Here is a 115,343-nt window from a genome sequence, read left to right as displayed (position 1 = left end):
ACACCCGGGCGCTGCGCGCGCTGTGGTCCTGACGCCGCCGGGGTGGCACAAGGTCGGGCGCGCGACGCCGATGCCGCGGCCGTCGCGCGCCCGGGGCGCTCCGTTGGACTGATCGGAGCCGCCCTGCGTCGGCAAGGGGCCGCCCGGCCCAGCCGACGATCGGGGACGCCGCCCCGCGGGGCGGCGTGCGCGGCACCGGAGCGGGTGGCCGTCCGGTGCGGTGTCTCCAGTCTTCGGGAGGGCGGCCGGGCCAAGGCCGGGACGAAGGTCCCGAACCGGACGGCGAACGTCGTCCGTTGGCCGGATCCGCTTCCTTCCGTGGGGCCACTCTGGCGCGCGCGGCGAGGCCGCGACACGCCGACACGCCATCCGCGCAGCGCGGAAAGGGGGCTTTCGAAGGCGCCCGGAATCACCTCCCGGAACCGCGGGCTCACTCGCACCACCCGTGCACGCTCCGGGCGCCGTCCGGGCCGTGGCCGAGCGCCCCCGGCCGCAATTAGCACACCAACTCGACAGCTGTCTCCAATGATCAAATCTGACCGAAAAGGAACCAACCTTTCCGCAAAAGTCAGTGCCCCCACGTGTTCTTTTGCCGCTAGCCTCACTCGCCGTCGCAGTCCGTAACGGTGAGCCAAGGGGTCAACGCAGTGGTACAAAAACTGGCTGTCCCGCCCATCTACACACCCTTCACACCCGCAATCCACCCGCGGCACGCGGCGATCGACCGGCAGACCGCCGAGTGGGCCGAGAAGTTCGGCATCGGCTCGGAGAGGCTCCGCCGCCAGCTCGTCGGCCAAGAGATCGGCACGTTCGCAGCCCGCATCCTCCCCGACGGCCAGGAGGAGGCGATCGGCATCCTCGCGGACTTCGTCCTGTGGCTGTTCGGCGTCGACGACGGCCACTGCGAGGAAGGTGCCCTCGGCACCGATCCGAGCGAACTCGTCGGCGTGCTCTCCCGCCTCACACGCGTCGCGCAGAACCCGGAAGCACCGATCATGGCCGACGACCCCCTGGCCGGGGGTCTGCGCGACCTGCGCCGCCGTATAGGCCTGTACGCGAGCCCGGCGCAGGCCACCCGGTGGGTCGACGGGCTCCGCGAGTACTTCATGTCGGTCGTCTGGGAAGCCGCGTTCCGCCGCGACGGCACCATTCCCGACTTGGCCGACTACACCCTCATGCGGCTGTACGACGGCGCGACGTCCGTCGTCCTCCCCGTGCTCGAGTTCGGCAACGGCTACGACCTCGACGCCAACGAGCGCGACGGGATCGAAGTCCGCGCCCTCGCGGAGATGGCCTACTTCATCATCACGTGGGACAACGACATCTTCTCGTTCCACAAAGAGAGCCGCGGCGACCACTATTACCTCAACGTCATCCGCGTCCTGGAAAAGGAATACGGCGTCGGGCCCGACGAAGCCCTCGACATCGCGATATCGCAGCGCGACCGGGTGATGAACCTGTTCCTGCGCGTCCGCGACCGGCGCCTCGCCGACGCCAGTCCCGAGCTCGCCCGCTACCTGGACAGCTTCGGCACCTTCATCCGCGCCGCGCAGGACTGGGGGATCACCTCGCACCGCTACACAACCCCGGACGACCCGGCCGACCTGCCGTCCGTCTTCCGCGACACCCCGGCCGATCCCGGCTGCGAACCGCTCGACATCGCCCCGATCACCTGGTGGTGGGATCTTGTCCACTGACCTCCACGCGGCTCCCGCCGCGGCCGCCGACCTGCGGTCCGTCCCCCGCGCCCCCGGCCGGATCCCGCTGCTCGGCCACGCCTGGCCGCTGTGGCGCCGCCCGCTGGACTTCCTGCGCGCTCTCCCCGACACCGGCGACCTCGTCCGTGTCGACCTCGGCACCATGCCGGTCTACTTCGCGACCTCGCCGAGCCTCGTCCACGAACTCCTCGTGGTGCGCGCCCGCGAGTTCGACAAGGGCCGCTTCTTCGACCGGGCCCGGGTCCTGGTCGGCGACGGCCTGTTCACCGCGGGCGAGGAAGTGCACCGCCGGCACCGCAGGCTCATGCAGCCGATGTTCCACCGGGACCGCATCGCCGCCTACGTCGACACCATGTCCGCGCGCGCCCGCGCGTTGGCGGACAGCTGGCAGCCCGGGCAGACCGTGTCCCTCACCGAGGCGATCTACACGTACGCGGTCGGCACGCTGTCGGAAACCATGTTCTCCACGGACATCGACAAGGCCACCTCCGACGCGATCCACCGCGAGGTGCCGATCCTCATCAAGTACGCGCTCGTCCGCGCCGTCGCCCCGACGGCCTTCGACCGGATCCCGGTCAAGGCGAACCGCGAGTTCGACCGCGCGACCGAGCGGGTGCTCGGCATCATCGACGACCTGATCGCGGCCGCCCACGCCCGCGGCCCGGCCGCGGGCGGCGACCTGCTGTCCACGCTGCTCGCCGCCCGGGACGCGGACACCGGCGAGTCCCTGACCGACCGCGAAGTCCGCGACGAATCCGTCGCCATCATGTTCGCCGGCACCGAGACCGCCGCCACGGCGCTGTCCTGGCTGTTCCACGAGATAGGCCGGGCACCCGAGGTCGAGGAACGCCTGTGCGCGGAGATCGACGCGGTGGTCGGCGACGGCCCGGTCGGCATGGCCGAACTCGCCAAGCTGCCCTACCTGAACCAGGTCATGGACGAGGTCTTCCGGCTACACGCGGTGCCGCTGCTGATGCGCCGCGCCATCCGGGACGTCGAGTTCGCCGGTTTCCGGCTGCCGGCCGGCACCGAGATCGGCTTCAGCCTCTACGCGATGCACCAGGACGGCCGCGTCCACGACGACCCCCTGCGGTTCGATCCCGACCGTTGGTCGCCGGAGAATCGTGCGACCCGGCCGCGGGAAACGCACATCCCGTTCGGCGCGGGCGTCCGCAAGTGCATCGGGGACACCTACGCCCGCACCGAGATCGCCGTCGCCGTCGCCACGATCCTCTCCCGCTGGCGGCTGCGGCCCGAACCCGGCGTCACCGTGCGCGAAGTCGCCGCCGCGGTCGCGCACCCCGACCGGCTCCCGATGATCGTGGAACCGCGCACCCGCTGACGCGCGGCCGCACGCGCGCCCGACACCCGTGCGTGCGGCACCGCGGCGCCCCGGTGCCGCGGACGGCGAAGGCCGCCGTGGCCCGGAGCATTACCGGGCCACGGCGGCCTTCGCCTGCGCGACTTCCGTCAGTTCACCGACGCTTGCCGATGCCGAACCATCCGGCGATCCGCGCGCCCAGCGACTTCCGCGGCCGGGACGGCGGCTCCTCCGCGGTCGGCACCGCGCCGGCCGCGGGAGCCGCCGCGACGGCGTTCGCACCCGCCGCAGCCGGTCCGCCCGCCTCGGCGTCCGGGCCGGGCGGCGGAACCGCGCCGACCCGCTCCGGCCGCGCCGCCTGGGACGGCACCACGTTCCGCGCCGCAGTGTCGTCGACCGAACCCGGCTTGAACCGCACCGGCAGCTCGGTCAAGTGCCGCGACATCCACGACGACACCCAGACGAGGTCCTCGTCGGCAACGGCGAGTTCGACGTCCGGCAGCCGGGTCAGCAGCACGTCCACCGCCGTCTCGGTGATCGCCCGGCCGATGTCCTGCCCCGGGCACTCGTGCGGGCCGCCGCTGAACGCCAGATGCGACCGGTTGCCGTGCATCGGCATCGTCAGGTCCGGCCGCACGGCAGGGTCGGTGTTGCCGGCCGCGAGCCCGAGGAGCAGCATGTCGCCGGCCTTGACCTGCACGTTGCCGATCTCGGTGTCCCCGGTCGCCCACCGCGCCGGGCACACCATGATGGACGGCTCGTCCCACAGCACCTGCTCCACCGCGTCCGGAAGCGTCATGCGGACGCCCGCCAGCGAGGCGCGGAACCGGTGGTCGGTCATCACCAGGTGCAGGGTGTTGCCGATGCAGATGGTGGTGGTCTCGTTCGCCGAGATGAGGATCAGCCGCAGATGCTGGGCGACTTCCTCGTCGTCCAGGTTGGCCGGGTGAGCCATCAGGAGCGACGTGAAGTCGTGCGCGGGCTCCTCGCGGCGCCGTGCGACATGCGCGCGCACGGTCTCGGTCACGAACACGTCGCTTTCGAAAGCCGTCTCGCTGCCCTTGATCAGGTCGAGGGTGGCTTCCACGAGCCGCGGGCCGTATTCCTCCGGCATGCCGAACAGCTGCGTCAGCACGAGCATCGGCAGGTGCTCGGCGAACTTGCTGACCAGATCCGCTTCGCCGTCCGCCACGAACCGGTCGATCAACTGCCCCGCGAACCGGGTCACGTACCGCCGGATACCCCGGCGGTCCAGCTTGGCCAGGCTCTCCGTCACCGCCGCGCGCAGCCGCTCGTGCTCCGCGCCGTCGACGAACACGCACAGCGGCCGCCACCCGATCATCGGCAGCAGCGGAGAGTCCTCGGGAACATGGCCCTGCAGCAGCGAGTTCCAGATCCGCGAATCCCGCGAGAACCGGTTCGGCGTCCGCACGACTTCCAGGTTCTCCCGGTACCCCAGCACCAGCCAGGCCGGCAGATCGCCCTCGACGAGCACCGGCGCGACCGGGCCGTGCTTTTCGCGGAGCTGCTCGTACACGCCCATCGGATCGGTCCGGTGCTCGTCGCCCGACAACCGCACCGCGCCGGCGTGTGCGGGGCAGCCGGGTGGTGGCATCGCGCCGGAGTGGGACGTGTGTGCCGACGAGGCGGACGTGCCGCCCGCAGAAGACGGCGTGGACGAGGCGGTCATCGTGCCTCCGATCGGGCGAGCGTCATGGCGTGCAAGTAGCGCGTGAGTTCGAGGAGCACATCCCGGCTCGACGCGCGGCTTCGCGCGTCGCAGTCCACCAGCGGCACCCAGTCCGGCAGGTCGAGCGCCTCGCGCAACTCGTCGAGGTCGTGGACCTGGGCGTCCGGGAACGCGTTGACGGCCACCACGAACGGCATGCCGCGCTCCTCCAGCCGCCCGATGATGTCGAAGCTGACCTCCAGGCGCCGGGTGTCCACCAGGACCACCGCGCCCAACGCCCCTTCGAACAGGCCGTGCCACAGGAACCAGAAGCGCTCCTGCCCCGGCGTGCCGAACAAATAGAGCACCAGCCGGTCGTTCAGGCTGATCCGCCCGAAATCCATCGCCACGGTGGTCTCGGTCTTGCGCTCCACCCCGGTGACGTGGTCGACGCCCTCGCCGGCCTGCGTCATCGTCTCCTCGGTGGTGAGCGGCCGGATCTCGCTGACCGCGCGCACCATCGTGGTCTTGCCGACGCCGAACCCGCCCACGATCACGATCTTCACCGCGGCGGTGGCCGTCGCGGGAAGCTGGTCCTGGGGGCTCGGGCCGGGCGCCGCGGAAGGACCGTACCGGTCCGCCCCGCCGGCGGCACCCGGCAGCACGTCAGAGGTTTTGTAGTCCATGCATCACCGCCTCGAGAAGTGCCGTGTCGGGAAGGGAAGCCGCCGGAATCGGCGCACGGGCCTCCACCCGGTCGTCGGCCAGAAGATCGGCCAACAGCACCATGACGACACTGGCGGGCAACGCCAGGTACGCGGAGATCTCGGCCACGGACAAGGGGAACTCGCACATCCGCAGGATCGCGGCGTGCTCGGGCTGCGTGGCCGTGTGCGGGGAAGCCCGCGACACGATCAGCGTGACGATGTCGAGCGGCTCCCGTGCGGACGAGCCACTGCGTCCACCGGTGATCACATATAAGCGCTCGGGAGCGCCTTCGTCCCACTCCGGACGGTGCGGTCCACTCATGTGGCCCGCCCGGCCGGGGTGGCCCGAGGCGGCGCACTGAGATGCTCGCCGATCCGCATGACCAGGTCGCGCATGCGCTGCCCCATGAGCCCCGCGTCCACGCCCTCGTCGGCCAGCACGGCCAGGTAGGCGCCGACACCGGCGGCCATCAGGTAGAACATGCCGCCGCCGATCTCGATCACCACCAGCCGCATCCGGCCGTCTCCGTGCGGGAATTCGGTGGCCACCGCGGACGACAGGCTCTGCAGGCCGGCACACGCGGCCGCGATGCGGTCCGCGGTGTCCACGTCGCAGCCGTGCTGCGCGATGCACAGGCCGTCCGACGACAGCACCACCACGTGGCGGGTCTGCGGGACGCCGTCGGCCAGATCCTTGAGGATCCAGTCCAGATCAGCTCTCTTCTGCATCAGCGCTCACCCTCTTCCGACGACCCGTCACGGCTGCCGGAGCCCGACGCGGTCGGTTCTCCGGACACGGCGTTCTGGAACGCCGCAAGCCACAAACCCGGCTCGGTCGTCGACGCGGCCGCCTTCTCCGACCGGGCGTCCGGCGCGGCCGCCCGGCCGGCCTGTGCACCCGCCGCGAAGGGCGACGCCGCGGGCGTCCGGCGACGGCGCTGCGGAAGGCCGTTCGCGTTGCGCGAAGCCGGCTCCTCGGACCCCAGTTCGTGCTCGGACATGATCCCCCGCGACGGTCCCGACGGCTTCGGCACCCGGGCGCTGGCCAGCGCCTGCAGACCCGGCGCGGCACCCGAAATGAGCGACACCGGCGCGGTCGTGATCACGTCCTTGGGGACGACCAGGATCGCCCGGACACCGCCGTATGCGGACGGCCGCAGCGACACCTTGAACCCGTGTGACTGCGCGAGACGGCCGACCACCGCGAGGCCCAGACGCGGCGCCTCGCCGAGGTCCGCCAGGTCGAGGCCGGCGGACGCGTCCTCCAACAGGCGCTCGACGCGCCGGCGGGCCTCCTCGGCCAGGCCGATGCCGCCGTCTTCGATCTCCACCGCGACGCCGGACTGCACCTCGCTCGCGGTCACCCGCACCTTCGTCTTCGGCGGGGAGTAGCGCGTTGCGTTGTCCAGCAGCTCGGCCAGCGCGTGGATCAGCGGCTCGACCGCCGGGCCGACCACCGCGACTTCGGTGACCGACAGGATCTCGACACGCGGGTAGTCGGCGATACGCGACACGGCGCCGCGCAGCACGCTGTAGAGCGGCACGTCCTTCTGCCACTGACGGCCCGGCCGGGCGCCGCCGAGGACCGCGATGGAGTCGGCGAGACGGCCGATCAGCGCGGTGCCGTGGTCCAGCTTCAGCAAGTCCCCGAACACGTCGGGCCGGTTGCCGTGCCGGTCTTCCATTTCCCGCAGGTCGGTCGCCTGCTGGTGGACGATCGCCTGCACACGGCGGGCGATGTTGACGAACGCGCGCTGCGCGGAGTCGCGCAGCCCTTCCTCCGCCTCGACCGCGTCGGCGACCATCCGCAGGACCTGGACCTGTGCGGAGGAGTACACCGGCGACACGCCGGCTTCGGTGGTGGCGTCCATCAGGACGTCTTCGGCGCTGTCGCCGCTCTGCAGCCGCATGATGGTCTTGGGCAGCAGCTCGCGCGTCAGGTGGTGGAGCGCCTCCTCCTGGGTGGCGATGCGCTCGTGCAGGGCTCTCTCCTGCTGCCGGTGATACTCCCGCTCCAGCGCGAGTCTGCGGCCCCGGCGCACGGCCTCCGCGGCAACGAACGCAATGGCGACGACGGCAACCCCAAGGCCGATGCCGAGAGGTAACCGCACATCCTTGTCGACCAGAGCGACGGCAGCGGCGGAAGCGAGGACCGACACGGCCACCGGCAGCAGCCAGAGGGGCGCGGCGGACGGGGGACGTGGGGATTCGGGCGGTGACCCGACACGGACCATGGACATCCTCGGAAATCGAGCGGACGGGACAGGGGGACACCGGACACACCGGCTGAGGCCACGGCGCGAATGAAAACCCGCCACGCCGGCGGACGGGCCAACGCGCGCGCCCGCGCGCGCCGTTGCCGCCCGCCTCCGGTGTCCGAGCGGATCGGAACCGAGGCCACCCCGTCTCCAGCGGTCAGTGGCACCACCGCGATTGGAGACCACTGGCTGTGATCACCGCATCTCGCAGGGCCCTCCGGAGCATAGTCGTTCGGCGCGCACCGTCAGGCGGAGTCCCCCGAGGTGAACACCGAACTTGCCTGTTGGGCAGGGTGGTTACCGTGTATGTCCGATCCTGCCCCGCAAACCGCCTTCCCGTGACCGTGCGATCACCCTGGCGAGCCAGGCGAAGGGGTGGCGAAATACCCGCGCTCCCCGGCGCGTCGCGCCCGCGCGCCCCCCTCCCGGGGTTGCCTGCGAGGCCCGGGCGGTGAGGAGGATCACAGGATAGAGCGCCGGAACACGCCTTTCGGCACCGTGAATCGGCCACCTTCGCGCCGGCCGGAGCGCCGCGTTCCGCGCGCGGCGCCACCCGTCCGCCGACCGCTACGACACCAGCGGCCCGTCCGCCAGCTCCGCCAGCTTCACCGTGCACATGCCGCCGCGCTCCGCCGTCACACTGGTGACCTTCAACTGCGTGCCCGGCAGCAGGATGAACTCCTCCTCGTCGGTGAACGCCGAGAAGCTGCGGATCCCGACGGCGCGCGCCGGCGTCACCTCGAACAGCGTCCGCTTGCCGCGGCTGCCCAGGAACGCGCGTGCCACACCCAGCTTCGACGTACACGACGAGACGCCCCACCACGTCACCGTCTTCCCCAGCGGATACTGCGCCCGCAGATCCAGCGAAACCCCGCGCCACAGCGGCTCGGTGCGCACCGGAAGCGCGTCCACGGCGGCGAACAACAGCCGCAGATACGGCAAATACGGGACGACCCTGCTCCGGTCCGGGGAACGCAGAATCGCGTTGATCTCGCGGTAGAACGCCGACTCGCAGGTGTAGAGGTACAGCGCGGCGATCGCATCGGCGGACAGCGACGCGGCCCCGGCGTCCACCCGCCGCTTGCCGAAGTCGTGCGACCGGTCGACATGCCGCTCCAGCCCGGCCAGCAACGCCGCCACCGGCCCGACCGCGTCCCGGAAGTCCATCAGCGGAGTGTCGAACACCCCGGTGATCGCGGGCAGGACGAGGCCTTCGTCCTTGACGCCCGCCAGACGTTCCAAGTACAGCTGGTGCAGTTCCATGGTGGACGCGATGAACGCGCCCATCCGCTGCGCGTGTTCCGCATCCGACCCGCCCGCCTCCGACGCCGCGTCGTTCCACCCCGTACTCGGCAGCCAGTCGATCGGCTCGGCACCCAGCGAGGCCAACGCGTCGTTCACCATCGCGAAATGGTCGCCGTCGCAGAAGATGTCGCCCTGCGCGGCCGGATTGCAGTGGTCGATGTGCCGGACCTCGACACCCGGGTACTTCTTCTCCAACCGCTGCACGATCGACTTCAACGCCCGCGCGTGGGCACCCCACCACGCGAAGACCACCCCGCGGTCCTCCGGATCCGCCGAGGCTTCCTTCGCCTTGAGGATCTCCTCGACGATCCGCTCCACGATCGGCCGCCAGAACGCGGTATGCCGGTCCGCGCCCTTCGACCCGTCGGCGCTCGCCGTCAGCGCCGCGTTCAGCAGCAGCACACCCTGCGTCAGCATCGCCTGGAACCACTCCGGCGGCTGCACGGTCTCCTGCTTCTTCAGCAGCGCCCGGATGTCCTTGATCGGGGTCTTCTTCGGTATCTCGTACTTCCACATCGCCGCGGCCTTGATGATGCAGCGGATGCTCACGACCTTGCCGAACTGGCTGTCCGCCCAGTCGTGGAAGGTGTTGTCGAACATCGCGATCCCGGTCGCGCTCTCCGGCCGCGGATAGGGGTTCTGCCCGAACACCACCACCTTCCACTTGTGCGGCGGATTCGGCTTCAGCGCCTGGAACGTCAACTCCCGCACCGGGACGACCTCGGGACTGCGCCCCGCCCCGATGTACGACGCCGCGTCCGCCTGCGCCTCGATCACCGGCTTCAGCAGCGGCAGCCAGGGCTCGCCGCCGCCTTTGAACAGCTCGGTGAGAGCCAGCGGGTCGTTCGCGTCGGGGGCGCCGGGCTCGGCAGCGTTGGGCTCGGGGGCGTTGGGCTCAGGGGTGCCGGGCTTGGGAGTTTCCGACTCGAGAGCGCCCGACTCGGGGACGTCGGGGGCGGTTTCGTCGCGCATGAGGGCAACTCCGAAGGAGGGAAGGTGGGGATCGGCGGCCGAACAAGTCGACGGTGTCGAACGTAGCGGACTGTGCCGACGCGGCTCCGCGGCCCGGTTGTCCGCACGCCGCGTCCGCCACCGGCACTGTCGTCCTCCTGCGTTAGCGTCGTCGGCGACGGAAGCAATCGTTCTGCGATCGGAGTTGCCCCATGACCTCGAACCACGTCACGTCGCCGCCGCTGAAGGTGGTCCTGGCGGACATCAACGGCGACGTGGTGGAGGCCTGGCGCGCGGCGTTCGCCGACGAACCCGGCATCGAGATCCGCAAGGGCTCGATCCTCGACCAGCACGTGGACGCCTGGGTCAGCCCGACCAACTCCCGCGGACGCATGGATGGAGGCCTCGACGCGGTCGTCAAGCGCCACCTCGGCGCCGGCATCCAGCTCCGCGTCCAGCGCGCGATACGCGACCGTTTCGCGGGCACGCTGCCGATCGGCAGCGCGGTGTGCGTGTCGTCCGGCGCGGTCAACCCCAAGTACCTGATCTCGACGCCGACGATGGAGACGTCCGCGCAGAACGTCAGCGAGACCCTGAACGTCGCCCTGGCCTGCGCGGCCGCCTTCCAGGCGATCCACCAGCAGAACGCGGCTTCCCCGGGCAGCATCACGTCCGTTGCGCTGGTCGGCATGGGCGCCCACACCGGACGGGTGCCGGCCCGCGTCTGCGCCAACCTGATGTGGACCGGCTACACCCTCTTCAACGACTACCGCTTCGCCGACTACGACGACCTGCGCACGACGATCCTGTCCCAGCTCGACGACCTGGAAGCGGCACCGACCGAGCAGCGGGTACGGGTGGTGCCGCCGCAGCGCTGAGCGGAATTCCGGCGCGGAGAGGCCGACGAGGCCACGGCGGTGCGTGCGCCGTGACCTCGTCGACGCTCTGGCCGGTAACCCAGCCGGTGACCTGCTTGGGCCCTACTTCCGGGAGTCCGGCACCCTGGTGCCGCTCGCGCTCATCAGCGCCGTGATCTCCTCCGCCAGCGGAGCGCCGAGCCGGCCCCAGCCGTTCTTGTACGCGTAGACGCCGGCGAGGGTGCGCGCGTCGTAGTCGCCGTTCATGATCTCGATGTCGGTCGCGGTGATCAGCGACGGGTGGGCGACGCCGACGGCCGCCGAGACCTTCGTCAGCTCCTTGCGCAGCGTGCGCAGGTAGGCGGCGGCGCGGGCGGACTTCGACGCCGGGTCGATGCCGCGCGCCAGCCACGCGTTCTGGGTGGCGATGCCGGTGGGGCACTTGTCGGTGTGGCACTTCTGCGCCTGGATGCAGCCGATCGACAGCATCGCCTCGCGGCCGACGTTGATCATGTCGACGCCCAGCGCGAAGGCGACCGCGGCGTTCTCGGGCAGGCCGAGCTTGCCGGAGCCGATGAACGTCAGGTCGTCCGTCAGGCCCAACTCGGCGAAGGTGCCGTAGACGCGCGAGAAGCCCATGCGGAACGGCAGCGACACCGAGTCGGTGAAGATCAGCGGCGCCGCGCCGGTGCCGCCCTCGCCGCCGTCGATCGTCACGAAGTCGACGCCGCGGTCGCCGCGCGCCATGAACGCGGCCAGGTCCTGCCAGAAGCCCATGTCGCCGACCGCGCTCTTGACGCCGACGGGCAGGCCGGTCTCGGCGGCGATCAGCTCGACGAAGTCGAGCATCGAGTCGACGTCGTGGAAAGCGCTGTGCCGCGACGGCGACGCGCAGTCCTCACCGACCGGGATCCCGCGGATCCCGGCGATCTCCGGCGTCACCTTCGCGCCCGGCAGCATGCCGCCCAACCCCGGCTTGGCGCCTTGGGACAGCTTGATCTCGATGGCCTTCACCGGGGCGCCGGCGACGACCTCCCGGAGCTTGTCGACGTTGAAGGTGCCGTCCGCGTTGCGGCAGCCGAAGTACGCCGTACCGATCTGCAGCACGAGGTCGCCGCCGTTGCGGTGGTACGGCGAGAGCCCGCCCTCGCCCGTGTTGTGCATCGTGCCCGCCAACGCCGCGCCCTTGTTGAGCGCCGAGACGGCCGCACCCGACAGCGAGCCGAAGCTCATCGCCGAGATGTTCACGACGCTTCCCGGCCGGAACGCCTTGGCGCGCCCCCGCGGCCCGCCCAGCACCTTGGCCGACGGCAGCGGGGCCTGCGGGTCGTGCATGTCGGGCAGGGTGTCGGCGAACGTGCGCTGCTTCACATACGCGTGCCCCTGGATGTGCTCGACATCGACGTCGGTGCCGAACCCGAAGTAGTTGTTCTCCTCCTTCGCCGACGCGTAGATCCAGGTGCGCTGGTCGCGGCTGAAGGGGCGTTCCTCCTCGTTGGAGGTCACGATGTACTGCCGCAGCTCCGGCCCGATCCGCTCCACCAGGTAGCGGGCGTGGCCGACGACGGGGAAGTTTCTCAGCAATGCGTGCTTCTTCTGCACGAGGTCACGGGCGGCCACCAGCGCCACAGCCGTCGCGGTGGCCGCTCCTATGCTCCGAGCGCGCATTGAACGTTCCTCTCCTCGTCCGCCGAACAATGCGAACGATCGTAGAGGCCGCTTGCGCTAGCGGCGGGAGAAGGCTGCGTTGGCCTTGGTCAGCAGCGGGATGAGGCCGTACGCCACGGTCGGCACCACGAAGCCGGTCAGGATCAGCGTGCGCAACGGCAGCGGCAGGTGCGCCGTCGCGGGCCCCAGGAGGCCCAGGACCAGCGTGATCGTCGGGTACACGGCGAGCCAGGTGATGAGCGCCCGCCGGTGGACGGAGGGGGCGGCTGCGGCGGTGGTGGTCGTGGCGGTGGCGGTGGCGGTGGCGGACATGGTGATCTCCCCCGATCAGGGCCACTCGAAGCCGATCTCCAAGTGATTGATTGGAGTCTGGCATACGTCCCGCCAAAACTCCAAGTGTCTTCTTGGATTCGGGCTACACTGAGGCCATGGCCTGGGACACAGCACGCACACAACAGCTCCTCCTCGACGCCGCCGTCGAAGAGTTCGCCGAACACGGCCCCGCCGGCGCCCGCGTCGCCCGGATCGCCAAACGCGCCGGCGTCAACCAGGAGCGCATCTACCAGTACTTCGGCAACAAGGAGAAGCTCTTCGACGCCGTCCTGGCCTCGGAGCTGGGCAAACTCGCGCTCGCGGTGCCCCTCACCGCCACGCCGGCCCTCGACCTGGGCGACTACGCCGGCCGCGTCTTCGAATACCACCGCGCCCACCCGCACTTCGTCCGCCTGCTGGCCTGGGAAGGCCTCCAGTGCCAGGACAGCGTGGTGGCCGAGGGCGAGCGTGCGGCCCACTACGACGCGAAGATCGCCACGATCGCCGAGGCCCAGCGGGCGGGAGACGTGACCGACGAGATCGAAGCGGGCCGCATCATGCACGCGGTCGTGGCCCTGACCGCCGCGTGGATCGTCTTCCCCCAGCTGACCCGGATGCTGGTCCCGGGCTCGCCGGAACGGTCCCCGGCGGAGGAACGGGAGGCGGTGGCGGCGGTGATCCGGAGGCTGGCGGGGGCTTAGGCCGTGTCCAGTCGCCTGCGGATCCTCGGCCGCCCCCGTTGGCTTGCGTGCCTACCGAGGCGTCGCCACGGGCGCCCGGGAAGCCAGCGCGTGCTCGAGCAACGTGACCATGGCGAGCTTCGCGGACTCCCGTTCGCGGGCGTCGCACATCACGACCGGGACGTGCGGATCCAGGTCGAGCGCGTCGGCGACCTCCTCGGGTGTGAAATCGCGGAGGCCGTCGAAGCAGTTCACCGCGACGACGAACGGCGCGCCGCGCAGCTCGAAATAGTCGACCGCGGGGAACGAGTCCTCCAGCCGGCGCGGATCCGCGAGGACGATCGCGCCGATCGCGCCGATGGCCAGTTCGTCCCACATGAACCAGAAGCGGTCCTGCCCGGGTGTGCCGAACAGGTACAGCACCATGCCGACGTCGAGCGTGATCCGGCCGAAGTCGAGCGCCACGGTCGTCGTCGTCTTGCCCTCGACCCCCGTGAGGTCGTCGACGCCTTCGCTCTCGCGGGTGATCACCTCTTCGGTGCGCAGCGGCGGTACCTCGCTCACCGCTCCGACCATCGTGGTCTTCCCCACGCCGAAGCCGCCCGAGATCAGGATTTTGACCGCGGAGGGAAGCTGGGGGCCGGGCCGGGCGTCAGAGCCTGCGAATGCCATCGAGTACCGCCTGGAGAACGTGGATGTCGGGGGCTTCGGCCAACGCGATCGGCGCGCGGGTGTGGATGGCCCCGAGGTCGAGTAGGTCGCCGAGCAGGACCTTGACCACGGTGGGCGGCAGGTCGAGCTTCGCGGCGATCTCCGCCACCGACAGCGGACGGCCGGTGCAGAGCCGCAGGATGCCGGTGTGCTCGGGTTCCAACCCGGGCAGCGCGGAGTCGTCGGTGGCGCTGAGGATCAGGGTGATGAGGTTGAACTCGTCGCGGCTGGGGCGGGTGCGGCCGCCGGACCGGGCGAAGGACCGCACGATGGGTCCGGCGTCCTCGTCCCACCACGTGTCGTCGGGGCCGGCCATCTCAGAACGGCTGGGCGGCCGTTGCGCCGTGGCGGGGGGCCGCGGACAGGGCGTCGCCCACGCGTTTGACGATGAGGTTCATCTCGTAGGCCACCAGGCCGACGTCGATGTCGGCCTCGCCCAGGACGGCCAGGCACGCGCCGCGCCCGGCACCGGTGACGAACAGATAGACCTTCTCCAGTTCGACGATGGTCTGGCGCACGCGTCCGCCGCCGAAATGCCGTCCCGCGCCCCGCGCGAGACTCTGGAACGCGGACGCGACCGCGGACATGTGCTCGGCGTCGTCGCGGTCCATCGCGCCCGAGTGGCCGATCAGCAGCCCGTCGGACGACAGGACGATGGCGTGCCGGGTGCGCGGCACACGTTTGACGAGGTCGTCGAGCAGCCAGTTGAGTTCGGCGCTGTCGTTCGGCAGTGCGGTCATGGGGTCACCACTGTCCTTGGGGGTTCGGGTTCTCGGGTGCGCCGCCGAGGCCCTCGAATCGGTCGGCGTCCGCGCGCCCTTGGGACGAACCGCGCTGGAACGCCGTCATGGCGTTCCGGATCTCGTCGGCGGGGCGCTGCTCGACGTCCGCCCCGGGGTGTGCGGGCTCGGGGGCGGCCGGACGGAGCAGTTGCGGGCGGAGATTGGCTTGGCGGACCCGGCGGGGGAGCCTGCGTTCCTCGCGAGGCGCCGCGGGGCCGGCGGGTGCCGGCGGGCGAACGCCCGCGTGGACGTGCGGGTGGACGTGCGGGTGGACGTGCGGGTGCTGGCCGGGGAAGGGCACGAGCGGGGCATGTGCGGGGGCGGGGGCGGCCGACGGTGCCGTGGGCCGGACCTCGACCGCCGGAGCGGGCACGGCGACGGGCCGCGGCGATGCGGCAGGGCCGTTCCCGCGGAACGTGTCGCGGTCGCGGTCGGCGTCGTTGCCGTCGGATTCCGCGCCGTGCGGGTCCCGGTCGTCCAGCAGGCCCGGCGGCAGCAGGACGACCGCGGACGTACCGCCGTAAGGCGAGGAGCGCAGGCTGACCGAGATGCCGTGCCGATGGGCGAGCCGGGCGACGACGAAGAGGCCGATCCGGGAGTCCTGGGTGAACCCCATGACGTTGAACTCCTGCGCGGTCGCGAGGAGCCGGTTGGCCTCGTCGAGGGCTTCCGCGGACATGCCGAGGCCGCGGTCCTCGATCTCGATGCCGAGCCCGTTGGGCACGATCTCGGCGCTGATCCCGACCTTGGTGTGCGGGGGCGAGAACGACGTGGCGTTCTCGACGATCTCCGACAGCAGGTGCATCACGTCGCCGGCCACCGGTCCCGCGAGGCTGGTCTCGGGGACCATCGTCAGCTTGACCCGGGAGTAGTCCTCGGTCTGCGAAGCCGCGCCCCGCAGGACCTCGGCGAGCCGCACCGATCGGCGCCAACGCCGGGCCGGCATCGTTCCGCCGAGGACCGACAGGTTCTCCGCATTGCGCCGCATGCGCGTCGCCAGGTGGTCCGCCTGGAACAGCTCGGCCAGCAGGTCGGGGTCCTCGTGCTCGCGCTCCAGCTTGTCCAGCAGGGCGAGCTGGCGGTGCACCAGGCCCTGGCTGCGGTGCGCGAGGTTGAGGAAGACCCGGCTGATGCCCTGCCGCGTCTCGGCCTGCTCGATCGCGGCCCGCACCGCGGTGCGTTGGGCCGCGTCGAACGCGGCGGCCACTTCGCCGACCTCGTCGTGGCCGTGGTCGAAGTGGGCTGCGGCGTCGTCCGGGTCGACCTTCTCGCCGCGCTGGAGCCGTGCCACGACATCCGGCAGCTGTTCGTTCGCGAGCTTCCGGGTCGAGTCGCGCAGACGGTTCAGGCGACGGATCAAGGCCCGCGACACCAGGACGGAGACGAACACCGCAAGGAGGATCGACCCCAGGGTCACGGCGCCGACGACGATGACCGAGGTGGTCAGCTCGTCCACCCGTTCCTTGCCGTACGCTCGCGCGAACTCCACCTGGATCAGCGTGAGTTCCTGAAGCTTCGCAGCGGTGTCCAGCATCGTCGGCTGCCACGCCGGATCGACCGTGAGCTTGCCGGTGCGGGCCGACACGCCGTCCTCCACGGACACCAGAACCGCGAATTCCGGACTGCCGACGATCTGCGCGAACTGGGCTGCCTGGGCGTCACGGAGCTGGGGACGGACGAACGCGTACTGCGCGCGCTGCGCGCCCACCAACTGGTCGAACTGGGCGCGCTGCGCCGTACTCGGCCCGCCGGGGGAAGCCACCGCCGCGGTCAGCACCGCGTTCTGCCGGGCGAAGTACTCCAGCGCGCGGAACAGCGCCGCGGCCGTGGCGCCTTCCGCCGCCGTGTCGGCGTCGTTGGTGGCCCTCGCCTGGGCTTCGAAGTAGCTCATCGCGGTGTCCAGGGCCCCGGTGTAGAACCGGAACGCGCCATCGGACGTGAGCTGCCGGGCATCCACTTGCTGCCGGAACCCGGGAAGCGCCGCCAGCCCCGTGGAGATGCGGGCGAAGATGGCTTTCAGCTCGGGTGCCTGGTGGCCGACGACGGGTCCGGCGGCCTGGCTCATCACGCCCAAGGCCTGGTCGGTCGCCTCGCGCTGCCGGTCGAGCCGGGCCCGGTCGGTGCCGCTCCCGGCCAGGAACGCCATGCTCAGGCGGCGTTCCTCCTGCAGGGCGACCATCGCCAACTCGCCCTTGACCGCGACCCGCTGCACATCGCTCAGGGTCTGGTGCAGGTCGCGCGCCTGGCGGTAGCGGTCGAGGGTGTAGGTGCTCCACACCCCGGCCAAGGCCAGGGACGGCACCAGGACCAGGAGGACGATGCGTGCCCTGATCGTGCGGAATCCGAAGATGCGTCCACCGCCGGCCGACCGGGTGGGGGTGGCGCGAGGACGGGGAAAACGTGGGGGTGTGCGGCGTCCGGCCAAGCCGAGTGCTCGGCCGGGGCGCCGCCTTCTGTTCCCGCCCGCGGCAGATGTGCGTTCCGCGGAGCCCGTGGAGTCGGGGAGCAAGCGTTCGTTCCCAAGGTCGGTTCGGACAGCAGATGCGCGCCGGGGGCCGCCGAGCCTCGGGAGTCGTGTCCCCGGCGGCAGGCCCCCCGACTCGCACGGCCGAGGATGGCCGCTCCGGCCGCCGGTGATGCCGCCATCCGCGCACGGGAAGTTGTCGATTCACGAACCGCGGGGCACTTCGCGTCCCTCCGTGCCGGGTGGATCGCCCGCGGCGCACCCGAACGGCGCATGCCGGAAGTCCCTGGGGCTGAGGCCGTAGCGGGCCCGGAACATGCGGGCGAACGTGCTCGGTCCCTCGATACCGACCGACCGGGCCACGGCGGCGATCGACCGGTGGCGCTGCCGGGGGTCCGCGAGAACGCGCGCGGCCGTCTCCAGCCGGGTCTCGCGGATGAACCGGGAAGGGCTCAGGCCCCCTTCGCGGAAGGCGACCTCCACATAGCGGGGCGAGACGCCGAACGCCGTGGCCAGCAGCCGCGGGGAAAGGTCGGGTTCGGCCAGGTGCCTGCGTGCGAAGTCCTGCATGCGCAGGAGTTGGGCCCGGCGGCCCAGCACCGCCCCGGCGTCCTCGGGCCGCGGGTTCTCTTCCCAGCGCAGCGTGGCGACCAGCAGTTCGGAGAACGTGTGGCCGATTTCGGTCTCCGAGCCGTCGGGCAGGCTGCCGGGTTCCCTGCCCAGCTCGGCCACCCCTGCCATGAGGACCCGCAGCATGGGGTTCCCGGCGGGTATCCGCCGCCCCAGCACGTCACGGGCCATGCGAAAGGTCCGCGTCAGGTGGGACTTGGGGAGGTTGACCACCACGTGGTGCCCGAAGTCGTCCGCTGCCAGCCGGAACGGCTGCGCGCTGTCCAGGAGGACGGCGTCTCCCGCGCTCATGCTGGTCTGGTGCTCGGCGTGCAGGGACCAGGTCGGGCGTTGCGCGATCGACAGGAGGAAGAAGGCGTCGGTGCTGCGGCGGATCGCCCGGGCCGTGCGCGCCACGCGGACGGGGTCGGTGCCGACGTCCGTGATGCCGATCGGCCCGAGGTCGCGCCGGTACACCCAGCCGGCATAGTCCCCGTCCGGAGCGGCTTCGGCGTGCGCGAGCGGTGCCGCGTCCAACTCGACGATGCAGTCGCGCAGCATGGCCCGCCATGCGTCGAGGTCGGATACCGAGCCCCCGAGTTGTGGAGCGAAGCCCGGGGTCAGCAGAGCCCGCGGGCGATGGTCGGCGGGTCTGCCGTGCCGGGCCGCGGCGTTCCCGCGGACCGTATGACGACGGGGTTGGGTGGTACGGCTCACGAGGACCGGCTCCCGGGTCGGCGCCTGGACGGAAACACGCAATCGTAGGACCGACGGGAGATTTCCGGACAGGGCCTTGTCCCCACCGCGCGACCTGGCCGGAATCGCACAGGACACGTGCGCGAATCGGCAAGGCACCGCCGCGTCCGTGGCGGACTGTGAGCGGCAGTCTCCGGAGAGAGGATGGCCATGCGCACAGCCGTCGTGGTCGGCGGGAGTGTCGCCGGCCTGCTTGCCGCCCAAGTGCTGACCCGCCACGCCGACATGGTGGTCGTCGTCGAACGCGACGACATCGGCGCGGACGCGGACCAGGCAGCCGAGGGAAACGCGCGGCGCGGCGTGCCGCAGGGCACCCAGATGCACGCCCTGCTGGAGGGAGGCCGGCGCGGCATCGAACGATGGCTGCCCGGTTTCACCGACGAGATCGCCGCCGCGGGCGCCGCCGTGGGCAACAGCGGACGCGATGTGCACACGTACCTCGACGGCCGACGGCGGATCCTGGTCGGAGACCTGCCGATGGTGAGTGCCACGCGGCCGTTCCTGGAAGCGCACATCCGACGCCGCGTCCTGGCGGACGAGCGTGTCCGACTGCACGTCGGCAGTGCCGCCGGGCTGGTGATCGGCGGGGGGCGTGTCCGGGGCGTCCGCGTCACCCGCGGCAGCGCCGCCGACGAAGACACCCTCGACGCCGATTTCGTGGTCGACGCCACCGGCAGGGCGAGCCGCATCGGGTCGTGGCTCGCCGACCACGGCTGGCCCGAACCGCCGTTGCGGCGCGTACCTGTCGACCTCGGCTACGCGACCGCGCTGTTGCGCACGCCGCCCGGAGTGCTCGACGGCATGACGCTGGGGCAGTCGATCACCCACGGCCCCGGCGGCCGCGTCCGGGTCGCCACGGCGGGCAGGGTGGAGGGCGACAGGTGGGTCGCCCTGGTGGCCGGCTATGCGGACGACCGGCCGCGCCGCGACTCCGAGGACTTCCTCGCCCGCTGCCGCGACGATCCGGCGGACGAATTCGGCAAGCTCGCCGCCAACGGCGAACTCCTCGGCGACATCGCGGTCTACCGGCATCCCGACAGCCGGCGGCGCGACTTCCACAAGGTCTCGCGGTTCCCGGCCGGGCTGGTGTGCGTCGGGGACGCGGTCGCGTCCCTCAACCCGGTCTACGGCCAGGGCATGTCCTCCGCCGCCCTGCACGCGGCCTGCCTTGCCGACCACCTCGATGCACGGCCCGGTCCGAACGAGCCGCCGCTGCGCTACTTCAAGGCCGTCCGGCGCGTCGTGGACGCCGCCTGGCAGACATCGGTCCTCGACGACCTGCGCCTGCCCCACGTCGACGCCCCGCGGCCCTGGGGCTTCGCCCTCAAGAACGCGATCGGCGACATGGTCCTGCGGGCGTCCGTGACCGACCCGAAGGTCGCCCGGAAGTTCCTCGACGTCATGCACATGCTCGCAGGTCCCGACAGCATGATGCGGCCGGGCACCCTGGTCCGGTCCGTCCGGGCAACGCGACGTCGCGCCACGGGAGCACGCCCGGAGCGGTGAGACCGCCGCCGGAAGGTCAGTAGACGTCGCGGACGTAGCGCTTGTCGGTGGCCAGGCGTTTGACGTAAGCCCCGGCGGCCTGGTCGTCGAGGCCGCCGTGTGTGGCGACGATGTCGCGGAGTGCGGCGTCGACGTCCTTCGCCATCCGGGAGGCGTCCCCGCAGACGTAGAAGTGGGCGCCGTCCTCGAGCCACGCCCAGAGCCGGCGGCCGTGTTCGCGCATGCGGTCCTGGACGTAGACCTTGTTGCGCTGGTCGCGGGAGAAGGCCGTGTCGAGCCGGTGCAGCGTGCCGTCGCGGCGCAGGGCATCGAGTTCGTCGCGGTAGTAGAAGTCGGTGGCTTCGTGCTGTTCGCCGAAGAAGAGCCAGTTCGGGGCGCGGTGGCCTTGGGCGCGCCGGTCGTCGAGGAAGCCGAGGAACGGGGCGACACCGGTGCCCGGGCCGATCATGACCATGGGAGTGGCGGGGTCGGCGGGCGGCCGGAAGTGCGGGGACGGCTGCACCGCGACGGGTATGCGGGTGCCGGGTTCGGCGTCCGCGAGGAAGGCGGAGCAGACCCCGGTGCGCGCCCGGCCGCGGCTGTTCTCGTAGCGGACGACGGAGACGGTCAGGGAGACCAGTGCGGGGTCGGTGCGCGGGCTGGACGAGATGGAGTAGAGGCGGCTGCGGAGGCGCGTGAGGACGTCCGCCCATTCCTGCGCGCTTGCCCGGACCGGGTATTCGGCGAGCACGTCGGCGGCCTGGCGTCCCCAGCCCCACTGGGCGAGTTCGCCCTTGTTGTCGTGGCGCAGCAGCTTGCGCAGCAGACGGTCCCCGGTGCGGTCCGCGAAGAACCTCAGCAGGTCGGTGCCGGTCCGGGTGATGTCCAGGTGGCGGTGCAGCGCCTCGCCGAACGCCAGGGTGCCGACCCCGTCCAGGTCGACGGGCACGGCCGCGTCGATGCCGGTGAGCGCGAGCCATTCGGCGACCAGCGCAGGGGAGTTCGCCGGACGGATGCCGAGCGCGTCGCCGGCCTGGTAGGCCAACGGCGTGCCGGTGAGGTCGAACGTGAACTGCCGGACCTCCTTGGCCGCGCCGGGCAGGCTCAGCAGGCGGTTGCCGACGAGTTCGGCGGGCTCGTGGGCGTGCCGTTCGCTGCTGCGGCCTCTCCCGGTGCCGGGTGCCGCGGCGGCGGAAGGCGAGGGCGCGGAGCCGGTTCCTGCTGCCGTGGTGCCGAGGGCGGCGAGGACGTCGTCGAGCCAGGCCGCGGCCGGGGCGTCGAATTCGGGTTCGCAGTCGGTGCGCGGCAGCAGGCGGGTGGCGCCGAGTTCTTCGAGGCGGTGGTCGAGGCGGCGGCCGTGGCCGCAGAAGTCGTCGTAGGACGAGTCGCCGAACGCGAGTACCGCGTACCGCAGGTGGTCCAGGGAGCCGGTGGCCGCGGCGAGGGCGTCCCAGAAGCCGGTGCCGTTGTCGGGGGCGTCGCCGTCGCCGAACGTGCTGGTGATCAGGAGGGCGTCGGCTGCGGGCAGCGACGCGGGGTCGGCGCCGTCCATGTCGAGGAGGGTGACCTCGTGGCCGGCCGCGGTCAGCCGCTGCGCGGCAAGCTTGGCGAACTCCTCGGCGTTGCCCGTCTGCGAGGCCCACAGCACCGCCACCGCGGGCTTCGCCGGCGGCACGTCGCCCGCTGGGTGCTCGGGCCGGGGCGGCGCCGCGGTGGCCTGCCGGGAGAACCACCCGGCCAGCAGCCCGTCGACCCAGAGCGCATGCTCGGGCCGCAACGGCGCCCCGGCGGGAAGCACCGGCACGCCGGGCGGACCGGAGTCCAGACCGGTGAGGAACCCGGCCAGGTAGCGGCGTTCGTCGGCGTCGAAGACCGGGGGCGCCTGCGGCGGGATGCCGAGCAGCCCGGCAAGCGCGGTGCCGTCGCCTCCTCGCGGCCCGCCCGCCGGCACCGGTTCGAGGAGCGGGAGAACGTGGGGCTCGGACGCGCCGTGGCCCGGCGGCGCGACCGCGACCGGCACCGCAGACTTGGCCAAGGTGACGGCGCAGACTTTGAACTCCGGCTGGAACGACAGCGGGTCGACGGCGTCGTTGGTGACCGCGTTGACGCTGAGGTATTCGCCGTACAGGTCGTTCCAGTGGAACGGCGCGAAGCAGCAGCCGGGGCGCACCCGTTCGGTGACCACGGCGGGCAGGACGGCTTTGCCGCGGCGCGACGCGACCTCGACCGGGTCGCCGTCGGCCAGCCCGAGCGCGCGAGCGTCGTCCGGGTGGATCTCGACGAACGGGGCCGGGTCGAGCCTGTTGAGTTTGCCGACCCGGCCGGTCTTGGTGAGCGTGTGCCACTGGTGCGGGAGCCGCCCGGTGTTGAGGACGAACGGGTAGTCGTCGTCCGGCATCTCCTTCGCGGGCACGTGCGGGCGGGGGAAGAACACCGCCCGGCCGGCGGCCGTCGGGAAGACCGGCCGTCCGCTCTCGTCCAGGTAGCGGATCGGGTTGCGGGCCGGTCCGCCCGGCGCGGCGGGCCACTGGACGGGAGTCTCGCGGAGCCGGTCGTAGGTGATCCCGCGCAGATCCCAGCCGGTCTTGGGGTTGTAGGCGCGCTTGATCTCCTCGAAGACGTCCTCGGCCGACTCGTACGCGAAGGCCTCGGTGTAGCCCATGGCCTGTGCGATCCGGGCGATGATGCGCCAGTCGGCGGTAGCCTCGCCCGGCGGGTCGACGCCCGGCCGCGCCAACGTGAGGCTCCGCTCGCTGTTGATCAGGACGCCCTCGGTCTCGGTCCACAACGCCCCCGGCAGCACGACGTCGGCGTAGCCGTTGGTCTCGGTGTCGGCGAACACGTCCTGGGCCACCACGAATTCCGCGGCCTCCAGACCGGCGATCACGGTCTTGCGGTTGGCGACCGAGGCGACCGGGTTGGTGCAGATGATCCAGCAGGCTTTGATGCGGCCTTCCGCCATCCGCTCGAACATCTCGACCGTGCCCTTGCCGACGCCGTCCTCGCGGAGCGTGCCGGGGGAGATGCCCCACAGCTCCTCCGTGAACGCGCGGTCCTCGGCGGCCAGCACCGAACGCTGGCCCGGCAGCCCCGGACCCATGTAGCCCATCTCGCGGCCGCCCATGGCGTTCGGCTGGCCGGTGAGGGAGAACGGGCCGCTGCCGGGGCGGCAGATCGCGCCGGTGGCCAGGTGCAGGTTCACCAGCGCGTTCGTGTTCCACGTGCCGTGGGTGCTCTGGTTGAGGCCCATCGTCCAGCACGACATCCACTCGGCGGCCTCGCCGATCCACTCCGCGGCGGTGCGGACGGCGTCCTCGGGTATGCCGGTCAGCCCGGCGACCACGGCAGGCGGGTAGTCGGCGAGGAACTCCGGCATCGCCTCCCAGCCTTCGGTGTGCGCGGCGATGAACTCCGGGTCCGTGCGGCCGTTCTCGACCAGCAGGCGCAGCAAGCCGTTCAGCAGCGCCAGGTCCGCACCGGGCTTGATCTGCAGGAACAGGTCGGCTTTGTCGGCGGTCGCGGTGCGCCGCGGGTCGACGACGATCAGCTTCGCGCCGGCCTTGACCCGCTCCATCATCCGCAGGAACAGGATCGGGTGGCAGTCGGCCATGTTCGAGCCGATCACCAGGAACACGTCGGCCTTCGCGAAGTCGTCGTACGAACCCGGCGGGCCGTCCGCGCCCAGCGACAGCTTGTAGCCGGTGCCCGCACTGGCCATGCACAGCCGCGAGTTCGACTCGATCTGGTTCGTGCCGACGAACCCCTTGGCGAGCTTGTTCGCGAGGTACTGGGCTTCCAGGCTCATCTGGCCCGACACGTACAGCGCGAACGCGTCCGGCCCGTGCTCGTCGACCACCGCCCGGAACCGGCGCGCGGCCTCCTCGATCGCGGCGTCCACATCGGCGGCGACGGCCTCCGCACCGCGCTCGGCCCGCACCAGCGCGGTACTCAGCCGACCCGGGGCGGCGAGCATGTCGGCGGTCGTGGCGCCCTTGGTGCACAGCCGCCCCGCGTTCGCCGGGTGCGCCTTGTCGCCCGACGCCTTGCGGACCACCCGCCGCCCGTCCGGGCCCGCCCCGATGTCCAGGACCATCCCGCAGCCGACCCCGCAGTACGAGCAGACCGTCCGCACTCGCGTCGGCTCGCCCGGCCCCGTGCTTCCGGTCGCCACCGCGCCCCCATCCCGCGCCGAGCCGCCTCGCCGCACGGCCCCGACGCTACGGACGACCCATCACACGGACATGTCGCCCATCCGGCGGCGGCGTTTCATGCCCCGCACCGCCGCGGCAACACGGTGTGAGATCCCACGGCACCTCGTGGGGGCACCATGGCCCACACCGAACCGTCGCACCGGCCGTGGCCGCCGACCCCCGGCGCGAACAGCGCTACGCGCACCAGGAATGCGGCTCCGACGACCGAGGTCCTGACGACACCTCGACACGGCCGTGAGCTCCGCGTTCCGCTGCCGCGCCGAATATCTGTGCCAGCGGTGGTAGAAATCGAGGCAACGCGCCACGAGAATTTCTCCGGCGACCGGCCGGAATTAAATCCGCCTCGCCAAAAACGCGGGTGCGCGTGCTACTCTCGGCTCAGTTGCGGTTGTGGTTCCCAAAAAACTTCGAATGCCTCGTCTGCCGCCGTTCGGACGGGAGTATTTTTTGTATGTCGGGCGGTTTTCCGGCGGGGTAATCATCGCGGCGACGCGGAGTCCGCACGGTGCGGACTCCGGTCATTGCCCCGAAGGAGATTTGCCATGGCTTCCGGTACCGTCAAGTGGTTCAACGCGGAAAAGGGATTCGGTTTCATCGAGCAGGAGGGTGGCGGCCCGGACGTCTTCGCCCACTTCTCGAACATCGCCGCCCAGGGCTTCCGCGAGCTGCACGAGGGCCAGAAGGTGAACTTCGACGTCGCGCAGGGCCAGAAGGGCCCGACGGCCGAGAACATCGTTCCCGCCTGACCTCCGCGCGCAGAATCGCAGCCGGGGCCCGCACCTTGGGGTGCGGGCCCCGGCTCGCTTCCGTTCGATGCCCGGCCGGTTGCGGCGTTTCGGCCTCTCACGAATTCCCTCGGCCCGTTCCGGTAATTCTCCGCGCAATCGTCCGCTCGGGGGAATTCCTTGCCGCGCCGCATCAAGGAAGGCTCCGCGTGAACCACGCACGAGAAGACACCGGCGCCACCGGCCCACGTTCCGGCCGGGCGGCCGCCGGCCGACGCCGCAACCGCCCTGGCTCCGCACCCTCCCGCCGCTCCGACGCCCCGAGCCGCTCGGACGACCGCCGACGCCGACAACCCGCGGGGCAGGGCGAGTTCGCGCTGCCGACGACAGCGACGTCCGCGCTTCCCGCCGCCGAGAGGTTCTCCGACCTCGCGATGCCGGCACAGCTTCTCCGGGCGCTGGACGCCCAAGGCGTGACCGAGCCCTTTCCGATCCAGGCCGCGACCCTGCCGAATTCGCTCGCGGGCCGTGACGTACTCGGCCGCGGCCGCACCGGGTCGGGCAAGACCCTTGCCTTCGGCCTCGCCCTGCTGGCACGCACGGCCGGAGCGCGCGCCGAGCCGCGACGGCCGCTGGCCCTCGTCCTCGTCCCCACCCGTGAGCTCGCCCAGCAAGTCACCGACGCGCTCGCTCCCTACGCCGGCGCCGTGAAGCTGCGCCTGGCCACCGCCGTAGGCGGACTGCGGATCGGCAGGCAAGCGAGTGCGCTGCGCGCCGGGGCGGAGGTCGTCATCGCGACTCCGGGCCGGCTCAAAGACCTCATCGAACGAGGCGACTGCGTGCTGGACCAGGTCCGCATCACCGTTCTCGACGAGGCCGACCAGATGGCCGACATGGGGTTCCTGCCGCAGGTCACCGCGCTGCTCGACCAAGTGCACCCGCAGGGACAGCGGATGCTGTTCTCGGCCACCCTGGACCGCAACGTCGACCGGCTGGTGCGCCGCTACCTGACCGACCCGGTGGTGCACTCCGTCGACCCGTCGGCAGCCGCGGTCACCACGATGGAGCACCACGTCTTCCATGTCCGCGACACGGAAAAGCACCGGACGGCCACGGAGATCGCGGCGCGCGAAGGCCGGGTGATCATGTTCCTGGACACCAAGCACGCCGTCGACCGGCTGACCCGGCACCTGCTGAGCAGCGGGATCCGTGCCGCGGCCCTGCACGGCGGCAAGTCCCAGCCGCAACGCACCCGCACCCTCGCGCAGTTCAAGTCCGGTCAGGTGACGGCGCTGGTGGCCACCAATGTCGCGGCCCGCGGCATCCACGTCGACGACCTCGACCTGGTCGTGAACGTGGACCCGCCCGGCGACCACAAGGACTACCTGCACCGGGGCGGTCGCACGGCCCGGGCGGGCGAGTCCGGCAGCGTCGTCACTCTGGTGACACCCGACCAGCGCCGCGCCATGAGCCGGCTGATGGCGGCCGCCGGTGTCACCGCCCGGACCACCAAGGTGGGTTCCGGTGACGCGGAGCTGCGCCGCATCACCGGCGCGCGGGAACCCTCCGGCGTTCCGGTCACCGTCTCCGCGCCCGCCGTGGAACGCCCTCGACGCGGCGGGGGTTCCCCGGCCCGGGGCCACGGGGGCCGTACCACGAAGGACACGGGCAGCGGCCGGAGGAAGCGGCGTCCCGTTCCGCGGCAAGCCGCTTCCCGCGAGGCCGGCTGAATCCCTCGTCCACGGACCTCGTCCGTCGTGGGACGTCGTCGGCCTCGACCGGACCCTCGGGTCCTCGCCCTTCCGAAATCCGCCCGCCCTTCCTACCTTCTGTGAGGTATTCATGCGCTGCGTCATCGCCGGTGTCGCGTTCGATCTCTCCAAGCCCGGGGTGGTGGCAGCCATGCAGGGCGTCAAGCCCGAGGCCGTCACGGGCGGCTCCGTGCTCATCGGCCGGCGCCACTACCCCGTCAAGCAGGTCGGCGCCGTCATCACCGGACAGGACCGCCGCGACTTCACCGCGGAGGAAGTCCGCCGGGCGTTGACGCGGCTCGGCTTCACCTGCCAGGACACCGGCGGCGCCGCACCGGCGCAGGGGCTGACCCCGCTCCAGGCCGCGTCGGCACTGCTCGGCACACCCGCCGGGGCATAGCCGGCAAAGCACCCGCACCCGCACGCGTGCCGCGGGTTCGCGAACCCGCAGACCCCGGCGGTCTGCCCGGCGGCTGCGGTCCGCCGTCGGCCGCCGGGTCGGCACGGCGCGCTTCCCTTACGTCGCAGGCGGGTCGCGGCGGTCGTCCTTGCGGAGTTCCTCGTTGATGCGCAGGGCTTCCTCAAGCTGGTCCTCGAGGATGATGATGCGGCAGGCGGCCTCGACGGGGGTGCCCTGGTCGACGAGTTCGCGGGCGCGTTGGGCGATACGCAGTTGGTAGCGGGAATAGCGCCGGTGCCCGCCTTCGGAACGCAGGGGTGTGACCAGGCGGGCTTCGCCCAGGGCTCGCAGGAATGCCGGTGTGGCGCCGATCATCTCGGCGGCACGGCCCATGGTGTAGGCGGGGTAGTCGTCGTCGTCGAACTTGTCGGGACGACCGGGGGTGTCACGGGGAACCACTGCACCTCTTCGTCATCTTCATCGTTGTCCTGCCGTGCCCGCGTGTCGCCGCGGGCACATCACCATCCTCCACGCCGCGGGTATCGGGAACGCGACGTGGGGCCCTGGCGCCGACCGGCACCAGGGCCCCTAGGGGACATCACACCATCTGCCGGCGGAACGCCGCCGGGTCTCTTCGTCCGTCCCCGCCTATGCGGCCGGGGACCGGGGATCGCAACTGCGTGACCGTGGACCACCTTCCCATCCGGGGTCTGCGGTTCCCGCGGGCCTGTCGGCCCGGCGGGCGATCCAGATGGCGGTCGCTCCTTTCCACTCTGCTGTGCACTTACCAGGGAACTGCCACTACTCGGTTTGGCCTGATCCCGACGTGGATCGGAACCCGTGCCTGCACGTCAGTTCGTCCTCTGCCGTGCCCGTAGGACTCTTGGCTACAGCAGAAACCGTAGCTGCCGGATATGCGGATGTCTATCTTCGCCGTGACAGTTTTTCTCGCGTAGCGATCCCAGGGCGGTGTCGGACGGGCGGCGCGTGTGGGTCGTTGCATGCCGACACACCTAGCGAGCTGGGCAAACGGCCCGAGGCGCGGGGCATGGGTCACACGCGCGGACGCAAAAAATCTCCACACCGTGAGCTTCGGGTTGATCCCGATACTCACGATGTGGAGATCTCGTGGTGTCCGAGGGGGGACTTGAACCCCCATGCCCTTTCGGGCACTAGCACCTCAAGCTAGCGCGTCTGCCTATTCCGCCACCCGGACTGGGTGTGTCGCGCGGCGGGCCGCGCTGACGTGGAGAACTGTACCAAAGATCGCGGGGGCGGGATGTCGGGGAGCGGGCCGGGGGTCCGGGGCCGCGGCGCCGGGGCGTTCGTCACGCGGGCGGCGCCCTCCGGGCGGGCCTGCGGGTGCAGGATGGACCGGGAGACGAGTTCGCACAAATGACCTTACGGAGCGGCGATGAGTGACCGGGACGGTGTCGGTGGACGGGGCGAGACCGGGGCGGAGGGCGAGGTTGCCGAGCTGTGCCGGGACCTGATCCGGATCGACACGAGCAACTTCGGCGACGGGTCCGGGCCCGGCGAGCGCGCCGCGGCGGAGTGGGTGGCGGAGAAGCTGGCCGAGGTCGGGCTGGAGCCGCAGGTGTTCGAGTCCGCCAAGGGGCGGGCGAGCACGGTGGTGCGGATCGAGGGCGAGGACCGCAGCCGCCCGGGGCTGCTGATCCACGGTCATACGGACGTCGTGCCGGCGAACGCCGCGGACTGGTCCTACGACCCGTTCTCCGGCGAGGTCGCCGACGGCTGCGTGTGGGGCCGCGGCGCGGTCGACATGAAGGACATGGACGCGATGGTGCTGGCCGTCCTCCGCGACCGCATCCGCACCGGCCGGAAGCCGCCGCGGGACGTGGTGCTGGCGTTCCTGGCCGACGAGGAGGCCGGCGGCACGTTCGGGGCGCGGTTCCTCGTCGACAAGCACCCCGACCTGTTCGAAGGCTGCACCGAGGCCATCGGCGAGGTCGGCGGCTTCTCCTTCACCGTCAACGACGACCTGCGCCTCTACCTCATCGAGACCGCCCAGAAGGGCATGGACTGGATGAAGCTGGTCGTGGACGGCACCGCCGGGCACGGCTCGATGATCAACAAGGACAACGCGATCACCGAGCTGTCCGAAGCGGTCGCGCGCCTCGGGCGGCACCAGTTCCCGATCCGCCTCACCAAGACCGTCCGCGCCTTCCTCGACGAGGTCTCCGACGCCCTCGGCATCGAACTCGACCCCGACGACCTCGAAGGCGCCATCGAGAAGCTCGGCCCGATCGCCCGCATCATCGGCGCGACGATCCGCAACACCGCGCAGCCGACCATGCTCGGCGCCGGCTACAAGGTCAACGTGATCCCCGGCCAGGCGACCGCGCACGTCGACGGGCGGTTCCTGCCCGGCTTCGAGGACGAGTTCCAGGCCGAACTCGACGCCGTCCTCGGCCCCCGAGTGCGCCGTGAACGCGTGCACGGCGACCGGGCGTTGGAGACCGACTTCGACGGTGCGCTGGTCGAGGCCATGGCCGCGGCGCTCAAGGCGGAGGACCCGGCGGCGCGCGCCGTGCCGTACTGCCTGTCCGGCGGGACGGACGCCAAGTCGTTCGCCGACCTGGGCATCCGCTGCTTCGGCTTCGCGCCGCTCAAGCTGCCCGCGGACCTGGACTTCGCGGGCATGTTCCACGGCGTGGACGAGCGGGTTCCGGTGGACGGGCTCAAGTTCGGCGTGCGCGTTCTGGACCGGTTCCTGGACGCTTGCTGACCGAAGTCGACGCGAAATCGGCCTGGAATTGACCCGAACAGGTGAATCGCCGGTCCGCTCCGTAGCCTCCGCAGGACGGTGTCGTTTCCCCTTGTGCGGCGCCCAAGTGCGCCGTGGTTCCGACAAGGAGGACTGAAACACATGAAGAAGCTCGGCAAGGTCGTGCTGCTCGCGACCGCTACCGGTGGTCTGGCGCTCGCGGGCACGGGTGCGGCGATGGCGGACGCGGGTGCCAACGGTGCGGCCGTCGGTTCGCCGGGTGTCGCCTCCGGCAACCTCATCCAGGTTCCGGTCCACGTTCCCGTGAACATCTGCGGCAACACGGTCAGCGTGATCGGCGTGCTGAACCCCGCGTTCGGCAACTTCTGCGCCAACGTCTGATCCAGGCAGCGCCCCGCGGATTGTCACGTGCCCGCGCATCGGCGCGGATGGTGCATCCGGGACGGCCCCGGGGCTTCGCAGCCCCGGGGCCGTCCGGCGTTCCGGGGAGTTCGCGATGATCCCGAACGGCCCAATCGGATGGTCGTCGGAATTCCCGAATCTCATCCGATCGGGCGAAAAATGTTCCCGGTCGTGCCCTCTTCAGTGACTTGACGTGACCGAACCCTGTTAATGCCGTTGCGGGACACGACGTCCCGCCCCTCACACGGAAGACACAGGGGTATCGCCTATGCAACAGCTTGCCAAGAAGGGGCTGTTGGTTGCTGTCGCGGCCACGGGCGCTCTCGCGTCCGCGGCCGTCGGCGTCGCCAACGCCGGCAGCGGTGCGCAGGGGGCCGCAGTGGGCTCGCCGGGGGTCGCTTCGGGCAATGTCGTGCAGGTGCCGGTCCACGTACCGGTGAACATCTGCGGCAACACCGTGAACGTCGTCGGGCTGCTGAACCCGGCGTTCGGCAACAAGTGCGCAAACGTGTCCGGCGGGCACGAGCAGCCGCCGCACTCGCCGCCGCCGACGCACCGCCCGCCGACGACGCAACCGCCGACGACGCCCCCGCCGCCCACGACGTGCCCGCCGACCAGCGGTCCGCCGACGAGCGGTCCGCCGACCAGCGGCCCGCCGCACACCCACCCGCCGCACACCACGCCGCCGCCGCACACCACGCCTCCGGGCGGGTCGAACGGCGGTAACTCGGGTGGCAACACCGGCGGCAACACCGGTGGGAACTCGGGCGGTAACTCGGGTGGCAACACCGGCGGCAACACCGGTGGCAATTCGGGTGGCAACACCGGTGGGAACACCGGCGGCAACACCGGTGGGAACTCGGGTGGCAACTCGGGCGGGAACACGGGTGGCAACACCGGTGGCTCCGGTACCACGGGAACCACGGGAACCACGGGCTCCGAGACGCCCAAGGGCGGACTCGCGCACACCGGTGCCGCGACCATGGTGCTCGCCCCGGCCGGTGTCGCGTTCCTGCTCGGCGGTGTGATCCTCTACCGCCGGTCCCGGCCGAAGCAGGTCTGACCGGGCGCACGGCACGCAGACAGTGAAGGCCGCCCATCCCGATCGGGGGTGGGCGGCCTTCGCCGTCGAGTTCGGACATCCCGGTGCGGGCGCGCCGAACTCCGGTCTCAGATCGTGCGTAGCTGGCGGATGATCCGGCGGCGGAGCACGACCCGGCGGCTGCCGTCCCGGCGTACCGTCAACCGGTCCAATTCCCACAGCCCGTACTCGGCGTGCTCGGTCAGGATGCGTCGTGCGTCACTGCGCGACGTGCCGCGCGGAAGGTGCAGTTGCTGGAATTCGTAGTCCGGCAATCGATCACTCCAGATAGTACGAACCGTCAACAGACCACTGCGGAACCGTGGATTCGGCAACGCTGCGGCATCCGGCTTCACAACCATTGTGCGCAACCGGGCCACTTGCGGATAGCGTCATGCCATGACCGGTGTTGCCCAGCCCACGCCCGAGCAGGTCCGTGCCGCCGCCGCGGCGCTCAAGACGGCCATCGACCGCCACCTGGACGCCGTGGAACGGCGCGAGGGCGAAAGCGACCCCGCCGTGTTCGCCGCCTACGACGAGCTTGCCGCCGCCGCGGAGGCTTACGACGAGCTGCTGTACGACGTCTACGACGAGGTCACCCCGTTCGAGGTGCCCGACCGTTCGCAGACGGACGACTACCACGGTCCGGACAACCCCGACACGATCGCCGTCCTGATCCGCCGCGACTACACGGTGAAGGACGCCGCCGCGCTGCTCGACCAGGCACGCCGCGCGGACGCCGAGTCCGGCGAGCCGGGGGCGAACGGCACGGTGGACACCATCGAGACCACGTCCGCGGCGCTCGCCGTGCTCTTCGACGTGTTCGACCCGGACGAGATCGCCCAGCGGGCCGAGGAGATCGGCCTGGAGTCCGGCGACGCGACGCTGTGGGTCAGCGCCTCCGAACCCGGCGAGCCGGGCGAGTGGCTCGACGCGCCGTTCGACGACATCGATCCGCACGCCGTGATCTACCGGTTCGAGACCAGCACGGCGTACGAGGACGACATCGAGGTCTTGGAAGAGGACTTCCGCTGACCCGCGCGCGACGCCGACGACCGGTCAGTAGTCGCGTACCGCGGCCCGGACCGCGTCGGCGAGCCGCGTGGTGCGCGGCGGCGGACCGGCCGGCCGGGCGACGGCCTGCTGGAGCGAGCCGTCCGCGGCGTACACCACGGACAGGTGCTCGGTCGCGCGCGTGAACGCCGTGTACACCAGCGCCCGGGGTAGCGGGCCCGCGGCTTCGCCGGGCAGCACCGCGACCACCGCGGTCCGCCGCACCCCGAGGGCCTGACGCACCGTCACCGCCCAGCCGTGCCGCAGCTCGCCGGTCCGCTCGCGGGGCAGCGGGACGCGCGTGCCCGGGGCTTCGCGGTACGCCAGCACGAGGCCGTCCGGCCCGGCGTCCACGATCCGGCCTTCGCGCGCCACGGCGGCGCGGCCGTCCGGGTCCGCGGCGGTCGGGACGGCGTGCACGACGCGGTCGCCGACGTCGAAGCCGCCGAAGCGGCCCGGCCCCGGGTTCAGGCGTTCCTTGAGGGCGGTGTTGAGCGCCAGGGTGCCGGTGGGGCCGGCCGCGGACGGGGCGACCACGAGGACGTCGTCCGGGCCGAAGCCCAGCGCCCGCGGGATCGAGTCGGCGACGAGCTGCACGCACCGGTGCACGGCTTCGGCGGCGGCCCGCGCGCCGACCAGCACCACCTCGCGGTCGGGCGAATCGACGGGCGGCAGGACACCGCCGCGCACGCTCTGCGCGAGCGCCCCGAGCAGCCCGGGACGGGAGGCGTCGGACGCCACGGTCGGGACCGCGCCGCTGTCCCGCAGGTCGGCGAACACCCGGCCGGGACCGGCCGACCCCAGCTCGTCGGGGTCGCCGGCCAGGACGACGCGGGCACCGTCGGGGAGCGCGTCGAGGAGCGCGGCGGCGGTCCGCACGTCCAGCAGGTGGGCTTCGGTGACGAGCAGGACGTCCGCGGCGAGGCAGCCGTCGGCGTCGCGCCCGGGCCCCTCGGCTCCGCGCAGCAGCCCGGCCACGGTCACGGCGTCCGGCGGCCCGGCGGCGGCGAGCCGGCCGCGGCCGTCCGGCGTGGGCGCGGCGACCACCACCCGGGCCCCGGCCTCCGCGGCCTGCCGGACGAGCGCCAGCGGCACGCCGGGCGGGTCCTCGCCGGGGCCGGTGGCGTACAGCACGACCCCGGCGTCGGCGGGCAGCCCCGACGTCGCGAAATCGGCGGGCGCGACGGTCGAGTTCAACCGCAGCACGGCCTCGGCGATGGACTCCTCGGCGAGCGCGAGGGGCTCCAGGGCGACGAGGACGGCGCGCTCGGGCGCGGCGGCGAAGGGGTCTTCGGCGGCTTCGTCTTCCTCGACGTCGAAGGCTTCTTCGTCTTCGTCTTCGTCTTCGTCGTCGGGGGCGAGGCCGGGCTCGGGCTCGGGTGCGGGCGGCAGCGGTTCGGCGAAGGCCATGACGCGTCCGGACTCGTACGCGGCCCGCAACGCGGCGTCGGCGTCGCGCACGCCGAACTCGCCGAGCACGGTCCGGAGGACGTGCCGGTCGAGGGCGGTGTGCCCGTCCCGCGCGGCCGCGTGCCGCAGTCGCCAGCCGACGAGCGCGCCGGTCCGCCGCGAATCGTCCGGATCGGGCTCCTGCCCGAGCAGCCCGCGGGCGAACAAGTCGGCCTGTGCGGGGGTGAGTTCGGGGACGGACAACAGGGCCCACGGGTCTTGGCCGAGGACGTCGGCGGCATCGGTCCCCAGGGCACGCGCCAGACTGCCGGCGAACCGGCCGGGCGCACCGCCGCGCGCGAGGACGGCGGAGACCGCTTCGACGGCTTCGGGGGAGGGGGCAGCGGGAGGCCGGTCGCCGGGGTCGGCGGAACGCCGGGGGACGCCGGGAGAGGGGGCGTCGGCGCGATGGTGGCGCGCATCCGCGGCTTCCGCGGCGTCTTCGCGCGAGCGGTCGGCGATCTGCGTCGCGGGGTCCGACCAGTCCTCTTCGTCGCCGAGCGGGGCGCCGACCGGGGTGGGGGAGTGCGGTGCGGACGGCGCGCCGCGGTTCTCCGCGGCGACACCGGCGTCACGACGGCGCGTTTCGGCTGCGGCCTCCGCCCGCCGGGTGTCCTCGGCCGCCGCAGCGTTCTCGCGCGAGCGGTCGGCGATCTGCGTCGCGGGGTCCGACCAGTCGTCTTCGTCGCCGAGCGGGGCGCCGACGGGGGTCGGGGAGTGCGGTGCGGGGGCGCGGCCGGCGGACGGCGCGCTGCGGTTCTCCGCGGCGGCCTCACGACGGCGGGCTTCCGCCGCGGCCTCCGCGCGCCGGGCCTCCGCGGCTGCGAACCGGCGGGCGTCCTCGGCGGCTCCGCCCTGGCCGGCCCGCTCGGCAGCGCCGGCTTCGAGCCCGCGTGCCTGTGCGGCCGCCTCGGCCAGGCGGGCCTCGTGGAGCGCGGCGGCCTCACGCGACCGGTCCGCGATCTGCGAGGCCGGATCGGCCCAGCCCGAGCCGGTGCCAGGAGTCGGAGCCTCCTCGGACGCGAACCGCGGCGTCGGTGCGTCCAGCGACGTGACCGGGTTCGCCCAGCCCGAAGCGTCCGACGGCGTGGCTGTGCCCCCGCCGAAGGTCGGGACGCGTGGGTCCGCGATCGTCGCGGCCGGGTTCGACCAGCCGGTCGACGCCGGGTCGGCGGTCTCCGACGGTTCCGGCGCCACCGCGGCCGACGCGTCGTACCGGGCCGCCGAGCCCTCCGGGTCGTCCGCGTACTTGCGGTCGATCGCCGCCACGGCGGCGCGGAGTCGGGCAAGCGTGCCCTCGGCCTCCGGGTGGTCGGCCGCGGGATCTGGGGTGTTCGACCGGGTGCTCATGCTCGTCTTCTCGATCACGTCGACAGGACCGCGGCCGGAATGCCGTCCGCGCCGCCCAGGCTAGTGGCGCGCACCGACAACCGGGCCGACGACGCGGCCCACCGCGGCCCTGGCAGCCGCCGGCTTTACGCCTGACTCCAGTCGTGGTCCGGATACCCCGTCCACGGCGCCGACACGTCGTCCAGCGCCGCGCGGATCTCCGTCGGCAAGGTCAGCTGCTCCGCCGCCAGCGACGCCCGCAACTGACCCGCGTTCCGGGCCCCGACGATCGGCGCGACCACGCCCGGCCGGTCCCGTACCCACGACAGCGCGACCTCGATCGGCGCCGCGCCCAACCCGTCCGCGGCGGTGGCCAGCGCGTCGACGATGCGGCGCGAGTCGGCGTCCAGGTACGCGGCGACGAACGGGCCCATGTCGGCCGACGCGCCCCGCGAGTCGGCCGGCATCCCGTGCCGGTACTTGCCCGTCAGCACACCCCGCCCAAGCGGCGACCACGGCAGCAGCCCCACGCCCAGGTCGAGCGCCGCGGGCAGGACTTCGCGTTCGATGCCGCGCTGCAAGAGCGAGTACTCCATCTGCACGCTCGCGATCACCACCCGCCCCGGCGCCGCGAGTTGCCACGTGGCGGCCTTGGCGAGCTGCCAGCCGCAGAAATTCGAGACGCCGACGTAGCGCGTCCGACCCGACGACACGGCGAGTTCGAGCGCGTGCAGGGTCTCGTCGAGCGGCGTCGCCGGGTCGTAGGCGTGCAGCTGCCACAGGTCGACGTGGTCGGTGCCCAGCCGGGCCAGCGACGCGTCGAGGGCTTGCAGCAGGTGGGCGCGCGAACCGTCGAAGCGGCGTTCGGTGTACGGCACGCTGGCCGCCTTGGTGGCGATGATCACCTCGGAGCGCGGCACGTACCCGTCGAGGAGCCGGCCGAGCAGGTATTCGGCTTCGCCGTCCGCGTAGACGTCGGCGGTGTCGACGAGGTTCCCGCCGGCGTCCAGGAAGGCCTTCATCTGGTCGGCGGCGTCCTGCTCGTCGGTGTCCCGCCCCCAGGTCATCGTGCCGAGGCCAGTACGGGAGACCCGCAGCCCGGTACGGCCCAGATGTCGCTGCTCCATGGATCGGGAGACTAGCCGCTCCGGGGTACGGCGCGGCGATGGCGGGGCCGTACGGCGGTGCCCGGGTCGGGCGTTTCTGGTCAGGTGTTCGGATTCCCGGCGGCCGCACCACCGGGCGCCGCGGACGGGCCGCCGCCCACCCGGCGGCAGTACCGACCTCCCGAACGGTTACCGACCAGTAGCTTGTACCGGTAGGGTCCGATCGGAACGACACGGCACACCGACTGGGAGGCACCGGCATGGGCATGCGGCTCGGCATCAACCTCGGCTACTTCGGCGCGGGCAACGACGCCGACAACCTCGCCGTCGCGAAGGAGGCCGACCGGCTCGGCTACGCGGTCTGCTGGGCCGCGGAAGCGTACGGCTCGGACGCCGCCACCGTGCTGTCCTGGGTCGCCGCGCAGACCGAGCGCATCGACGTCGGCTCGGCGATCTTCCAGATCCCCGCCCGCACCCCCGCCATGACCGCGATGACCGCGGCGACCCTCGACGTGCTGTCCGGCGGCCGCTTCCGCCTCGGCCTCGGCGTCTCCGGCCCGCAGGTCTCCGAGGGCTGGTACGGCGTCCGCTTCGACAAGCCGCTCGCCCGCACCCGGGAATACGTCGAGATCGTCCGCAAGGCCATGCGCCGCGAGCGCCTCGAGCACCACGGCGCGCACTGGCAGCTCCCGCTCCCGGACAGCCAGGGCAAGCCCGTCAAACTCACCGTGCACCCGGTCCGCGAGCACATCCCGCTCTACATCGCCGCCGTCGGCCCGAAGAACCTGGAACTCGCCGGCGAGATCGCGGACGGCTGGCTCGGCGTCTTCTACGCCCCCGAGCACGCCGACGAATCCCTCAAGCACGTCCGCGCCGGACGCGAGAAGGCCGGCCTGAAGATGGACGGCTTCGACGTCGTCCCCACCGTCCCCGTCGTGGTCGGCGACGACCCCGTCGAAGCCGCGCACGCGGTCCGCCCCTACGCCGCCCTCTACATCGGCGGCATGGGCAGCCGGAAGCAGAACTTCTACAACAACCTCGCCTGCCGCATGGGCTACGAAGCCGAGGCCGCGGAGATCCAGGACAAGTTCCTCGCCAAGGACTACCTGGGCGCCGGCATGGCCATCCCGCACGACCTGATCGACAAGACCGCGCTGCTCGGCAGCAAGGAGCGCATCGCCGACCGCATGCACGCCTACGCCGACTCGGGCGTCACCACGCTCACCATCGCGCCGAACGCGGAGACCCTGGAAGGCCGCGTCGCCACGTTGCGCACGGTGGCCGAGGCGCTGGAGCTGTCCGGCCTGGCGTGATCGGCGCAAGCCTCCGGAAACGGCGAAATCCCGCCGTCCGCGGCGGGATTTCGGCGTTCTGACGGAAGGTCAGCGCGGTCCGGGGACGCGCTCCGCGACGACGTGGGCGAACTCCAGCAGCCGCTGGATCTGCCCCGGCCCGCCGTCGTCGAGCGACTTGCTGAACCGGTAGGCCTCCTGGCGGAACCGGCCGGTGGAGGTGCCCTCTTCGCCGCGCACGCTGGTGATCTCCTGGAGGGTGGGCGTGGCCAGGAACACGTAGGCGCCGCGCATTTCGCGGTCGCCGTCGGTGGTCGTGCCGACCAGCGTGCGTATGCCCACGTGGGACACCGAACCGAGGGGGATGACCTGCACCGACGAGTCGAGCACCGTGCCGCCGGGCGCGGACGCGTCGGTCATGTCCTCGCTGTGCCACAACACCAGGCGGTGGTCGTCGCAGACGGCGGCTTCCTGCCACACGGACGTGCCGTTGGCGTTGATGTCGACGACGCGTTCGAGGGTGAACGCGCGGACGGGCCGACGGCCGAGAACCGCGCCCAAGGCTTCGAGGGCGATGTCCGGATGCAGCAGGTACGCCCGCACGGCGTCTTCGAGTTCGCGGTGGGACGACCAGTCGGCCCCGGCGGCGCCCGTTGCTGGTACCGCGGGCGGTTGGGTGCGCTGGGTGCGCTGCCTACCCGGTCTGCCGAACATCCCCACCTGATCTCCCCTGGCCTTGGTCCGGGCCTGTGTACCGGACCAGCCTATGCGGGGAATCCGGCGCCGGGTGCCGGGGGCCGGGTGCCGCGGGGATCACGAAAGCCGCCAAACGTACACCATCGCCCGTCGCGGAGCCGCCGCGCCGCAAACCCGCCTTCGCCCCCCGGCAAGTTTTACGGCCGGGGCGGGGGATCCGATGCAGCCCCGCCGCGGCCGTCACCCCACTCAACGACCAGCCCCCGAAAGGGTTGCGGGCACGACGCGACGGAACCGCCACGACCACCCGTGTGAGGGACCCGCAGCCTGTTTGCTTCCACACCTGTCGGGCCCTGAGACCTGGTCGATGTCGGCATCGAAGCCGAGCACCGCGCGGCCGCGGTCGCCCGCAGCGGCCGGCAACGCCGAATCGACGACACCGCCGTCAAGAAACCGGACGATCGCCGTGGGGCGTCGCCGGCTCTCGTCCACCGCGTTTCACCCGACCGTCCGCGTCACAGCCACCCGTTGCGGCTGAACAGCCGGTGGATCGACACGCACGCGATCAGCATCACGATCAGCGCGGTCGGATAGCCCCACCACTGGTGCAGTTCCGGCATGTGGTCGAAGTTCATCCCGTAGATGCCCGCGATCATCGTCGGCACGGCGGCGATGGCCGCCCATGCCGAGATCTTGCGCATGTCCTCGTTCTGCCGCACGCCCACCTGCGCGAGGTTCGCGCTCAGCACGTCGGACAGCAGCCGGTCGAACGAGTCGACCTGCTCGTTCACCTTGGCGAGACCGTCGCCGACGTCGCGGAAGAACGGCCGCGTCTCGGCGGGAATGTACGTCACCTCGGTCGCGGACAGCCGCCGTATGGGATCCGTCAGCGGCTGCGCGGCCCGCCGGAACTCCAGCACCTCGCGCTTCAGCAGGTAGATCCGCTCCGCGTCGTTGTCACGGTGCTCGGAGAAGACCCGGCTCTCCAGCTCCTGGAGGTCCGTCTCCAGCTCGCTCGCGACCGTCACATACGTGTCGACCACCGCATCGCACACCGCGTACATCACCGCGCCGGGCCCGTGCTGCAGCACGGTCTGCTTCTTCTCCAGGCGCTTGCGCACCCCGGTCAGCGGGTTGGCCGCCCCGTGCCGCACCGTGACGATGAACGAGTCGCCGATGAAGATCATCAGCTCGCCGGTCTCCACCGACGACGTCTCGTCGATGTAGTGCAGCGTCTTGAGCACCATGAAGACCGAGTCGTCGTACTCCTCCAGCTTGGGGCGCTGGTGGGCGTGCAGCGCGTCCTCGACGGCCAGCGGATGCAGCCCGAACTCGCTCGTCACGAGAGCGAACTCGCTCTCGGTCGGCTCGTACAGCCCGATCCACAGGAAGGCGTCGCCGCTCGCGCGCGCTTCGTCGAGCGCGTCCGAGAAATCGGCGGGGCCCTCCGTACGGACGCCCTTGCGGTAGATGGCACAGTCCACGATCACGCCCGCCATTCTGGCCCGTCCCGGCCCCCGATGGGGCAAACCGGTGCCCGGCCTGTGGACAACCGGGCCGCTGGGCAGCGCATCGGCGCACAAACGCACCGTGTGCCGGATCCCCGTAGAGTGCTCGGATGGCGACGCTGCTTCTGGTCCGGCACGGCCGGACCACCGCGAACTCCTCGGGTGTCCTGGCCGGCTGGTCTCCGGGGGTGTCCCTCGACGACCGCGGCCGCGAACAGGCGGCGGCCCTCGCCGCCCGGATCGCCCCGGTGCCGCTGGCCGCCGTGGTCTCCAGCCCGCTCGACCGCTGCCGCGAGACCGCCGCGGAAATCGCCGCCGCCCGGGAAGGCACCAAGCTCGCGCTCGACGCCGGCGTGCAGGTCGACGACCGGGTCGGCGAATGCCGCTACGGCGACTGGACCGGGCAGGAAATCGGCAAGCTGGCGAAAGACCCGCTGTGGCAGGTCGTGCAGAACCACCCCAGCGCCGTCGTCTTCCCCGGCCCGGAAGGCGAAGCGCTGCGCGACACGCAAGCCCGCGCGGTCAACGCCGTCCGGGACTGGAACGCGCGCCTGGAAGCCGAGCACGGCCCCGACGTCCAATACCTGGTCTGCTCGCACGGCGATGTCATCAAGGCGATCGTCGCCGACGCGCTCGGCATGCACCTCGACCTCTTCCAGCGCATCGTCGTCGACCCGTGCTCGCTCACCGTCGTGCACTACGGCCGGACGCGCCCGTTCGTCGCGCGCCTGAACGACACCGGCGGCGGTGTCGAGGCACTGCTGCCGGCCCCCAAACGCCGCCGCCGCGCGAAGAACGCGCCCCCGGCGGACGATGCGGTGGTGGGCGGCGGAGCCGGGGCACCGTAGGGTGCAGCGAGGGCCGACGGAATAGCGCAGCCTCGGCGCGCGTTCCCGATGGCCGCCATGTCCAGTACGTACGAGTAATACGGAGCAACTCGTGCCCCGCCAGGTCTTCCTGTACGACCCCCCGGAGCGTTTCGTCGCCGGGACGGTCGGCGAACCGGGACAGCGCACCTTCTTCCTGCAAGCCGCCTCCAGTGGCCGCGTGACCAGCGTCGCCCTGGAGAAGCAGCAGGTCGCGGTGCTCGCCGAGCGCGTCGACGAACTCCTCGACGAGCTGGTGCGGCGCAGCGGCGGCGAGACGACCGTGCCCGCGGTCGCGCCGTCCGACCTGGAGGACGCGGCACCGCTGGAGGTGCCGATCCTCGAGGAGTTCCGCGTCGGCACCATGGCGCTCGCGTGGGACTCGGATGCCGAGCGCCTCGTCGTCGAGGCGCAGGCCCAGGTCCCCGACGACGAGAACCCCGAGGACACGCTCCTCGGCGAGGACGACGAGGACGGCCCGCCGCTGCTGCGCGTGCGCCTCACCGGTCCGATGGCCCGCGCGTTCGCCAAGCGCGCGCTGCTCGTGGTCGCCGCGGGCCGGCCGTCGTGCCCGTTCTGCGGTATGCCCATGGACGCCGAGGGCCACATTTGCCCGAGAGCGAACGGCTACCGGCGCTGAGCGGCGGAAACGTCGGCAGCCCGCTGGACACCGCGGCCGCCGAAGAGCTGCTGGCCCGCGGCGAGATCACCGTCGAGGGCCGGCTGACCGACGCCTCCAACGCGACGCTGTACTGCCGCGTCGAACTGGACGGCGTGGCACGCCAGTGCGTGTGGAAGCCGGTCGCGGGCGAGCGGCCGCTGTGGGACTTCCCGGACGGCACCCTCGCCGGGCGCGAAGTGGCCACCTACCTGCTGTCCGAAGCCACCGGCTGGGGGATCGTCCCGCCGACCGTGCTGCGCGACGGCCCCTACGGCACCGGCATGTGCCAGCTGTGGATAGACGGCGACCCTGGCGACGGCCTCGTCGACCTCCAGGAGACGCCGCAGCCCGGCTGGCTGCCGATCGTGCAGGTCGCGCTCGACGACGGCGAGGGCGGATCGACGCCCGCCTACCTGACGCATGCGGACACCGGCGCGCTGCGCCGCGTGGCGGTCTTCGACGTGGTCGCCAACAACGCCGACCGCAAGGGCGGCCATCTGCTGCCCGGCCCCGACGGGCGCGTGTACGGCATCGACCACGGGATCTGCCTCCACACCGAGGACAAGCTGCGGACCCTGCTGTGGGGCTGGGCGGGGGAGGAGCTGCCGGCCGAAGCGCTGGACACCCTGTCCCGGCTCGCCGCGGAACTCGACGACCCGAAGGGGCCGTTGGCGAGCGCCCTCGGCGAGCACCTGACCGCCGCCGAGGTCGACGCGGTCCGCGCCCGGATCGCGGGCCTGCGGCAAAGCCGAAGGCACCCCCTGCCGACGCCCGGGCGTCGGCCGGCGGTGCCTTGGCCGTTGATCTGAACCGCTTGCTCAGCCGACGTGGAGCGCGGGCGACGAGGCCGCCGAGCGTTCCGCGTCCGGCGTGGCGCCGGTGCCCGGCCCCTCGGTCTGCTGGTTCGGCCGCGGCGTGTTCATGATCAGGCCGACCAGCAGCGCCGCGCCCAGCAGCATGAACCCGGCGTACATCGTCGCCGTCGTGTACCCGTGCACCAGGCCCTCGTGGACGCCGCGCGGCGTCGTCGGCGGGTGCGACTTCAGGTAGTCCGCCTTGGCGCTCGTCGAAATCGTGCTCAGCAGCGCGATACCGATCGAACCGCCCACCTGCTGCGACGTGTTGGCCATGGCGGAGGCGATGCCCGCCTCGTGGGGGGCCACGCCGTGGGTCGCGTAGTTCATCGCGGACGACATCACCAGGCCGGCGCCGATGCCGACGAGCACCTCGGACGGCATGATCCACGTCCAGAAGCCGGTGTCCACGTCCATCCGCGACAGCATGAACATCGCCACCGACGACAGCAGCAGACCCGGCACCACGAGCATCCGCGGCGGGACCTTCGTGATCAGCCGCGGCGTGATGCCGGCTCCCGCTATCACCACGCCGACGGACATCGGCAGGAACGCGCACCCGGCACGCACCGGCGAGTAGCCCTTGACGACCTGCAAGTAGAACGTCAGGAACAGGAACAGCCCGAACATGCCGATCACCGCGAGACCGATCGCCGTGTAGGCGCCCCCACGGGTCCGGTTCAGCACCACCCGCAGCGGCAGCAGCGGCCCGTCGACCCGGGTCTCGACGTACACGAACGCGGCCAGCAGTGCCGCACCGCCGATCAGCAGGCCCACGATGAGCGCCGAACCCCAGCCCTTGGACTCGGCCTCGCTGAGCGCGTACACGATCGCGAACAGTCCGGACGTGGCCAGCGCCAGTCCCGGCAGGTCGAACCGGGCACGGCCGGCCGCGCGCGTCTCCGTCAGCACCATGTACGCGCCCGTTCCGGCGACCAACGCCACCGGCACGTTCACGTAGAAGCACCAGCGCCAGTCCAGGTACTCCGTCAGCGCGCCGCCGAGCACCAGCCCGAGCGCGCTGCCGCCGCCTGCGATCGCACCGAAGATGCCGAATGCCTTGGCGCGCTCCTTCGCGTCGGTGAAGAGCACCGCCAGCAGCGACAGCGCGGCCGGCGCCAGCAGCGCCCCGAAACCGCCCTGCAGGGCGCGGGCCGCCAGCAGCAGACCGAACGACTGGGCGGCGCCGCCCAACGCGGAGGCCACCGCGAAACCGGTCAGGCCGATGAGGAAGGTCCGTTTGCGGCCCATGTAGTCGGCGATCCGGCCGCCCATCAGCAGCAGGCTGCCGAATGCGAGCGTGTATGCGGTGAGCACCCACTGCTTGCCCGAGTCGGACACGTCGAAGGACTTCGCCGCCGACGGAAGCGCGATGTTCACGATCGTCACGTCGATGATGACCATGAGCTGGGCGAGCGCGATGAACGCGAGCGCGACCCAGCGCTTCGGGTTCACCGGTGGCGCGCCGCTCCTGAGTTCGTCCGTGGCTGCGTCTTCCTTGGACATGTTCGGAGCGGAGGCCGCGGCGGGGGTGGCCGAGGAATCCATGGTGATCGCCTTCTTCATCAGCGTTCTGCGTATGGGGGGTCGCGCTGTTCCTGAGGGGATGCGGTGGCGAGCGGCGGGCCCGCGCCCGCACAGGTCACCCGGGTGCGGAGCCGTTCTCGTCCTCGTGCGCCGCGTGCAGCTCGGCGCGGATCCGATCGAAGTCCGCCAATGTGACGAGCGGCGGCGGCAAACTGTGACGTGCCGGGGTGCCGTCGCTGCGCAGGCCGTCGAGGTAGATGTCGAGCTGGCGGTGCGCCAGGCGGTCGTCCACGAGCAGCTTGGCGACCGCCGGAAGCGGACGGCACAGCCGGATCACCATGAGCGTGATGTCGCCGAACGCCACGTCGGGACGCACCAGGCCGGCCGCCTGCGCATCCCGCAGCAGCTCCTCGATGGGGCTGCCGAGGCCGCGCCGCGCGTTGTCCAGCTCGTCGTCGAAGACCACGCGGCCGACCAGCGCGGGCATGGCCGCGCCGATCTTCTCGTCGAGCGCGACGTGCATGAAGCGGCGCAGCGCGTCGAACGGGTCGGCGGCCTCCTCGCGGACGGCCTGCACCGTGTCGGACAGCACCGTGAACGTGTGCATGACGACGCCGCGGATCAGCGCATCGCGGTCCGGGAAGCGGCGGTACAGCGTGGCGATGCCGACGCCCGCGCGCCGGGCGATCTCGTCCAGCGGCGCGTCCGGGCCCGCCTCGATGAAGACGTCGCGCGCCGCGTCGAGGATCAGCCGCCGGTTGCGCAGCGCGTCCGCCCGCATCCGGCCGGGCCTGCCGCCCGGGGCGGACCCGTCCGGCGTCGTCCCGGGGGTCTTCCCCGGCGTCTGCGGGGGGTCGGCTGCTGCGCCCATTGCGGATCTCCTCGGGCCACGGAAACGGTCACGGCATCGGTCACGGCAATACTCACGAACAGGAGGTGGAGAGATTCCCTCCACTTACCTGCTTCGACCGTAGCAGAAGCGGAGAGATTCTCTCCACTAACTTCGGGGGTGGATTCGCCGGACCCTTCGCGCACGCGTTCGCCCGGCTGCCGGTCGCCGCGCACGCGACCCCTGCCGTTACGCTCTTATGCATGTATGCCTGGCCCGCACCCGAGCTGCCCGTCCTCCCAGGTCAGGGCGCATCCCTGCGCGTGTTCGACAGCGCCGCGCGGGATTTCGTGACGACCGCCCCGGGGCCGGTGGCCCGGCTGTACGTCTGCGGCATCACGCCGTACGACGCCACGCACATGGGGCACGCCGCCACCTACGTCGCCTTCGACCTCCTCCAGCGGGCCTGGCGTGACGCCGGGCACCGCGTGCACTACGTGCAGAACGTCACCGACGTGGACGACCCGCTGCTGGAGCGCGCCGCCCGCGACGGCGAAGACTGGACCGCCCTCGCCGAACGCGAGACCGCGCTGTTCCGCGACGACATGACGGCCCTGCGCGTCCTGCCGCCGGACCACTACGTCGGTGTCGTCGAAGCGATCGACCGGATCGTGCCGCTCATCGTCGACCTGCGCGACAAGGGCGCCGCCTACGACGTCGACGGCGACGTCTACTTCTCCGTCGCCTCCGACGAACGCTTCGGCGGCGTCTCCGGGTTCAGCGCCGAGGAGATGCTGCGGCTGTCCGCCGAACGCGGCGGCGACCCGGAGCGCCCCGGCAAGAAGAACCCGCTCGACCCGCTGCTGTGGCGGGCCGCCCGCGACGGCGAACCGTCCTGGCCCAGCCCGCTCGGCCCCGGCCGCCCCGGCTGGCACATCGAATGCGTGGCCATCGCGCTCGAACACCTCGGCATGGCGTTCGACGTCCAGGGCGGCGGCTCCGACCTCGTCTTCCCGCACCACGAGATGGGTGCGTCGCACGCGCAGGTCGCCACCGGCGACGCCCCGTACGCCAAGGCTTACGTGCACGCCGGCATGGTCGCCCTGCACGGCGAGAAGATGTCGAAGTCGCGCGGCAACCTCGTCTTCGTCTCCAAGCTCCGCGAAGCCGGCATCGACCCGATGGCGATGCGCCTCGTGCTGCTCGCCCACCACTACCGGTCCGACTGGGAGTGGACCGACGACGTCCTCGCCACCGCCGAACTCCGCCTCGGCCGCTGGCGTGCCGCCGTCTCCCGCCCCGACGGCCCCCCCGCCGACGACCTGCTCGCCGCACTCCGCGACCGCCTCGCCGACGACCTCGACGCCCCCGGCGCCCTCGCCGCGATGGATGCGTGGGCCGAAAAGCAGCTCCGGGAAGGCGGCAGCGACCAAGGCGCCCCCGGCGTCGCGTCGCGCGCCGTCGACGCCTTGCTGGGCATCGCACTCTGAGCCGATCAGCCGCGCGACACGACGAAGCGCCCGAGCCGTGAAGGCTCGGGCGCTTCGTCGTTGCGGTGCCGTACTCGGCTGTGCGGCGCGCTGTTCGACGGAACGGGGCGGCGTGCCCCGCGCGCGGGGTCAGTACCGCTCGGGGAACCCGCTCGGCTCGGGACGGCCCGGCGACCGAGGCGGCGGCACCTGCTGCACGTACTGCTGCGGTGCGCCCGGGGCCGGCCGGTAACCCTGCGGGGCGCCCGGGGCGGGACGGTAGTTCTGCGGAAGCGGCTGCATTCCGCCCGCGTACGGCTGCGGCGCGGCGGCGTACTGCCCGCTGTGCTGCATCGGCATCGGAGCGGCGGGAAGCGCCGGCGGCAGTGCCGCGGGGGCGCCGTATCCGGCGTTCGGGTACGGCGAACCGCCTTGCGGTGCCGGGGAGTACGCCCCCGACTGCACGCTCGGGTAGTTGCCACTCGTCGCGCCGTACGCCGAACTGCCGTACGACGGAGGCGAATACGAGGACGGGAGCGCGGGCAGCGCCGGCAGTGCCGGGCGCTCGCCGAAGCGCGAGTAGTGTCCGAGCCCCGTGAAGTCCGGCGCGGGCACATGCATGGGACCGATCTCCGGGCGGCCTCGCTCGGCCACCAGACGGTCGTAGATCGGAGTCTCCGAATACGGCGAATAGAAGCCGCCGTCAAAGGCACGAGCCGAGGTCATGGCCGCTAAGGTACGCGATTCCCGCCCGTTGCGAACCCCCTTCGACGTGTCGAATTTCCGAGGTTCCCGTTGCTTTTCCGCCAACGCGCCGAAGCACCCCGCGAAGGGGCAACATGCACGCAACACAACAGGGGTGTGATAGGGCGATTCGCTCGGATTGGCCCATTCGCGTGGGGATGTGCGGCGAACTGTGGCCTTTCCGGAACTCGCGGAGCATGATGACCGTCTGCCCCGCCGCCCCGCATGACCTACCCGCACCGGGAGGGCCGACACCATGCGCGATGAAAGACGTGAAACCCGGGGGCCCGCCGGGAGGTTCGACGAGCGACCGGCGGCTTCGGGGCCACCGGGCGCGCCGCGCTCCGACGGGCCGCGCCGCGGGTCCGCGAGCGAGTCCGACGAGCCTTCCGGCGACGCCGCCATCGACGCGCGCCTCCCGCCCGCCGGGCCGCCCGATCCGCCGCCGCCCGACGGCGTGCTGCGGGACCGGATCCGGTCCGGCTGGCTCGGCCGGTGCGCGGGAGCGGAGTGGCCCGCCCCGGCCCCTGCCCGGCACCCCGGACTCGTCGACCGCCACGGCCCCGTCGACCACGCGGTGCTCACCCTGCGGCTGCTGGAACTGCACGGGCCCGGGTTCACCCACGACCAGATGGCGTCGCTCTGGCTGCTGGCCCTGCCGTTCCTGCGGCCCGGCGGCGACGAGCGCGACGCGTACCGGAACCTCGTCGACGGCGTCGTGGATCCGGCGGCGGTGCCCTTCACCCGCGAAAACGACGACGCTCTCGCCCGCGCCGACCTGTACGGCTACATCGCCCCCGGCGACCCGCGCCGGGCCGCCCGGCTCGCCCGCAAAGACGCCCAGTTGTCGCATGCGGCGAGCGGGCTGTACGCGGCGATGTGGGTCGCCGCCCTCGCCGCTGCCGCCTTCACGGCCCGCAGTGCCGCCGAGGCGGTCTCCGTGTCGCTGCGGCATGTCCCGTCCCACACCCGGCTGTTCGAGGCGCTCTGCGACGTCCTGGTGGCTCACGCGCGCGGCCGGGAGTGGGACGACGCGCTGGCGGACATCCGGGCGGCCCACGAGCGCTACGGCGCCCGCCATGCGATCGGCAGCGCGTCCTCGATCGCGGCCGCCCTGCTGTGGGGCGACGGCGACTGGCAGCGCTGCGTCGACCTGGCCGCGGCCGGCGGCGGCGACCCGGAGACGAACGCCGCCGCGGCCGGCTCGATCGCGGGCGTCCTCGCCGGCACCGCGGGGCTTCCCGCCGAATGGCGGCGCGCGGCGGGCGACCGGGTGCACACGGCGGTGCCCGACGCGGGGGAGTGCCGCATCGCCGACTTGGCGGAGCGGACGTTCGCGGTGGCGCGGGCGGGGGCGCGGTAGTCCCCCGCCCGCGCCGCGGCGGGCTTCAGCCCTCGTCCGCCGCCAGGTGCGCCTGGATCCGCACGACCGCGTCCGCGACCCCCAGGACCGTCGCCTCGTCCATGTGCGACCACAGCGGCACCGTCAGCACCCGGTCGGCCATCGCCTCCGTCACCGGCAGCGGCCGCTGCTCGACAAGCCCTTCGTACGCCTTCTGCCGGTGCACCGCCGGGTAGAAGTACCGCCGCGAGTCGATCCCTTCCGCCCGCAGCAGCTCCGCCAGCTTCGCCGCACCGCAGCCGAACGCGTCCGGGTCGACGATCAGCGTCAGGTCCTTCCACGTCGACGTGTCGCCCTCGGCGAGCGCCGGCAGCCGCACCCCCGGCAGCCCGTCGATCCGGGCGCCGAACGCCGCCGCCAGTGCCCCGCGGTGCGCGATCCGCTCGGGCAGCGACCGCAGCGATACCAGCGCCAACGCGGCGTGCAGTTCCGACATGCGCGCGTTCAAGCCCGCGAACACGCAGTCGTAGTCGCCCGGGTTGCCGTACCCGCGGCCCAGCCGCAACGTCTCCGCCAGCGCGCCGTCGTGTGTCGCGATCAGCCCGCCCTCGGCCGCCACCACGACCTTCGTCGGGCTGAGGCTGAACACCTCCGCCGTCCCGAACCCGCCCACCGCGCGGCCCGCACGACGGCTGCCGAACCCGTGCGCGGCGTCGTACAGCAGCGGTACCCCGGCATCCGAGGCGACCTTCGCCAACTCCTCGACCCGGCACGGCGTGCCGTAGACGTGCGTGGCCATCAGCGCACCCGCGCCCGGCGCCAGCGCGGCCGCCGCGTCGGCCGGGTCCAGCGTCAGCGTGCCTTCGTCGACCTCCGCGAAGACCGGCGTCCCGCCCGCCCACACCGCCGCGTGCGCGGTCGCCGAGAACGTGAAGCTCGGCATCACGACCCGCCGCCCCGACACCCCGAACGCCTGCAGCGCCAGCATCAGGCCGCTTGTGCAGTTCGACACCGCGACCACGTGCGGAACACCGAGGAACTCCGCCGCGGCCTCCTCCAGTTCGCGGACCGTCGCACCGTTCGTCAGCTGCCCGCTCGCCAGGATCGCGGAGAACCGGCGCTCCACCTCCGCCTGGTCCGGCACCGCCACCCGGGTCAGCGGCAGCCCCTCCGGGAACGCCGGAGCCCCGCCCAGGAAAGCCGGAAGCCCCGCCCCGCCCTCGTTCACCGCCATTGCGAATCCCCCCTCCCTGCGGCCGGGACGCCCGCCCCGGCCGAACCGTCCGATCCCGAACCCCGTGCTCCCGAACCCGGTGCGCCCGAACCCGGTGCGCCCAAACCCGGTGAGCCCGAACCCGGTGCACCCGCCGCCTTGGCCCCCGCGCCATCGGCCGCCGCCGGGACCCGCTTCCGCCGCGGAAGCGAACGCTCCGGCGGCGGATCGGGTTTCGGTACACCCAGCAGAATCAAGGCGAACGGAAACACCTGCACCCGCTCCCGGGTGAGGATCCCGAAGTTCTTGATGTTCGCGAATGCCATCGCGAAAACCAGCATGTAGACCAGTGCGAACGCCAAATAGGGCCGTCTCACCAACAATGCCGGAATGCGCCGCAAACGCACCAGCGACGTCACCACCAAGCCCATCAGCACGACGCCTTCGAGCGACGCCAGCAGCGCCTGCACATTGTGCACTTCGAAAGGAAACGGCCGGAAGAGCACCGTCATCAGCGACTGCGGCAAATGCGACGGCGAAATCGCACTCGTCTGCTCCGCCGCCTGCTGGCCCGAACCGCCCTGCGCCGTCTGCGTCTGCGTCCGGCTCGCCACCTCCGCCGCCGCCCCCGCACTCAGATCGGCCGTCCCGAAGAACTTCCCGACCTGCTTCAGCGCCACCACCGCACCCGCGCCCAGCACCACCGCGCCGAACCCGGCCCGCAGCGGCCCCAGCGCCGACACCTGCTGCGGCCTGGTACGCAGCAGGAACGCCACGATCAGACCGCACATCACCAGCACCGTGATGTGCGGACGCACCATCGTCGCGCCGGTCATGCCGAGCAGCAGGAACAAGTACGCGCCGCGCCGCCGCACCAGCAGCAGCGCCGTGCCGTACGCGCACATGCCGAGCGTCAGCAGCATCCACGTGTCCTTGCCGATCCCGGACGGCCAGAACAACAGCGACGGCAGGAAGAAAACCAACTTGGCATACCGCTTGTGGTCGCCGTCCGGATACGCGATCCCGAACGCGCGCCAGCACAGGTACAGGCCCCAGAAACCCATCCAGGAAAAAACCAGGTATCCGGCCAGGATCGACTGGCCGACGAACGCGTACACGATCCCGGTCACGATCATGATGAAGCCGGTGCCGATCACCTTGCGGTGGATGTCCGGGGTGAAGTCGCCGTCCCGGAAGGCCACCGCGAGATGCCGTCCCACCAAATCGTAGGTCGCCGCATCGGAGTTGCCGTCGTACAGCACGAATGCCATCCAGTAACGCGCGAAACACGCCACCAGCTTGGCCACCAGCGCCCACACGACGATCTTCTGCATCCACGGGTCGTCGTCGCGGGTCAGCCGCTCCAGGATCGGGATACTCAGCGTGAGCAGCAGCGGGAACACGATCAACGCGCCCCACATGTCGTAGGCGCGGTGCTCCATCGCCCACGCGAACGCCGCCACATAGAAGGCGACGACCGCCGTCGCCGCGACACCCGACCACGGGACGCGCGGAACCCGCGGGCGGCGGCGCGGCAGCGCCCAGCCCGAAACGTCCCCGATCACCGCACCCGGCCCGTCGCGTCGGCGGGATCGCGCGGCAGGCCGCTCAAAAGACCTCCAGGTCACCCAGGGCCAGATGCCAGGAGTTGAGGGTGTGCAGGTCCAAGCCGTACGGCAGCGGCCGCAGCGGGCGCGCCACCAGCAGCATGCCGGTGCGCGGCGGCACCGCATACCCCGCGTACCGCGCCGCCCGGGCCGCGTCCGACCCCGGCGTCAGATGCGTCGCCACGTGGTCGCAGCCCGACAGCCCGGCCGCGGACAGCAGCCGCCGCGCCGTCAACCGGTCGCCCGGCCGGATCAGCAGCTGCGACAGCGTGAACTCGGCCAGCGGCCCCCGGCGCCGCGGACGGCCGAACGCCACCCCGTCCAGCACGCCCTGCCGGTACGCGGCCACCACGCGGTAGTCCAGCCCCGGCGCCGCCCCGTACCGCCAGCGCAGATACGGCTCCGTCGTGCGCGTCCGCAGCCGGTCCGGCCACAACGCCGCGTCCGCGCCGTCCGCATCCGCGATCAGCTCGGCCAGCCCGTTGCACGCCGCCGGGTCCGCGAAGAACTGCCGCGCGGTGGGGAACCGGCAGCGGATCTCCTCGTCCCCGTGCCCGCCCGCCGCGGGGGAGAGGCCCAGGGACAGGCCGGCCGACGCACTCGCCGACGACGAACCCCCGGACGCGTACGAACTGCTCACCGCGCCCCGCGCACCCGACGGGGCCGGCACGGCCACCGCCGCGGCCGCCGGCGCGCCGCCCTCGGCCTCCGCCGACCGCAGCTCCCGCAAGCCCTTCGCGAACGCCAGCGGCCGGATCGGGTGCAGCGCGATCGGCACCTTGCCGACCTCCTGCCAGCCCATCCGCAGATACCCCGGCAAGCTGTTCGCATTTGGCGTGTTGAACACCAGGTCGGTGTCCTCGCCCAGCCGCTCCAGCAGCCCCAGCGTCAGCTTCGTGAACAGGCCGCGGCCCTGCACGTCCGGCCGCGTCGCGGTGTCCACCGCCCGCACCGCCCGCACCGTCGCGCCCTGGTGCGCGAACTCCCAGCGCAGGAAAAGCCGCACCGCCGCCAACCGGCCGTCCCCGTCCACCGCCACCAGACCCGGGCTCGACCCGAACGGGTTGTCGCGGTGCTTCCAGTCGAAGAACTCCTGCGTGCGTTCCCCCGTCGGACCGCCCGCCAAAGCCGCGGCGAGCAGCTCCAGCACCTCGGGCTCGTCGTCCTTTGCCACCTCGCGCACCGTGAATTCAGTCATCGCGCGAGCACCTCTCGATAGACGTCTTCGATCCGCCGCTGCGCACCCGCGACGTCGAACGTCTCCGCACGCAAACGCGCCGCCTTCCCCCACGCGCGGCGGCGCGCCGGATCCGCGGCGGCCTGCGCGAGCGCCGCGGCCAACGCGCCCGGATCACCGGGCGGGACCACGCGCCCCTCGACGCCGTCGGTCACGATCTCCGGCATGCCGCCCACCCGCGTGACGACGACACCCAGACCCGTGGCCATCGCCTCCATGAGCGCGACCGGCAGACCTTCCTGACGCGAGCCAAGCACGAAAAGGTCGAAGGCGGGTAGGAGTTCGGGCACGTCACCGCGGGAGCCGGTGAACACCACCGACCCCGCCAGATCCGGCCGGGCCGCGCGCTCGCGCAGCTCCGCCTCCAGCGGGCCGAGCCCGATCAGCACCAGCCGCGCCCCCGGCTCGGCAGCACGCAGCAGCGCATGCGCGTCGAGGATCCCCGCGTGGTCCTTCTTCGGCGTGAAGTTGGCGACCACGGCGTAGGTGAACGCGTCCGGATCCAGATCCAGCAGCCGCCGGGCCCGCTCGCGCGCGCCCGCACCCGGCACCACGCCGCCCAGATCGGGGCCGTGGTAGACGACGCGCACGCCCGACACCGGAAGCCGCGACGGCGCGATGGTGTCCGCGACCGCCTGCGACACCGCGACGACCGCGGAATTGCGGCGGTACGTCCACGCGTTCGCCCACCGCGTCGGCGTCCGGTAGCGGTGCCACAGGTTGTGCTCGGTGTGCACCAGCGTCACCCCGCGGCGGATCAACGTCCGGGCGGCCACCGCGGGGACCGGCATGTGCGTGTGCACGATGTCGTACCCGCGCGCCGTCACCAGCCGCCGCAGCCGCAGCGGCCACGTCCGGTCCGCATGCCCGGCGGCTTCCGCGTCCGCGGCCGAACCGCCGGTGTCGCCGAGGCAGTGCACCACCACCCCGGCAGCACGGAGCGCCGGGACCAACGCGTCCTTCCACGGCAGCACGTAGGCCACCTCGACCTCGAACCGCTCGGTGTCCACATGCCGCGCGCAGTTGACCAGCAGCTGCTCGGCGCCGCCGCGCCCGAGCCCCTTGGTCAGCCACAGCACCCGCACCTTCGGGACGGGCCCTCCGGCAGGGGCGGTCACGACCGGTCCTCGCCGGACCGGCCCGGACGCGGGAAGTAGCCCAGATCGGCCGGGTCGTCGTCGAGGAAGCTGCTGCCGCCGTAACCGTCCGACGCGGAGAACCCGTGCGGTTCGCCCGGCCGCACCGTGATCGTGCGCAGCTCCGCGGTGTGCACGAAGGAATCGCCCGCTGCCCCGTCGTCCGCCTTGTCGTCCGCTCCGGAAGGCGGCTCTTCCTGGCCGTCGCCCGACCGCCCGGCCGACACCGGCGCGGTGCCGTCGCCCAGTTCGGGACGCCGCGCCCAGCTCGGCGCGGAACGCTCGCCGTCCTCCGCCGACTCCTGCGCCGCGGCACGCCCGCGCAGGATGAGCCCGGCCCCCGGCACCGCGAGCCCGGAGCGGCCGCGGCCCGACCGGACGCCCACCGACGACGGGTCGGTGCCGATCAGCGCGATACCCGCCACCGGCACACCGGTCCGGGTCAGCAGCTCGGACACGCGCGACGCCTGATCCGGCGTCAGGTTGCCGCTCTTGGTGACGACCAGCATCGCGTCGGAGTGCTGGATCAGGTCGTTGGTGTCGTTGGCGAACAGCAGCGGCGCGCTGTCCAGCAGCACGACGTCGGCGTGGTGCCGGGCCCGCGCGATGACCTCGCCGACCCGCAGCAGCAGCGCTGCCGGGTAGCTCGTCGGCGCACCGCCGGTGATCATCCGCACGTGCGGGATCTCCGTCGCCCGGATCACGTGCTGCAGGTCGGTCTCGCGCTCGGCCAGCAGCAGCTCCGACAGGCCGGTGCCCGGCTTCGTGCCCAAGTACAGGTGTGCTTCGGGATTGCGGAAGTCGCAGTCCAGCACCAGCACCGAACGCCCGGCCTCGGCCAGAGCCGCGGCCAGGTTGCCGACCGTCGTCGTCCGCCCGTCGCCCGGTTTCGGCGACACCACCAGGATCACCGGCGCGGGGTCGGTGAACTGGCGTACCGGAAGCGACGATCCCAGCCCGGTGCGGGGCGCTTCGCCGAGCCGGAACGCCAGCCCCGGCGGCCCGGACAGCAGCAGAGCCGAGCGCAGCGACCGGTAGGCCTCCGCGACCGGACTGCCCGGCCGCGCCGCCACCAGCAGCGCATGCCCGGCGCGCATCCGCCGCGACGCCCGCGGCACCTCGGCGATCACCGGCATGCCGAACGCGTCCTCGACCTGCATGCGGTTGCGCAGCCGCATGTCCATGCGGTCCACCATCAGCGCCGCCACCAAGCCCAAGGCGAGGCCGAGCGCGGCGGCCAGCGCCAGCCGCAGCGGACGGGACGTGGGCGCCAGAATGCTGGTCGCCGCCTGCGGGGTGCTGCGCAGGTTGTCCTGCACGATCACGCGCGGGTCGAACAGCGGGTCGGCGAGCTTGCCTTGCAGGTTCAGCTGGGTCTGGTAACTGCTCATCTTCGAATCGCGCTCGGCTTGCAGCAGGCCCTTCTTCGCGGCCGGAGCCTGGGTGATCTGCTGTTCGAGTGCGGAGATGTCGTTGCTCAGCTTGTCCAAGCCGGGCTTCTTGGCGTCCGCGGCAGCCTGCAACTGGGCGCGCTGCTGGTCCTTGAACACCGCGACGGTGGTGTCCGCCCAGGTCCGCGCCAGCGTCTCGGCGTCCGTCTTGGTGGCGTCCTTCGCCGTGATCGTGAGAGTGCCCACCTCTCCGTTGACACCCGTGGTGATCCGGCCCGCCAAGACCGCCGGGTCTTGGTGCAGCTTGGCGCCGACCTGCTTGGCGACCTCGCCCGCATCGGACACCCACTTGACCGTGGTCAGGCTGAAGTCCTTGTTGTCGGCGCTCTCCGGGGCCAGCACGATGTCGATCGAGCTGGTCCACTGGTTGCCGACCGTCTTCGGGTTCGACGGGGTCAGCATGAAGCCCGCGACCAACCCCACCGCGAAGCACGCCACCACGAGCTTCCAGCGGCGCTGCAGGACGGAGAAGTAGCTAGAGGTCTCCACCGGTCCCCCTCCGGTTCAACGGAATCGAATGCGCCGCCGAGTGAGCGATCGGGCACGGCGAGTTTTCCGAGCAGGTCAACGGTAGTTCACGGGTTTCTGCCAGGTGGTCCGCTGATGTGCCGGAACTGTGGAGGTTTTCCGGGGACTTGGCATGCCCTTGAAGGCAGCTTCCCGGTGCGGTGTGCGGAAGGATCACGTGCCGCTTCCCACCCGTGCGCGCTCGTAGAACTCCACCATGCGGTCGCACACCCGGTCGACCGTGAACGTGCCGGTGAAGCGTGCCAGCGCCGCCTCCGCGCGCATGTTCGCGGATATCCGGTCCGTCGCCGCGTCGATCAGCGCGACGGCCAGCGCGCCGGCGTCCTCCGGAGGCACCAGCACCGCGCAGTCCTCCGAGCCGATGATCTCGCGCACCGGCGGCAGATCCGTCGCGACCACCGGCACCCCCGTGCCCATCGCCTCGATCACCACGCTGCCCAAGCCCTCCCAGCGCGAGGACAGCACGAAGACGTCGGCCGCGCCCATGAGTTCCGGGACGTCCTGGCGTTCCCCCAGGAAACGCACGGCATCCTCGCCGCCGATCCCCGCGGCGGCCGCCCGCAACCGCTCCGTCTGCGAACCCGGCGCGCCGGCCAGCATCAGCACGGCTTCCGGCACCTCGGCCCGCACCCGCGCGAACGCCTCGACCAGGACGTCCAAACCCTTCTGGTACTCCTGTCGCGCGGCGGCCAGCAGCAGCGGCGCCCCCGGCTGCACACCCAACTCGACCCGCATGGCACTCCGGCGCGCCCGCGCCTCGGCCAGCAGCTTCGGATCGCGGCCGCGCGGCACCACGTCGATCTTCGACCGCGGCACCGCCAACCGGCGCGCCATCACGTCCCCGACGTGGTCGGTCAGCGCATGGAACCGCCGTACGCCGCGCGCCGTCAGCGCGTCCAGCCCCTGGGCGGCGCGCAGTTTCCACCGCCGCAGGTTCGGCGACGCGAACTGCTCGGGCCCGTAGGCCGAATTCACCAGGCTGGAGACCACCGGAACCCGGCACGACACGGCCGCCATCCGGCCCGCCACGTCCGCCTCGAACAGCGTCGTATGCACCAGATCCGGCCGCCGGTCCTTGATCACCCGGCGCAGCCCGGCCACCGACCCGGCCCTCGACCCCCGGTGCACTCCGAACAACGCCGCTCCGGCATCGCTCAACTCCGCCTGAAAACCGTCGATGTCGAGCAGATACGCGACATCCAGCGTGATCCCCCGGCGCATCAAATGCGTCGCGGTCACCGCCAACGCCTGCTCGGCCCCCCCGGCCCGATCGACGCTGTCGATCACGTGCAACACGTGCACGGGCACAACCCCCATATGTCTCCTGAAGCGCCGATCCGCGCCCCAGACCCACCCCGAGTCGGCTCCCCGCACGAGCATGTCATCAGAACCTGCGCGGCGCAGCAGGATGTATGACAACCTGCCATCCCATGCGCCCGACACCACCCCGATCCGGGGTGCTGCACCTGATCACCGACCCCCGGCCGCGCGGCGCCCAGGTGTTCGCGCACGAACTGCACCGGGAACTGCGTGTACGCGGCTGGAACTCGCGGATCGCCGCTCTCGCGCCCCAGGACGACGGCATCCCGCCCGGCGGTTCCGCCGCCACGGCACCGGTCTCGGACCCGGCGGAAGCCGCGTCGGCGAGCGTGCGCGACGTCGCCGTACTCGGTCCGACCCGCATGCACCCGCGCACCCTGCGCGCGCTGCGCCGCGCCACGGCCGGCGCCGGGGTCGTGGTCGCCCACGGCTCGACCACCCTGCCCGCGTGCGCCCTCGCCTTGGCCTTCCGTCGCACGCCGTTCGTGTACGTCAACATCGGCGACCCCCGGCACTGGGCCGCCCGCCTCGACCAACGGCTCCGCGTCGGCGCCATGTTGCGCCGCGCCGCCATGACCGCCTCGGTGTCGCCGACCGGCCGCGACCTGCTCGTCGCCCGCTACCGGCTGCCGGCCGCCAAGGTTCGGGCCATACCCAACGGCCGCCGCCCCGAGGCGTACCCGCGCGCCGACGCCGCCTCCCGGGCCGCCGCCCGCAAGGAACTCGGCATCCCCGACGACGCCGTCGTGATCGCCGTCGTCGGCGCGCTCAGCCGGGAAAAACGCGTCGGCCTCGCCATCGAAGGCTTCGCCCGCCACCTCGACGGCATCACCCGCGCCGCGGCCAACGCCGACCCGTCCGACCTGCGGCAACGCGAACTTCCGGACGCGGCCCCGCTGCTCCTGGTCGCGGGTGACGGCCCCGAACGCGCCGAACTCGCCGCCCTGGCCGACCGGCGCGCGCCCGGGAGGGTGCGATTTCTCGGTACGGTAGACGACGCCGCACCGGTCTACCGGGCCGCCGACGCGCTGCTGCTCACCAGCGCGAGCGAAGGCGTCCCGGGAGTGCTGGTCGAGGCCGGACTGTCGGGAATCCCGGCGGCCGCGACGGATGTGGGGTTCGTTCGCGACGTCGTCCTCGACGGCCGGACCGGCGCACTTGCCGCGTCCGGAGACCCCGGCGCGGTCGCGGCGGCCATCGGACGCGCCGTGGCACACCGCGACGCGTGGGGCGCCGCGGCGTATGAGCACTGCACGAGGGCTTTCGCCATGGAGGCCGTCGTCGGTGCCTGGGAAGAACTTTTGCAGTCCGTCATGGCGGAGGCACCGGCCTCCTCGTGATGGTAGACAGGTCGTCACAGGGGGCAGGCCGGGGGAGTTCGGCCGCAACAGGACGTAGCAGACGGTCAGTTGCTGTGCCGGGTGCCGGACGGGCCGAATATGGGGCTCTGCTGGGAATGCCCGCGAACTGCCGGTTGATCTCGTACGAGTGATTCGCGTTCGCGGCGCCCGGTCCTGTGCCAGAGTTGACGGCGGACCAGGGAGGGGGAGTCCGTGGGGGACGCTGTGGGGGGGTCTGTCGGCGCGCGCGGCGATGGCGCGTGGCCGCACACCCGGATGAACGGTCAGACGCACCACCCGCCCGGCCCGAGGCAGCCGCCCGGGCCGCACATCGGCGCGCCCGGCGCCGAACCGGCGGCACCGCGGGCCGCCGGAGGCCGGCACGCCAAACCCGGGCCCGCCGTCGAACACCCGGCCCCCTACGGGCCGCACGGCACCAACGGCACCAACGGCACCAACGGGTCATCGGGCGGCGCCGCCAACGGCCGCGCCCCGGTCCGCCCCGGCGGCTTCGGCGCCCACGCCGCGGTCGCCACGCAGCCGCCCCGTGAGATCCCCGAAGGCCCGCCGCCGGAACTCCGCTTCAAACGCCGTACCGGCCTGCTGCGCGGCATCGGCGAACTGTGGAAGGCCCGCGAGCTCGTCCGCACCCTCGCCGAACGCGACCTGCGCGCCCGCTACAAGCAGGCCGTGCTCGGGTTCGCCTGGGCGGTGCTCACGCCGGTCATGCTCATGCTGGTCTTCACCGTCGTCTTCCAACGCGTCGGCGACGTCAACAAGATCGCCGAGTCGCACGGCGCGCCGTATCCGCTGTTCAGCTACGTCGGCCTGCTCGGCTGGACGTTCTTCATGGCCGCGGTCACCCAGGGCGCCAACGCGATCGTGTCCAACGGCCCGCTGCTCAACAAGGTGTACTGCCCGCGCGAGGTCTTCCCGCTCGCCACCATCATCGTCGCCCTGTTCGACATGATGATCGCGACGATCGTCCTCATCCTGCTGTTCGCGGTCTACACCAAGGCGCCCGCGCAGACCACGTACATCGCACCGCTGTTCCTCGTCATCCAGATCGAGGTCGCGATGGGCGCGGCCCTGCTGCTCTCCGCCTCGGTCGTCTATTTCCGCGACATCCGGCACATGCTGCCGCTGCTCATGCAGATGGGCATGTTCGCCACCCCGGTGGCCTACGGCCTCGACCAGATCACCAAGGACTGGCTCGTGCCCTACGTGGCCGCGAACCCGCTCGCCGCGGTCATCGACGGCTACCGGCGCACCATGCTCTACGGCCAGATGCCCGACTGGAAGCTCACCGGCGTCGCGGCCTTGTCCGCCACGCTGATGCTGCTCGTCGGCTACAAGATCTTCAAGAAGCTGGAAACGGGGATCGCGGATGTTGCCTGACGGGAGCATCGAAGCCACCCACCTGTGGAAGCGGTTCCGCGCCGACAGCCGCCGCATGCTGCTGCGCGACAACCTCGGCCGCATCGTCCGCAAGGTCACCCGCCGCGACCAGGCGGACTGGCGGTGGGCGCTGCGCGACATCAACCTGCACATCGAACCGGGCGAGGCCGTCGGTCTCATCGGCTCCAACGGGTCCGGCAAGTCGACGCTGCTCAAAATGCTCACCGGCGTCATGTACCCGTACGCCGGCAAGCTCGAGGTCCGCGGCCGCATCGGCGCGCTCATCGAAGTCCGTGCGGGCATCCACCCGGACCTGACCGGCCGGGAGAACGCCTACCTGTACGGCTCCCTCCTCGGCCTCAAACGCGCCGAAGTCGCCAAACGCTTCGACGACATCGTGGACTTCGCCGAACTGGGTACCGCGATCGACCGGCAGGTCAAGTGGTACTCGTCCGGTATGCAGATGCGCCTCGGCTTCGCCGTCGCCGCGTTCCTCGAACCCGACGTCCTGCTCGTCGACGAAGTCCTCGCCGTCGGCGACGCGCTCTTCCAGCAGAAGTGCCTGGACCGCATGCGCGTCGTCCTCGAACAGGGCACCACCCTCGTGCTGGTCTCCCACGACCTCGCGTCCGTCGAGTCCATATGCACGCGCGGTATCTGGCTCGAACAAGGCGACATCCGCACCGACGGACCCATCCGCACCGCCCTGCGCGGGTACCGCGACAGCGTCGAAGACGAGACCGCACTGCGCGTCAAGACCAACGAACCCGTGCGGTTCTCCTACTGCGACATCCGCGGCCTCGACCATCCGCAGCCCACCACGAGCGCGCCGATGGTCGTCGACCTCGACTTCACCACCGAACGCACCGGACCCGCCGTCCTCCACATCGGCGTCACCGAAGGCACCGCAAGCCCGGTCTTCACCGCCCGCAAGGAGATCTACCTCGGCTGGGCGGGCAACCAGATCCGCTGCACCCTCGACCAACTCCCGCTGCCGCGCGGCCGCTACGCCCTGTGGGTCGGCGTCTACGACACCGACGGGCACCCGCTCATGAGCTGGGCGCCCGCCAAACAGTTCGACGTCACCGGTCCCGACCTGGAGACGCCGCCCCGCGCGGTCGTCATGGCGGCGCCCGTCTACGTCGAACACCACTGGGAGACGTGAGCCCGTGCGCGTCCTGGTCATCCCGCACGACATGCAGCTCGGCGGCAGCTCCATCAACGCGCTCGACCTCGCCCGCGCGGTCCGCGAACGCGGCCACGACGTCCGGGTCCTGGCCCGCGGCGGCCCGCTCCGCGACCGCCTCGCGGCCACCGGTCTGCCGATCGTCGAGGCACCGGAGCAGATGAGCATGCGGCCGTCCCCGGCCGTCCTCCGCGCGGTCCGCGACACCGTCCGCCGGCACCGCATCGACGTCGTGCACGCCTACGAATACTGGCCGACGCTGGAGGCCTACCTCGGCGCCCGCGGCGCGGCCGTCGTCGGCTCGATCATGTCCATGGGCAGCCTGCCGCCCTACGTCCCGCCGGTCACCCTCACCCTGGGCTACGGCGACCTCCACGACGAGGTCACCGCACAACGCGGCACGGCACGCTCGCACCTCCTCGAACCGCCCATCGACACCGACTGGGACGACCGCGCGACCGTCGACCTCGACGCTTTCCGCGCCGCCCACGACCTCCCGGCCGGACCCCCGACCTTCGCGATCGTCTCCCGCCTCGCCCGGAGCATGAAGCAGGAGAGCATCGAACGCTGCATCGACGCCGTCCCCGCCTTGGACCCCGAACTGCCGGGCATCCGGCTGCTGGTCGTCGGCGGCGGCAGCGCCGAAGAGGACATCCGGCGACGCGCCGACAAGACCAACGCCGACCTCGGCCGCCGCGCCGTGATCCTCACCGGGCCCCTCGACGACCCGCGCGCCGCCTACGTCTGCGCCGACGTCGTGTGCGGCATGGGCAGCTCGGTCCTGCGCGGCATGGCCCTCGGCGCGGCCGCCGTCGTCGTCGGCGAACGCGGCTTCACCGAACCCGTCCGGCCGGACACCATCCCGGTGTTCGACCGCCTCGGCTTCTACGGGGTCGGCGAGGGACTCGACCCCGCGGCCGACCCGCTCCCGGGCATGCTCCTGAGCCTCTTCCAGGACGCCGACCGACGCAGCGAACTTGCCCTTTGGTCCGCGGAATTGGTGCGCGGCCGCATGTCCCTGAAGCGCCAGACCGACCGCCTCCTCAAGTGCTACGAAGCCGCCATCGCCGACCGGCGGCCGTTCGCGGAGCGCGGCCGGGAACGGGCCAACGCGCTCGGACAGCTGGTCGCCTACAAAGGCAGCGAACTCCGCCGCGCCCGACGCCTCAAAGCCGCGCGGACCCGCACCCCGGGGGAGGGGGCGGCCGGACATGGGTGACGGACTCGTCTTCCTGCACTCCGGCGCCTTCTCCGGCTCGGCCCCGCGCCTGCTCACCGCTCTGCGCGACTTGGTCGAGGTCACCGCGCTCGACGTCATGCCGCTCGCCCGCGAACCCCGCCTCGCCGGAGCCCGGATCCGCGCCACCGCCGAAGCCCGCCGGGCCGGATCGGGCGTGCCGTGGACGAAGACCGCCGCATGGCCGACCGGCGTCCAACGCTACGTCGCCCGCCGCGCGCTGCTGACCCGCGACCGCCCGGTGCTGATCGTGCAGTCGCTGCCCGCGATCGTGCCCCCCGAAGGCGTCCGGTACGCGGTCTACACCGATCGCGTCGGCCTCGAAGGCACCACCGGCGCCGACGACGTCCCCGGCGGGACGGGGGCCTACCGCTCGCGCTACACCGACGGCTGGCTCGACCGCGAACGCCGCATGCTGGCGGACGCCCACAAGGTGTTCGTCATGGGACCGAGCACCGCCGAGGTGCTGGCGGCGCGCTACGCCCTGGACCCCGAACGGATCGCGGTGGTGGGGGCCGGCGTCAATGTGCCCGCCCCACATGCGACGCCACCTGCCCGAACGCTCGACGGACCCCCGCGGCTGCTCTTCGTCGGCACGCAGTGGGAACTCAAGGGCGGGCCGACGCTGTTGGAGGCCTTCGCGCGCCGCTACGCGGACGATCCGCGGTGGACGCTCACGCTGGCGGGCAGCGCCCCCGCCGGACCGTTGCCCCCGGGTGTGACCGCGGCAGGCCGCGTACCGCACGACCGGATGCCGGAACTCTACGACGCTGCGGACGTGTTGGTGATTCCCACGCAACGGGAGGCGTACGGCATCGCGTTGGTCGAGGCCCTCACCCGCGGACTCCCGTGCGTGGGCACCACGGTCGGCAACCAGCGCGCGATCGTGGAGGACGCGGGCGTCCTGGTGCCGCCAGGCGACACCGACGCCCTTTACGCCGCACTCGGCACCGTCCGCGCGGACTACGCCGCCCTGCGCGAGTGCGCGGCCAAACGCGGCGACATGCTCCGACCGACGATGACGTGGCCATGTGTGGCGCGCACGATTTGGGAGGCACTGCGATGACGTCGGTGGCCGCGGTGTTCGTGACCTACAACCGGTCGGCGATGCTGCGCGAATCGCTGCTGGCTATGGACGCGTCGACGCGGGCGCCCGACGAGGTGATCGTCGTCGACAACGCGTCCGCGGACGATACCGCGCGGATGCTGGCGGAGGAGTTCCCCAAGGCCGTCCACGTGCGGCTGGCCGAGAACACCGGCCCGGCGGGCGGGTTCGGCGAGGGACTGCGGGTCGCCGTCGAACGCGGCCACGACTGGGCGTGGCTGTTCAACGACGACGACCACCCGGAACCCGGCGCGCTCGCCCGGATGCTCGACGCGATGCCCGCGCTGCCGGAACGCACCGCGATGTTCGCGTCCTGGCTCATCGACGACCGCGGCGAGGTCGCCAAGCTCGGCGTCGCCTGGAAGAACCGGATCCTCGACCACGTGGCGCCGCCGCCGGACGGGGGATCGTACGACGTCGACCTGCTGATCTTCGCCGGCGCGCTGGTGAACGCCGCGGCCGTACGCGAACTCGGGCTGCCCAAGGCGGAGTACTTCATGATGTGGGAGGAGATGGAGTACTGCATCCGCGCCCGCCGCGCGGGCTGGGCGATCCGGATCCTCCCCGAGCCCTTGGTGCGCACGCTGCACGCGGGCGCCGCGACGTCCCCGCCGTGGCGGCTGTACTACCAGAGCCGCAACCACCTCGCGATGGCGCTCGAACACCGCTCGGCCCCGGAGATCTGGCACTGGGCGGTCCGCCAGGCGAAGTTCACCGCGGTCACCCTGGCCCGCCAGGACCGCAAGGCCGCCCGCACGGGCGCGCGGGCGCGGGGGGCTTGGCATGCGGTGCGGGGGAGGATGGGGCGGACGGTGCTGCCGCAGTGAGGTAGGGGCACCGAAGAGGCTGGGCGGCTGTCGTGGCTCGCCACCCTGTCCCCAGCACCCGCAGTCGGCGATGGGTGTGGGCCGTGCCGAGTGACTGGCTTGGCCGGCCTGCGAGGCGTGGGGCATGGCTGCGGGCGTCGGACGGTGACACCCGACCCGAAGGTTGGTTTCGCGGAGGCGTGTCCACAAAGCCAGCGGAGGGGCGGCGCCGGGGCCGTAGAATCCTCGCGCAAGGCCCGACGTCGCAAGGGGGGTGAGCCGGTGGAATCGATGCGCGACGGTGATCCCCGATCGCTGGGCGGCTACACCCTTCTCGGGCGCATCGGGGCCGGTGGCATGGGCGAGGTGTTCCTCGGCCAGTCGCCGGCCGGGCAACTCGCCGCCGTCAAGGTGATCAAGTCCTCGGTGCTGGACGACGATGCGCGGAACCGATTCGTATCCGAGGTCGACAGCCTCAAGACCGTCTACGGCGCGGGGGTAGCGGCGTTCCTGGGCGGCGACCCGCACGCCGATCAGCCCTGGCTGGCGGTGGAGTACGTGCACGGCCCCGACCTGAGGTCGCATGTGTCCCGGCACGGGACCCTGCCGCTGGTCGAGACCGCCAGCCTGGGGGCCATGCTGGCCGAAGCGACCTCGACCGTCCACGAGGCGGGCCTGCTGCACCGCGACCTGAAGCCGCAGAACATTCTGCTCGCGGAGTACGGCCCGAAGATCATCGACTTCGGGCTGGCCGTGCTCACCCAACGTCGCGGCACGCTCACCGCATCCGGCTTCGTCGTGGGCTCCATTGTCTGCATGCCGCCGGAACAAGCACGGGGAGATGCCGACCTCACCCCAGCCGCGGACGTGTACGCGCTCGGCGCGGTGCTCCTGTACGCGGCGACCGGCCACTATCCCTATGAAGGGGAGACGTGGCAGGCCATCGCGCTGCGCATCGAGGACCCGCGGACACCACCGAACCTCGGTGGTCTGCCTTCTCCGCTGCACGGCACGATCACAGCCATGCTCGCGTACGAACCGGACGCGCGTCCCACGCTCGCCGGCGTGACCCGGGACCTCGTCGACGTCATCGAGCAAGCCGGAAGCAACGCCGCCCAGGCCAAGCGTCTGCTGGCGGGGCGGTCCGCCGCGGAACGTGACGTCATGGGCCTGCCGCAGGAGAAGCCACGAGCCGAGGACGCGGCTCCGCTGGTCTACACACCTGACATCATCGATCCGGCCGCGGATGACGCGACCGCCCCGGTCAGTGTCGTGGACGTGCTCGGGCCACACGCGGAGGAACCGGCCGCGCGGTGGGACGCCGGCCGCGGCGATGGGCCGACGCCCAGGGACGTGGGCGTGCTCGTAGGCTCGGGCGTGCGATCGGGAACCCGGCTCGACCTCCCCCTGCGGATTGCCGAGCGTATGCGCGCGGCATATGCCCGTGACGGCCGGTTCTGACCGCGTCGAGCCCGCGAGACCAAGTCAAGGCATCAGAAAAGTACAGAGGAGAATCGGTGGCAGGCCAGGACGACACCAGGTACCCGCCCGGCGCCCAAGTCCTGGTCCGTGACGAGTTGTGGCTGGTCAAAAGCACGCAGACCACTACTCGGGACGGCGAGCGCGTCGAAGTCGTGGGCGTTTCGGAGCTCGTCCGCGACCACGAGGCCGTCTTCTTCTCCGCGGTCGACGACATCGAACTGCTGAAGCCGGAGGAGACCACGCTGGTCGTCGACTCTTCGCCCTACTTCCGGCGGAGCCGGCTCTTCCTCGAAGCCATACTGCGCAAGACGCCGCTGCCCCAGTCCGAGCGCGGCCTTGCCCTTGCCGACCGCTTTCTGCTCGACCCGCTCGCCTACCAGCAACGCCCGGCGGAGCTGGCGTTGTCGATGCGCAACCTTCAGCCTCGCCTGCTGATCGCCGACGTCGTCGGCTTGGGCAAGACGCTGGAGATCGGCCTCATCCTGGCCGAGCTGATGCGGCGCGGGCGCGGTGAGCGCATCCTCGTCGTCACCCCGCAGCACGTCCTGGAGCAGTTCCAGCACGAGCTGTGGACGCGCTTCGCGATCCCCCTGGTACGGCTCGACTCGCTCGGCATCCAGCGCGTCCAGCGGGAGATTCCGGCCGGGCGCAACCCGTTCACCCACTACAAGCGCGTCATCATCTCCATCGACACGCTCAAGAACATCGGCCAGTACCGGCACCACCTGGAACGCATCCACTGGGACGCGGTCGTCATCGACGAGTCTCACAACCTGATCAACCGCGGGAGCCAACGCCGCGCGCTCGCCGAGACACTCGCCCCGAACACCGACGCGTTGCTGCTCGCCAGCGCCACCCCGCACAACGGGGACGCCCGTTCGTTTGCCGACCTGGTCACGCTGCTCGACCCCGCGGCGATCGCCGACCCCGAGAACTATCACCCGGAGCGCGACCTCGGGCACCTGTTCATCCGGCGTACGAAGATCGATCCGGAGGTCCGCGACCAGATGGGCGACGCGTGGGCCGACCGCGGTCCCACGCACTCGCTGCACTGCACCGCGACCGCGGCGGAGGAGTCGATCTTCGGCGAGCTCAGCCGCCACTGGCTTCCCGGGGCGGCCGCGAGCACGGAGTTCGGGACGGCGGACGAGGACCGCAAGCCGGTCACGAAGGACCGCCTCTTCGCGTACAACATCCTCAAGGCCTTCCTCTCCTCGCACGTCGCGCTCGCGGAAACCGTGGAGCGACGGCTCGGCGTCCTGGACGACCGCGCCAAGAAGGCCCTCGCGGCCGGCCGCATCCTTGACCCTTCCGACACCGACGAACGGACGGCGCTGAACCGCCTCGCGCAAGCCACCGCCGCGATCGGCATCGACGGCGCGCCCGGAGACTCCGCCAAGCTGGACGAACTCGTCGACCAGCTCAAGGCGATCGGCATCGGACCGGGCAGCCCCGCGCGCGTCGTGGTCTTCTCCGAGCGCGTGGCGACCCTCAAGTGGCTGGAGAAGGCCGTCCCGGCACGCCTCGGCTTCCGGGCCACAGAGGCGAAGAAGGCCGCGCTGGTCATGCACGGCGGCCTCAGCGACGACGAACAGCAGAAGCGCGTCGAGCGGTTCGGCCTCGCGGACGACCCGGTACGCATGCTCTTCACCGGTGACGTCGCGTCGGAAGGTGTCAACCTGCACCGCCAGTGCCACCACTTGGTGCACTACGACATCCCGTGGTCCCTGATCCGTATCGAGCAGCGCAACGGCCGCATCGACCGCTATGGGCAGCGCGAGCAGCCGGAATTCCGGGCACTGATCCTGACCTCGGCCCAGGAAGGGGCGAAGGACGACCGCACGGTGGCCGAGAAGCTGCTGCGCCGTGAAGAGGAAGCACACCGTCTCAACGGCACCGCCGAAGCCGTCACCGGGTTCTATCGTGCCGAGGAAGAGGAACGACGGCTCGTCCAAGAACTCATGAACGGGGGAACGGTCGAGAGCTTCCTGGAGGCCACCGACGACGACGACCTCCTCGCCGATCTTTTCGGGCACGTCGACGAGATCACCGAGCACGAACTGCCGCGGCGCGCTGATGTCCCGAGCCTGTTCGACGGGGATACGGCGGCGTTCGTCGACGCCGCTCTCTCCGAGGCTTTCGACGACCATCCGGAGAACGCCCTCGACCTGTCCCGAGGTGTCGATCCGGAGGGCGGCAAGTACCTGTCGCTGTCCCCGGTGAAGTCCCCGGACCTCATGCACCGGCTCAAGGCGCTGCCGCCGTCCTATCTGAAGGACCAAGGCGTCGCCGAACGCATGCTGCTGACCTTCGACCGCGGCCTGGCGGAGCGCCGGCTCGCGGCGGCCCGGGAGAGCAGCAAGACCATCTGGCCCACGGTGTCGTTCTTGACCGACGTCCATCCGTTCGTCGAATGGCTTACCGACAAGGTGCTCGTGCGATTCGGCCGGCAGGAGGCGCCTGTCATCACCTCTCCGCACATCGACGGGCCGATGTTCCTCATCCAGGGCATCTACTCCAACGCCAAGGGACGGCCGACCGTGGTCGCCTGGATGGCGGTGCGCGGTCTTCCTGACGCACCGGAAATCGTGCCTATGACAGCCGCACTTGCAGATGCCAAGGTCGGGCCCGACCTCGCCCGCACCAGCGGCCCGCTCGACCTCGCCGCGCTTCAGGGACTCGTGGGCCGGGCGGTGGAGTTCGCCGCCGAGCACTTGGAGCAACGCAAGACGGAGTGGGCCGAGCAGATCAGCGGTCCGCTGGACGAGTACCAGCGGCGCCTGGCCAAGTGGAAACAGGAAACGCTGCCCGGGACTTCAGGGCGGCGTAGCCGCGAGATCGAGGAGACCGTGAGCGACCGCAGCAGGCTGGCCGCCGAGTTGGAGACGACGGGCCGACCGCTGCTGCGTGTGCTCGGCGTCATCGACGTCCCGGGGACGGAAGGCGGACGGGCGTGACCTACGACTCGATCCTCAACCGCAACGACTACTTCTCCGCGCATTACCTCGCCGACGTCTTGCCCCGTGAGCTCAAGGCCAAGGATGGCCTGCTCGCACGATGGGCGGCCATCGAGGACGAGGCCCGGCGCGAGTACGAGGCCGCCAAGGCGGAAGCGGAGCGGTCCGGGGCCGACCTCGCGACGCTGCCCGCCCGGCGACGCACCCCACGGCAGGGCCTGCGCGCCCTGCACGGAACGTACTTCGACAGCCGGGCCTACTTCGCCGACACCGTGCGGCGTATCGAGGAGTCCGGTGGACTGGCCACGCCCGGGGACTGGACCAAGCGCCTCATCGAACTCCAGCTTGCGACGTTGCGGGCGCTCGGCTACACCGACGCGCACGAGCAGACGCTGAGTCTGGAGCGCGCCGGGCGCGAGCAGGAGATCCAGGTTCTGCACGCTGAACCGGGCGTCGTCGCGGTGTCGTGCGGCTGGACCGCCGAACCGGATGCCGCCTTGGACCCGGAGGGTGCGGGCGCGCTCACGAACCCGGCTCGTTTGGACGCGGGGGAGGAACTGCTCGACGGAAAAGCCATGGTGCGGTTCCTGTTCGAGACGCAGGAGCCGCCCCGGTTCGTACTGCTGGTGGCTGGCGGCGTGCTTGTGCTGGCCGACCGCACGGCGTGGGCCGACGGCCGCTACCTCGCCGTCAGCCTGGACACCGCGCTGGACCGCAAGGACGACCGGCACGGCGGCGAACTCGACACGATCGCGGCACTGTTCGGCGCGGCCGCGGTACGAGTGCCGGAGGACGGCGGCGAGGCACCGCTCGCGACGCTCGTCGCGAACTCCGGCAAGCACGCCGTGGGCGTATCCACGGAATTGCGCGAGGGCCTGCGCGTCTCCGTCGAGTTGATCGCCAACGAGGTTCTGGCACGCCTGGACGAGGCTCATGTTTCGCCGGCGGACTTCGGCGACCCGGCGCTGGCCAAGCGCCTGAGCCGCGAGGCGTTGCGGTACCTGTACCGGATCCTGTTCCTGCTCTACGCCGAGTCGCGTCCGGAGCTGGGCATCCTGCCGGTGGACTACCCGGAGTACGGGGCGGGGTACGGCCTCCAGCGTCTCGGCGACCTGGTAGTGCGGGACCTCGTGGGGGAGCAGTCCCGGACGACCTTCCATTTCTACGAGTCGCTGGCCGTCCTGTTCGACAAGGTCGATACGGGTTACCGGCCGTACGGCACCGAACCGGAGGACGTGGCCGCGGACGCCGCCGACCGCGAGGCGTCGCGCGCGGAGACCGAGGCGGCGCGGCTGTTCACGGCCGGGGAGATCGACGCGGCCGAGCACACCACGCGGATGCGCGAAGCGGACCGCCTGCGGCGCTCGGCGCGGAGTGCGGACGTGGGGCTGCGCTTCGAGGCGCTGAAGGCGGCGCTGTTCAAGCCCGAGGCGATCGGGCTGATCGGCCGGAAGCTGCCAAACCCGCTGTTCGACGAGGAGGACCCGGATAGCGAACACGAGCCGTTCATCGATACCCGGCTGCGCAACGAGACGCTGCACAAGGTGCTGAGGCGCTTGATGCTCACCAAGGGGAGCGGGCGCGAGCGCGGCGGGTTCATCTCGTACGCGAAGCTGGGAATCAACCAGCTCGGGGCGGTGTACGAGGGGTTGATGTCGTACACGGGCTTCATCGCGACGGAGAACTTGTACGAGGTCGCCAAAGGCGGAGACCCGTCCGGCGGCAGTTGGATGATCCCCGAGTCGAAGGCGGCCGAGTACGCCGAGGATGTGCGGGTCATGCGCGCCAACGAGGAGACCGGCGTTCCCGAATGGGTCGTGCACCCCAAGGGAACGTTCGTGTACCGGCTCTCCGGGCGCGACCGACAGACGTCGGCTTCCTACTACACGCCTGAGTCGCTGACGAAGGTCACTGTCGAGCTGGCCTTGAAGTACCGGCTGGACCAGGACGGGACGACCACGCCCGCGCGCGAGCTGCTGGACTGGAAGATCTGCGAACCGGCCCTGGGGTCGGGGGCGTTCCTCAACGAGGCCATCAACCAGGTCGCGGAGGAGTACCTACGGCGCCGGGAGCGTGAGCTCGGCGTACTGATCGACCCCGAACAGCGGCCGGTGGAGGTGCAGAAGGCCAAGGCGCACATCGCACTGCACAACGCGTACGGCGTGGACTTGAACGCGACGGCCGTCGAACTCGCCGAGGTCTCGCTGTGGCTCAACACGATGCACCCCGGGATGCGGGCGCCGTGGTTCGGTTTGCACTTGCGACGCGGGAACTCGCTCATCGGCGCGAGCCGGAAGGTGTACGCGGCGGAGGACCTGCCGAAGGGTTTGTGGGCGTCCAAGAAGGACACCCAGGCTCCAAAGGAACTGCCTTTCCGGGATGGCCCGTTGCCGGACGGCGCGGTACACCAGTTCCTGCTCCCGGCGCTGGGCTGGGGCGCGGTCGCGGACGAGACCGAGGCGAAGAAGCTCGCACCGGAGCAGCAGAAGGCGATGGCGGCGTGGCGCAAGGCGCTGCATCGGAAGCCGGCGGCGAAAGGGAAGAACAACCAGGTCGCCCGACTCCAGGGATTGGCTCGCCGCACCGAGTACCTGTGGAACCTGGTCGTCGAGCGGCTGCGGATCTCGGAGCAGGACATCTCCCGCCACATCGACGTGTGGGGTGCGGACTGGCTGACGCCGCATGAGGAAGCGGTCGACAAGGAGAAGATCCGCGAGGACCTGACGTATCCCGGGACGCCGTATTGGCGGCTCAAGCTGGTGATGGACACGTGGTGCGCGCTGTGGTTCTGGCCGTTGGACCGGATCGGCGAACTCGACGGCTCCGAGCTCGCGGCCGGCGGTGCGGTGCCTACCCCCGACCCGAACCCGACAACCGAACGGCAGAGCCCGCCGGAGCCGACCAGCGGCCCGATGCCGGGCGATCTGGACTGGACCTCGGAAGGCCTGTTCGACAACCCGAACGGCGAACAGACCGCGTTCGACTCCTCCTTGGGCAAGCAGCCGAAGGCGGCCGCGAAGCGAGCGACAGGCACACGCCACACCCAGATCGTCGACGCCCGCCGTGAGCAGATCGCGCTCAAGGACTGGGACGACTGGCTGGATTTCCTCGAAGCGGCCCTCGGGACGACCGATATGGAGGGCCTGTTCCCGCACTTCGAGTCGTTGGAGGTGATGTCCGACTTCGAGCGGACCCTTGCTGGCCTGATGGGGATGGACGAGCCGGTGAAGCTGGCGACCCGCTTCCCCTGGGTGAGCACGGTCGAAGACATCGCGGGCTCGACGGAACGCGACATACAGGCCGAGGACGGACAGGGCTTCTTCCACTGGGAGTTGCAGTTCGCGCATGTCTTCGCGGGAGAGGGCGGGGGGTTCGACCTCCAGGTGGGGAATCCGCCGTGGGTGCGGCCTCGCTGGGAAGAAGACCTCGTTCTCGCAGAGTCGGACCCTTGGTTTGCCTTGGCGCAGAAGCCGACAGTTGAGCAGAAAAGCGAACGGAAGTGTAGCGTTCTCGCGTCACTGGGGCAGGCGGCCTACTTCTTCAGTCAGTTGGAGGTCAGCGCAGGCCTGAACACAATGCTGGGCTCGATTGTTGTTTACCCGGTACTGGTCGGCACTCAGCCGGATCTCTATCGCGCGTTCATGTGTCGTGCGTGGGCGAACTTCGGGCGTCATGGACTTGCCGGCCTCATTCATCCGGATACGCACTTTGGCGGCATAAAGGAAGGGCGGCTGCGGGCGGCTGCCTACCGGCGCCTTCGGATTCATGCACACTTCTCGAATCGTGAAAACCTTTTTGAAGAGGTGGAGGGAACACGCCAATTCGGGGTGCACATCTACGGTCCGGCTCGGCGGATCGACTTTATGAGTTTGAACTGGCTCTTTCATCCGATGACACTGTCGGCGTCGCTGGAGCACGATGGGAGCGGTGAGCCTCCGGGGATCAAGCATCAAGGGGCGTGGGATCTGCGTCCGCACCGGGCGCGTTTGGTGCAGGTTGATGAAGCCCGGCTGGAAACTTGGCGTCGGCTGTCCGGTGGCGACGATATGGATGCATCGCAGAATCCGCTAGTCTATCCTGTGACGAATCAGGAGCAAGGCGCGATTTCGGCATTGACTGCTTTTGGGGCGCGTGTGGCTGATCTGGAGCCTCGGATTAGCTCCGGATATCACGAATCGAACGGCAAGCGTGATGGTCTCATCGTGTGGTCGGAAGGGGATCCTGATCATCTAAGTGACGTGATTCTTCAAGGTCCGCATCTCGGTGTTGCAACCCCGTTTGGCAAGCAGCCCAACATTCCATGTCGGACAAATCGGGACTGGTCGGGCTGGAATCTTTCGACCCTGTCGGTTGATGCGGTGCCGCGGGCGAACTATGTGCGATCGTCGTCTTGCAGCGTCGAGCGGTTCACGCAGGCGCAAGATAGATGGCTCGATCGCGATGGGCGGAAGCTCCCCTATACGGAATTCTTTCGCCTTGCCTGGCGAGTAATGATTCCTTTTGATACCGAGAGGAGTCTTTTTGCCGCAGTTGTGCCGCCCGGTCCTGCGCACGTGAATACGATTCAGAGCATGGCGCTTGCCGGGAATCGCGAGACTGTGTTGGCAGCTGGATTTTGGGGGGCGCTGCCTCTGGATTATCTGCTTCGCATTTCTGGGCGCTCCCATCTCCAGATGGCCGAGGCTCGGCAGATGCCGGCCGCCGATCCTGAGCACCCACTTGCCGCTGCACTGCTTCTCCGAGCCCTGCGCCTCAACTGCTTGACTGGAGCATATGAACCGCTATGGGAAGAGCTGTTCGACGCTACATGGCTGGGCGGCGAGCATTGGGTGCTTGATTGGCCTCGCCTCGCCCCGCTGACCGCATGCCTCAAGCCGACTTGGCATTACGCCACGCCGCTGCGAGGTGAGATGGAGCGGCGAGCCGCCTTGGTCGAGTTGGACGCGCTCGTTGCGGTATGGCTCGGGATGACTGCCGATCAACTTGTGGCCATCTACAAGTCGCGGTATCCGGTGCTCAGCGACTACGAATCTCGGATGTGGTTCGACGCCAACGGGCGGAAGATCGCTGGCAACCACAATACGTACGGCTTCGGGCAGACCAAAGAGGACTTCGAGGCGTTCTTGGCCTTTGAGTGCGGGGAGCGGGCGACTCCGCCGGACGGCTATGAGGCGCCGTTCTACAAAGCCGATCGGGAAGGGGAGATGCGGGAGGCGCATGCACACTTCTCGGCGCGGCTTCAGGCGGCGATCGATCGTGGGGAGTGGGAGCCGTCGGCGCGGCGGGACTGAGTGGTGACAGGCATCGGCTCCGCGTCCGGAAGGCCGGGGCGGAGCCGAGGTGTTCGCCGGGTTGGTCAGCGCCTGGTGGTCAGAAACGCGTCCCACTGTGCCTGGCGGAAGCCGAGTTCGGGGCTTCGTGTGACCTTCGAGTCCCGAACGTGGACGCGGCGGGTGTCGGCGGCGACTTCGACGCAGCTGTCTCCGTCGCTGCCGCTGTAGCTGGACTTGCGCCAGGCGAGCTTGGTCGTGCTCATAGGTCCCCTCGCATTCGCTCCAGCAGGCTCACGGTTTCCTCGGCGTTGAGAGCCTGTGAGCGCATGATTGCATAGCGTCGGGCCATGATGCTGACTTCGTCGGGGTCGGTGATCAAGGCGCTGCCGCGCTGGCCTTCGAAGTAGCCCAACCAGCGGTGGTCGGGTGCTTCGAGGAGCTGCATCGGGCCATCGTGGCCCGCGTGTTGGGGGCGTCGGAGCGGCATGATCTGAAGCTCGACATTGCGTAGTCGCGCGACCTCCAAGAGCCGGTCGATCTGCTCACCCGTCACCTGCGGACCGCCGGTCTGCCGCTCCAGCACTGCTTGTTCGATGATGAAGCTCAGGGAGATCAGCGGCTTGCGCGTCAAGATGCTCTGACGCGCCAGTCGTTCCGCGATGCGCTGCTCGACTTCCTCGTCCTCGAACACCGGTGGCACGCTCGTGATCACCGCCCGCGCGTACGCCTCGGTCTGCAACAAGCCCGGTACCACCCGGCACTCGTACGTGTACAGGCTGATCGCCCGGTCTTCCAGGTCGGCCCAGCGGTGGAACCACGTCGCGAGTCCCTTCCTCCGCTCCAGCGTTTCCGTCATCTCGGCCAGCACGTCGTGGGCGTCGAGCGCCGGCCCGGCCTTGGCGATGAAGTCGGGCTGCGCCATGCGCCGCCCCAACTCGATCGAGGCCACCGTGTCCGCCGAATAGTTGGTGATCGTCCCCAGCTCCGCACGGCTCATCCCGGCGCGCTTTCGGAACGCCCGTACCGCCGCGCCGAAAGCCCGCAGGCTGTCGGATGGCTCGGGTTCGCCGCCCCCCGGGCCGGTCGTCTTCGTCATGCCTCGCACCCCCAAATCGGATCGATCCGCACACCGGATCAAGCGTCCGCCTCGAACGAGCGTACGTCTACCCTCCGCGCACGTACGCTGACTTTCTGTACACGGCACAAGGTCCCGTCCTGGTGGCGCCACCCGGCCGGCGGTCGCCGGATAGGGTTTCCGGATCCACAGGGAGCGGGTAGTCACGCCCGACGGATCGGGGATGAAAGCCGAGGGGACATGGCGGGTCAGGACGAGAGCGCGTCGCAGCGGGTGAGCCAGGACGAGCTGTTCTTCGACCCGCAGGAGCTGGGGGCGGACGGCGCACCCACGGGAGTCGAGGCCGAGCAGGTGTCCGAGGACGCCGATCGGATCACCACCCCGTTCGACCCCGAGTCGATCAGCATCGAGACCCAGAGCACCACCGTCGATCTCCTGCTCTCCCGTCTCCGCGAAGGCATGATCGACCTGGCGCCCGACTTCCAACGGCGCGCCGGCATCTGGTCCGACGTCCAGCAGAGCCGACTGATCGAATCGCTGCTTCTGCGGATCCCCGTCGCATCCCTTTATATGGCGCAGCAGGCGAACGACGACTGGTCGGTGGTCGACGGTATCCAGCGGCTGACGTCCATCGCGAGGTTCGTGGAGCCGGACGTAGTCGGGATGACCCCTCTGACGCTACGGGGGCTGGACTATCTGGAGCAGTTCCACGGCAGGGGCTACCAAGACCTGACGGGCCGCCTCCGGATCCGGCTCCGCGAGACACAGCTCGTTGTTCACATCATCAAGCACGGCACGCCGGAGGCCGTGAAGTTCAACGTGTTCTCCCGGATCAACACCGGCGGCCTGCCGCTCACCCGGCAGGAGATCCGGCACGCGATGATTCCGGGACCCGCGCGCGGCGTCCTCGCCGAACTGGCGGAGTCGCCGGCGTTCGGGGACGCCACCTGCTACAGCGTATCCAGCGAACGCATGGCGGACCGTGAGATGGTCCTTCGCTTCCTGGCCTTCCGGTTGCAGCCGCCGGCCGACTACCGGACGTATGACTTCGACCAGTTCCTGGCCGACGCCATGCACCGCATCAATGGTCTGGCGGAAGCGCAGCGTGCGGAGTTGGAACGGGAGTTCCGCCAAGCCATGGGCAGCGCTGAGGCGATCTTCGGGGAGCAGGCGTTCCGCAAGCTCCGGCACGGCCAGATCCGCAAGTCGCCGATCAACAAGGCGTTGTTCGAGGCAGTGGCGGTGAATCTGGCGGAACTCGACCAGGCTGATCGCAACCGTCTGGTAGCCTCCCGCCACGAGGTCGTCGAGGGGTTCCGCGACCTCATGAACGACTGGGACTTCGAGCGTTCGATCTCTGTGGCGACTGGCGATCCGGCCAAGGTCCGGCGGCGGTTCGAGGAACTGCGGAAGCTGTATCGGGGGGTTCTGGAGCATGCTTGAGGCATTGCGGCTTGCCAACTTCAAGGCGTTCGACGACGTGGAGCTGCCCCTTGGCCCGCTGACGCTGCTCACCGGCCAAAACTCGTCGGGCAAGAGCACCGCACTTCAGGCGATGGCGCTGATCCAGCAGTCCTATACGGGCAACCAGCTCGACTACGAGGTGCGGGCGGCCGACCCGCAAAGCTATGGCGACGCGGCCGCGTGGGGGGCTCGGCTGGACACCGGAGGGGTTCCGACCAGCCTCGGCTTCCTCCTCAACGGCGAACTCGTCGAACTAGGCACCGGCGAGGACGTCCTATACGAGCGTGGTGTCCTGGATGCCGGTGAGGACGATCGGGTCGTCCGCATCGGACTGCGTGACCGCGCGGGGCTGGTGTACGAGTGGGGTGTCGACGGAAGCGTCGACCAGGACTTGCTGCCCCTGGTCGACTTGGGGGTGCCCGCACTGTCTGAAGGCACCGCTGCACCTGAAGGGCGTGCCGCCCTCTATCCCTCGTTCCTGGCCGAAGGATTCCAGTACCTGCACGCCGACCGTATCAGCCCGGCGACCAGCTACCCGCGTTCGCATCTCGTCGCGGTGGACCGGGGATTCCTCGGCACGCACGGCGAGCACACGGTCAACTATTTGCGGCACCACGCCGATTCGCAGGTGCCGGAAGGGCCGCTGAGGCACCCCCGGGCGGTCGGCTTCTCGCTGCTCGAACAGGTCCAGGAATGGCTGCGCGATCTGTGTCCGGGGGTCAACGTCGAGACCAGCGTCATCCAGGGCACTGACGATGTTCGGCTGTCGTACGGCTTCGGCGACAACACGGTCTTCAGTTCTACCCGCCGCCGTCGGCCTACCAACATGGGTTTCGGGCTCACCAACGCCCTGCCGGTCGTCGTCGCTTGCCTCACCGCGCGTCCCGGCTCGCTCGTCCTGATCGAGAACCCTGAGGCCCACCTGCACCCCCAGGGCCAGACGCGGATGGCAGCACTGGCGGCCGCGGCCGCCGCGCAGGGTGCGCAGCTGATCATCGAGACGCATAGCGACCACGTGGTCAACGGGGCCCGTCTCGCGGTCAAGCAGGGTGTGCTGTCCGGTGCGCAGACCGTTGTGCACTACTTCCGGGGCAACGAGACCGGCCGCGGTGTCGACGTCGCCAGCCCGCGCGTGGGCGATGACGGCAAGCTCGACCACTGGCCGGACGGGTTCTTCGACGAATTCGAGAACACTCTCGACCAACTGCTGGACTGACATGGCCGAGTGCCGTCCGGCGACATGAGTTGACGCGAACACCGGGGGAATGGTGCCGAAGCTCTTTCTGAACGAGCAGTCCTGCGAGACAGTATGCGACAAGGCTCTCGCGCGTGAAGCCATGACCGAGCTGATGCTTCTCGTCGTCGAAATGGCACAGCGCGACAAGCACGGCACTTGGTTGGCCTGCGAGTACCCGCTCAACGCGTTGATGATTGCTGAAGGGTATTCGTTCTCGGAGTGGCGAGGGCAGGTGGACCGCGATCTCCGGAATCGTTTCTTGAAGGTGCAGGACCGCGCGCCGTTGAGCGCGGTCTTCCCCGACGGCGAGACGTTCGCCGAGTACCAGTACTGGTACGGAGGCAAGGAAGCTCGGGGACTGGGAGCGGCGCACCTGATGAATGGTCTCGGCGTCAGCCTGCCGTTAGCCCAATGCTGGGAGTCCCCCATCATTGGTCTTGACTGCCGCCAGATGGTCGAGACCGAGTCGGGGGATCTGATATGCCTGCCGACAGCCGTCGATGTACGCCACGCGTCCCGTCGTACGCACATGGACCATCATCAGTCGTGGATCCAGGAGCAGTTGGATGCGCTGGTTCGGACAGGCGCCGACATCTGGGAGCATCGCGAGGCCTTGTACCCGCACCTCCAGTTCTTGCCGCGCGTGCAGGCCTTGCTCGAAGACCTGCAGCCCGTGTGGGTGCATCCCGCCGCGGAGTGCCTGAAGAGTCTGGACGCCTCCGCCGAAGCGTGGGATGTCACAAAGCCGTTTCCGGAGTGGAATTCCGAGGTCACCCCGGAAGGCGAGACACGCAAGCGCCTCTGCGTCTTCGAGGACCTCGACGGCGAGTCCCGGACGTTCGATCTGCACGCCAGATTCACGCCCCGGCCGGGGCGCGTCCATTTCCGCCTGATCCCCGGAGACCGGGCCATCCGCATCGCGCACGTCGGCCGCAAGCTCGGAGTCTGAGCGGCGTGTGCCGGTCAGGCCGCGTGCTCTTGAGATCCTTCCGGTGCCGGGTCCCGATACGGTAACCCCAGGTCGCGCCGTTGATCCGTCACGACCGCCGCGGGTCGTGCGCGGGTAGGCGCGGCGGCACGGGACGTCAGTGAAGGAGGGCCACGCGTGCGACCGACATTGGCCGCGCAGCAGGTGCAGGAGAGTTTGAGCCAGTACCTCTCCACCACGTACGCGTTGGCTGACGAGGGCACCCGCCGGGCTCTGGAGGAGTTCCTGACGGACCCATATGACGGCATCTTCCGCGGCCCCTACCTGCGGATTCGCACGCCGTTCCGGTCCGCGAGGACCGACGAGTGGCGGACCCACCTCGAATGGCAGCCTCCGCGGTGGCCGTACCGGCATCAGGAGCTGGCCTGGGAGCGCCTCAGCACCCTGAACGGGCCGGCGGAGCCGACACTGGTCACCACAGGCACCGGGTCGGGCAAGACCGAGTCGTTCCTCATCCCGATTCTCGACCACTGCCGTCGCGAGCGGGCGCGCGGGAAGGGCGGGGTCAAAGCGGTCCTGCTCTATCCGATGAACGCACTCGCCACCGACCAGGCGCATCGCATCAACGACTACCTGGTGGAGTGCGAAAGCGAGCTGGGTGATGTGTCGGCCGGGCTCTATATCGGCGACACCCCGTCTCGGGAGTTCACGGCCGCCAATCCGAAGGTCTCGGCCGACCGGGCCGAGATCCGCCGGGTTCGGCCTGACATCCTGATCACCAACTACAAGATGCTCGACCTGCTGGTCCAGCGCCCCGAGGACCGGGCGCTATGGCAGGACGGCAACCTTGCGTATGTGGTCTTGGACGAGTTCCACACGTACGACGGCGCTCAAGGCACCGACGTCGCGATGCTCATGCGCCGCCTTGGCGCCGCCTGTGGGCTGGCCCGTCCGGGCAGGCCGCTCGGGCCGGTGTGTCCGGTGGCCACCTCCGCGACGCTGGGTGAGAACGCTCCAGGTGAACAGCCGAGCGGCGGCGGGCGCGTGCTGGACGCGCCCGACATGCTCGAAGTCGCCGGCCAGGTGTTCGGCGTTGCGTTTCCGCCCGAGTCCGTGGTGCGGGAAGACCGGCACACAGTACGCGAGTTCACGGGGGAGAGCGACTTCCGGCTGCCGTTCCCCGATCCGCAGGAAGTCGTGCTCTGCGGAGATCCGACGCGCGACAGCGACGCCATCGACAGACTGGCGGTCGCCTTCACCGGGCAGGCATGCGAGACCCCCGAGCAACTCGGGTGGCTCCTGCGCCGCCACCGTATGACCGCTGCCGTCCTGGAGATCCTCGGCGGCGACCCATTGACGCTGACCAAGGTCGTCGAAGCGCTCCCGCGCTACGCCTACCACTGGGGTATGTCCGTCCAGCAGAGCCCGAAGACCGCCGTACAGGCTCTGGCCCGCTTCGTCGCGCTCCTGTCGGTGGCCCGGGACCCCGACGACCCGAACCGCCCGCTGTTGTCCATCGAGGTGCATCACTGGGTGCGGTCGGTGAACCGGGTGCTGCGTGGCGTCGGCCAATCGCGGCCCGAGTTCCGCTGGGACGACGAACGGATGGGCGAGCACGGCCGATTGGCCAGGCCTATTCGCCGCGACGGCGAACCGGTGGGCGATCGGCCGCCGAGGCGGGGCGCCGACGCCTGGGCGATCCCAGGGGACGACAGTGCGCCGCCGCCACCCGAGGTCTTCCTCCCGGCCGTCTACTGCCGTGAGTGCGGCAGGTCCGGGTGGGCCGCGCTCTCCGCCGAGACGGAGCCCGAGACGCTGGAGATGAACGCGCAGCGGATCCGCCGGGCCTCCACCAGCCGGGCCAAGCGCCGGGTCCGCAACATGATCGCGGCGACGGTGGAGGAGGCCCGCGCCCAGGCATTCGCCGACGACGGATTGCGAGGCGGGGCGTCGGTCGTCGTGCTGGACGGCGGGCGGGGCCGGCTTCGCCCCGTCAAACCCGTCGAGGACTTCGTCGACGCCCCGGCGGGGGCCGGACCACGGATCCCGAAGGCACTGACCGACGCGGCTTTCGTGCTGTGTGACGTCATGAGCGAGCGAGCCGCCGAGCGTGACCAATGCCCGGCGTGCCGGACGTTCAACTCCATCCGCTACCTGGGGACATCACTGGTCGCGCTCGCCTCGGCGGCCATCACCCAGTTGTTCACCGGCCGTGAACTGGACGAAAACGCCCGAGAAGACAAGACGCTTCTCTTCAACGACTCGGTGCAGGACGCGGCACACCGGGCGGGCTATGTCGCGAACCGCTCCTACACGTTCTCGCTGCGCGCGCTGCTCGCCGACCGGATTCCCGAGGAAGCGTCCGTGGCGCTCAACGAACTCGCGGCCGGCGTCATCGAGGAAGTGGTCGAAAGCCCCAAGGTGCGGGCCGCGGTCATCCCTCCCGACCTGCACGCGGTTCGTGGCATCGACACACTGCTCTCCGGCCGCAGCCGCGGATCCGGTCCCACCTGGGAACTCATCGCCGAGCGGCTGTCGTTCGCGACCGTCATGGAGTTCGGGCTGCGTTCCCGGCAGGGCCGCACCCTGGAACTCACCCGCACCGTCGCCGCGGATGTCCCGGTGGAGGACGAGTACGCGGTGTTGACCGCGGTCGGCGATGCCCTGCGCGCCACGCCCGGCACCATTGCTTTGCCGGACGGCTCGGCACCGGATGCACTGCGGCAACTCGCTTTCGTCCGCGGGCTGCTGGAACGGATGCGCATCCGCGGTGCGGTCAAACACGAATGGTTCGAGAACTGGCTGGCGGAAGCCGGCGTCCGCAGATGGCGCATTTGGGGAGGCCGGCCTGAGGGCATGCCGGCGTTCGGACCGGGGACCTCGGCGCCGGCGTTCGTGCTCGGTTCGCCGAAACACGGCAGCGACGACTTCGACCTGCTCACCGGGCGGCTCGGCTGGTACCAGGACTGGACGGTGCGCTGCCTCGGCCTGCCCCGTGACGCGGCCAACGACTTCCTCGCACGTCTGATGCCACGGCTGGCCGCGGACCAGGTCCTGGCAGCCCGTACGGCCGCGGACGGCGTCACGCGGATTTACGGACTCCTGCCCGGACACATCCACGTCCGAAAGCTGACAGACGAGCAGGTCGAACAGGCCGGTGCGCGCTGCCCGGTGTGCTCGTGGCAGCAGACGGTGCACCCCGACCACGCCGATATCTGGCACCGCATGCCGTGTCCTCGATACCGGTGCACAGGTCAGCTTCTGATGGACGAAGGCGCCTTTCGGGGACGCGATTTCACGCAGGATTACTACCGGACGATGTACCGCACGGCCGGGGTCTTCACGGTCAACACCGCCGAGCACACCGGAACCCTCACCCGATCCCAGCGTGAATCCGTAGAGCAGGCCTTCCGCGAGGGCGTGCACAACCATTACGCGAACCCGCAGGTGTTGTCGTGCACGCCGACCCTGGAACTGGGCATCGACATCGGCGACCTGTCCGCGATCGTGCTCGCTTCGATCCCGAAGGGGCCGGCGAACTACGCACAGCGAGTGGGAAGGGCCGGGCGCCGCACCGGGAACGCCTACCTGCTCACGATGGCGGACCGCAGCCCGCGTGACCGCTACTACCTCGAAGATCCCACGGAAATGATCGCCGGCGACATCCAGCCGCCCGGATGCCATCTGGGTGCCGTGGAGATCCTGCGTCGCCAGTACGTCGCCTATTTGCTCGACCTGGCCGCAGCCTGCCGGCTAGCCGCCGCCGAGGGAGAGCCGCCCGTCCTGGCGCTTCCGAGACTGGCGACCGCGCTGTTCGGCGAAGCGGGATGGCTGGCCGACTTCGAGGCGGCTGCGCTCGCCCAGGGAGAGCGCATCGCGCACGACTTCCTCGCCCTGTTCCCGGCCTACGACGCCCGGCGGAATCTGGGGGTGAGCCCGGAAGCCGCTGCGGCACTGAGGGCTTACGCAACGCACGGACTTGCCGAGGCGCTGCGGCGTGCGAACAAGACGTGGAACGAGCGGCGGCAGGAACTTGGCGACCGTGTGCGTGCCCTGGACGATGCGGCGCGCGCCATCGCGGCGCTCCCGGACCGGGTGGACGACTCGCGCCAGTTGCGGGCGGAGCGCCACGCGCTCGGCCGGCGTGCCCAGGAGATCGCCCGTGCTACGGCACACAGCGCACTGGTCGACCTGGGGCTGCTGCCCAACTACAGCCTGGTCGACGCGGCAACCGAACTGGAGGCCACACTCACCTGGCGGGAGCGTGAAGACGGGGATCGCCCCCACTACAACAGCAAGGTCCTGCGCTACGAGCGCTCTTCCCGGCTCGCGCTCCAGGACATGGCACCGGGCGCGTACTTCTACGTTCAGGGCTACAAGCACAAGATCACCGGCTTGGACGTCGGCAACCGCAAGCGCCCTGCATGGGGCATGTGGCGGCTGTGTCCCGGATGCGGTTATGTGCGTACCGAAGGAGCCGTCGACGACACGTCGCCCTGCCCGCGCTGCCATGGCAGCGCGATCGGCGACGTGGGGTGTCTCTACGCGGTGCTGGAGCCGCGCCGCGTGTACGCGCGGGACAAACGGGACGACGCGCGCGTGCGCGACGACATCGACGAACGCGAACGCGACAACTATGCGATGGTCACCGCCGTGGACATCGCGGCGGATGCCGTCGAGTCGTCTTGGCGCCACGAGAACGTCACCTTCGGATGGGACTTCACTCGGCGGGCCACCGTGCGGCACATCAACGCCGGCGTGGTGCGCGGGGACGGCCCCGCACGCCCGGTCGCCGGGCTCGACGTCCAGGTGAACCCGTTCTGGGTCTGCGCCGCGTGCGGATACGCGAGTCCGGACGGCGGTCCGGTGCAGGGCGCGCCTGGCCCGCTCGGAAAGTCCGAGAACTACCACCGGCCTTGGTGTCCGCGCCGCGGCGTCTTCGGCGGGCGCGACGACCTGCGGCTGCTCCTGGCACATCAGTTGCACACCGAAGCGGTGCGAATCCTCGTGCCGGCCGTGACCGCCTACACCGACGAGCGGATGGCGTCGTTCAAGGCCGCGTTGCTCGCCGGCATCGCCCGGAGCTACGGTGGCGACCCCGACCATCTGCGCATCGAACCCGCCTACATGCCGGACGGTGCGCCGGGCGAGGGCGGCTGTCGCAACTATCTGGTTGTGTATGATCGTCTGCCCGGTGGCACCGGCTACCTGCACCGCCTGGCGAGTCCCGAAGGCATGCGCGAAGTTCTTTCGCGTTCCCGCGAGTTGATCGCCTCGTGCCGTTGCGCCGCCGCCGCCGACGAAGCACGCCCCGCCTGCCACCTTTGTCTGCTGCGCTATGTGGCGGACGACGAATACCGCCTGGTCTCGCGTGACCAAGCGCTGGACATCATCGCCGAACTCCTGGGAGATGAAGGCGAAGCCTGGAAGGTCGGAAACGTCAACTCGACGTCCGAGATCTCCCTCACCCCGCAGATCGAAAGCGAACTCGAAGCACGTTTCCTCGCGGGACTGCTCGACTGGGCCGGCCGCCCCGATGTGGACGCCAGTGCGCGGACCGCGCAGACGCCTGATGGCGTGCGGACGATAGAGCTGCGGCTGACCGCGCCGGACGGGGCAGTGACCCGCTGGTCGGTGCAGACTCAAGTGGATCTCGGTCACACACGACCCGATCTGGTCATGACTCGGCTGGACGCCGCTCCGACGCGCGTGGCGGTGTATCTCGACGGGTTCCGCTACCACGCCACGAGTCAGCACAACCGCATGGCCCTGGACGCGGCCACCCGGACCCGGCTGCGTGCCGACGGCTGGCAGGTCTTCCAGCTCACTTGGGACGACGTCGAAGCGTGGACACGGCGCAACCTCCCGGCCGACCCGGTCTGGGTGCCGTACCAGAACGCGGCACAGCGCACCGCGATGGACATCCACCGGCGCGTTCACCACGGAGACAGCCGGGACCTGCCCCGTTACGTGTGGGCAAACCCCGTGGAGACGCTGCTTGGCTACCTGACCCGACCCGAGCCCGAACTGTGGCTGCGCCTGACGCAAAGCGCGCTGGCCGCGTTCGCGTCCGTGGCGGCGACCAGCCGAGCATTGGCAACGGGATCCGAGGTCGCCGACCGGGTCGGCGAGGCGCTGCGCGGTTCGCGACTCGCCGGCGGTCGAGGCCGGGTGCAAGTGATGGCGACTCAGGACGCCTCGGGGTGCCCGCTGACCATCGTCCTTGATCTCACGCATGGCCAGCAGAAGGCGGTGTGGAGCGCACTGACCGTCCTCGACGACGGCCCCGACGCCATCGAGATCGACGGCGACCGGCACAACAGGCGTTGGAGAGCGTGGCTCTACTGGACGAACCTTCTGCAGTTCCTGAACGAGGGCGACGGCGACGGTGTTCAGTTGACGGTGAGCCAGTTGGCCGGATTCGACGTCGGGCACCTGTGCGCCGCCGGCGGCGCGGGCTGGCTGTCATCGCGGTCGGGCAAGCCGCTGCCGAGCCCGAAAACCGGTGAGGTGGAGGCAGGCGTCGCCGCCGAGCCGGCGTCGGACGAATTCGGCGGCCGAGAGCCACAGCGCGACCCGGGATGGGACGAAGTCCTGGAGTACCTCGAAGCTGATCCGGGGCTTCCCGAACTCGCCGAGGCGCTGGCCGCCTCCGGAGTGCCGGCACCACATGCGGGCTACGAGCTGGGTGGCGCGGCGTGGCCCGCCGAACTGGCCTGGCCGGATGCCCGCATCGCCGTCGTGCTTGCCGCCCGGCCGTCCACGGACGGAACGCCGGACCACGACGTGGAGGAACGCGACCGCGCATACGCCGCCGCGGGCTGGACCACGCGGACCGCTCAGGAATGGACGGCGGCCGAGATCAGGAGGCTTCTCGACCTCACCGCCCGTGGTCCATCGGACGAGCAGGGACATGACGACCTCCAGGACGACCGCTACGCCGGGCCTGAATCGAACAGCGAGGAGCAGACAGGCGCATGACCACCCCGCCGACACCTGCCGCGCGCGTCGTGCTGCGCGTTCCCGAGAAAGCGGACGGCGAAATCGCCCGGCTCGACCGTGCGGTCATCGGCGCGGTGTATCAGTTCCAGCGGGAGTTCCGCCGGGACCCCTGGGGCAATGGGCTGCGTCTGAAGCCGCTCAAAGGCGACAGTCGCCTGTGGTCCGCCCGGGTGAACCGGGACTACCGTGCGCTCCTCCTCAAGCTCGGCGAAGCCGACTGGATGCTCGTGGCGGTCAAGCCTCGCAGCGGCGGGTACGAGAACCTGGACCGCTACGCGTACGGCATCAACCAGGTCACCGGCGACATCGAGTACGTCGACCTCGATGTGGTCACGGACAGCGTCTTCCGGCGCGCCGCGGCAAGCGGTGTGCCGATTGCGTCGGGTACCACGCCGCAACAGCCGGAGGATGCGCTCTTCGCCGCCTATTCTTCCGCGCAGCTGGCCGAGCTGGGCGTGGCCGAGCCGCTGATCCCGATCATCCTGAAGCTGACGACCGACGACGAGCTGCTCGGGCTCGTCGAATACGCGCCGTCACACACCGCCGAGGTCCTTCTCAGGCTGCGTGACGGCGTGCCGTTCGACGACGTCATGGAGCAGGTCACCGCGCCTGTCGTACCCGAGGAAGCAGTCGACACAGACGACTGGCATGCTGCCGCCGACCGGTCGCGGGCCATCGTCATCACTGACGATGAGGCACTTCAACAGATCTTGGAGGAGGGGGATTTCGGGCACTGGAAGCGATTCCTCCACCCCACGCAGCGCAAGCTGGTGACCCGGGCATATTCGGGCCCCGCCCGAGTCAGCGGTGGACCCGGTACGGGAAAGACCATCGTCGCGCTGCACCGCGTCAAGCATTTGGTCGACAATCTGCCGCCAGGCCGGAACCGCCCGATCCTGCTCACCACGTTCAACCGGAATCTGGCGGCGGATCTGCGGACCAGGCTCGTAGCGCTCGGCGGTCCGGAGACATCGGCGCGGGTCGACATCGTCAACATCGACCAACTGGCGACCAAGGTGGTCCGCGAAGCCGATACCGGTACCGTGAAACGCCGAATCAACGACAAGTCGGCGCTCGGCGAGTGGCGGACTTTCCTGGTGGAGGCGGACGAGGACCGCTGGGAAGCGGAGTTCTTGCACGACGAATGGAACCAGGTGATCCTCGGCCAGGCCGTGCACACCAGATCCGAGTATTTCCGGGCGCGCAGAGCCGGCCGCGGGCGCAGCCTTGCCCGCGCGGACCGGGCCGAAATCTGGGCCCTGGTGGAGCGGTTCACGCAGCGACTGGATCGCCTCGGCGTCGAGACGCACGCGCAGATCGCGGAGCGGGCGGCCATGCTGGAGACGGAACGCAAGGCGAAGATCGACCGAAGGCAACAGCAGCTTGAGGCACCCGGCCCTGCGAACATCCATACGGAATCCGGGTCCGGCGCCTGGCTCCGGTACCGGTACAGGCACATCGTCGTCGACGAGGCCCAGGACATGAGCGCGGCCCACTGGAAGCTCATGCGCGCCATGGTGCCCGCGGCCCCGAACGACCTGTTCCTCGTCGGCGATACGCACCAGCGGATCTACGACCATCAGGTGACCTTGGGAAGTCTGGGGGTGAACATCCGAGGCCGCTCCTCCCGCCTGACACTGAGCTACCGCACGACTCGGGAAATCCTCCAGTGGGCCCAGGGGGTGGTGGACGGCGTGCGTTACGACGACTTGGACGGCGGTGTAGACGACATCAAGGGGTACCGATCCGTGCTGCATGGGGAGTTGCCGATCCGGCGAGGCCTGGCGACACAGGCGCAGGAACGTGATGCCGTGGCCGATCAGATCGAGGCGTGGAGCGACGTCCGCCGAGCGGACATCGCCGTGTGCGTCCCGACCAATGAGATGGCCGCGGCGGTAGCCCAGCGCCTAATGGAACGCGGAATCCCTGCCACGGAGATCACCCGCGACGGTCCGACCGGCGATGAGGGGGTACACATCGGCACGATGTACCGGTTCAAGGGACTGGAGTACCGCCGCATGATCGTTGCCGGAGTCTCCGAGGGCTTGGTGCCCCGGGCGGCCGTCGACGTCTGGGCCGGACGAGATGCCGCGCGGCACGCCCGGGAACTGCTCCGGGCGCGATCGCTGCTGTTCGTCGCCGCCACCAGAGCACGTGATGCACTGGCGGTGTTCTGGCATGGCGAGCCGAGCCGGTTCCTGCGACACGATCCGGCGTGCGCACCCTGACGGGATCACGATGTATCTATTCATCGCCGAACGGCTGATCCGCAAACGCAAGGCGGCGTAGGGCCAAAGAACGGACCAATCGGCGCACTAGGGAGTCCGCCAGTCGATCGCCCGCGCCAGCCGCGCGGGCTGGTCGATCCGGATCCTTCCCGAGCCCTTGGTGCGCACGCTGCACGCGGGCGTCGCGACCTCCCCGCCCTGGCGGCTGTACTACCAGAGCCGCAACCATCTCGCGATGGCCCTCGAACACCGCTCGGTCCCCGAGGTCTGGCACAGGACCGTCTGCCAGGCCAAGTTCACCGCCGTCACGCTGGCCCGCCAAGACCGCCCGCACGGGCGCCCGAGCCATCGGAGTGTGGTACGCGCTGCCGGGGAGAATGGGTCGGACGGTGTTGCCGGACTGCCCCGGGGCAGGCCGGTGGGGCCGGTAAACGCTCGTGGAGCGTTTTCGGGGGTGATGCGCGCTGCGCTGCGGCACTCCACGGAACCCCCGCCTGCGCGCCGCGCCGAGCTTCCGTACTCGCGCTCCCCGCTGCTCGGGCCCGCACGCCCCGCCGCCGTCGGCCTTCACCGCCGCATCCCCCGGCCGACTCGCTGCCTGGCCCCCACCCACCCCGCCCCGCGGTCATCTCCGTTGTTTGTTCTGCCCCGCCCGCCTATGTTGCGCCTGACTTGGCGTCGGGCGAGTGGAGGGTGGGCGGCATGGGTGGCATTGCCGAGACTGGCGGCGTTGCGGTGATCGGCCTTGGGGCAATCGGGTCCGGGGTTGCGGGAGCGCTGGTGGCCGCGGGGCATGAAACCTTGGTGCACGACGTTCGCTCCCAAGCCGTGCAGGTGTTCGCCGATCGGGCGAAGGCACCCGGATCGGTCGCGGAGGCGGCGGCCCGAGCCCGCGTCCTCGTCGTGGCGGTCGTCGACGACGCCCAGGTGACCGCGGTATTCGACGAAGCGCTGCCCGCCCTGCCCCCCGGCGCCGTCGTGCTCGTCCTCAGCACGATCTCCGTCGCCACGCTCACCGTCTGTGCCGAACGCGCCGACGCGCTCGGTGTGCACGTCGTGGACTGCGGGGTGACCGGCGGCCCGCAGGCCGCCGCCGACGGCCGCCTGGTCGCGATGCTCGGCGGCGACGCCGACGCCGTCGACGCGGTCGTGCCGGTCGTCGAGGCGTTCGCCGGGACCGTCGTGCGGATGGGCGGCCGTGGTGCCGGCATGCGCGCCAAGCTCGTCCGCAACCAGATGCAGTACGGGATCTGGGCCGTCGCCGCGGAAGCCGAACGCCTCGCCGTGGCCGCGGGTGTCGACGTCGAGGCCCTGAAGACCGTCGTCCGGGCGGGCGACGTGCTCACCGGCGGACCGACGACGCTGATGGGTGTCGACCTGCCGCCGGAGACGCGGCGCGGCACGGCGGCTCTCGCGCACAAGGACTTGCGCGCGGCGCTGGACCTCGCCGAAGCCGTGGGCGCGGACGTGCCGCTGACGGCGGCGATCGAACCGACGTACGACAGCGTCCTGGGCACGGAACCCGCGGAACCCGCGCCCGCCGCCACCCCCGCGCCCGCCACGGAAACCGTGCGCGAGCGCGGCCTGCGCCGCATGTCCGAGGTCTACAACCTGCCGATGGACCTCTCCGGCGCGACCAGCCCGTACGTCGACGTGACCATCGAGCACCTGTTCGGCGACATCTGGTCGCGCCCCGCGCTCGACACCCGCGAGCGACGCCTGCTCACCATCGGCGTCATCGCCGCCCTCGGCAAAGACGACCTCATGGAGCTGCAACTCTCCAGCGCGCTTGCCCGCGGCGAACTGACGCCCGAGCAACTCCGGGAAACCATCGTGCACTTGGCGCACTACGCGGGCTGGCCGCTGACCGCCGGCCTCGGCGGCATCGTCGAACGGCTGATCCGCAAGCACGAAGCCGCGACGGACAAGGCCGCTGACCGGGCGGCGGAAGACGCCTAGGGAATCCGCCAGTCGATCGTCCCCGCCCCCTGCTGCTGGAGCATCGCGTTGACCCGGCTGAACGGGCGGGATCCGAAGAAGCCGCTGCTCGCCGACATCGGGCTCGGGTGTGCCGACTCCACCACCGGCACGCCCGCGCCGAGCATCGGCCGCAGGTTGCGGGCGTCGCGGCCCCACAGGATCGCCGCCATCGGCTTGCCGCGCGCGACCAGCGCCTTGATGGCCTGCTCGGTCACCGCTTCCCAGCCCTTGCCGCGGTGCGCGGCCGGCTTGCGCGGCGCGGTCGTGAGCGCCCTGTTGAGCAGCAGCACGCCCTGGCGGGTCCACGGGGTCAGGTCGCCGTTCGACGGCGCCGGAATCCCGAGGTCCTGCTGCATCTCCTGATAGATGTTGATCAAACTGCCGGGCAGCGGCCGGACTTCCGGCGCCACCGAGAAGCTCAGCCCGACCGCGTGGCCCGGGGTCGGGTACGGGTCCTGGCCGACGATGAGGACGCGTACATCGTCGAAGGGCTGCTGGAAGGCACGCAGGATGTTCGGGCCGGCCGGCAGGTAGCTGCGCCCTGCCGCGATCTCGGCGCGAAGGAAGTCGCCCATCGCGGCAATATCGGCGGCCACCGGCTCCAACGCCTTTGCCCAGCCTGCCTCGACGGTCTCGTGAAGGGGTCGTGCGGACATGGCCCGCACCCTATCGGCCTATCCCGACATCACTGTCGGTGCCCGTGACTACGCTCCGGATATGACCGAAACGATCTCTTATCTGCGCGGTGATGCCACATCTCCGCAGGGCAAAGGCGTCAAGGTGATCGCGCACGTCTGCAACGACCAGGGCGGCTGGGGCAAGGGCTTTGTGGTGGCGCTGTCCCGCCGCTGGCCGGAACCCGAGGCGGCGTACCGGCGTTGGCACCGCGAGCGGGCGAAGAACGACTTCGCCCTGGGCGCGGTGCAGTTCGTGCAGGTCGACCGCTTCCTGTGGATCGCCAACATGATCGGTCAGCACGGCATCAAAACCGGCAGCAAAGGGGTGCCAGTCCGCTACGAAGCGATCGATACCGGGCTCGAAGCCCTTGCGGTGCGGGCACGTGAACTCGGTGCGTCCGTCCACATGCCGCGCATCGGCTGCGGGCTCGCGGGCGGCACGTGGGAACGCGTCGAGCCCCTGGTCACCGCGCGGCTGACCGGCCGCGGCATTCCGGTGACCGTATACGACTTCGACTGACGCCGTCCCCGTCCGCCGGCGCCCGGAACGGACCCCTTCGTTCGCCCGAGTTCGCCTGAACTCCGCTGCCGCGCCTGGCAGGATGGGCCCCGGCGCCGGGGAGGGGAGTCCCCGGCCGGTGTGGGGGAAGGCACCTATGCGCATCGTGATGATCGTCGGCTACCCCGGCGTCCCGTGGGAGACCGACTGGGTCAAGTCCGCCGGGCACGCCGCCGAGGTGATCCGGCTGTCCAACACCGACGAACTGACGTGGCCGAAGGTCCCGGGCGCGGACTACCTCGGCCAGGATCCCGACGACCCGCGGCACTACCAGATCAAGACCTTCAGCTGGCGCCCGTCGCGGCTGCTCGGCCGTGTCTCGCACGTCCTGATGGCGCGCCGCTACCAGCAGGCGATCCGCTACATCGCGGGCAAGTACGGGCCCGTCGACGTCGTCCACGCGCACTTCTACTGGGCGCACTACCTGGTCGCCATGAAGAAGGCCCTCGGCATGCCCTACGTGGTCACCGAGCACCACACCTCGTGGCAAGGCCACTGGACCGAGCCGCCGCCCAGCCCCCTCGGCATCAAGCGGGCGCGGGAGCTGTACGCCGACGCGCACACCGTGATCGCCGTCTGCCGGTCCCTCGAGGACAAGATCCGGTCGTACGGCCTCGGCGGGAACTTCGAGGTCATCCACAACCCGGTCGACGCCTCCGGCTTCGCGCTGCCCGATGCCGGTGACCGCCCCCGCGAGGGCCGCGACACCGTCGAGTTCGTGTCCGTCGCCCGGCTCGCGCCCGCCAAGGGCTTCGACGTCCTCCTCGACGCCTTCGCCGCCGCGTCCCGCGACGACCCGCGGCTGCGCCTGACCGTCGTCGGCGACGGACGCGAACGCGCCAAGCTCGAAGAGCAGGCCGAGCGGCTCCGCATCGCCGACGTCGTCACCTTCGCCGGACGCCTGCCGCGCCCCGAGATCGCCCGCCTGCTCGGCACATCCGACGCGTTCGTGCTGGCGTCGCGCGCGGAGAACCTCACGGTCGCCGTGCTGGAAGCGTGGTGTGCGGGGCTGCCGGTCGTCACCACCGATGTGGGCGGGCATGCGGAGGTGATGGAACCGCACCTGGGACACCTCGTCCCGTCCGAGGACACCGCGGCCCTCGCCGACGCCCTGCGCGCCGTGGCTGCCGCCCCCGAGGCCTACGACCGGCACCGGATCGCCGTCGAGGCCCGCAAGCGGTTCGCGCCGGAGACCGTGGGCGCGGAACTCGACCGGATCTACCGCTCGGCCGCGGCCGCGGATCAGGCAAGATCGTAGGGTCGCCCCCGCCGGATGCCGGCGGCTTCACGGCGGCGCAGGACACCGGCACGATCGGAAGGCGGCGGTCACACGTGGACGCCAAGGCATGGGACGAGCGTTACGCGGGCACCGAACTGGTCTGGTCGGCCGAACCGAACCGGTTCGTCGCCGAAGAGACCGGCGGGCTCTCCGCGGGCCGCGCCCTCGACCTCGCCGCGGGCGAAGGCCGCAACGCGATCTGGCTCGCCAAGCAGGGCTGGGACGTCACGGCCGTCGACTTCTCCGCCGCGGCACTCGCCAAGGGCAAACTGCTCGCCGACGCGCAGGGCGCCGCGGTGGAGTGGGTGACCGCCGACCTGCTGACGTGGACGCCGGAGCCGGGCGCGTACGACTTGGTGCTGGTCGCCTACCTGCACCTTCCGGAAGCGGAGATGGCCAAGGTGCTCGCCGCCGCGGCGGCGTCCGTCGCCCCGGGCGGCACTTTCCTGTTGATCGGCCACGACGTCACCAACCTGACCGAGGGCGTCGGCGGCCCGCAGGAGCCGTCGATCCTGCACACGCCGGAGCGGGTCGCGGGGGCTCTCGGCGACCTGCGCGTGGACCGCGCCGAGCGGGTGCGTCGGCCGGTCGTGGTGGAGGGGGAGCAGCGGGAGGCCGTCGACACGCTGGTGCGGGCGGTGCGGGGCTGAGAGGTGTCGGGGTGTAGCGCGGCTTTGTAGCCGGCCGTGTAGTGCAGTTTTGTCGTGCGGCTGTGTCGTGCGGCTGTGTCGTCCGGCTGTGTCGTGCGGTTCGGTCGTGCGGTTCTGTCGTGTGGTGGCGAAGCCCTCGGCCTGGATGCTCAGGCCGGGGGCTTTGTGCTGTCACCCCAGCGACATGGCCGCATCCTGGCCGGAAGCCGGAAGCCCAAGCCGGGTCCAGGCGGTTTCCGCTCCGCGAGCACTGCACGGACGTCCGGCCTCACCCACCCTCGCTCACCCCTTCGCGCCCTCCAGCGCCGCAAGCGCCGCATCCAGACGTGCCGTCGCCTCCGACGCCACCGGCTCCAGTTCCGCCAGCCCCGTCATCGTCACCATGACGTTCGGGTCGAGGGCCTGGACCAGCGTCGTGGTGCCGTCGCGGCGGACGACCACGTTGCACGGCAGGAGCAGGCCGATGGTCCGGTCGGCTTCGAGGGCGCGGTGGGCGAGGGGCGGGTTGCAGGCGCCGAGGATCAGGTAGTCCTCCATTTCGGCGCCGAGCTTCGCCTTCAGGGTGGCGGTGACGTCGATCTCGGTCAGGACGCCGAAGCCCTGGGCGGCCAAGGCCTCGCGGACCATCGCCACCGTGGTGGCGAAATCGCTGTCGAGGCGGATCGTGCGGTCGTACTTCACGGGCTGCATGCGGCTCTCCTCAAGGTCGGCGGGGTGGCCGGTCGGGTCCGGCGCTGCGGACGTCCACCACGATACCCCATGGGGTATTAGTCGTCTCATCATGCCACGTGGCGATACGGGTGGGGGTATCGGCTATGCTCGACGGCGTCAGTACCCCCGGGGGTATCCGAAGGAGAGTCCGTTGCCCCTCGCGAAGCACCGCACCCCGACCGCCGACCCGGCGCTGCCCACCCCCGGCCGCGAAGCCGCCTACGGCCTCCTCGGCCGCCTGGGCGCCTGGTCCGCCGCCCACCTCCGCCTCGTGGCCGTCCTGTGGCTGGCCCTGGTCGCCGGGCTCGGCGCGTTCGCGCCGCAGGTCACGTCCGCGCTCGCGGGGGCCGGCTGGCAGGCCAACGGCTCCGAGTCGGTCCACGTCCGCGAACTCGCGCAGCAGCACTTCGGCGGCAACGCCTCCTCCGCGCTCCAGGTCGTCGTCAGCAGCGACCGCCCCGTCGCCGACCCCGCCGTCCAGCAGGTCCTCACCGACGCCACCGCGCGCCTGAAGGCCGACAGCCGGATCGCCGACGTCGTCCCGCCGCAGCCCGGCGCGACCATCAGCCCCGACGGCCGCACCGCCATCCTGCTGGCCGGCGCCGGCGCCGACGCCAACGACATGGTGCGCGCCGCCGACGACCTCAAGGGGCCCCTCGCCGACCTGTCGCACGACGGCATCACGGTCGCCGCGACCGGCGCGTCCGTCCTGTGGAGCGACTTCAACACCGCCAACCACGACGCGATGATGAAGTCCGAGATGCTGTCCTGGCCGGTCACCCTCGCGATCCTCGTGCTGGCCTTCGGCTCGCTCGTCGCCGCCGGACTCCCGCTGCTCCTCACGATGGCCGGACTCGCCGCCTCCGCGGGCGCGTTGGTCCTGCTCAACCACCTCACGCCCACCTCGATCTGGGCGATGAACTTCGCCATGATGTTCGCGCTCGCGCTCGGCATCGACTACGCGCTGTTCCTCGTCGTCCGCTTCCGCGCCGCCCTCGCCAAACACGGCGATGCCCGCCGCGCCGTCGCGGAGACCATGGACACCGCGGGCAAGGCCGTCGCGCTGTCCGGCGCGACCGTGCTGGTCAGCCTGTCCGCCGTCACCCTCGTCCCGTCGCCCGCGTTCCGGTCGATGGCCGTCGGCATCATGCTCGCCGTCGTCTTCGTCCTCGCCGCGACGCTCACCCTGCTGCCCGCCGTCCTCGGCAAGCTCGGCCGCCGCGTCAACGCCGGATCGCTGCCGTGGACCCGCGGCAAGACCGCCGGCCCGTCACCGCGCTTCACCGCGTGGGGCGAACGCCTGTGGGCGCACCCGCTGCGCTACGGCATCCCCGCCCTGGCGATCCTCGTCGCCCTCGCCGCCCCGGTCATCGGCCTGCGCACCTCGATGCCGTCGATCACCGTCGTCCCCGAAGACTCCTCCGCCCGCGTCGGCTACACCGCCGTCCAGCAGGCCTTCGGCCCAGGCGCACCCGGCGCCCTGCAGATCGTCACTCCGACCGCGCAGGCCGCGCCCACCGCCGCCGCCCTGGCCGGCGACCCCGGCATCGCCGGCGTCATGCCCGGCCAGAACGCCCCCGACGGCTCCGGCTACACGCTGCTCCAGGCCGTGCCGAAGGTCGACCCGTCCGACCCCGCCCTCGAGGGCACCGTCGAACGCCTCCGCGACACGCTCCCCGACGAGGCCCTCGTCGGCGGCGCCGCCGTGGAGAACCTCGACCTCCAGTCCCTCCTCGACAGCAAGACCCCGCTGGTCATGGGCGTGATCCTCGCCCTCGGGTTCGTCCTGCTGATCGTCGCGCTGCAAGCCCCGCTGGTCGCACTGCTCGGGACGGTCACCAGCCTGCTCGCCACCGCGGCGGCGTTCGGCGCGGCCCGGCTGATCTTCCAGGACGGCCACGGCGCGGGACTGCTCGGTTTCACCCCGCAAGGCTTCCTCGACGGCTGGGCGCCGGTGTTCTTCTTCGCCATGATCTTCGCGATCGCGATGGACTACACCGTGTTCCTCCTTGCCGCCGCCAAGGAGCAGTACGAACTCACCGGCGACGCCCGCAAGGCCACCGTCGGCGCGCTCGCCCACTCCGGCCGCGTCATCTTCGCGGCGGCCGCCGTCATGGTCGCGGTGTTCTTCACCTTCGCCCTGTCCGGGCCGCTGCCGCCCAAGGAAATGGGCATCGTGCTCGGCCTCGCCGTGCTGCTCGACGCCGCCCTCGTCCGGCTCGTCCTGCTGCCCGTCCTGCTCCGCCTCACCGGCCGCGCCGCGTGGTGGAGCCCCGCCTGGCTGCGCCGCGTCCTCCCGGACGTGCGCTTCTCCCACGACTGACCCGTCTACCCCCGGGGGTGTGCGGCCTGCCCGGCCGCATACCCCCAGGGGTAAGATCGACGGTCAGAGTTCCGCAAGGAGGCAACCCGATGAAGGTCGACGACGACGCCGTCCAAGGCGTCCTGAACCGCCTGCGCCGCGCCCAGGGCCAGCTCGCGGGCGTCATCGCGATGATCGAAGCGGGCCGCGACTGCAAGGACGTCGTCACCCAACTCGCCGCCGTCTCCCGCGCCCTCGACCGGGCCGGCTTCAAGATCGTGGCCAGCGGCATGCGGCAGTGCATGGCGACCGCGGACAAGGACGCCCCGCCGATGACCGAAGCCGAGTTGGAGAAGCTGTTCCTGACCCTGGCCTGACCCTGGTCCTGGTCCTGGCCGGGGCGAACGGGCCCTGACCCGGGACGGCTCCGCCCCAGGTCAGACCGGCCGCACCCGGTTCCCGTGCCAGCGCACCCAGTCCCGGCCGCGGCGCAGCGTCACCAACGACGTGACCGGGTCGAGCCGGCCGCACCGCGACGCACCCAGCGCCATGCGGGCGCGCAAGCCCGGATACTCCGGCAGCGCCCGCAGGTCGGACAACTCGGCTGCCAGCTCCCGGAGTTCGTCCACCGTGAGGCCGTCCGCCGCCGACTCCCCGGCGTCCAACGCGCGGATGGCCTTGCGGAGCACCCCGCGCGCGAGCTTGCGGCGCATCGCGGTGCGGATCTCCCCGGCGTAGGGCAGGCCCTGGCCGTCGCCGTCGAGGAACGACTCGTAGCCGTCCCGAAGCTGGTACAGCCGGTCCCGCGCATCGAAACGCGAGTGGTGCATGTTGCTGTCGTGCACCCGGTAGTACGCCTGATCCGCGTCCGGCAGCCACCCCACCGCACCGCGCCGGGCCAGCCGCAGCCACATCTCCAGGTCGCCGGAATGCGGCAGCTTCGGGTTGTAGCCGCCCGCGTCGTGGTGCGCCGTCGTCCGCGCGACCACCTCCGGCGACAGGATCAGGTTCCGGCCCGCGCGGAACACCCCGCGGATCCACCGGTCGCCGTTCCACACCTTGCTGCGGCCGCCGCCGCGCGCCTCCGGGAGCGGACCGCCGCTGGTGAAGCGCACGGGATTCCCGTACACGAACGTCACGTCCGGGCGGCTCTCCATCACCGCCGTCGCCCGGCCCAGCGCGCCCTGCGGCAGCAGGTCGTCGGCCGACAGCAGCACGCAATAGTCGCCGTCCGCCCACTCCAGCAGGCCCTCGTTGTACGTCGCGATATGGCCCTTGTTGACCTTGTGCCGCTCGTACGTGACCCGCGGATCGCGCGCCAGATCCGCCCCCACATCGGGCGTCTCGTCCGTCGACGCGTCGTCGAGGACCAGCACCCGCACGTCGACGCCCTGCTGCTCCAGCAGCGACCCCACGTTGTTCGGCAGATAGCGCGCGTAGTTGTACGACGGCACCACCACGCTCACGCTCGGCAGCCGTCCCCGCACCGCATCCGCGCCGGACTCTTCCACGGCGGTCATTTCGCGCTCACCCCTCCACCGAGCCGACGGCGCCGACCGGGCCGCGCCCCGCCGCACGCCGGGTCCGCAGCTCCTTCGCCCGCACCCGCCCGCCGAGCAGCAGCCCGGACAGGCCCCGGCCGGCCAGCCATGTCGTGTCGTGCCGGTCGACGGCGCCGAACCGGTACTTGTACTCCTCCGCACCGCGCAGGAAATCGAACACGTCCGCGCCCTCGGCCCGCACCGCCGCGACGGTCTCGGCGACCAGGACGGTCCCCAGGCTCAGCCGGGCGAACGCCGGATCCCAACCGGTCTGGTAGTACGAGAAGGTGCCCTGCCAGAGGAACCCGTAGAGGATCCCCACCGGCCCGTCCGGACCCTCCGCGACCATCGCGCAGGGGCCGCGCCCCGGTGCGCCGCGGCCGATGAGCGCCAGGTGGAACGGCTTGCGCGCGGCATCGAACGTCGTCGCGCGGCCGAGCGTCTCCTGCCGCCGCGCGTGCAGGCCGAGCAAGGCGTCGAACAGCTTCTCGTCCATCGCGCCGGGCGGCACGAACCGGAACCGGACGCCCTCCGCGGCCAACCGCCGGGCGTAGTACCGAAGATCCTTGCGGAACCGCGCCGAGCCGATGGCTTCCGGGTCGGCGGGCATGGTCGGACACGCGGTGCGCTCCACCAGCCGCGCCCCGGGCGGGATGTACGCAGCGCCGGTCTCCGAGTCGAGGTTGGGCAGCCACAGCGTCGACCGCTGGGCGAGTGCGCCGAACCACGCCCGCACGTCGTCGGCGCGCGCGGGCGCGACCGCGAACCCGCAGTGGTCGGCGGCGCCGGCCCCGGCGCCGAGCACGGTGAGGCAGCGTGCCCCGGACGGCAGCCGAGGATGCAGGGCCTGCCGGGTGGCGAGCAGCGGGACGACGGCGTCGAGCCGTCCGTCGGGGCCGTCCCACACGGCCACCCGCGCTCCGCGCTGCTGCGGATCGTCGCCGAATGCGGCGAGCCAGGCGAGCACCCAGTCCGGCGTGCCGAAGTACGCGACCCCGGTCGCGGCGGCGAGGTCGCGCCAGGCCGGGACGAGGGACTCCAACGCGCCGGGGTCGGTGAGCAGCCGCGGGCGGGCGGACATCGCGTTCATCCCTTGCCTCGCAACCCGTGCACGGCGGGGTGCAGCCCGGACAGGATCGTCTCGAACCGGTCGGGCGGCGTCGACGTGGCGACCCGCAGCCGCGAGATCCGCAGGCCGTGGTCCGGCACTCGCGGCGACAGCCGATGATCGAACAGGAACGCGGACCGGTAGCCCAACTCGTCCAGCACCCGTTCGGCGCGGACGTCGAAGTTGCCGTTCGGGTACGCGAACGACTGCGGGGCCCGACCCAGGATCTTGGCCAACGCATCGTGTGCCACGGTGATTTCGGCGCGTACGTCGGCGTCGGAGCAGCGGTCGAGCAGCGGGTGGGTGAGCGAGTGGTTCTCCACCCGGACGCCGCCCGCGTCGAGCGCGCGGACTTCGGCGGTGGTCAACTGCGTTTGGCGGACAGGTTCGTGCCCGTCGCGGAGCCCGGCGATCGCGGCGAGGCGCTCGGCGTCGGGCACCTGCTTGAGATGCCGCAGCCACTGCGCGGCGGTCCGGCCGTCGCCGGCGTCGGCCGCGACGAGGCGTTCGACCTCGTGCCACCAGAACGGCGTGTCGGTGTCGAGCAGCGACGGGATCACGAACGCGACCGCGGGGACGCCGCGTTCCTGCAGCAAGGGCAGCCCATGCTCGTAAACGCTGCGCTCGCCGTCGTCGAAGGTGATCAGCACCGCGCGCCCGGGCAGCGGCCGACGCGTCGCGACGGCCATCTCCACGTCGTCCAACGACACGGGCCGAGCGATCCGCAGCAGCCGGTCCAACTGCCGGGCAAAGCCCGCGGGATCCTCGACCCCGTGGTACCCGAGCACGGCCAGCCGCCCGACCGCCCGGCTCCCGAACCACCACTGCGCGGGAGACCGGCGCATGACCAGATCCCCGCCGCCCCGCAGTTTTGCGCGCACGTCCGCTCGCACGATTCGCCCCTACCCGATCCCCACCCGGCCCCGCCACCCCGGCGGAGTCCTCCCCACCCGCACGGTAACAACGGACGAGAGACGCCGTCAGCCGGTTGCGAATTGCTGTGGACGCGACGGGGGGTGTGCGCGGCCGCGGCGGGCCCACCTGGGGACAACCCGGCGCGCTTGCCGACGAGACTTGCGGCTACCGCCGTGCGGGCCTCGTCAACACCACGCCCGCCGGCTCCGATCGCCTTGATTCACAACACCGCACGGCCCACCCCCGGCGACACGCAGACCCGCCTGCCTGCGACCGCCCGCCGCGCCTGGTGCCCGTGGACGCGATCACCGCCGAAAAACACCTCGGGTCTCAACCCCTACGCCCGCACAGCTTTCGCGCCTCGCTGTTCCCCGCCCAGCCGACCCCCCTCCGGCCCCGTGGCCTGCTCCCCCACCGCACACCCCCGATGCCAACCACGGATCCCTGGTCCGCATCCCCCCACCCGATTCGCCTTTTCCGCACCGCACTTCCGGAAATCCCGTGAAACCGCCCGCGGGGCGGCTTGCGGGGCTCTAGGCTGACTCGCGAGGGAGCTGTGTCCGGGTGGGGGAGCATCGGGACGCGGCTCACGACCGCGCCTCGGCACTGCTCACGCCGGGGCCGAGAGACGCTGGGGTCTCATGGTGGGGGCGGAATTATCCGTGCGCCGCGACCGGGGTGTCGTCCGCACGGGACCGAGGACGGCCGCGGCTCCGCGGCCGGCCCCGGACGCACCGTCGGCGGCGGGCCGTTGAACGCCCGCGGATCACTCCTGCCCGCGCAAAGTCCGCCGGGCCGGAGTCCGGCCGCCGCGCCATCTCGCCGTGCCCCCCGTGTCTCCGGATCCCGCCGAGCCGTCGCCGAAGCCGGCGCCGAACCACCGCACCGTGACGATCCGCAGGGGGCACCAGCACGTGAGTGAGCACAGCGAGTCGACCGCACCGGCATCACCCCGCCGCGAGCCCGCCCGATGAGCCCCGCGATCGGCGGCGACGGCGTCCGCGCCACGCTCAAGCGCGGACTCGCCGCCGTGGCGGGCAGTCGGCCCGCCGCCGGGACCACCGCACTCATCTACCACCGGGTCGGCGGCGGTACCCGCGACGAACTGGACCTGCCCACCGACCGGTTCGTCGAGCAGCTCGATGTGCTTGCCGACCTGCACCCGGGCACCGTCGTCCCGCTCGACACCGCGCTCGACCGCCTCGACGGCCACGACCGCACGCCCTCCGTCGTCCTCACGTTCGACGACGGGTTCGCCGACGTGTACGACAACGCCTGGCCGCACCTGCGCGACCGCAAGTTCCCCTTCGCCCTGTACCTCGCCACCGGCATGGTCGGCGGCGAAATGCGCTGGGAAGGCTCCACCGGCACCAGCGCCGGCGCCGCGGCGCTCACCTGGGAGCAGCTCGCCGAGATGCACGCGAGCGGCCTCCTCACCGTCGGCAACCACACGCGGTCGCACGCCCGTCCCGAACACCTGACCGAAGCCGAACTCGACGCCGCCTCCGACGACATCGACGACCGGCTGGGCATACGCCCCGACCACTTCGCCTACACCTGGGGCGTCCCCGTCCCGGCCATGGAGCACCAGCTCCGCCGCCGCTTCCGCAGCGCCGCCACCGGACTCCTCGGCCGCAACCTGCCCGGCACCGACCGCATACGCCTGCACCGCGTCCCGGTACGCCGCACCGACCCCACTGCCTTCTTCCGCGCGAAGCTCAGCGGCGACCTCGGACCCGAACGTGCGTACGCCCGCGTCGTCACCCTCGGCAAACGGGCAGGTGCCCGTGCCTGACACCGCACACCCGGCGCCGCCCGCGCCCGAGTACCTGCCGGCCGGGCTGCTCGTCCCCACCGGTCCCGGCGGCCGCCCGCTGCGCGTCGCGCACCTCACCACCGTCGACATGAGCCTCGCGCTGCTGCTCCGCACCGAGCTGCAGGTCGACGTGGCCGCCGGTTTCGAGGTGTTCGGGCTGAGCGCGGGCGGCCCGTACGTCCCCGAGGTCGAGGCCCTGGGCGTCACCCACGTCCCGCTCGACGCGCTCACCCGATCGTGGGATCTCGCCCGCGACGCCGCGGCGGCTCGCGAACTCGCCGCCCGGCTGCGCGACCTGGACCTCGACGTCCTGCACACGCACAACCCGAAGACCGGCGTCCTCGGCCGCCTCATCGGCCGCGCGGTCGGCATCCCGGTCGTCGTCAACACCTGCCACGGCTTGTGGATCCGCCCCGGCGACCCGTGGCCGCGCAAGGCGTTCGTGCTCGGCGCGGAGAGCGTCGCGGCCCGTGCCTCGCACGCCGAGCTGTACCAGAACGCCACCGACCACCGGACCCTCGCCCGCGCGGTGCCCGCCTGGCGCTCCCGCGTCGTCGGCAACGGCACCGACCTCTCGCGCTTCCGCCCCGACCCGGACGCCCGCGCCCGGATCCGCAAGGAACTCGGGGTCGAGGACGGCGAGCTGCTGGTCGGCGGCGTGGGACGACGCGTCGCGGAAAAGGGCATCGCGGAGTACCAGGAAGCCGTGGGGGAGCTGGTACGCCAGGGGCAGGGCGACGCCCGCTTCGTCTGGATCGGCCCCGAGGACCCCGACAAGCCCGACGCCTACAACGACGCCGCCGCGCACGTCGAATACCTCGGCGGCCGCTCGGACATGCCCGACGTCTACGCGGCCCTCGACCTGTTCGTCCTGCCCTCCCACCGCGAAGGCTTCTCGCGCTCCGCGATGGAGGCCGCCGCGAGCGGCGTGCCGATGGTGCTGACCGACATCCGCGGCTGCCGCGAGATCGGCACGCACGACGAGCACCTGCTGCTCGTCCCGCCCGGCGACCCCGCGGCCCTCGCCCGCGCGATGGACCGCATGCTCGGCGACCCCGAGCTGCGAGCCCGGCTCGCCACACACGGACGCGCCCGCGCGCTCGCCGAGTTCGACCAGCGGCGCGTCGCCGCCACCTCGATCGACACCTACCGGGCCGTCGCCCGCCGCAAGGGACTCCGCTGGGAGACCCGGACCGTTTCCACCAGCCATCCGCAGAAGCACGACAGGGGAGGGGGCACGGCATGATGCGCAGGGTCTTCGACGTCGCGGTCGCCGCGCTGACGCTGTTGCTGCTCGGCCCGGCGATGCTCGTGATCGCCGTCCTGATCCGCGTCACCATGGGCGGACCCGTCCTCTTCCGCCAGACCCGCAGCGGTCTGCACGGGCGTGACTTCCGGATTCTCAAGTTCCGCACCATGCGCCATCCGCGCTATCCCGACGAGCCGGACGCCGACCGGGTCAGCAAAGTCGGGCAGATCCTGCGCACTACGAGCATGGACGAACTCCCGCAGCTGATCAACGTCCTGCTCGGCGACATGGCGGTCATCGGCCCGCGCCCCACGCTGCCCGAACAGGTCGCGCACTACACGCCGCGGCAACGCGGCCGCCTGGACGTGCGCCCCGGACTGACCGGCTGGGCGCAGGTCCAGGGCCGCAACGCGCTCAGCTGGCCGGCGCGGATCGAGTACGACCTGTACTACGTGCGCAACCGCAGCTACCGGCTCGACCTGCGGATCCTGTTCCGCACCGTCGGCGTGCTGCTCAAGCCGCAGGGCATCACCGGCGCGGGCGGAGTGAACCCCGGGTTCCCCATTCCGGTGCAGATCCCGGCGCAGGCCGAACGCCACGCGGCGGCGCAGCGGGTGCGGCACGAACCGATCCCGGCCGAAGAAGCGTCGTAAGTCGTCACGTGTGCGCGCCGACCGCCGCGGGGCCGTGCACCGGCCCCGCGGCAGGTCAGCGAATCCCCTTCTCCAGCACCGGGTCCGGTACCGCCGTCCCCACGCCGAGCACCACGCCGAGCGCGATCAGCACCCCGCCGAACTCGGCCACGTAGTCCATCGACGCCTGCACGGCGAACGCGGTCAGTGTCACCGCCCCGACGGCTACGATCGCCGGATCCTGCCGGGACCGCCACAGCCGCACGAAGGCCCACCCCACCAGCGCCACCATCGCCGCCAGCCCCGGATACCCCTGCTCGGCCGCCTGCCGCAGCCACAGCGAATGCGCTGCCTGGGTATCGGAATCCGCCCGCGCCGTGGGGCTGTTCGCGACGAACGTGCCCGGCCCGGTGCCGCGCACCGGATTGGCCGCCGCGAGCGTGAGCGCGTCGTGCCACACGTCCAACCGCCGCTGGGTCAGGCCCTCCTCGGCCGTCAGCCGCACCCCGGACATGTGCTGCACCTTGTCGCCGCCCAAATACACGGTGCCCAAGGCCATCGCCGCTACGCACACCGCACCCGCGACCACCAGCGTGCCGCGCCTCCGCGCCGCCGTTGCCGTCAGGCCGATCACCAGGATCGCCACCCCGCCCAGCGCCGCCGCCACCGACTTCGTCGCGAACGCACCCAGCACCAACAGCCCGGCCAGCAGATGCATTTCGCCACGCCGCCGCTCGTTGGGCGCGGCCAGAGCGGCCAAGCAGGCGGCACCCACGGCCTGCGTGGCCAAAGCGCCGTTGGCGTTGCCGTAACCGAGCGGCTCGGCGAGCGCATGGCCTGACAGCGCATCCGGCGACATCAGGAATACCACCGCGACCGCGCCCGCCACGGCCGCACACGCGCCGTAGGCCGACCGCTCGCCCGCGATGCGCCCCACCGCGTAGGCCGCCGCCACCGTCAGCAACCCGAGCAGGAAGTTCTCCGGGCTCGACGGCCGTCCCGCCGCGGCGACCAGCGTCCACACGCCGACCGCGGCCACCGTGACGGCGCCGAGCAAATCCAGCCGCGAAAGGGAGAAGTTCCCCGTGTCAAGCCGCACTGTCACTCCCAGCAGCCCCGCACGTGCCGCGCGGTACCGCCTCAGTCGTCGCCGTACGCCGGGCCACCGGAGCCACGCTCCGGCGCGGTCGCGGGTCATCGCCCGCATCCCCGCCCGCCGCACGGCAGGATGAGCGCATGTCGTTCCCCAGCGCCGGATCCGGCGCCGTCGATCCCCGCCACCTCGCCGGCGCCCCGGGAGCGGGCCCGCTGTACATCGCGGGGGCGGGCGGCGTCGGCCGCGAAGCCCTCGACGCCGCGATTGCCGCGGGCGTGCCCGTCGAAGCGTTCCTCGATGACGCCGCCGCGGGCGGCAAGGTCCGCGGACTGCCGGTCATGCGGCCCGACGAGGCGCCCCGGGGGAGCAGCTACCTGATCGGCATCGCCAATCCCGAGGTACGCCTCCGCCTCGCCGCCCTCCTGGACGCGCAAGGCCTGCTCCCCGTCACGCTGATCCACCCGCGCGCCGTCGTCGCCCCCGACACGCGCATCGCCGAAGGCTGCCTCGTGCTCGCCAACGCCCACGTGTCGAGCAGCATCACGATCGGCCCGCACAGCCAGGTGCACTACAACGCCACCGTCGGGCACGACGCCGTCCTCGACGCCCGCGCGACCGTCTATCCGGGCGCGAACGTGTCCGGCAACGTGCACCTCCGTGCCGGGTCGACGGTCGGCAGCAACGCCGTGGTCCTGCAAGGCCGCACGATCGGCGAAGGGGCGTTCGTCGGCGCCGGCGCGGTGGTCACCCGCGATGTCGCCCCCGGCACCGTCGTGATCGGCTCCCCGGCCCGGCCGCTGCCCGCCTGAGCGCCGCCGCCCGGTCGAGAGCCGGTGCCCGGCTGAGCCCTGCCGCCCGGCCAAGCCCGTCTGCACAGCCAAGCCCGTTTGCACGGCTAAGCCCGTCTGCACGGCCGAGCCCGCCTCAGGACGCTTGCCGCGAACGGAACCAGGCCACCGTCTCGGCGAGACCGTCTCTCAGCTCCACGGCGGGCGCGTCCGGGAACAGCCGGCGCAGCTCCGCGCTGTCCGCCTGCGAGTCGCGCACGTCGCCCGCGCGCGGCGCCACGTGCGTGACGTCGACGGGATGCCCGAGCACGTCCGCCAGCAGCGCGATCAGCGCGTTCAGCGACGTCCGGGTGCCCAGCGCCAGGTTGACCGGGCCGTCGTTCGTCACCCGGCGCAGCACCGCGTCCGCCAACACCCCGCACACCGTGGCCACGTTGGTGAAATCGCGGGTCTGCTCGCCGTCGCCGTGCACGGTCAGCGGGCGCCCGGCGAGCGCGGCGTCGATGAACCGCGGAATCACCGCGGCGTACGCGTGATCGGCGGGCTGCAGCGGCCCGAAGACGTTGAAGAACCGGAACGGCAGCACGGGCAGGTCGTAGCAGTGCCCGTAGGCCAGCAGGTACGACTCGGTGGCCAATTTGCTGACCGCGTACGGGCTCAGCGGCATCGTCCGCAGGTCCTCGCGCTTCGGCAGCACCGGGTTCCCGCCGTACACCGACGACGAAGACGCGGCCACCACATGGGCGTTGCCGGCCCGACGCGCGGCCTCCAGCACCATCAGCGTGCCCGTCGCGTTCGCGTGGTGGCTGGCCAGCGGGTCCTCGACCGAACGCGGCACCGACGGCAGTGCCCCCAAGTGCACGATCGCGGAAGCGCCGTCGCACGCCTTGTCCATCAACTCCACGTCGAGAAAAGTCCCGACGTGCACCGTGGCGGCGACCCCGGCCAGGTTGGCGAGCGATCCCGTGGACAGGTCGTCCACCACCACGACCTCGTCGATTTCCGGCGCGGCCACCAGCACCCGGGCGAGGTTCGATCCGATGAATCCGGCGCCGCCGGTGATCACGACTTTCATGCAGCCCCCCAGCGCATCGTTGCGACCGGCGACCTTGCGCCCCCACGACGTCGGCCGGTCCGGTGCAGGCATGCTACCCAGCGGTCCGCGGTGCCGGGGGAAGGTCGGCCAACCCGGCGACAAAGCGACCGCAATTCCGGCCTCGGACAAGGCCCGTCGACCAACCGGTGCGCCGCCTCTCCGCGTGCCGATCATGCCCGGACGCTTGTGCGAAAAGCCCACACCCTTACGGGGTAATGGCTCTGGCAACAGGCCCGAAACCCCCACATCGGCGAGTTTCTTGCGCAACACTGTGCCCAGGCATCTGCCGACGACGCTCACCCCCGACGGAATAGGGACCCGCGGGGGACGCCGGCAGGCGGCCCGGTGCGGTGTTCCAGGGGAGAGGAACCGCCCGGGTCCTATGGGGTAGGGGTCGCCATCATGCATTCCGCGGCAACACGCCGTCTCACACCGCACATTCCGGGGAAACCGCCCGGATCCACCCGGTTGCGACGGCGGAACCGTGCCGTATCACCGGTCTATCTGGCGCTGTTCGGGCTGCTCGCCGCCATGGCGTTCGTGCTGCCCTCGGCTTCGCGCGCGAGCGCCGGGCCGTGCGACGCGCCGGTCGTCAACCCGATCGTGTGCGAGAACAGCAAAACCGGAACAGCCCGCGCCACGTGGGACGTTACGGGCTCCGGATCGTCGTCGATCCAGGGCTACGCCACCGAGATCAGCATCAACGTCGGCGAGACCGTGCACTTCAAGGTCGACACGCCCGCCAACGCCTACCGGCTCGACATCTACCGGCTCGGCTACTACGGCGGCAACGGCGCTCGCAAGATCACCAGCGTGACCCCCTCCGTGCCGCTTCCGCAGAACCAGCCGGACTGCAACACGGACAACTCCACGACCGGCCTCGTCGACTGCGGCAACTGGGCCGAGTCGGCGTCCTGGGCCGTGCCGTCGGATGCCGTATCCGGCTACTACATCGCCAAGTTGGTGCGTACCGACGGAACCACCGGCGCCAGCCACATCGCGTTCGTCGTCCGCAACGACGCCTCCACGTCGAAGATGTTCATGCAGGCCTCCGACTCCACGTGGCAGGCCTACAACGCCTACGGCGGAAACGACCTGTACGTCGGGCAGCCCGCGGGCCGCGCCTACAAGGTGAGCTACAACCGGCCGTTCACCACGCGCGGCGACAACCCCGAGGACTGGCTGTTCAACGCCGAGTACCCGATGATCCGCTTCCTGGAGCGCAACGGGTACGACGTCTCGTACACCACCAACGTGGACTCCGCCCGCCGCGGCCAACTCATCAAGAACCACAAGGTCTTCCTGTCCGTCGGCCACGACGAGTACTGGTCCGCCGAACAGCGCACCAACGTCGAGGCGGCCCGCGACGCCGGCGTCAACCTCGCGTTCTTCTCCGGCAACGAGATGTTCTGGAAGACGCGTTGGGAGAACGGCGGGATGAACGCCGAAGGCGCGCCCTACCGCACGCTGACGACGTACAAGGAAACCCACGACGACGCCAAGACCGACCCGATCGGCCCGAACATCTGGACCGGCACCTGGCGCGACCCGCGGTTCTCCCCGCCCGCCGACGGCGGCCGCCCGGAGAACTCGCTGAGCGGCCAGCAGTTCATGGCCAACTGCTGCACGACCGACATGACGGTCAACGCGGCCGACGGCAAGATGCGGCTCTGGCGCAACACCCGCGCCGCGACCCTCGCCGCGGGCGCCACGACCACCCTCGGCAGCGGCCTGCTCGGCTACGAATGGGACGTCGACACCGAGAACGCGGCCCGCCCGGCGGGCCTGATCCGGCTGTCCACCACCACGCAGTCCGGCCAGATGCTGCAGGACTACGGCTCGAGCTACGCCGACGGCTCCGCCACCCACCACCTGGTCATGTACCGGGCGCCCAGCGGCGCACTCGTCTTCGGCGCCGGCACCATCCAGTACGCGTGGGGCCTGGACAACACCCGCACCACCGGAACCGGCAGCGTGGACACGGCCGTTCAGCAGGCGACGCTCAACCTGTTCGCGGACATGGGCGTCCAGCCCGGCACGCTGATGACCGGCATGACCGCGCCCACCGCGTCCACCGACACCACCCCGCCCACCTCGACCATCACCACCCCGGTCGCCGGGCAGGGCGTCCAGGTCAACCAGGCTTTCACGGTGACCGGCACGGCGAGCGACGTCGGCGGCCAGGTCGCGGGCGTCGAGGTGTCCGTCGACGGCGGCGCCACGTGGCACCCGGCCAACGGCCGCACCTCGTGGACCTACACGTTCACCCCGACCACCAACGGGCCCCTCACCATCAAGTCCCGGGCCACCGACGACAGCGTGCGCACCGAGACGCCCGGCGCCGGCGTGAACGTCACCGTCGCCACCAACGTCCCGCCGCCGCCCGTCACCTGCCCGTGCACCATCTGGCCGGACGGCACCACTCCCGCCGGCGGGCCCGACCCCGAATCCACCGCGGTCGAACTCGGCGTCAAGTTCAAGCCCGACCGGGACGGCTACATCACCGGCGTCCGCTACTACAAGTTCGCCGAGAACACCGGCACCCACGTCGGCCACCTGTGGTCCTCGTCCGGCACCAAGCTCGCCGAGGCCACCTTCACCAGCGAATCCACCAGCGGCTGGCAGCAGGTCAATTTCTCCACGCCCGTCGCGGTGACCGCCAACACCACCTACATCGCCTCCTACCTCGCCCCCAACGGCCGGTACGCGGGCGACGAGAACTACTTCGCCAACGCCTACACCCGGGCCCCGCTCACCGCGCTCGCGAGCGGCTCGTCCGGCGGCAACGGCGTCTACCGCAGCGGCGGTGGCTTCCCGAACGCGACGTGGAACTCCGCGAACTTCTGGGTCGACGTGGTCTTCACGACCAACTCCACCCCGCCGCCCGTCGGACCCGCGGTCACCGGCAAGACCCCCGCCGCCGGAGCCACCGGCGTCGCCACCGGCACCACCGTGACCGCCACCTTCGACAAGGACGTCCAACCCGCGACCATCGCGTGGAACGTCACGAAGCCCGACAACACCGCGGTCACCGGCACCGCGACGTACGACAGCGCCACCAAGACCGCGACGTTCACCCCGAGCGCCGCGCTCACCGCCGGCACCGCCTACACCGCCAAGGTCAGCGGCGCCAAGGACACCAACGGCACCGCCATGAACGCCGTGACCTGGACGTTCACCACGGCCGGCAGCACCCCGCCGCCGACCTGCGCGCCGTGCACCATCTGGCCCGCAACCACCGTGCCGGGAACTCCGGCCGACCCCGAGGCCATACCGATCGAAGTCGGCGTCAAGTTCCGCACCGACGTCAGCGGCAGCATCACCGGCATTCGTTTCTACAAGGGCACCGGCAACTCGGGCACCCACGTGGCCCACCTCTGGTCGGCCACCGGCACCCTGCTGGCCACCGCGACGTTCAGCGGCGAAACCGCCACCGGATGGCAGCAAGTCACGTTCGCCGCCCCGGTGCCGGTCACCGCGGGCACCACCTACGTCGCGTCGTACTACGCGCCCGGCGGCCACTACGCCTCCGACGACAGCGGGCTCGCCAACCAGGCCGGCACCGGCCCGGTCAAGGCCCTCGCGGACGGAGCCGACGGCGGCAACGGCGTCTTCAAGGCGGCCTCCGGCGGCGGATTCCCGACCGACACCTGGAGCGCCAGCAACTACTGGGTGGACGTGACGTTCACGAGCTGACCGGGCTCGCCACGGGTCCGGCGGACCCGGCTCGTACGCCACCGGGCGGGGTGCCTCACACGAGGCACCCCGCCTTCACCCCATGTCGAACTTCCATGCGAGGAGAACCTCACTCATGGCACGCCGCCACGCGCCGCCACACCGGCGATCCCTGCGATCGCCCATCGCCTTCCTGACCGGGCTCCGCCCGCGGCTCGCCTTCCTGACCGGGCTCCGCCCGCGAACGCGCCGCCGCAAGACCGCCGCGCTCTCCACCGTGACCACCGCCCTGGCGGCCGTGGCCGCCCTCGTCTTCACGCTGTTCTCGCCGCTCACCGCACAAGCGGCGCCGTGCAGCCCCTGCTCGCTGTTCGGCACCACCAACCCCGGGATCGGACCGGACTCCGAAGCCATCTCCGTGGAACTGGGCGTCCGCTTCGTGCCCAAGACCAACGGCACCGTCACCGGCGTCAAGTTCTGGAAGGACGCCGCCAACACCGGCATCCACAAGGGCTACCTGTGGGACGCGGGCACCGGCAGCAAGCTCGCCGAGGTCACCTTCGGCGGCGAATCCGCGTCCGGCTGGCAGCAGGCGCTGTTCTCCGCCCCGGTCAACGTGACCACGGGCAGCACGTACATCGCCTCCTACCTGGCCCCCAACGGCCGCTACACGGCCACCACCGGGTTCTTCAACACCGCCTTCGACAGCGAGCAGCTCACCGCACCCGCCACCGGCGCGCAGGGCAACGGCGTCTACCAGGCGGGCTCCGGCGGCGGCGTCATGCCCAACAACACCTGGAACGGCAGCAACTACTGGGTCGACCCGATCTTCCAGCCGGGTGTCGACGCCACCGCGCCGACCGTCACCGCGACGAACCCGGCGAACAACGCCACCGCCGTGCCGATCAACTCCAGCCTCGGCGCGACGTTCAGCGAAGCCGTCCAGGCCGCCACCGTCACGTGGAGCGTCAAGAAGGCCGACAACACCGCGGTCACCGGCACCCCGACCTACGACACCGGCACCCGCACCGCGACCTTCACACCGAGTGCGAACCTCGCCCTGTCGACCGCCTACACCGCGACCGTCAGCGGTGCCAAGGACACCGCGGGCAACACCATGGCCCCGGTCACCTGGACCTTCACCACCGCCGCGACCCCGCCGTCGACCACCACGTTCAGCATCTTCACCGGCAACGAAGCCGTCGCCACCCCGGACAACGACAACTCGCCGAACGAACTCGGCGTCCGCTTCCGGCCCACGCAGAACGGCTTCATCCGGGCGGTCAAGTTCTACAAGAGCAACGCCAACACCGGCCCGTTCACGGTCAGCCTGTGGAACACCGCCGGAACACGCATGTCCGGCGTCGACAACGTCACCAACCTCAGCGGCTCCGGGTGGAAGACCGTCACCCTGCCCAACCCGGTCGCGGTCACGGCCAACACCGACTACATCGCCTCGTACCACACGATGAGCGGCAACTACGCCTACGCGAACGGCTTCTTCTCCGGCCAGTCCGCGGGCAACGCCAAGATCACCGCACCCGCGAGCACCGGTAGCGCACCCAACGGCGTCTACAAGTACTCCAGCAGCACCACGTACCCGACCGACACGTTCGACGACAGCAACTACTGGGTCGACGTCCTGTTCGACACCGACGGCACCGACACCACGCCGCCGACCGTCACCGCACAGCAGCCCACGCCCAACGCGACCGGCGTCCCAATCGCGATGCAGCCGAGCGTCACCCTCAGCGAGCCGGTGAAGCCGACCTCGGTCACCTTCACGCTCAAGCAAGGCAGCACCCCGGTCCCGGCGACCGTCCAGTTCGACGACCCGAACCAGCCCACCCAGGCCGTCATCCAGCCGAGCGCCGCGCTCGCCTACTCGACGGCCTACACCGTCACCCTCGGCGCCTTCCAGGACCTCGCGGGCAACACCACCTCCGGCACCACGTGGACCTTCACCACCGGCGCCGCACCGCCCCCGGCCCCCTGCTCGTCGCCGAACACCGGCCCGATCCTGGTGGTCACGGCCAACGCCAACCCCTACGCCTGCTACTACAGCGAAATTCTTCGCGCCGAAGGCCTCAACGCCTTCACCACCAAGGACATCGGCGCCGTCGACGCCACCGAACTGGCCAAATACACCACGGTCATCCTCGGCGACCTCGACCCGAACCCCGCCCTCGTCACCGCCCTGACCACCTGGGTGAACAACGGCGGCAACCTCGTCACGATGCGGCCGCGCGCCACCCTGTCCGCCCTCACCGGCCTCAGCGGCAACACCGGCGTACTCAGCGACGCCTACCTGAAGATCCAGGACACCACCGGCCCCGGCGCCGGCATCTACGCCGCCACCGCCCTGCAGTACCACGGCGGCGCCGACCAGTGGACGCCCGCGCCCGGCACCACCGTCGTCGCCGAACTCTTCAAGCGCAACGGCGCCGCCGACCCGGCCGGCATCGGCAAGCCCGCGGTCACCCAGCGCACCGTCGGCAGCGGCACCGTCACCTCCTTCGCCTACGACCTCGCCCGCTCGGTCGCCACGACCCGGCAGGGCAACCCGGCCCAGGCCGGCCAGGAACACGACACCCTGACCGACAACCTGCGCTCGACCGACATGTTCTACCGGGACTGGGTCGACCTGAACCGCGTCCAGATCCCGCAGGCCGACGAACAGCAGCGGCTCCTCGCCAACGCGATCGAACTCGTCAACCGCGAGAAGGCCCCCGTGCCCCGCTTCTGGTACTTCCAGGGCAAAGCCGGATCCGCGACGCCGGACCTCAACCCCGTCGTCCTCGTCTCCACCGGCGACCACCACAACTCGCCGCAGACCGGCATCACCTACCGCGTCACCAAGTACAACGCGAACAGCGACCCGGCCTGCGCCAACGCCGTCACCGCACCCCAGTACGTCAAGGACTGGCGCTGCATGCGCGGCACCTTCTACATCTGGGACGCCTCGGGCGACGCCACCTCGTCCGCGGTCAACAACTGGAAGGGCCAGGGCTACGAAGTCGGCCGCCACATCGCCGAGAACGGCGGTTGCATCGGCATCAACCCGGGCTCCTCGCAGTCCGTCATCACCTCGACGCTGACCAACGACTTCCAGGCCAGCCTCGACGACTTCCAGAACGGCTACGGCTACCTGCCGACCACCAGCCGAACCCACTGCATGACGTGGCCGGACTACAGCACGAACGCCACCGTGGAGTCCTCGTTCGGCATCCGCCTCGACACCAACTACTACTACCTGCCCGGCTCGTGGACGAACTCGTACGGCTCGCCCATGATGCAGAACGCGCCCGGCTACTACACCGGCTCCGGCATGCCGATGCGCTTCACCGACGTCAACGGCAGCATGATCGACGTCTACCAGGCGACGACCCAGCTCCACGACGAGTTCTGCCAGACCTACCCGACGCAGTTCAACACCATGGTCGATGGCGCCCAAGGCCCACAGGGCTTCTACGCCGCGATCACCCTCAACAACCACCTCGACGCGCGCCTGGCCAACACCAACGGCGGCTGCGACACCGTCGACCAGACCGCCATCCAGGACGCCGTCATCGCCGCGGCCAAGGCCAAGAACGTCCCGGTCATCACCGCAAAGCAGCTCCTGGAATGGACCGACGGCCGCAACCAGTCGTCGATCGCCAACCTGACCCGCTCCGGCAACAACGTCACCTTCACGGTCAACGCCAACGCCGCCGCCGCGAACCTCATGACGATGCTCCCGACCGCGGGCGCAGGAGGCACCACTCTCACCGGCCTCACCAAGGCCGGCGTCCCGGTCGCCTTCAGCAAGAAGACCGTCAAGGGCATCGAGTACGCGGTCTTCGCCGGCACCACCGGCGCCTACACCGCCACGTACGCCGCACCCGGCGCCGCCCCGCTGCAGGCCACCACCCTGCTGAAGACGACCGCGCCGCAGCAGCCCGCCGCCGCCCCGGCGCCGGGCACCGCACCTCAGGTGAGCACCCTGACCGCCACACCCAAGCCGGACGGCACCGCGGCCTTCTCGTGGACCACCGACACCGGCTCCACCACCGAGGTCGCGCTCGGCACCAAGCCCGACGCCCTGGCCCCGGCCCGGGTGATCGGCGAGAACGCCGGCACCCACCAGGTCACCGTCGGCGGACTCAAGCCCGACACCACCTACTACTACCGGGTCACCTCCGTCGACGCCGGAGGCCGCCGCACCATCGCACCGGACCCGGCACAGAAGCCCGCGCAGTTCACCACACCCAAGGCCGACAAGAAGGCCCCGAAGATCACCGACCAGGGCGCCGTGCCGTGGCCGGACGGCAGCGCCGTCCTCACCTGGAAGACCGACAAGCCCGCCACCTCCAAGGTGCTCGTCGGCCAGGGCCCCAACGCCATGACCGTCGCCGCGGACGACAGCGAGCCGACCACCACGCACAAGGTGACGATCAACGGACTCGTCCCCGGCCAGTCCTACGCCTTCAAGCTCGTCTCCAAGGACGCCGCGGGCAACGAGACCACCTGGTCCGGCAAGAAAGCCGACACCGCCCGCTTCGACATGCCGAAGTACGGCGTCAGCGAACACACCGGACCGACCTTCGCCACCGGCACCCGGGACGGCGGCACCGTCGTCGACGACACCGCGGGCGCGCTCACCCTGGGCAGCCAAGCCGCCCAGGACTTCGCCGACGGCACCGGATCCGGCCCGTGGGGCCAGGTCCCGATCTCGCCGAACGGCAAGACCAAGGTCACCGACGGCGCCCTCACCCTGGACGGCAGCGCGGCCGGCTCCGGCCTCGCCCCGACCTCGAACCGCCGCCTCGACTTCGACGCGGTCTTCGACGGCCCCGCCGCCCAGAACGCCGGTTGGGGCGAACCCGTCGCCGGACCCGCCGCCACCTTCGAATGGCGCGACGGCGCCCTGCACGCCCTCGTCGTCGAACCCGGCAACAAGAACCGCCAGGACAAGAAGATCGACGGGACCTGGAACGGCGCCCCGCACCGCTACAGCATCGTGCGTGATGGCGGCACCGTCCGGTTCCTCGTCGACGGCCAACAGGTCGCCGAGGTGAAGGCCAAGCTCCCACCGATGCAGGTCGGCGCCCGCGACACCGCCACCGACCGGATCCCGCTGCGCATCAAGCAGGTGAAGGACGGCGAACGCAAGACCGCCGGCAGCTACACGTCGCAGGTCCTCGATGCCACCAAGATGGTGAAGTGGATCCAGGCGAGCTGGCAGGCCGACCTCCCCAAGGGCACGTCCCTCAAGGTGTCGGTCCGCACCGGCAGCACCACCGCACCGGACGCCACCTGGACGCCGTGGCACGAAGTCGCGGCCGACGGCCCGATCGGCGGCGCGTCCCGGTACCTGCAATACAAGGTCGAGCTGGCCGGCACCGCCGACGCCGTCCCGACCCTGTACGGCATCGCGTTCACCAACGACGCGACCCCGGCCGCCGAGCCGGACGCCACCGCGCACCGCATGAGCGAGGTGCCGGAACCCGCCAAGAAGTAGGCGAACCAGCACGATTCACCCCCTCGGGCCCGCTCCTCGGAGCGGGCCCGAGGCCGTTTCAAACCTCCGCGGGGCCCCGATTTTGTGCTGCGCCCCGACCCGTGTAATGTTCTCGGAGTCGGCAGCGAGCCGAACAAAACGAAGAAGCGAAACGCCCGGAGAGACCGGTGAAAGGGTCTCAAAGGAAGCGTCCGTTCCTTGAGAACTCAACAGCGTGCCAAAAGTCAACGCCAAAGAATATCCCCGGCGTTCGCGGAAGCGG

83 protein-coding genes and 1 tRNA gene (1 of these 84 running past the window's edge) are annotated in these 115,343 nt (G+C 71.1%); 45 read left to right on the top strand and 39 right to left on the bottom strand.

The features are described from left to right. The 3 genes from ABEA93_RS10000 to ABEA93_RS09990 all read left to right on the top strand — a co-directional run. On the top strand, window positions 1-32 hold the 3' portion of the coding sequence (locus tag ABEA93_RS10000) for an MBL fold metallo-hydrolase (protein ID WP_345675023.1). The gene continues 904 nt to the left of window position 1, outside the view; only the last 32 of its 936 coding nucleotides appear in the window; its start codon lies beyond the left edge, outside the window; the stop codon is at window positions 30-32. A gap of 615 nt (window positions 33-647) precedes the next feature. Then, window positions 648-1,697, top strand: a complete 1,050-nt coding sequence (locus ABEA93_RS09995) for a selina-4(15),7(11)-diene synthase (protein WP_345675022.1) — start codon at window positions 648-650, stop codon at window positions 1,695-1,697. After that, entirely contained in the window at window positions 1,687-3,060 is a 1,374-nt protein-coding gene (locus ABEA93_RS09990) for a cytochrome P450 (RefSeq protein WP_345675021.1), read from the top strand. The genes ABEA93_RS09995 and ABEA93_RS09990 overlap by 11 nt, the downstream gene beginning before the upstream one ends. Before the next feature lie 133 nt (window positions 3,061-3,193). On the opposite strand, the gene ABEA93_RS09985 is transcribed toward ABEA93_RS09990, so the two are convergent. The 6 genes from ABEA93_RS09985 to ABEA93_RS09960 form a co-directional block, all read right to left on the bottom strand. After that, window positions 3,194-4,729: a cytochrome P450 gene (locus ABEA93_RS09985; protein ID WP_425584889.1), complete on the bottom strand. Its 1,536-nt coding sequence runs from the start codon at window positions 4,727-4,729 to the stop codon at window positions 3,194-3,196. Continuing rightward, window positions 4,726-5,394 carry a GTP-binding protein gene (locus ABEA93_RS09980; RefSeq protein WP_345675020.1) on the bottom strand — a complete coding sequence of 223 codons (669 nt, stop codon included), beginning with the start codon at window positions 5,392-5,394 and terminating at the stop codon, window positions 4,726-4,728. Before ABEA93_RS09980 ends, ABEA93_RS09985 begins: the two co-directional genes overlap by 4 nt. Continuing rightward, window positions 5,375-5,737, bottom strand: coding sequence for a DUF742 domain-containing protein (locus ABEA93_RS09975; protein ID WP_345675019.1), 363 nt, complete (start codon window positions 5,735-5,737; stop codon window positions 5,375-5,377). The genes ABEA93_RS09980 and ABEA93_RS09975 overlap by 20 nt, the downstream gene beginning before the upstream one ends. After that, window positions 5,734-6,144 (bottom strand): roadblock/LC7 domain-containing protein, encoded by a 411-nt coding sequence (locus ABEA93_RS09970; RefSeq protein WP_423536324.1) that lies wholly within the window; start codon window positions 6,142-6,144, stop codon window positions 5,734-5,736. The genes ABEA93_RS09975 and ABEA93_RS09970 overlap by 4 nt, the downstream gene beginning before the upstream one ends. After that, on the bottom strand, window positions 6,144-7,649 hold the full coding sequence (locus ABEA93_RS09965; protein WP_345675018.1) for a sensor histidine kinase: 1,506 nt from the start codon (window positions 7,647-7,649) through the stop codon (window positions 6,144-6,146). The genes ABEA93_RS09970 and ABEA93_RS09965 overlap by 1 nt, the downstream gene beginning before the upstream one ends. A gap of 591 nt (window positions 7,650-8,240) precedes the next feature. Continuing rightward, on the bottom strand, window positions 8,241-9,950 hold the full coding sequence (locus tag ABEA93_RS09960) for an ADP-ribosyltransferase domain-containing protein (protein WP_345675017.1): 1,710 nt from the start codon (window positions 9,948-9,950) through the stop codon (window positions 8,241-8,243). A gap of 191 nt (window positions 9,951-10,141) precedes the next feature. Here ABEA93_RS09960 and ABEA93_RS09955 point away from each other — a divergent pair, with 191 nt between their 5' ends. Then, window positions 10,142-10,807 (top strand): macro domain-containing protein, encoded by a 666-nt coding sequence (locus ABEA93_RS09955; protein ID WP_345675016.1) that lies wholly within the window; start codon window positions 10,142-10,144, stop codon window positions 10,805-10,807. A 102-nt stretch (window positions 10,808-10,909) separates the two neighbouring features. Here ABEA93_RS09955 and ABEA93_RS09950 read toward each other — a convergent pair whose 3' ends face one another. Both ABEA93_RS09950 and ABEA93_RS09945 read right to left on the bottom strand, forming a co-directional pair. After that, window positions 10,910-12,454, bottom strand: a complete 1,545-nt coding sequence (locus tag ABEA93_RS09950) for an FMN-binding glutamate synthase family protein (protein WP_345675015.1) — start codon at window positions 12,452-12,454, stop codon at window positions 10,910-10,912. A 57-nt stretch (window positions 12,455-12,511) separates the two neighbouring features. Continuing rightward, window positions 12,512-12,766 carry a putative antibiotic biosynthesis monooxygenase gene (locus ABEA93_RS09945; protein WP_345675014.1) on the bottom strand — a complete coding sequence of 85 codons (255 nt, stop codon included), beginning with the start codon at window positions 12,764-12,766 and terminating at the stop codon, window positions 12,512-12,514. Window positions 12,767-12,882: 116 nt separating this feature from the next. Between ABEA93_RS09945 and ABEA93_RS09940 the strand changes: the two genes are divergently transcribed. Further along, entirely contained in the window at window positions 12,883-13,467 is a 585-nt protein-coding gene (locus ABEA93_RS09940) for a TetR/AcrR family transcriptional regulator (protein WP_345675013.1), read from the top strand. 51 nt (window positions 13,468-13,518) lie between these two features. Here ABEA93_RS09940 and ABEA93_RS09935 read toward each other — a convergent pair whose 3' ends face one another. The 5 genes from ABEA93_RS09935 to ABEA93_RS09915 all read right to left on the bottom strand — a co-directional run bounded on the left by ABEA93_RS09935 (window position 13,519) and on the right by ABEA93_RS09915 (window position 18,729). After that, entirely contained in the window at window positions 13,519-14,118 is a 600-nt protein-coding gene (locus ABEA93_RS09935; protein WP_345675012.1) for a GTP-binding protein, read from the bottom strand. Next, the gene (locus ABEA93_RS09930; RefSeq protein WP_345675011.1) at window positions 14,099-14,473 is read right to left on the bottom strand and encodes a DUF742 domain-containing protein; all 375 of its coding nucleotides are present in this window, start codon (window positions 14,471-14,473) and stop codon (window positions 14,099-14,101) included. The genes ABEA93_RS09935 and ABEA93_RS09930 overlap by 20 nt, the downstream gene beginning before the upstream one ends. A 1-nt stretch (window position 14,474) precedes the next feature. Continuing rightward, window positions 14,475-14,897, bottom strand: coding sequence for a roadblock/LC7 domain-containing protein (locus tag ABEA93_RS09925; protein WP_345675010.1), 423 nt, complete (start codon window positions 14,895-14,897; stop codon window positions 14,475-14,477). A gap of 4 nt (window positions 14,898-14,901) precedes the next feature. Continuing rightward, a complete protein-coding gene (locus tag ABEA93_RS09920) occupies window positions 14,902-17,241 on the bottom strand; it encodes a sensor histidine kinase (protein ID WP_345675009.1) in 2,340 nt (779 codons plus the stop codon). A gap of 366 nt (window positions 17,242-17,607) precedes the next feature. Then, a complete protein-coding gene (locus ABEA93_RS09915; protein WP_345675008.1) occupies window positions 17,608-18,729 on the bottom strand; it encodes an AraC-like ligand-binding domain-containing protein in 1,122 nt (373 codons plus the stop codon). A gap of 189 nt (window positions 18,730-18,918) precedes the next feature. Between ABEA93_RS09915 and ABEA93_RS09910 the strand changes: the two genes are divergently transcribed. Beyond that, on the top strand, window positions 18,919-20,274 hold the full coding sequence (locus tag ABEA93_RS09910) for an FAD-dependent oxidoreductase (RefSeq protein ID WP_345675007.1): 1,356 nt from the start codon (window positions 18,919-18,921) through the stop codon (window positions 20,272-20,274). Between the two features lie 16 nt (window positions 20,275-20,290). On the opposite strand, the gene ABEA93_RS09905 is transcribed toward ABEA93_RS09910, so the two are convergent. Further along, window positions 20,291-24,346, bottom strand: coding sequence for a bifunctional nitrate reductase/sulfite reductase flavoprotein subunit alpha (locus ABEA93_RS09905; protein WP_425584898.1), 4,056 nt, complete (start codon window positions 24,344-24,346; stop codon window positions 20,291-20,293). Between the two features lie 660 nt (window positions 24,347-25,006). Here ABEA93_RS09905 and ABEA93_RS09900 point away from each other — a divergent pair. From ABEA93_RS09900 to ABEA93_RS09890, 3 genes are all read left to right on the top strand, one after another. Then, window positions 25,007-25,210: a cold-shock protein gene (locus ABEA93_RS09900; RefSeq protein WP_345675005.1), complete on the top strand. Its 204-nt coding sequence runs from the start codon at window positions 25,007-25,009 to the stop codon at window positions 25,208-25,210. Between the two features lie 188 nt (window positions 25,211-25,398). Further along, window positions 25,399-26,919: a DEAD/DEAH box helicase gene (locus ABEA93_RS09895; RefSeq protein ID WP_345675004.1), complete on the top strand. Its 1,521-nt coding sequence runs from the start codon at window positions 25,399-25,401 to the stop codon at window positions 26,917-26,919. 112 nt (window positions 26,920-27,031) lie between these two features. Beyond that, entirely contained in the window at window positions 27,032-27,340 is a 309-nt protein-coding gene (locus ABEA93_RS09890; RefSeq protein WP_345675003.1) for an SCO5918 family protein, read from the top strand. Between the two features lie 117 nt (window positions 27,341-27,457). Here ABEA93_RS09890 and ABEA93_RS09885 read toward each other — a convergent pair whose 3' ends face one another. Both ABEA93_RS09885 and ABEA93_RS09880 read right to left on the bottom strand, forming a co-directional pair. Then, on the bottom strand, window positions 27,458-27,799 hold the full coding sequence (locus tag ABEA93_RS09885; RefSeq protein WP_345675002.1) for a MerR family transcriptional regulator: 342 nt from the start codon (window positions 27,797-27,799) through the stop codon (window positions 27,458-27,460). A 670-nt stretch (window positions 27,800-28,469) separates the two neighbouring features. Then, a tRNA-Leu gene (locus ABEA93_RS09880) sits at window positions 28,470-28,556 on the bottom strand. Window positions 28,557-28,754: 198 nt separating this feature from the next. On the opposite strand from ABEA93_RS09880, the gene ABEA93_RS09875 reads away from it, so the two are divergent. The 3 genes from ABEA93_RS09875 to ABEA93_RS09865 all read left to right on the top strand — a co-directional run bounded on the left by ABEA93_RS09875 (window position 28,755) and on the right by ABEA93_RS09865 (window position 31,554). After that, window positions 28,755-30,089: a M20/M25/M40 family metallo-hydrolase gene (locus tag ABEA93_RS09875; protein WP_345675001.1), complete on the top strand. Its 1,335-nt coding sequence runs from the start codon at window positions 28,755-28,757 to the stop codon at window positions 30,087-30,089. Window positions 30,090-30,230: 141 nt separating this feature from the next. Further along, window positions 30,231-30,470, top strand: coding sequence for a chaplin (locus ABEA93_RS09870; RefSeq protein ID WP_345675000.1), 240 nt, complete (start codon window positions 30,231-30,233; stop codon window positions 30,468-30,470). A gap of 289 nt (window positions 30,471-30,759) precedes the next feature. Continuing rightward, on the top strand, window positions 30,760-31,554 hold the full coding sequence (locus ABEA93_RS09865; RefSeq protein ID WP_345674999.1) for a chaplin: 795 nt from the start codon (window positions 30,760-30,762) through the stop codon (window positions 31,552-31,554). A gap of 107 nt (window positions 31,555-31,661) precedes the next feature. On the opposite strand, the gene ABEA93_RS09860 is transcribed toward ABEA93_RS09865, so the two are convergent. Then, entirely contained in the window at window positions 31,662-31,847 is a 186-nt protein-coding gene (locus ABEA93_RS09860; protein ID WP_345674998.1) for a DUF5703 family protein, read from the bottom strand. Window positions 31,848-31,971: 124 nt separating this feature from the next. On the opposite strand from ABEA93_RS09860, the gene ABEA93_RS09855 reads away from it, so the two are divergent. Further along, the gene (locus ABEA93_RS09855; RefSeq protein WP_345674997.1) at window positions 31,972-32,607 is read left to right on the top strand and encodes a hypothetical protein; all 636 of its coding nucleotides are present in this window, start codon (window positions 31,972-31,974) and stop codon (window positions 32,605-32,607) included. 24 nt (window positions 32,608-32,631) lie between these two features. On the opposite strand, the gene ABEA93_RS09850 is transcribed toward ABEA93_RS09855, so the two are convergent. Together ABEA93_RS09850 and ABEA93_RS09845 are read right to left on the bottom strand one after the other, a co-directional pair. Beyond that, a complete protein-coding gene (locus ABEA93_RS09850; RefSeq protein ID WP_345674996.1) occupies window positions 32,632-35,424 on the bottom strand; it encodes an AAA family ATPase in 2,793 nt (930 codons plus the stop codon). A 125-nt stretch (window positions 35,425-35,549) separates the two neighbouring features. Then, window positions 35,550-36,530: an aldo/keto reductase gene (locus ABEA93_RS09845; protein WP_345674995.1), complete on the bottom strand. Its 981-nt coding sequence runs from the start codon at window positions 36,528-36,530 to the stop codon at window positions 35,550-35,552. A gap of 245 nt (window positions 36,531-36,775) precedes the next feature. On the opposite strand from ABEA93_RS09845, the gene ABEA93_RS09840 reads away from it, so the two are divergent. Next, complete coding sequence (locus ABEA93_RS09840) at window positions 36,776-37,822, top strand: LLM class F420-dependent oxidoreductase (RefSeq protein ID WP_345675229.1); 1,047 nt, start codon at window positions 36,776-36,778, stop codon at window positions 37,820-37,822. A 69-nt stretch (window positions 37,823-37,891) separates the two neighbouring features. Here ABEA93_RS09840 and ABEA93_RS09835 read toward each other — a convergent pair whose 3' ends face one another. Together ABEA93_RS09835 and corA are read right to left on the bottom strand one after the other, a co-directional pair. Beyond that, complete coding sequence (locus ABEA93_RS09835; protein WP_345674994.1) at window positions 37,892-38,515, bottom strand: hypothetical protein; 624 nt, start codon at window positions 38,513-38,515, stop codon at window positions 37,892-37,894. Window positions 38,516-39,012: 497 nt separating this feature from the next. Beyond that, window positions 39,013-39,996: a magnesium/cobalt transporter CorA gene (gene corA / locus ABEA93_RS09830; protein ID WP_345674993.1), complete on the bottom strand. Its 984-nt coding sequence runs from the start codon at window positions 39,994-39,996 to the stop codon at window positions 39,013-39,015. A 119-nt stretch (window positions 39,997-40,115) separates the two neighbouring features. On the opposite strand from corA, the gene ABEA93_RS09825 reads away from it, so the two are divergent. The 3 genes from ABEA93_RS09825 (at window position 40,116) to ABEA93_RS09815 (ending at window position 42,341) form a co-directional block, all read left to right on the top strand. Then, window positions 40,116-40,853: a histidine phosphatase family protein gene (locus ABEA93_RS09825; RefSeq protein ID WP_345674992.1), complete on the top strand. Its 738-nt coding sequence runs from the start codon at window positions 40,116-40,118 to the stop codon at window positions 40,851-40,853. Window positions 40,854-40,944: 91 nt separating this feature from the next. After that, window positions 40,945-41,511: a DUF3090 domain-containing protein gene (locus ABEA93_RS09820; protein ID WP_345674991.1), complete on the top strand. Its 567-nt coding sequence runs from the start codon at window positions 40,945-40,947 to the stop codon at window positions 41,509-41,511. Next, complete coding sequence (locus ABEA93_RS09815) at window positions 41,481-42,341, top strand: SCO1664 family protein (protein WP_423536282.1); 861 nt, start codon at window positions 41,481-41,483, stop codon at window positions 42,339-42,341. The genes ABEA93_RS09820 and ABEA93_RS09815 overlap by 31 nt, the downstream gene beginning before the upstream one ends. Window positions 42,342-42,350: 9 nt before the next feature. Here the strand turns inward: ABEA93_RS09815 and ABEA93_RS09810 are convergent, their stop codons facing one another. Together ABEA93_RS09810 and ABEA93_RS09805 are read right to left on the bottom strand one after the other, a co-directional pair. Beyond that, the gene (locus ABEA93_RS09810; protein ID WP_345675227.1) at window positions 42,351-43,892 is read right to left on the bottom strand and encodes an MFS transporter; all 1,542 of its coding nucleotides are present in this window, start codon (window positions 43,890-43,892) and stop codon (window positions 42,351-42,353) included. Between the two features lie 136 nt (window positions 43,893-44,028). Continuing rightward, the gene (locus tag ABEA93_RS09805; protein WP_345674990.1) at window positions 44,029-44,784 is read right to left on the bottom strand and encodes a TetR/AcrR family transcriptional regulator; all 756 of its coding nucleotides are present in this window, start codon (window positions 44,782-44,784) and stop codon (window positions 44,029-44,031) included. Window positions 44,785-45,005: 221 nt separating this feature from the next. Between ABEA93_RS09805 and mshC the strand changes: the two genes are divergently transcribed. Beyond that, window positions 45,006-46,232, top strand: a complete 1,227-nt coding sequence (gene mshC / locus ABEA93_RS09800; protein ID WP_345674989.1) for a cysteine--1-D-myo-inosityl 2-amino-2-deoxy-alpha-D-glucopyranoside ligase — start codon at window positions 45,006-45,008, stop codon at window positions 46,230-46,232. Between the two features lie 129 nt (window positions 46,233-46,361). On the opposite strand, the gene ABEA93_RS09795 is transcribed toward mshC, so the two are convergent. Further along, a complete protein-coding gene (locus tag ABEA93_RS09795) occupies window positions 46,362-46,937 on the bottom strand; it encodes a DUF6643 family protein (RefSeq protein ID WP_345674988.1) in 576 nt (191 codons plus the stop codon). A gap of 274 nt (window positions 46,938-47,211) precedes the next feature. Here ABEA93_RS09795 and ABEA93_RS09790 point away from each other — a divergent pair, with 274 nt between their 5' ends. Next, on the top strand, window positions 47,212-48,318 hold the full coding sequence (locus tag ABEA93_RS09790; RefSeq protein ID WP_345674987.1) for an ADP-ribosylglycohydrolase family protein: 1,107 nt from the start codon (window positions 47,212-47,214) through the stop codon (window positions 48,316-48,318). 25 nt (window positions 48,319-48,343) lie between these two features. On the opposite strand, the gene ABEA93_RS09785 is transcribed toward ABEA93_RS09790, so the two are convergent. The 6 genes from ABEA93_RS09785 to ABEA93_RS09760 all read right to left on the bottom strand — a co-directional run bounded on the left by ABEA93_RS09785 (window position 48,344) and on the right by ABEA93_RS09760 (window position 56,786). Beyond that, window positions 48,344-49,531: a DegT/DnrJ/EryC1/StrS family aminotransferase gene (locus tag ABEA93_RS09785; protein ID WP_345674986.1), complete on the bottom strand. Its 1,188-nt coding sequence runs from the start codon at window positions 49,529-49,531 to the stop codon at window positions 48,344-48,346. Next, complete coding sequence (locus ABEA93_RS09780; RefSeq protein ID WP_345674985.1) at window positions 49,522-51,075, bottom strand: hypothetical protein; 1,554 nt, start codon at window positions 51,073-51,075, stop codon at window positions 49,522-49,524. The genes ABEA93_RS09785 and ABEA93_RS09780 overlap by 10 nt, the downstream gene beginning before the upstream one ends. 43 nt (window positions 51,076-51,118) lie before the next feature. Beyond that, the gene (locus ABEA93_RS09775; protein ID WP_345674984.1) at window positions 51,119-52,315 is read right to left on the bottom strand and encodes a GNAT family N-acetyltransferase; all 1,197 of its coding nucleotides are present in this window, start codon (window positions 52,313-52,315) and stop codon (window positions 51,119-51,121) included. After that, window positions 52,312-53,472: a glycosyltransferase gene (locus tag ABEA93_RS09770; protein WP_345674983.1), complete on the bottom strand. Its 1,161-nt coding sequence runs from the start codon at window positions 53,470-53,472 to the stop codon at window positions 52,312-52,314. Before ABEA93_RS09770 ends, ABEA93_RS09775 begins: the two co-directional genes overlap by 4 nt. Next, window positions 53,469-55,430: an AAA family ATPase gene (locus ABEA93_RS09765; RefSeq protein WP_345674982.1), complete on the bottom strand. Its 1,962-nt coding sequence runs from the start codon at window positions 55,428-55,430 to the stop codon at window positions 53,469-53,471. The genes ABEA93_RS09770 and ABEA93_RS09765 overlap by 4 nt, the downstream gene beginning before the upstream one ends. A gap of 192 nt (window positions 55,431-55,622) precedes the next feature. Beyond that, entirely contained in the window at window positions 55,623-56,786 is a 1,164-nt protein-coding gene (locus ABEA93_RS09760; protein WP_345674981.1) for a glycosyltransferase, read from the bottom strand. A gap of 113 nt (window positions 56,787-56,899) precedes the next feature. On the opposite strand from ABEA93_RS09760, the gene ABEA93_RS09755 reads away from it, so the two are divergent. The 9 genes from ABEA93_RS09755 (at window position 56,900) to ABEA93_RS09715 (ending at window position 73,591) form a co-directional block, all read left to right on the top strand. Then, window positions 56,900-58,129: a glycosyltransferase family 4 protein gene (locus ABEA93_RS09755; RefSeq protein ID WP_345674980.1), complete on the top strand. Its 1,230-nt coding sequence runs from the start codon at window positions 56,900-56,902 to the stop codon at window positions 58,127-58,129. A 276-nt stretch (window positions 58,130-58,405) separates the two neighbouring features. Continuing rightward, complete coding sequence (locus ABEA93_RS09750; protein WP_345674979.1) at window positions 58,406-59,527, top strand: ABC transporter permease; 1,122 nt, start codon at window positions 58,406-58,408, stop codon at window positions 59,525-59,527. After that, entirely contained in the window at window positions 59,517-60,692 is a 1,176-nt protein-coding gene (locus ABEA93_RS09745; RefSeq protein ID WP_345674978.1) for an ABC transporter ATP-binding protein, read from the top strand. The genes ABEA93_RS09750 and ABEA93_RS09745 overlap by 11 nt, the downstream gene beginning before the upstream one ends. A gap of 4 nt (window positions 60,693-60,696) precedes the next feature. Beyond that, window positions 60,697-61,932: a glycosyltransferase gene (locus tag ABEA93_RS09740; RefSeq protein WP_345674977.1), complete on the top strand. Its 1,236-nt coding sequence runs from the start codon at window positions 60,697-60,699 to the stop codon at window positions 61,930-61,932. Continuing rightward, window positions 61,925-63,016: a glycosyltransferase family 4 protein gene (locus tag ABEA93_RS09735; RefSeq protein WP_345674976.1), complete on the top strand. Its 1,092-nt coding sequence runs from the start codon at window positions 61,925-61,927 to the stop codon at window positions 63,014-63,016. The genes ABEA93_RS09740 and ABEA93_RS09735 overlap by 8 nt, the downstream gene beginning before the upstream one ends. After that, window positions 63,013-63,882: a glycosyltransferase gene (locus ABEA93_RS09730; protein WP_345674975.1), complete on the top strand. Its 870-nt coding sequence runs from the start codon at window positions 63,013-63,015 to the stop codon at window positions 63,880-63,882. The genes ABEA93_RS09735 and ABEA93_RS09730 overlap by 4 nt, the downstream gene beginning before the upstream one ends. 144 nt (window positions 63,883-64,026) lie before the next feature. Continuing rightward, window positions 64,027-65,322: a serine/threonine-protein kinase gene (locus tag ABEA93_RS09725; RefSeq protein ID WP_345674974.1), complete on the top strand. Its 1,296-nt coding sequence runs from the start codon at window positions 64,027-64,029 to the stop codon at window positions 65,320-65,322. Between the two features lie 56 nt (window positions 65,323-65,378). Next, a complete protein-coding gene (locus ABEA93_RS09720) occupies window positions 65,379-68,300 on the top strand; it encodes an SNF2-related protein (RefSeq protein ID WP_345674973.1) in 2,922 nt (973 codons plus the stop codon). Further along, a complete protein-coding gene (locus tag ABEA93_RS09715; protein ID WP_345674972.1) occupies window positions 68,297-73,591 on the top strand; it encodes a DNA methyltransferase family protein in 5,295 nt (1,764 codons plus the stop codon). The genes ABEA93_RS09720 and ABEA93_RS09715 overlap by 4 nt, the downstream gene beginning before the upstream one ends. Window positions 73,592-73,656: 65 nt before the next feature. On the opposite strand, the gene ABEA93_RS09710 is transcribed toward ABEA93_RS09715, so the two are convergent. Then, window positions 73,657-73,836, bottom strand: a complete 180-nt coding sequence (locus ABEA93_RS09710; protein ID WP_345674971.1) for a DUF397 domain-containing protein — start codon at window positions 73,834-73,836, stop codon at window positions 73,657-73,659. Further along, on the bottom strand, window positions 73,833-74,669 hold the full coding sequence (locus ABEA93_RS09705) for a helix-turn-helix domain-containing protein (RefSeq protein WP_345674970.1): 837 nt from the start codon (window positions 74,667-74,669) through the stop codon (window positions 73,833-73,835). The genes ABEA93_RS09710 and ABEA93_RS09705 overlap by 4 nt, the downstream gene beginning before the upstream one ends. Window positions 74,670-74,888: 219 nt before the next feature. Here ABEA93_RS09705 and ABEA93_RS09700 point away from each other — a divergent pair, with 219 nt between their 5' ends. The 6 genes from ABEA93_RS09700 to ABEA93_RS09675 all read left to right on the top strand — a co-directional run bounded on the left by ABEA93_RS09700 (window position 74,889) and on the right by ABEA93_RS09675 (window position 89,466). Further along, window positions 74,889-76,091, top strand: coding sequence for a GmrSD restriction endonuclease domain-containing protein (locus tag ABEA93_RS09700; protein WP_345674969.1), 1,203 nt, complete (start codon window positions 74,889-74,891; stop codon window positions 76,089-76,091). Continuing rightward, entirely contained in the window at window positions 76,084-77,328 is a 1,245-nt protein-coding gene (locus ABEA93_RS09695) for an AAA family ATPase (protein WP_345674968.1), read from the top strand. The genes ABEA93_RS09700 and ABEA93_RS09695 overlap by 8 nt, the downstream gene beginning before the upstream one ends. Before the next feature lie 49 nt (window positions 77,329-77,377). Then, on the top strand, window positions 77,378-78,298 hold the full coding sequence (locus ABEA93_RS09690; protein ID WP_345674967.1) for a hypothetical protein: 921 nt from the start codon (window positions 77,378-77,380) through the stop codon (window positions 78,296-78,298). A gap of 156 nt (window positions 78,299-78,454) precedes the next feature. Then, the gene (locus ABEA93_RS09685) at window positions 78,455-85,258 is read left to right on the top strand and encodes a DEAD/DEAH box helicase (protein WP_345674966.1); all 6,804 of its coding nucleotides are present in this window, start codon (window positions 78,455-78,457) and stop codon (window positions 85,256-85,258) included. Next, entirely contained in the window at window positions 85,255-87,507 is a 2,253-nt protein-coding gene (locus ABEA93_RS09680) for a UvrD-helicase domain-containing protein (protein ID WP_345674965.1), read from the top strand. The genes ABEA93_RS09685 and ABEA93_RS09680 overlap by 4 nt, the downstream gene beginning before the upstream one ends. Window positions 87,508-88,200: 693 nt before the next feature. Beyond that, on the top strand, window positions 88,201-89,466 hold the full coding sequence (locus ABEA93_RS09675; RefSeq protein WP_345674964.1) for an NAD(P)-binding domain-containing protein: 1,266 nt from the start codon (window positions 88,201-88,203) through the stop codon (window positions 89,464-89,466). On the opposite strand, the gene ABEA93_RS09670 is transcribed toward ABEA93_RS09675, so the two are convergent. Further along, window positions 89,463-90,143 carry a uracil-DNA glycosylase gene (locus tag ABEA93_RS09670; RefSeq protein WP_345674963.1) on the bottom strand — a complete coding sequence of 227 codons (681 nt, stop codon included), beginning with the start codon at window positions 90,141-90,143 and terminating at the stop codon, window positions 89,463-89,465. The two genes, ABEA93_RS09675 and ABEA93_RS09670, sit on opposite strands and share 4 nt — an antisense overlap. Window positions 90,144-90,204: 61 nt before the next feature. On the opposite strand from ABEA93_RS09670, the gene ABEA93_RS09665 reads away from it, so the two are divergent. The 3 genes from ABEA93_RS09665 (at window position 90,205) to ABEA93_RS09655 (ending at window position 92,652) form a co-directional block, all read left to right on the top strand. Next, window positions 90,205-90,684, top strand: a complete 480-nt coding sequence (locus ABEA93_RS09665; protein ID WP_345675226.1) for a macro domain-containing protein — start codon at window positions 90,205-90,207, stop codon at window positions 90,682-90,684. Between the two features lie 136 nt (window positions 90,685-90,820). Next, window positions 90,821-91,981, top strand: coding sequence for a glycosyltransferase (locus tag ABEA93_RS09660; RefSeq protein ID WP_345674962.1), 1,161 nt, complete (start codon window positions 90,821-90,823; stop codon window positions 91,979-91,981). A 74-nt stretch (window positions 91,982-92,055) separates the two neighbouring features. Continuing rightward, the gene (locus tag ABEA93_RS09655; RefSeq protein ID WP_345674961.1) at window positions 92,056-92,652 is read left to right on the top strand and encodes a class I SAM-dependent methyltransferase; all 597 of its coding nucleotides are present in this window, start codon (window positions 92,056-92,058) and stop codon (window positions 92,650-92,652) included. A 282-nt stretch (window positions 92,653-92,934) separates the two neighbouring features. Here the strand turns inward: ABEA93_RS09655 and ABEA93_RS09650 are convergent, their stop codons facing one another. Next, window positions 92,935-93,333, bottom strand: coding sequence for a DUF302 domain-containing protein (locus ABEA93_RS09650; RefSeq protein WP_345675225.1), 399 nt, complete (start codon window positions 93,331-93,333; stop codon window positions 92,935-92,937). A gap of 181 nt (window positions 93,334-93,514) precedes the next feature. Between ABEA93_RS09650 and ABEA93_RS09645 the strand changes: the two genes are divergently transcribed. Beyond that, complete coding sequence (locus ABEA93_RS09645) at window positions 93,515-95,686, top strand: MMPL family transporter (protein ID WP_345674960.1); 2,172 nt, start codon at window positions 93,515-93,517, stop codon at window positions 95,684-95,686. An 89-nt stretch (window positions 95,687-95,775) separates the two neighbouring features. Then, window positions 95,776-96,042 (top strand): metal-sensitive transcriptional regulator, encoded by a 267-nt coding sequence (locus ABEA93_RS09640; RefSeq protein ID WP_345674959.1) that lies wholly within the window; start codon window positions 95,776-95,778, stop codon window positions 96,040-96,042. A gap of 60 nt (window positions 96,043-96,102) precedes the next feature. Here ABEA93_RS09640 and ABEA93_RS09635 read toward each other — a convergent pair whose 3' ends face one another. Genes ABEA93_RS09635 through ABEA93_RS09625 form a run of 3 tightly spaced genes read right to left on the bottom strand, consistent with a single transcriptional unit; the run spans window position 96,103 to window position 99,159 of the window. After that, complete coding sequence (locus ABEA93_RS09635; RefSeq protein ID WP_345674958.1) at window positions 96,103-97,185, bottom strand: glycosyltransferase family 2 protein; 1,083 nt, start codon at window positions 97,183-97,185, stop codon at window positions 96,103-96,105. 7 nt (window positions 97,186-97,192) lie between these two features. Then, window positions 97,193-98,287 carry a GNAT family N-acetyltransferase gene (locus tag ABEA93_RS09630; protein WP_345674957.1) on the bottom strand — a complete coding sequence of 365 codons (1,095 nt, stop codon included), beginning with the start codon at window positions 98,285-98,287 and terminating at the stop codon, window positions 97,193-97,195. Window positions 98,288-98,292: 5 nt separating this feature from the next. Next, window positions 98,293-99,159: a polysaccharide deacetylase family protein gene (locus tag ABEA93_RS09625; protein WP_345674956.1), complete on the bottom strand. Its 867-nt coding sequence runs from the start codon at window positions 99,157-99,159 to the stop codon at window positions 98,293-98,295. Between the two features lie 1,040 nt (window positions 99,160-100,199). Between ABEA93_RS09625 and ABEA93_RS09620 the strand changes: the two genes are divergently transcribed. Genes ABEA93_RS09620 through ABEA93_RS09610 form a run of 3 tightly spaced genes read left to right on the top strand, consistent with a single transcriptional unit; the run spans window position 100,200 to window position 102,947 of the window. After that, window positions 100,200-101,024, top strand: coding sequence for a polysaccharide deacetylase family protein (locus ABEA93_RS09620; RefSeq protein WP_345674955.1), 825 nt, complete (start codon window positions 100,200-100,202; stop codon window positions 101,022-101,024). Then, window positions 101,017-102,291 (top strand): glycosyltransferase, encoded by a 1,275-nt coding sequence (locus ABEA93_RS09615; RefSeq protein ID WP_345674954.1) that lies wholly within the window; start codon window positions 101,017-101,019, stop codon window positions 102,289-102,291. Before ABEA93_RS09620 ends, ABEA93_RS09615 begins: the two co-directional genes overlap by 8 nt. Beyond that, entirely contained in the window at window positions 102,288-102,947 is a 660-nt protein-coding gene (locus ABEA93_RS09610) for a sugar transferase (protein WP_345674953.1), read from the top strand. Before ABEA93_RS09615 ends, ABEA93_RS09610 begins: the two co-directional genes overlap by 4 nt. Before the next feature lie 55 nt (window positions 102,948-103,002). Here the strand turns inward: ABEA93_RS09610 and ABEA93_RS09605 are convergent, their stop codons facing one another. Further along, window positions 103,003-103,965, bottom strand: a complete 963-nt coding sequence (locus ABEA93_RS09605) for an O-antigen ligase family protein (RefSeq protein ID WP_345674952.1) — start codon at window positions 103,963-103,965, stop codon at window positions 103,003-103,005. Between the two features lie 197 nt (window positions 103,966-104,162). On the opposite strand from ABEA93_RS09605, the gene ABEA93_RS09600 reads away from it, so the two are divergent. After that, window positions 104,163-104,831, top strand: coding sequence for an acetyltransferase (locus ABEA93_RS09600; RefSeq protein WP_345674951.1), 669 nt, complete (start codon window positions 104,163-104,165; stop codon window positions 104,829-104,831). 115 nt (window positions 104,832-104,946) lie between these two features. Here ABEA93_RS09600 and ABEA93_RS09595 read toward each other — a convergent pair whose 3' ends face one another. Then, entirely contained in the window at window positions 104,947-105,885 is a 939-nt protein-coding gene (locus tag ABEA93_RS09595; protein ID WP_345674950.1) for an NAD-dependent epimerase/dehydratase family protein, read from the bottom strand. Window positions 105,886-106,374: 489 nt separating this feature from the next. Between ABEA93_RS09595 and ABEA93_RS09590 the strand changes: the two genes are divergently transcribed. Next, the gene (locus ABEA93_RS09590; protein ID WP_345674949.1) at window positions 106,375-109,602 is read left to right on the top strand and encodes a DUF4082 domain-containing protein; all 3,228 of its coding nucleotides are present in this window, start codon (window positions 106,375-106,377) and stop codon (window positions 109,600-109,602) included. Between the two features lie 115 nt (window positions 109,603-109,717). Next, window positions 109,718-115,081: a DUF4082 domain-containing protein gene (locus ABEA93_RS09585; protein ID WP_345674948.1), complete on the top strand. Its 5,364-nt coding sequence runs from the start codon at window positions 109,718-109,720 to the stop codon at window positions 115,079-115,081. Window positions 115,082-115,343 lie beyond the last annotated feature (262 nt).

Origin of the sequence: Yinghuangia aomiensis, from assembly GCF_039542225.1 — a bacterium.
Classification (GTDB): Bacteria; Actinomycetota; Actinomycetes; order Streptomycetales; family Streptomycetaceae; genus Yinghuangia; species Yinghuangia aomiensis.
This window is presented reverse-complemented; position numbering and strand designations above follow the sequence as displayed.

What these genes read in the sequence shown, in the direction of transcription:
- ABEA93_RS09985 (WP_425584889.1), bottom strand. Translation starts at nt 4,729, where the DNA reads ATGACCGCCTCGTCCACGCCGTCTTCTGCGGGCGGCACGTCCGCCTCG.
- ABEA93_RS09755 (WP_345674980.1), top strand. Translation starts at nt 56,900, where the DNA reads ATGCGCCCGACACCACCCCGATCCGGGGTGCTGCACCTGATCACCGAC.
- ABEA93_RS09900 (WP_345675005.1), top strand. Translation starts at nt 25,007, where the DNA reads ATGGCTTCCGGTACCGTCAAGTGGTTCAACGCGGAAAAGGGATTCGGT.
- ABEA93_RS09610 (WP_345674953.1), top strand. Translation starts at nt 102,288, where the DNA reads ATGATGCGCAGGGTCTTCGACGTCGCGGTCGCCGCGCTGACGCTGTTG.
- ABEA93_RS09925 (WP_345675010.1), bottom strand. Translation starts at nt 14,897, where the DNA reads ATGACCGCACTGCCGAACGACAGCGCCGAACTCAACTGGCTGCTCGAC.
- ABEA93_RS09975 (WP_345675019.1), bottom strand. Translation starts at nt 5,737, where the DNA reads ATGAGTGGACCGCACCGTCCGGAGTGGGACGAAGGCGCTCCCGAGCGC.
- ABEA93_RS09625 (WP_345674956.1), bottom strand. Translation starts at nt 99,159, where the DNA reads ATGCGCCGGTCTCCCGCGCAGTGGTGGTTCGGGAGCCGGGCGGTCGGG.
- ABEA93_RS09670 (WP_345674963.1), bottom strand. Translation starts at nt 90,143, where the DNA reads ATGTCCGCACGACCCCTTCACGAGACCGTCGAGGCAGGCTGGGCAAAG.
- ABEA93_RS09855 (WP_345674997.1), top strand. Translation starts at nt 31,972, where the DNA reads ATGACCGGTGTTGCCCAGCCCACGCCCGAGCAGGTCCGTGCCGCCGCC.
- ABEA93_RS09950 (WP_345675015.1), bottom strand. Translation starts at nt 12,454, where the DNA reads ATGCGCGCTCGGAGCATAGGAGCGGCCACCGCGACGGCTGTGGCGCTG.
- ABEA93_RS09810 (WP_345675227.1), bottom strand. Translation starts at nt 43,892, where the DNA reads ATGTCCAAGGAAGACGCAGCCACGGACGAACTCAGGAGCGGCGCGCCA.
- ABEA93_RS09940 (WP_345675013.1), top strand. Translation starts at nt 12,883, where the DNA reads ATGGCCTGGGACACAGCACGCACACAACAGCTCCTCCTCGACGCCGCC.
- ABEA93_RS09595 (WP_345674950.1), bottom strand. Translation starts at nt 105,885, where the DNA reads ATGAAAGTCGTGATCACCGGCGGCGCCGGATTCATCGGATCGAACCTC.
- ABEA93_RS09870 (WP_345675000.1), top strand. Translation starts at nt 30,231, where the DNA reads ATGAAGAAGCTCGGCAAGGTCGTGCTGCTCGCGACCGCTACCGGTGGT.
- ABEA93_RS09955 (WP_345675016.1), top strand. Translation starts at nt 10,142, where the DNA reads ATGACCTCGAACCACGTCACGTCGCCGCCGCTGAAGGTGGTCCTGGCG.
- ABEA93_RS09960 (WP_345675017.1), bottom strand. Translation starts at nt 9,950, where the DNA reads ATGCGCGACGAAACCGCCCCCGACGTCCCCGAGTCGGGCGCTCTCGAG.
- ABEA93_RS09730 (WP_345674975.1), top strand. Translation starts at nt 63,013, where the DNA reads ATGACGTCGGTGGCCGCGGTGTTCGTGACCTACAACCGGTCGGCGATG.
- ABEA93_RS09705 (WP_345674970.1), bottom strand. Translation starts at nt 74,669, where the DNA reads ATGACGAAGACGACCGGCCCGGGGGGCGGCGAACCCGAGCCATCCGAC.
- ABEA93_RS09980 (WP_345675020.1), bottom strand. Translation starts at nt 5,394, where the DNA reads ATGGACTACAAAACCTCTGACGTGCTGCCGGGTGCCGCCGGCGGGGCG.
- ABEA93_RS09785 (WP_345674986.1), bottom strand. Translation starts at nt 49,531, where the DNA reads ATGGCGGTGAACGAGGGCGGGGCGGGGCTTCCGGCTTTCCTGGGCGGG.
- ABEA93_RS09695 (WP_345674968.1), top strand. Translation starts at nt 76,084, where the DNA reads ATGCTTGAGGCATTGCGGCTTGCCAACTTCAAGGCGTTCGACGACGTG.
- ABEA93_RS09965 (WP_345675018.1), bottom strand. Translation starts at nt 7,649, where the DNA reads ATGGTCCGTGTCGGGTCACCGCCCGAATCCCCACGTCCCCCGTCCGCC.
- ABEA93_RS09690 (WP_345674967.1), top strand. Translation starts at nt 77,378, where the DNA reads ATGGTGCCGAAGCTCTTTCTGAACGAGCAGTCCTGCGAGACAGTATGC.
- ABEA93_RS09875 (WP_345675001.1), top strand. Translation starts at nt 28,755, where the DNA reads ATGAGTGACCGGGACGGTGTCGGTGGACGGGGCGAGACCGGGGCGGAG.
- ABEA93_RS09660 (WP_345674962.1), top strand. Translation starts at nt 90,821, where the DNA reads ATGCGCATCGTGATGATCGTCGGCTACCCCGGCGTCCCGTGGGAGACC.
- ABEA93_RS09905 (WP_425584898.1), bottom strand. Translation starts at nt 24,346, where the DNA reads ATGGTCCTGGACATCGGGGCGGGCCCGGACGGGCGGCGGGTGGTCCGC.
- ABEA93_RS09935 (WP_345675012.1), bottom strand. Translation starts at nt 14,118, where the DNA reads ATGGCATTCGCAGGCTCTGACGCCCGGCCCGGCCCCCAGCTTCCCTCC.
- ABEA93_RS09760 (WP_345674981.1), bottom strand. Translation starts at nt 56,786, where the DNA reads ATGGGGGTTGTGCCCGTGCACGTGTTGCACGTGATCGACAGCGTCGAT.
- ABEA93_RS09585 (WP_345674948.1), top strand. Translation starts at nt 109,718, where the DNA reads ATGGCACGCCGCCACGCGCCGCCACACCGGCGATCCCTGCGATCGCCC.
- mshC (WP_345674989.1), top strand. Translation starts at nt 45,006, where the DNA reads ATGTATGCCTGGCCCGCACCCGAGCTGCCCGTCCTCCCAGGTCAGGGC.
- ABEA93_RS09635 (WP_345674958.1), bottom strand. Translation starts at nt 97,185, where the DNA reads ATGACCGCCGTGGAAGAGTCCGGCGCGGATGCGGTGCGGGGACGGCTG.
- ABEA93_RS09735 (WP_345674976.1), top strand. Translation starts at nt 61,925, where the DNA reads ATGGGTGACGGACTCGTCTTCCTGCACTCCGGCGCCTTCTCCGGCTCG.
- ABEA93_RS09795 (WP_345674988.1), bottom strand. Translation starts at nt 46,937, where the DNA reads ATGACCTCGGCTCGTGCCTTTGACGGCGGCTTCTATTCGCCGTATTCG.
- ABEA93_RS09790 (WP_345674987.1), top strand. Translation starts at nt 47,212, where the DNA reads ATGCGCGATGAAAGACGTGAAACCCGGGGGCCCGCCGGGAGGTTCGAC.
- ABEA93_RS09700 (WP_345674969.1), top strand. Translation starts at nt 74,889, where the DNA reads ATGGCGGGTCAGGACGAGAGCGCGTCGCAGCGGGTGAGCCAGGACGAG.
- ABEA93_RS09970 (WP_423536324.1), bottom strand. Translation starts at nt 6,144, where the DNA reads ATGCAGAAGAGAGCTGATCTGGACTGGATCCTCAAGGATCTGGCCGAC.
- ABEA93_RS09930 (WP_345675011.1), bottom strand. Translation starts at nt 14,473, where the DNA reads ATGGCCGGCCCCGACGACACGTGGTGGGACGAGGACGCCGGACCCATC.
- ABEA93_RS09640 (WP_345674959.1), top strand. Translation starts at nt 95,776, where the DNA reads ATGAAGGTCGACGACGACGCCGTCCAAGGCGTCCTGAACCGCCTGCGC.
- ABEA93_RS09840 (WP_345675229.1), top strand. Translation starts at nt 36,776, where the DNA reads ATGCGGCTCGGCATCAACCTCGGCTACTTCGGCGCGGGCAACGACGCC.
- ABEA93_RS09890 (WP_345675003.1), top strand. Translation starts at nt 27,032, where the DNA reads ATGCGCTGCGTCATCGCCGGTGTCGCGTTCGATCTCTCCAAGCCCGGG.
- ABEA93_RS09805 (WP_345674990.1), bottom strand. Translation starts at nt 44,784, where the DNA reads ATGGGCGCAGCAGCCGACCCCCCGCAGACGCCGGGGAAGACCCCCGGG.
- ABEA93_RS09850 (WP_345674996.1), bottom strand. Translation starts at nt 35,424, where the DNA reads ATGAGCACCCGGTCGAACACCCCAGATCCCGCGGCCGACCACCCGGAG.
- ABEA93_RS09745 (WP_345674978.1), top strand. Translation starts at nt 59,517, where the DNA reads ATGTTGCCTGACGGGAGCATCGAAGCCACCCACCTGTGGAAGCGGTTC.
- ABEA93_RS09710 (WP_345674971.1), bottom strand. Translation starts at nt 73,836, where the DNA reads ATGAGCACGACCAAGCTCGCCTGGCGCAAGTCCAGCTACAGCGGCAGC.
- ABEA93_RS09825 (WP_345674992.1), top strand. Translation starts at nt 40,116, where the DNA reads ATGGCGACGCTGCTTCTGGTCCGGCACGGCCGGACCACCGCGAACTCC.
- ABEA93_RS09750 (WP_345674979.1), top strand. Translation starts at nt 58,406, where the DNA reads ATGAACGGTCAGACGCACCACCCGCCCGGCCCGAGGCAGCCGCCCGGG.
- ABEA93_RS09945 (WP_345675014.1), bottom strand. Translation starts at nt 12,766, where the DNA reads ATGTCCGCCACCGCCACCGCCACCGCCACGACCACCACCGCCGCAGCC.
- ABEA93_RS09835 (WP_345674994.1), bottom strand. Translation starts at nt 38,515, where the DNA reads ATGTTCGGCAGACCGGGTAGGCAGCGCACCCAGCGCACCCAACCGCCC.
- ABEA93_RS09620 (WP_345674955.1), top strand. Translation starts at nt 100,200, where the DNA reads ATGAGCCCCGCGATCGGCGGCGACGGCGTCCGCGCCACGCTCAAGCGC.
- ABEA93_RS09865 (WP_345674999.1), top strand. Translation starts at nt 30,760, where the DNA reads ATGCAACAGCTTGCCAAGAAGGGGCTGTTGGTTGCTGTCGCGGCCACG.
- ABEA93_RS09845 (WP_345674995.1), bottom strand. Translation starts at nt 36,530, where the DNA reads ATGGAGCAGCGACATCTGGGCCGTACCGGGCTGCGGGTCTCCCGTACT.
- ABEA93_RS09680 (WP_345674965.1), top strand. Translation starts at nt 85,255, where the DNA reads ATGACCACCCCGCCGACACCTGCCGCGCGCGTCGTGCTGCGCGTTCCC.
- ABEA93_RS09630 (WP_345674957.1), bottom strand. Translation starts at nt 98,287, where the DNA reads ATGTCCGCCCGCCCGCGGCTGCTCACCGACCCCGGCGCGTTGGAGTCC.
- ABEA93_RS09910 (WP_345675007.1), top strand. Translation starts at nt 18,919, where the DNA reads ATGCGCACAGCCGTCGTGGTCGGCGGGAGTGTCGCCGGCCTGCTTGCC.
- ABEA93_RS09775 (WP_345674984.1), bottom strand. Translation starts at nt 52,315, where the DNA reads ATGACTGAATTCACGGTGCGCGAGGTGGCAAAGGACGACGAGCCCGAG.
- ABEA93_RS09600 (WP_345674951.1), top strand. Translation starts at nt 104,163, where the DNA reads ATGTCGTTCCCCAGCGCCGGATCCGGCGCCGTCGATCCCCGCCACCTC.
- ABEA93_RS09665 (WP_345675226.1), top strand. Translation starts at nt 90,205, where the DNA reads ATGACCGAAACGATCTCTTATCTGCGCGGTGATGCCACATCTCCGCAG.
- corA (WP_345674993.1), bottom strand. Translation starts at nt 39,996, where the DNA reads ATGGCGGGCGTGATCGTGGACTGTGCCATCTACCGCAAGGGCGTCCGT.